The sequence below is a fragment of the Neobacillus terrae genome (assembly GCF_011393025.1).
In the GTDB taxonomy this organism is placed as follows: domain Bacteria; phylum Bacillota; class Bacilli; order Bacillales; family Cytobacillaceae; genus Neobacillus_A; species Neobacillus_A terrae.
Genome location: NZ_JAAOEO010000007.1, coordinates 115,343 through 230,685 on the forward strand (window position 1 = coordinate 115,343; position 115,343 = coordinate 230,685).

At 41.1% G+C, this 115,343-nt stretch carries 93 protein-coding genes (2 of these 93 running past the window's edge); 80 read left to right on the plus strand and 13 right to left on the minus strand.

Annotation, left to right across the window (positions count from 1 at the left end; all coding sequences use genetic code 11):
- The 23 genes from G8761_RS12340 to G8761_RS12450 all read left to right on the plus strand — a co-directional run.
- Positions 1-3,171: the 3' portion of a carbohydrate-binding domain-containing protein gene (locus G8761_RS12340; protein ID WP_166027056.1), read on the plus strand. 654 nt of this gene lie to the left of the window's left edge; only the last 3,171 of its 3,825 coding nucleotides appear in the window; the start codon falls outside the window, past its left edge; its stop codon occupies positions 3,169-3,171.
- A 574-nt stretch (positions 3,172-3,745) separates the two neighbouring features.
- Positions 3,746-5,536, plus strand: coding sequence for a glycosyl hydrolase family 28 protein (locus G8761_RS12345; protein ID WP_166027058.1), 1,791 nt, complete (start codon positions 3,746-3,748; stop codon positions 5,534-5,536).
- Positions 5,537-6,113: 577 nt separating this feature from the next.
- The gene (gene uxaC / locus G8761_RS12350) at positions 6,114-7,550 is read left to right on the plus strand and encodes a glucuronate isomerase (protein ID WP_166027060.1); all 1,437 of its coding nucleotides are present in this window, start codon (positions 6,114-6,116) and stop codon (positions 7,548-7,550) included.
- 73 nt (positions 7,551-7,623) lie between these two features.
- Entirely contained in the window at positions 7,624-8,628 is a 1,005-nt protein-coding gene (locus G8761_RS12355) for a LacI family DNA-binding transcriptional regulator (protein WP_338000953.1), read from the plus strand.
- Between the two features lie 79 nt (positions 8,629-8,707).
- A complete protein-coding gene (locus tag G8761_RS12360) occupies positions 8,708-10,186 on the plus strand; it encodes a tagaturonate reductase (RefSeq protein WP_166027064.1) in 1,479 nt (492 codons plus the stop codon).
- Positions 10,186-11,679 (plus strand): UxaA family hydrolase, encoded by a 1,494-nt coding sequence (locus G8761_RS12365; protein WP_166027067.1) that lies wholly within the window; start codon positions 10,186-10,188, stop codon positions 11,677-11,679. The genes G8761_RS12360 and G8761_RS12365 overlap by 1 nt, the downstream gene beginning before the upstream one ends.
- 47 nt (positions 11,680-11,726) lie before the next feature.
- A complete protein-coding gene (locus G8761_RS12370; protein ID WP_166027069.1) occupies positions 11,727-12,380 on the plus strand; it encodes a bifunctional 4-hydroxy-2-oxoglutarate aldolase/2-dehydro-3-deoxy-phosphogluconate aldolase in 654 nt (217 codons plus the stop codon).
- The gene (locus G8761_RS12375; protein ID WP_166027071.1) at positions 12,377-13,390 is read left to right on the plus strand and encodes a sugar kinase; all 1,014 of its coding nucleotides are present in this window, start codon (positions 12,377-12,379) and stop codon (positions 13,388-13,390) included. The genes G8761_RS12370 and G8761_RS12375 overlap by 4 nt, the downstream gene beginning before the upstream one ends.
- A gap of 28 nt (positions 13,391-13,418) precedes the next feature.
- A complete protein-coding gene (gene kduI, locus G8761_RS12380) occupies positions 13,419-14,249 on the plus strand; it encodes a 5-dehydro-4-deoxy-D-glucuronate isomerase (protein WP_166027073.1) in 831 nt (276 codons plus the stop codon).
- Positions 14,250-14,301: 52 nt separating this feature from the next.
- A complete protein-coding gene (kduD, locus tag G8761_RS12385) occupies positions 14,302-15,084 on the plus strand; it encodes a 2-dehydro-3-deoxy-D-gluconate 5-dehydrogenase KduD (RefSeq protein ID WP_166027076.1) in 783 nt (260 codons plus the stop codon).
- Between the two features lie 256 nt (positions 15,085-15,340).
- Positions 15,341-15,661: a hypothetical protein gene (locus tag G8761_RS12390; RefSeq protein ID WP_166027078.1), complete on the plus strand. Its 321-nt coding sequence runs from the start codon at positions 15,341-15,343 to the stop codon at positions 15,659-15,661.
- 43 nt (positions 15,662-15,704) lie between these two features.
- Positions 15,705-16,031, plus strand: coding sequence for a cupin domain-containing protein (locus G8761_RS12395; protein WP_166027080.1), 327 nt, complete (start codon positions 15,705-15,707; stop codon positions 16,029-16,031).
- 43 nt (positions 16,032-16,074) lie between these two features.
- Entirely contained in the window at positions 16,075-17,154 is a 1,080-nt protein-coding gene (gene uxuA / locus G8761_RS12400) for a mannonate dehydratase (RefSeq protein WP_166027082.1), read from the plus strand.
- Positions 17,148-17,996 carry an SDR family oxidoreductase gene (locus G8761_RS12405; protein WP_166027084.1) on the plus strand — a complete coding sequence of 283 codons (849 nt, stop codon included), beginning with the start codon at positions 17,148-17,150 and terminating at the stop codon, positions 17,994-17,996. Before uxuA ends, G8761_RS12405 begins: the two co-directional genes overlap by 7 nt.
- A 549-nt stretch (positions 17,997-18,545) precedes the next feature.
- A complete protein-coding gene (locus G8761_RS12410) occupies positions 18,546-19,043 on the plus strand; it encodes a TRAP transporter small permease (RefSeq protein ID WP_166027085.1) in 498 nt (165 codons plus the stop codon).
- Positions 19,044-19,045: 2 nt separating this feature from the next.
- Complete coding sequence (locus G8761_RS12415) at positions 19,046-20,341, plus strand: TRAP transporter large permease (RefSeq protein ID WP_166027087.1); 1,296 nt, start codon at positions 19,046-19,048, stop codon at positions 20,339-20,341.
- A 58-nt stretch (positions 20,342-20,399) separates the two neighbouring features.
- Positions 20,400-21,437 carry a TRAP transporter substrate-binding protein gene (locus tag G8761_RS12420; RefSeq protein ID WP_166027089.1) on the plus strand — a complete coding sequence of 346 codons (1,038 nt, stop codon included), beginning with the start codon at positions 20,400-20,402 and terminating at the stop codon, positions 21,435-21,437.
- Between the two features lie 107 nt (positions 21,438-21,544).
- Entirely contained in the window at positions 21,545-23,380 is a 1,836-nt protein-coding gene (locus G8761_RS12425) for a sensor histidine kinase (RefSeq protein WP_166027091.1), read from the plus strand.
- A 61-nt stretch (positions 23,381-23,441) separates the two neighbouring features.
- The gene (locus G8761_RS27855; protein ID WP_166027093.1) at positions 23,442-24,197 is read left to right on the plus strand and encodes a response regulator; all 756 of its coding nucleotides are present in this window, start codon (positions 23,442-23,444) and stop codon (positions 24,195-24,197) included.
- 375 nt (positions 24,198-24,572) lie between these two features.
- A complete protein-coding gene (locus tag G8761_RS12435; RefSeq protein ID WP_207789197.1) occupies positions 24,573-25,247 on the plus strand; it encodes a GntR family transcriptional regulator in 675 nt (224 codons plus the stop codon).
- A 3-nt stretch (positions 25,248-25,250) separates the two neighbouring features.
- Positions 25,251-26,093 (plus strand): fumarate hydratase, encoded by an 843-nt coding sequence (locus tag G8761_RS12440; RefSeq protein ID WP_166027095.1) that lies wholly within the window; start codon positions 25,251-25,253, stop codon positions 26,091-26,093.
- 12 nt (positions 26,094-26,105) lie between these two features.
- On the plus strand, positions 26,106-26,684 hold the full coding sequence (locus tag G8761_RS12445) for a FumA C-terminus/TtdB family hydratase beta subunit (protein ID WP_166027097.1): 579 nt from the start codon (positions 26,106-26,108) through the stop codon (positions 26,682-26,684).
- Entirely contained in the window at positions 26,684-27,751 is a 1,068-nt protein-coding gene (locus tag G8761_RS12450; protein WP_166027099.1) for a tartrate dehydrogenase, read from the plus strand. The genes G8761_RS12445 and G8761_RS12450 overlap by 1 nt, the downstream gene beginning before the upstream one ends.
- Before the next feature lie 396 nt (positions 27,752-28,147).
- On the opposite strand, the gene G8761_RS12455 is transcribed toward G8761_RS12450, so the two are convergent.
- The 3 genes from G8761_RS12455 to G8761_RS12465 are packed head-to-tail and all read right to left on the minus strand — an operon-like array spanning position 28,148 to position 30,682.
- Positions 28,148-29,200, minus strand: a complete 1,053-nt coding sequence (locus G8761_RS12455; RefSeq protein ID WP_166027101.1) for a DctP family TRAP transporter solute-binding subunit — start codon at positions 29,198-29,200, stop codon at positions 28,148-28,150.
- The gene (locus G8761_RS12460; RefSeq protein ID WP_166027103.1) at positions 29,145-30,101 is read right to left on the minus strand and encodes an NAD(P)-dependent oxidoreductase; all 957 of its coding nucleotides are present in this window, start codon (positions 30,099-30,101) and stop codon (positions 29,145-29,147) included. The genes G8761_RS12455 and G8761_RS12460 overlap by 56 nt, the downstream gene beginning before the upstream one ends.
- Positions 30,098-30,682, minus strand: coding sequence for an amino acid synthesis family protein (locus G8761_RS12465; protein WP_166027105.1), 585 nt, complete (start codon positions 30,680-30,682; stop codon positions 30,098-30,100). The genes G8761_RS12460 and G8761_RS12465 overlap by 4 nt, the downstream gene beginning before the upstream one ends.
- A 232-nt stretch (positions 30,683-30,914) precedes the next feature.
- Between G8761_RS12465 and G8761_RS12470 the strand changes: the two genes are divergently transcribed.
- From G8761_RS12470 to G8761_RS12545, 16 genes are all read left to right on the plus strand, one after another.
- Positions 30,915-31,472 (plus strand): TRAP transporter small permease, encoded by a 558-nt coding sequence (locus G8761_RS12470; protein WP_166027107.1) that lies wholly within the window; start codon positions 30,915-30,917, stop codon positions 31,470-31,472.
- The gene (locus G8761_RS12475) at positions 31,469-32,737 is read left to right on the plus strand and encodes a TRAP transporter large permease (RefSeq protein WP_166027109.1); all 1,269 of its coding nucleotides are present in this window, start codon (positions 31,469-31,471) and stop codon (positions 32,735-32,737) included. Before G8761_RS12470 ends, G8761_RS12475 begins: the two co-directional genes overlap by 4 nt.
- Positions 32,738-32,852: 115 nt before the next feature.
- Entirely contained in the window at positions 32,853-33,716 is an 864-nt protein-coding gene (locus G8761_RS12480) for an HpcH/HpaI aldolase/citrate lyase family protein (protein WP_166027111.1), read from the plus strand.
- A 16-nt stretch (positions 33,717-33,732) separates the two neighbouring features.
- The gene (locus G8761_RS12485) at positions 33,733-35,085 is read left to right on the plus strand and encodes an MmgE/PrpD family protein (protein ID WP_166027113.1); all 1,353 of its coding nucleotides are present in this window, start codon (positions 33,733-33,735) and stop codon (positions 35,083-35,085) included.
- Between the two features lie 24 nt (positions 35,086-35,109).
- On the plus strand, positions 35,110-36,600 hold the full coding sequence (locus G8761_RS12490) for an SLC13 family permease (RefSeq protein ID WP_243450001.1): 1,491 nt from the start codon (positions 35,110-35,112) through the stop codon (positions 36,598-36,600).
- 97 nt (positions 36,601-36,697) lie between these two features.
- Complete coding sequence (locus G8761_RS12495; protein ID WP_166027115.1) at positions 36,698-37,363, plus strand: GntR family transcriptional regulator; 666 nt, start codon at positions 36,698-36,700, stop codon at positions 37,361-37,363.
- A 58-nt stretch (positions 37,364-37,421) separates the two neighbouring features.
- A complete protein-coding gene (locus G8761_RS12500) occupies positions 37,422-38,621 on the plus strand; it encodes an ATP-grasp domain-containing protein (protein ID WP_166027117.1) in 1,200 nt (399 codons plus the stop codon).
- Complete coding sequence (locus tag G8761_RS12505; protein WP_166027119.1) at positions 38,621-39,538, plus strand: succinate--CoA ligase subunit alpha; 918 nt, start codon at positions 38,621-38,623, stop codon at positions 39,536-39,538. Before G8761_RS12500 ends, G8761_RS12505 begins: the two co-directional genes overlap by 1 nt.
- Positions 39,535-40,881, plus strand: coding sequence for an MmgE/PrpD family protein (locus G8761_RS12510; RefSeq protein ID WP_166027121.1), 1,347 nt, complete (start codon positions 39,535-39,537; stop codon positions 40,879-40,881). The genes G8761_RS12505 and G8761_RS12510 overlap by 4 nt, the downstream gene beginning before the upstream one ends.
- A gap of 495 nt (positions 40,882-41,376) precedes the next feature.
- Entirely contained in the window at positions 41,377-42,891 is a 1,515-nt protein-coding gene (locus tag G8761_RS12515) for an FAD-dependent oxidoreductase (RefSeq protein WP_166027123.1), read from the plus strand.
- 27 nt (positions 42,892-42,918) lie between these two features.
- Positions 42,919-43,764, plus strand: coding sequence for a fumarate hydratase (locus tag G8761_RS12520; protein ID WP_166027125.1), 846 nt, complete (start codon positions 42,919-42,921; stop codon positions 43,762-43,764).
- Between the two features lie 12 nt (positions 43,765-43,776).
- Positions 43,777-44,370, plus strand: a complete 594-nt coding sequence (locus G8761_RS12525) for a Fe-S-containing hydro-lyase (RefSeq protein WP_207789198.1) — start codon at positions 43,777-43,779, stop codon at positions 44,368-44,370.
- A 143-nt stretch (positions 44,371-44,513) separates the two neighbouring features.
- Positions 44,514-45,446, plus strand: coding sequence for a hydroxymethylglutaryl-CoA lyase (locus tag G8761_RS12530; RefSeq protein ID WP_166027127.1), 933 nt, complete (start codon positions 44,514-44,516; stop codon positions 45,444-45,446).
- Between the two features lie 13 nt (positions 45,447-45,459).
- Positions 45,460-46,260 (plus strand): enoyl-CoA hydratase/isomerase family protein, encoded by an 801-nt coding sequence (locus tag G8761_RS12535; RefSeq protein ID WP_166027129.1) that lies wholly within the window; start codon positions 45,460-45,462, stop codon positions 46,258-46,260.
- A gap of 21 nt (positions 46,261-46,281) precedes the next feature.
- Entirely contained in the window at positions 46,282-47,451 is a 1,170-nt protein-coding gene (locus tag G8761_RS12540) for an acyl-CoA dehydrogenase family protein (protein WP_166027131.1), read from the plus strand.
- A 54-nt stretch (positions 47,452-47,505) separates the two neighbouring features.
- A complete protein-coding gene (locus G8761_RS12545; RefSeq protein ID WP_166027133.1) occupies positions 47,506-48,717 on the plus strand; it encodes a CaiB/BaiF CoA transferase family protein in 1,212 nt (403 codons plus the stop codon).
- 50 nt (positions 48,718-48,767) lie between these two features.
- On the opposite strand, the gene G8761_RS12550 is transcribed toward G8761_RS12545, so the two are convergent.
- The 4 genes from G8761_RS12550 to G8761_RS12565 form a co-directional block, all read right to left on the minus strand.
- Entirely contained in the window at positions 48,768-48,980 is a 213-nt protein-coding gene (locus G8761_RS12550) for a hypothetical protein (RefSeq protein WP_166027136.1), read from the minus strand.
- A gap of 217 nt (positions 48,981-49,197) precedes the next feature.
- Complete coding sequence (locus tag G8761_RS12555; protein ID WP_166027138.1) at positions 49,198-49,428, minus strand: hypothetical protein; 231 nt, start codon at positions 49,426-49,428, stop codon at positions 49,198-49,200.
- Between the two features lie 80 nt (positions 49,429-49,508).
- A complete protein-coding gene (locus G8761_RS12560) occupies positions 49,509-51,500 on the minus strand; it encodes an alpha-galactosidase (protein ID WP_166027140.1) in 1,992 nt (663 codons plus the stop codon).
- Positions 51,501-51,941: 441 nt separating this feature from the next.
- The gene (locus tag G8761_RS12565) at positions 51,942-52,100 is read right to left on the minus strand and encodes a hypothetical protein (protein ID WP_166027142.1); all 159 of its coding nucleotides are present in this window, start codon (positions 52,098-52,100) and stop codon (positions 51,942-51,944) included.
- 220 nt (positions 52,101-52,320) lie between these two features.
- Between G8761_RS12565 and G8761_RS12570 the strand changes: the two genes are divergently transcribed.
- From G8761_RS12570 to G8761_RS12695, 26 genes are all read left to right on the plus strand, one after another.
- Positions 52,321-52,881, plus strand: coding sequence for a DEAD/DEAH box helicase family protein (locus G8761_RS12570; RefSeq protein ID WP_166027144.1), 561 nt, complete (start codon positions 52,321-52,323; stop codon positions 52,879-52,881).
- A 182-nt stretch (positions 52,882-53,063) separates the two neighbouring features.
- A complete protein-coding gene (locus G8761_RS12575; RefSeq protein ID WP_166027146.1) occupies positions 53,064-53,333 on the plus strand; it encodes a hypothetical protein in 270 nt (89 codons plus the stop codon).
- A 149-nt stretch (positions 53,334-53,482) separates the two neighbouring features.
- Entirely contained in the window at positions 53,483-54,955 is a 1,473-nt protein-coding gene (locus tag G8761_RS12580; protein ID WP_166027148.1) for an amidase family protein, read from the plus strand.
- 954 nt (positions 54,956-55,909) lie between these two features.
- Positions 55,910-57,073 (plus strand): YhfX family PLP-dependent enzyme, encoded by a 1,164-nt coding sequence (locus tag G8761_RS12585; RefSeq protein ID WP_166027150.1) that lies wholly within the window; start codon positions 55,910-55,912, stop codon positions 57,071-57,073.
- A 5-nt stretch (positions 57,074-57,078) separates the two neighbouring features.
- Positions 57,079-58,293, plus strand: coding sequence for a phosphopentomutase (locus G8761_RS12590; protein ID WP_166027152.1), 1,215 nt, complete (start codon positions 57,079-57,081; stop codon positions 58,291-58,293).
- An 81-nt stretch (positions 58,294-58,374) separates the two neighbouring features.
- Positions 58,375-59,301 (plus strand): GntR family transcriptional regulator YhfZ, encoded by a 927-nt coding sequence (gene yhfZ / locus G8761_RS12595; protein ID WP_166027154.1) that lies wholly within the window; start codon positions 58,375-58,377, stop codon positions 59,299-59,301.
- 151 nt (positions 59,302-59,452) lie between these two features.
- Positions 59,453-59,815, plus strand: coding sequence for a PRD domain-containing protein (locus tag G8761_RS12600; RefSeq protein WP_166027156.1), 363 nt, complete (start codon positions 59,453-59,455; stop codon positions 59,813-59,815).
- A gap of 2 nt (positions 59,816-59,817) precedes the next feature.
- Positions 59,818-60,186, plus strand: a complete 369-nt coding sequence (locus G8761_RS12605; protein ID WP_166027158.1) for a DUF2620 domain-containing protein — start codon at positions 59,818-59,820, stop codon at positions 60,184-60,186.
- Positions 60,187-60,196: 10 nt separating this feature from the next.
- Entirely contained in the window at positions 60,197-61,720 is a 1,524-nt protein-coding gene (locus G8761_RS12610) for a YhfT family protein (RefSeq protein WP_166027160.1), read from the plus strand.
- A 67-nt stretch (positions 61,721-61,787) separates the two neighbouring features.
- Positions 61,788-62,696 (plus strand): phosphotriesterase family protein, encoded by a 909-nt coding sequence (locus G8761_RS12615; protein ID WP_166027162.1) that lies wholly within the window; start codon positions 61,788-61,790, stop codon positions 62,694-62,696.
- A gap of 9 nt (positions 62,697-62,705) precedes the next feature.
- Entirely contained in the window at positions 62,706-63,797 is a 1,092-nt protein-coding gene (locus G8761_RS12620) for an aminotransferase class V-fold PLP-dependent enzyme (RefSeq protein WP_166027164.1), read from the plus strand.
- Complete coding sequence (locus tag G8761_RS12625) at positions 63,794-64,837, plus strand: amidase family protein (RefSeq protein WP_166027166.1); 1,044 nt, start codon at positions 63,794-63,796, stop codon at positions 64,835-64,837. Before G8761_RS12620 ends, G8761_RS12625 begins: the two co-directional genes overlap by 4 nt.
- Positions 64,838-64,857: 20 nt before the next feature.
- On the plus strand, positions 64,858-65,616 hold the full coding sequence (locus G8761_RS12630; RefSeq protein ID WP_166027168.1) for an HAD-IIB family hydrolase: 759 nt from the start codon (positions 64,858-64,860) through the stop codon (positions 65,614-65,616).
- A 99-nt stretch (positions 65,617-65,715) separates the two neighbouring features.
- Positions 65,716-66,543 carry a histidinol-phosphatase gene (locus G8761_RS12635; protein WP_166027170.1) on the plus strand — a complete coding sequence of 276 codons (828 nt, stop codon included), beginning with the start codon at positions 65,716-65,718 and terminating at the stop codon, positions 66,541-66,543.
- A gap of 396 nt (positions 66,544-66,939) precedes the next feature.
- A complete protein-coding gene (locus G8761_RS12640; protein WP_338000950.1) occupies positions 66,940-67,581 on the plus strand; it encodes an amidase family protein in 642 nt (213 codons plus the stop codon).
- 114 nt (positions 67,582-67,695) lie between these two features.
- Entirely contained in the window at positions 67,696-68,460 is a 765-nt protein-coding gene (locus tag G8761_RS12645; RefSeq protein ID WP_166027172.1) for a hydroxypyruvate isomerase family protein, read from the plus strand.
- The gene (locus G8761_RS12650) at positions 68,457-69,347 is read left to right on the plus strand and encodes an NAD(P)-dependent oxidoreductase (RefSeq protein WP_166027174.1); all 891 of its coding nucleotides are present in this window, start codon (positions 68,457-68,459) and stop codon (positions 69,345-69,347) included. Before G8761_RS12645 ends, G8761_RS12650 begins: the two co-directional genes overlap by 4 nt.
- A 202-nt stretch (positions 69,348-69,549) precedes the next feature.
- Complete coding sequence (locus G8761_RS12655) at positions 69,550-70,242, plus strand: GntR family transcriptional regulator (RefSeq protein WP_166027176.1); 693 nt, start codon at positions 69,550-69,552, stop codon at positions 70,240-70,242.
- A 69-nt stretch (positions 70,243-70,311) separates the two neighbouring features.
- Complete coding sequence (locus G8761_RS12660; RefSeq protein ID WP_166027178.1) at positions 70,312-71,625, plus strand: FAD-binding oxidoreductase; 1,314 nt, start codon at positions 70,312-70,314, stop codon at positions 71,623-71,625.
- 2 nt (positions 71,626-71,627) lie between these two features.
- Positions 71,628-72,980 (plus strand): (Fe-S)-binding protein, encoded by a 1,353-nt coding sequence (locus G8761_RS12665; RefSeq protein WP_166027180.1) that lies wholly within the window; start codon positions 71,628-71,630, stop codon positions 72,978-72,980.
- Complete coding sequence (locus tag G8761_RS12670) at positions 72,980-74,443, plus strand: FAD-linked oxidase C-terminal domain-containing protein (protein WP_166027182.1); 1,464 nt, start codon at positions 72,980-72,982, stop codon at positions 74,441-74,443. Before G8761_RS12665 ends, G8761_RS12670 begins: the two co-directional genes overlap by 1 nt.
- A gap of 281 nt (positions 74,444-74,724) precedes the next feature.
- The gene (locus tag G8761_RS12675; RefSeq protein ID WP_166027184.1) at positions 74,725-76,905 is read left to right on the plus strand and encodes a malate synthase G; all 2,181 of its coding nucleotides are present in this window, start codon (positions 74,725-74,727) and stop codon (positions 76,903-76,905) included.
- A 100-nt stretch (positions 76,906-77,005) separates the two neighbouring features.
- Positions 77,006-78,208, plus strand: coding sequence for an NADP-dependent malic enzyme (gene ystJ / locus G8761_RS12680; protein ID WP_166027187.1), 1,203 nt, complete (start codon positions 77,006-77,008; stop codon positions 78,206-78,208).
- 14 nt (positions 78,209-78,222) lie between these two features.
- The gene (locus G8761_RS12685) at positions 78,223-79,002 is read left to right on the plus strand and encodes a fumarylacetoacetate hydrolase family protein (RefSeq protein WP_166027189.1); all 780 of its coding nucleotides are present in this window, start codon (positions 78,223-78,225) and stop codon (positions 79,000-79,002) included.
- Positions 79,003-79,077: 75 nt separating this feature from the next.
- Entirely contained in the window at positions 79,078-79,854 is a 777-nt protein-coding gene (locus tag G8761_RS12690) for an IclR family transcriptional regulator (protein WP_166027191.1), read from the plus strand.
- A gap of 641 nt (positions 79,855-80,495) precedes the next feature.
- Complete coding sequence (locus tag G8761_RS12695) at positions 80,496-82,187, plus strand: L-lactate permease (RefSeq protein ID WP_166027193.1); 1,692 nt, start codon at positions 80,496-80,498, stop codon at positions 82,185-82,187.
- A 547-nt stretch (positions 82,188-82,734) separates the two neighbouring features.
- On the opposite strand, the gene G8761_RS12700 is transcribed toward G8761_RS12695, so the two are convergent.
- Positions 82,735-84,156 (minus strand): N-acetylmuramoyl-L-alanine amidase, encoded by a 1,422-nt coding sequence (locus G8761_RS12700; protein ID WP_166027195.1) that lies wholly within the window; start codon positions 84,154-84,156, stop codon positions 82,735-82,737.
- Between the two features lie 252 nt (positions 84,157-84,408).
- Between G8761_RS12700 and G8761_RS12705 the strand changes: the two genes are divergently transcribed.
- From G8761_RS12705 to G8761_RS12725, 5 genes are all read left to right on the plus strand, one after another.
- Entirely contained in the window at positions 84,409-85,608 is a 1,200-nt protein-coding gene (locus tag G8761_RS12705; RefSeq protein WP_338000954.1) for an ATP-binding protein, read from the plus strand.
- Between the two features lie 81 nt (positions 85,609-85,689).
- On the plus strand, positions 85,690-85,980 hold the full coding sequence (locus G8761_RS12710) for a hypothetical protein (RefSeq protein ID WP_166027199.1): 291 nt from the start codon (positions 85,690-85,692) through the stop codon (positions 85,978-85,980).
- Between the two features lie 1,103 nt (positions 85,981-87,083).
- Entirely contained in the window at positions 87,084-88,310 is a 1,227-nt protein-coding gene (locus G8761_RS12715; RefSeq protein WP_166027201.1) for a M20/M25/M40 family metallo-hydrolase, read from the plus strand.
- Positions 88,311-88,521: 211 nt separating this feature from the next.
- Complete coding sequence (locus G8761_RS12720) at positions 88,522-89,931, plus strand: M20/M25/M40 family metallo-hydrolase (RefSeq protein WP_166027203.1); 1,410 nt, start codon at positions 88,522-88,524, stop codon at positions 89,929-89,931.
- 18 nt (positions 89,932-89,949) lie between these two features.
- A complete protein-coding gene (locus G8761_RS12725; protein WP_166027205.1) occupies positions 89,950-91,746 on the plus strand; it encodes a S9 family peptidase in 1,797 nt (598 codons plus the stop codon).
- Positions 91,747-91,953: 207 nt separating this feature from the next.
- Here the strand turns inward: G8761_RS12725 and G8761_RS12730 are convergent, their stop codons facing one another.
- From G8761_RS12730 to G8761_RS12745, 4 genes are all read right to left on the minus strand, one after another.
- Positions 91,954-92,172, minus strand: coding sequence for a helix-turn-helix domain-containing protein (locus tag G8761_RS12730; protein WP_166027207.1), 219 nt, complete (start codon positions 92,170-92,172; stop codon positions 91,954-91,956).
- A 10-nt stretch (positions 92,173-92,182) separates the two neighbouring features.
- Positions 92,183-92,665, minus strand: a complete 483-nt coding sequence (locus G8761_RS12735) for a DUF2975 domain-containing protein (RefSeq protein ID WP_166027209.1) — start codon at positions 92,663-92,665, stop codon at positions 92,183-92,185.
- 514 nt (positions 92,666-93,179) lie between these two features.
- Entirely contained in the window at positions 93,180-94,592 is a 1,413-nt protein-coding gene (locus tag G8761_RS12740) for an alpha/beta hydrolase family protein (RefSeq protein ID WP_166027211.1), read from the minus strand.
- 69 nt (positions 94,593-94,661) lie between these two features.
- A complete protein-coding gene (locus G8761_RS12745; RefSeq protein WP_166027213.1) occupies positions 94,662-97,067 on the minus strand; it encodes a M14 family metallopeptidase in 2,406 nt (801 codons plus the stop codon).
- Between the two features lie 550 nt (positions 97,068-97,617).
- Between G8761_RS12745 and G8761_RS12750 the strand changes: the two genes are divergently transcribed.
- From G8761_RS12750 to G8761_RS12775, 6 genes are all read left to right on the plus strand, one after another.
- Positions 97,618-98,607 carry an acyltransferase family protein gene (locus G8761_RS12750; RefSeq protein WP_166027215.1) on the plus strand — a complete coding sequence of 330 codons (990 nt, stop codon included), beginning with the start codon at positions 97,618-97,620 and terminating at the stop codon, positions 98,605-98,607.
- 339 nt (positions 98,608-98,946) lie between these two features.
- A complete protein-coding gene (locus G8761_RS12755; protein ID WP_243450002.1) occupies positions 98,947-100,890 on the plus strand; it encodes a sigma-54-dependent Fis family transcriptional regulator in 1,944 nt (647 codons plus the stop codon).
- Between the two features lie 231 nt (positions 100,891-101,121).
- Complete coding sequence (locus G8761_RS12760) at positions 101,122-102,111, plus strand: thiamine pyrophosphate-dependent dehydrogenase E1 component subunit alpha (protein WP_166027217.1); 990 nt, start codon at positions 101,122-101,124, stop codon at positions 102,109-102,111.
- 25 nt (positions 102,112-102,136) lie between these two features.
- Positions 102,137-103,153, plus strand: a complete 1,017-nt coding sequence (locus G8761_RS12765; protein WP_166027219.1) for an alpha-ketoacid dehydrogenase subunit beta — start codon at positions 102,137-102,139, stop codon at positions 103,151-103,153.
- Positions 103,154-103,226: 73 nt separating this feature from the next.
- Positions 103,227-104,606 (plus strand): 2-oxo acid dehydrogenase subunit E2, encoded by a 1,380-nt coding sequence (locus G8761_RS12770; RefSeq protein ID WP_166027221.1) that lies wholly within the window; start codon positions 103,227-103,229, stop codon positions 104,604-104,606.
- Positions 104,607-105,582: 976 nt separating this feature from the next.
- Positions 105,583-106,134 carry a class I SAM-dependent methyltransferase gene (locus G8761_RS12775; RefSeq protein ID WP_166027223.1) on the plus strand — a complete coding sequence of 184 codons (552 nt, stop codon included), beginning with the start codon at positions 105,583-105,585 and terminating at the stop codon, positions 106,132-106,134.
- A gap of 25 nt (positions 106,135-106,159) precedes the next feature.
- Here the strand turns inward: G8761_RS12775 and G8761_RS12780 are convergent, their stop codons facing one another.
- Positions 106,160-106,855, minus strand: a complete 696-nt coding sequence (locus G8761_RS12780) for a response regulator transcription factor (protein ID WP_166027225.1) — start codon at positions 106,853-106,855, stop codon at positions 106,160-106,162.
- A gap of 328 nt (positions 106,856-107,183) precedes the next feature.
- Here G8761_RS12780 and G8761_RS12785 point away from each other — a divergent pair, with 328 nt between their 5' ends.
- The 4 genes from G8761_RS12785 to G8761_RS12800 form a co-directional block, all read left to right on the plus strand.
- Complete coding sequence (locus tag G8761_RS12785) at positions 107,184-108,812, plus strand: flavin-containing monooxygenase (protein WP_166027227.1); 1,629 nt, start codon at positions 107,184-107,186, stop codon at positions 108,810-108,812.
- A 70-nt stretch (positions 108,813-108,882) separates the two neighbouring features.
- Positions 108,883-109,827 carry an alpha/beta hydrolase gene (locus G8761_RS12790; protein ID WP_166027229.1) on the plus strand — a complete coding sequence of 315 codons (945 nt, stop codon included), beginning with the start codon at positions 108,883-108,885 and terminating at the stop codon, positions 109,825-109,827.
- Between the two features lie 340 nt (positions 109,828-110,167).
- Positions 110,168-112,921 carry a bifunctional YncE family protein/alkaline phosphatase family protein gene (locus tag G8761_RS12795; RefSeq protein WP_166027231.1) on the plus strand — a complete coding sequence of 918 codons (2,754 nt, stop codon included), beginning with the start codon at positions 110,168-110,170 and terminating at the stop codon, positions 112,919-112,921.
- Positions 112,922-113,266: 345 nt separating this feature from the next.
- Positions 113,267-115,343 carry the 5' portion of an efflux RND transporter permease subunit gene (locus G8761_RS12800; protein ID WP_166027233.1) on the plus strand. The gene runs 1,022 nt beyond the window's last position, so 2,077 of the gene's 3,099 nt are visible here — the first part of the coding sequence; its start codon is at positions 113,267-113,269; the stop codon falls past the right edge of the window.

Sequence of the window (115,343 nt, forward strand, 5' to 3'; positions counted from 1 at the left end):
GGAATGAGAAGTCCAAATACAGCGGTAGTCATTCAGGTTCCAAAGGGCGTAAATGCAACAATGGATAACACAACCGTAAATATCATCGGCAGAGGGGAAGTTAAGCTATCAGGGCTAGCAACACAGTCTGTCGGCCGAGTGGGTGCAGGCTACCGATTCCAAAAGGTCGGTACGGTTACAATCGATAACCAAGAGGATGGCAGCCAAACCATAACATTTAAAGGGCTTGATTTAAGACCCGATGATGGTGCCGATCTTCAAATCACCTTTAATGGTGTTTCCTTAAACCAGGGAAATTATCAATTTGTTGCTTCCTACATTACATCTGAGCCGGAAGTACTAACAAGTCCAACCTGTTCAACTACTTTAAATGTAGTAAAAACAATTAGCGATTTTTCCAGATTACTAGACAAGAGTCTTACTTATAAGGAAACAAGTGACACTTATACAAAAGCAAAATTCACATGGAGCGCGGTAAAAAATGCTCATTCAATCAAGTTGATGGAATCGACAGATAAGGGAGCTACATGGACCAGGAGTAATTCTGCAATTAGCCCGGATAGCGGTGAAGTAGAAGTCTCAAACCTTACTCCTAATAAAGAGTATTGGTTTAAGCTTGCTGTAGATGGCGGCGATAATCATGGTGATTCGAACATTGCTAAAATTTATACAGGAAAATTCGATGCCAAGCTAATAGGTGCAAAAGGCGATGGAGTAACAGATGATACGGATGCCATTAATAATGCCGTTACCTATTTGAATTCAATAGGCGGCGGGACGCTGTTGTTCCAAGACGGCACGTTCAACGTAAGAACCGTTCATTTAAAGAGCAATGTATACTTGTATGTCAATCAAGATGCGACCATTTCTGCTCTAAGAGGTCAAGATGCTCCTGAGACCACTTATTTCTCTGATAGAGGGTATCGCTCAGGTACATCTGCAACGGACCACGGCCCATACGATGATCCTGAGAATTATATGACGAAGCAGGATGTTGGCCATCAATATTGGCAGAACAGTATGTTTTATGGGGAGAGAATCGATAATGTTAAGATTATCGGAAATGGAAGAATTACTGGAAATGGAAATCTAGTAAGTGGCGACGGCGTCATGAATAATACACCGGATCACCGTGCCGACAAGATGGTATCCATCAAGTTAAGCACAAATTTTGAGTTTGGTGGTTTGGATAACGGGAAAGACCTGGCATATCAGGAGACAAATTCCCCGACCACTGACAGGCCCTATTATATGAATAGTGACGGATCAAAGCAAACTGATCTGAGTAATATGCTCCAAGTAGACAATCCAGGACACTTTGCCTTACTTTCATCAGGTACCGATCATATAAACACTCATGACTTTTACCAGTCTGCGAAAAAAGGTGATCAGGCGCGGGATATTTTTGACTATATGGAATCGAGCGATGTTCACTCGAAAAATATTTATGTAACAGGAACATCTGATGATATTGAAAAACCGGGGAGTGATAGCGCTCTAGGGTTTACAAGACCAGCGTCAGGTTTTTATATCCGTAATGTGATTGGCGATACTAACTGTAATTTATTCCAAATCGGCAGTGAAACTGCAGATGATATTACAAACGCCTATGTAGATAATATTTATGTTCTCGGAGGAAATAAAGCAGGCTTCTCAATTTCCACGAATGATGGAGGTACAGTTGAAAACATATACTTGAATTCAGGAAAGACAGGACCAGTCTACCAACAGTCTGAAATGAGACGCACAAGGGCACCTTTCTTTATTTCGATTTCCAACCGCGGCCGCATTATCGGGGGTCAAGCTACACGAATGAAATGGGTGGAAAATGGTATTCAGCGTGATGAGCTATTAAGTTCAAATGTAAATATCGGTCATGTAAGAAATATTTACATTAAAGATGTTAATATTGAACAGGTTTATGGCGGAAGTGCTTGGCAGGATCCTTCTAAGAGATGGGCATCTTATACAACTCAATCTAAAGCAACCCCAATCATTGCTGGCTATCAAGAAGGTCAGGACGGCCCGGTTTTGCCGGATGGACGCAGCATCGGCTACATCGAGAATGTGAACTTTGAAAATGTCAGTCTATTAGTAAAAGGCGGAAATAGTTTTGCGGATTCAAAAGTCAGCCCACCCGAGTTAGGCGTTGGGAAATACAATATTGGTGACTTTGGGGTACAGCCATCCTATGGCTTCTGGGTAAGACATGTGGATGGAATTAAGTTTAAAAATGTTACTGCCAATTTTGAAACAAATGACGACAGGTATGCTGTTGTACTAGATGATGTTAAAAATGCTACTCTTGACACTATGACAATGGTCAAAGGGAACAACAACCCAAGTGTCGTTCAGCTTAAGAATTCCAGCAATGTTACGATCAAGAATTCTTCCTTCTATAACAATACATGGGGCAACCAGCTTACGTTCCTCGATAATTTGAACAATGTGACGGTGACAGGCAGTGAGGCTTATCCAGCAATAGTCCAGGATCCGCACAATACATTGATTCAATTGAAACAGTCCGGTCACCCGAATTTATCCGATTTTGATAAAAACTCTGGTTCTATTTCTGCTGCTTTGGGAACAACGGTGGCCGATATTGTGAGTCAATTAGAGTCAACGGATGGTACGACACAAACTTATGCTGTCACGGACTCGGCAGGTGCAGAAAGGACTTCAGGAATGTTGCAGACAGGGGATAAACTTGTTGTTACTGCTCAAGATGGGACCTCAACGAAAACATATAGCATTGTTGTTCCTTCTGTCATTCAAATTGAAGGGGAATCACAGGTAAATTCCATTACAAGAAGCATCCCAAGTATTACGGTATCAACCTCCTCGACCAATGGAATTTCTTATCTGCAAACAAATTCGGTACCGGCAGGAGAGTGGATCGAACTAAACGTTTATGTTCCTTCAGCGGGCAACTATAATATTTCTTATCAATATAAGACACAAACATATGGAAGGGCTTCCGTTCAGGCGTATGTGAATGGTGAGGCAAAAGGTTCTCCAGTGAACCAAAATGGTACAACCGCAAATGTGTTTGTTCCTATCGATCTCGGTCAGGTAACATTTCCCGCACCAGGGACCTACCCTATTAGATTTGTTGCAACTAATGCAGGTTCTATTGTCCTAGACTATGTCAAATTCACCAAAGTCGACTAATAAGATTAATAAATTTAAAATAAGATAATAATTATTTTGTGGAGCTGCTGCTTAAGCTACTAGCAGCTCCATTCCCTCCTAATCTTCCTATAACACGGCAGAAAAGATAACAAAATCCAATTTAATATGATTGTTAACTTACAATCGGTAAATGTAATAAGTTCTAGTAATTGGTTCTTTTCTCCGTTCAAAAAAATGTTTGTTTGAAGTGATATTCCGAAATGTTTAACTGAAAAAATGGGCTAAAACACTGTGAGGTTGGAACCAGGTGAGGATATGAATTTCTGATTCTAACCATTATAAATCCGCAAGTATTTTATAGATAATAGTCTTAAAGTCTCGTTTTTCGAAATAATCGAAAATTTATATTGAAGCTAAAGAAATATAGAGTAAAATAAAAGTTAGAAAAAATGTTAACGTTTACATTAATTTGATGAGATAAAAAAATTTTATTGATTAATAATCGAATGCAAAAATGTTAACGTTAACAATCCGATAAAGGAAGGGTGCTGTGGAATAATATAAATTCTAATATTGTACTAAATTAAGTAACCTAAAATTAGGAGGACATTTTATGAAATTAAAGAAAAAAGTTTATTCGATTGCAGCACTAAGTCTTGCTCTAGGTTGCTCTACATTCTTGCCATATGCATCTACATCCACAGCAGCAGCTTCTTCACAACAAGTTTCGGTCGATAAAAAGGCCCCGACAGCTCCTATTCATCTTAATGCCTATGCGACAACATATAAATCTATCAGCCTTATTTGGGATAAGTCTGCTGATAACACTGGCGTAGCCGCCTATGACATCTTTGCGGATGGTAAGTTAGTTGGAAGCTCAACACCAAATGAATATGGTGTTGCCATGACAAACTTCACCGTAAATGACTTAAAACCCAATAGAATGTACAGTTTTAAAGTTGTGGCAAGAGATGCTGCAGGAAACCATTCTAACGAAAGCGCACATGTTAATGTAAGAACGGATGTAATAGGTAAAGTATTTGATGTTAGGGATTTTGGAGCAAAAGGTGACGGTGTAACAAAAGATACCGCGGCCATTCAAGCAGCCATTAATGCGGCAGCTGAAAGTCCAAACAGTCTTGTTGTACTTCCTGCTGGTACATATTATTCCGCTCCTCTAAGTTTAAAAAGCAATATGACATTCGAGATTGAAAAGGATGCAACCCTCCTTGGAAGCCGCGACAAAGCTGACTATCCAATTATCAAAGACCGTTGGGAAGGTACTACATTCAGCTCTTATCAAAGCTTGATTCAATCCCAAGGTGCTAAAAATCTTAAAGTCATTGGTGAAGGAACGGTCGATGGAAATGCTGGTCCTATCAAAGCAGAGAAATCGAACGGAATCGATGAATTTGGTTATCCTTATAAAAAGGTGAACTTAGCTGGAACATACGACTATAACAATGGAAAGTATGATCCTGACACAAGCGGAAGTACAACTGTATACTTTAACATGGGACTATGGTGGGATAATCCAAAAGCAACCGATCCGGCCACTCAAATTGCCCGGCCAAGATTGGTTCAATTCATGAATTCTGAAAATGTTCTCCTTCAGGGCCTAAAGATTACGAATTCACCATCCTGGACAATCCAGCCTTTATACAGTAATGATGTGGTCATTGATAGTGTAAACGTTAAAAACCCTGCTAGCCCAGTTGATGCACCAAATACTGATGGAGTTGACCCAGACTCTGTTGACGGGTTAAAGATTTTTGGTTCTACATTTGATGTTGGTGATGACGCTATCGCGATTAAATCTGGTAAAGATGCTGAAGGTCGCCAAATTGGAAAACCAAGTCAAAACATCGAAATCAGAAACAACATTATGAGACATGGACACGGCGGCGTAACAATCGGCAGTGAAATGTCCGGTGACGTTAGAAACGTTGTAGCTAGAGACGACATCTTTGACGGAACCGACATAGGCATTCGTATGAAAACCCTTCGCGGACGTGGTGGTATTATTGAAAACCTTACATTTGACAATATCATGATGAAGGATATTGAAGGCGATGCTTTCAATATTAATTCCAACTATACATCTAATGGAGTTCCGCTTCCTTACACAGGGGTAATTGATGAAACAACACCTTCAATTAAAAATATAACAATTGAAAATATCACTTGTGAGGGTGCCCAAGAAGCCTCCTTCTTCCAAGGACTTCAAGAAAGACCTGTTGATGGTCTAGTATTGAAGAACGTCACAGTGCATGCTGATAAAGCTTTGTATTTCCAATACGTAAGGAATATTACGATGGAGAATGTGAACATAAATGACGGTGATATGTTCCAGCCTGGCAGCATATACGAAAATCTTCAAATTATTAATTCTTCTAGTCATTAATTTTAAAAGTTTAAAAAACACGTTTTCAGGACGGATTCGCGTCTTGGGATACGTGTTTTTTTGTTTTAAACCGACTGCGCTTTTTACATTCTACAAAAAATAATTCCTAATCTACAAAAATCAAACTCTATTCTACACAAGCGGGAGCTGGTTCTACAATAATGAAGTTTTATTCTACAATACTAGCTCTGTTCTACAAAAACCAGGCTTTTCTCTACAAAAAGAAAGCTCTAATCTACAAAAATTGAAGCTGGTTCTACAAAAATTAAGTATTAATCTACATTACTAGCTCTGTTCTGCAGAAACCAAACTCTATTCTACGAAAGGAGAGCTCTAATCTACAAAAAGTTAGTCCCTAATCTACACCAATAGGAGCAGGATCTACCACAAGAAAGCTGAGTGCGTATCTAAGCCGAGACGAATCCAGTGATCTAAGGAAAGCTAACTGAATTTGGTTGTGCAGCTTTAAAAATGTTAACGTTAACATTTTTGTTTACAGGTAATTTCTGATTTGTTAGACTAATAACAAGAACATTGTTAACGTTCACAAAAAATAATAACAGGATGGTGTGGAAACATGGCTACTTTTATGGGTAATAATTTTTTATTGAAAAATGAAACCGCTGTCAGTTTGTACCATGATTATGCAAAGGATATGCCTATCATCGATTACCATTGCCATTTGAGTCCGAAGGAAATCTATGAAAATAAGAAGTTTAAAAATATAACCGATGCCTGGCTTTATGGTGACCATTATAAGTGGAGAGCGATGAGAGCAAATGGAATCTCTGAGGAGTTTGTAACCGGCAGTGGTAGTGATTATGAGAAATTTATGGCTTGGGCCCGGACAGTTCCAATGACTATTGGCAACCCTCTGTACAACTGGACACATTTGGAGCTCCAGCGCTTTTTCGGAATTTATGACATTCTCAATGAGGAAAGTGCTCCGCAGATTTGGGAGAAGGTTAATGCTCAGCTGAATGGTGATGAATTCCGTGTCAGGGAATTAATCGTAAAGTCTAATGTTAAAGTGATTTGTACGACTGATGATCCAGTAGACAGTCTGGAATACCATCAACTGTTAAAGGAAGAAAAGGATTTCCCTGTTAGTGTGGTTCCTGGGTTCCGTCCGGACAAAGGGCTCGAAATTAACCGTGAAGGATTTCTTGACTGGGTAGGGAAGCTGGAGGAAGCTTCCGATATAAACATTAAGAGCTATGAAGAATACTTAAAGGCGCTCGAAAGCAGAGTCCGCTTTTTCCACGACAACGATGGCAGGGTGTCTGACCATGCATTGGACTCTATGGTGTACGAGGATGCAACACTGGAGGAAGTCTCTGGAATTTTTGCCGCATGCTTATCCGGTGAAAATGTATCACTCGAGGATGAAAGGAAATTCAAGACCTATACCCTTATTCACTTAGGAAAGCTTTATGGTGAACTTGGATGGGCGATGCAATTCCATATTAATGCTCACAGAAATAATAATACTAGAATGTTTAAGAAATTGGGGCCAGATACTGGATATGATTCTATGAATGATGACCAGGTTGCCCGTCCTCTTGTACGGATTCTCGATGCACTTGACCAGTCAGACAGGCTGCCAAAGACCATCCTTTATTCATTAAATCCAGGGGATAATTATATTATTGCCAGCATTATCAATAGCTTCCAGGATGGAAAAACTCCGGGCAAGATTCAATTTGGTACAGCATGGTGGTTCAACGACACCAAGGAAGGAATGCTTGATCAAATGAAGGCCCTGTCCAATGTCGGTTTATTTAGCCGCTTTATAGGTATGCTGACTGACTCCAGAAGTTTTCTTTCCTATACAAGGCATGAATATTTCCGACGGATTGTCTGCAACCTGATCGGAGAATGGGTAGAAAACGGTGAAGTTCCTGAAGATAAAGAATTACTGGGTAAAATTGTCCAGGGTATATCCTATAACAACGCCAGGGAATACTTTGGCTTTGAAATCCCTGAAACTTCTGGCCAGCTTTCAGTGAAGTAAGCCAATTTCAGGTGGAGAGCTGCAGGATTTACGATATAATAAATCCATACAATATTTGCAGTGAAAAAGGAAGATCAAAAAGATGGTTACGATAAAAGATATAGCAAAAATGGCCAATGTATCGCATACAACAGTATCAAGGGCTCTTAATAACAGCCCTTTAATTAAAGAGCCAACAAAAAGGAAAATCCTTGAGCTTGCAGAGCAGCTGAAATATACACCAAATGTAAATGCAAAAAGCCTTGTCATGCAAAAGTCGCATACAATAGGTTTGTTCTTAACGAGCATAAGTGAGGGGACCTCCTCAAGCTTTCTTGCAGATACGATAAAAGGTGTTAACAGCGTGATCGATCAGGATTATAACCTTTTTATCCGAGGAATTGATGATTATAAGGATTTTTCCAGTATTAATCGCCAACGATTCGACGGCATCATTTTAATGAGCCAAAGTGTACAGGATAATCAATTTATCTATCATGTTCTGCAAAAGGAAATCCCGCTTGTCGTTCTTAACCGGGAAGTAGAAGAAGAACAGGTTATTAATATTTTGAGCAACGATGAAGACGGTGCCCGTAAGGCAGTGGATTATCTGCTCGACTGCGGACACCGGGATATAGCGATCATTGAAGGGACGCCAAGCTTTAAGTCAACCCAGAAACGTAAAGAGGGCTATATTAAGGCATTAGTTGAACGGGATATTCCGATAAAAGGAGCCTATTCCGTTCAAGGGAATTATGATGTGGAAAGCGGCTATCTTGCCATGGAGCAGCTTCTGGAACTCGATAAACCGCCTTCTGCAGTCTTCAGTTCGAATGATGATATGGCCATTGGGGCCATGAAGGCAATATTTGCAAAAGGATTAATGGTTCCTGACGATATATCTGTTGCAGGTTTTGACGATATCGGCTTTACTCAGTACACAACTCCAAGGTTAACAACTGTCAAAAGGCCTGTTGAAGAAATCAGTATTTACGGGGCGAAAAAAATTCTTTCTCTTGTGCTCGGAAAAGAGGAGAAAGCAGAAAAGATTTTCGCAAAAACAGAACTCGTGATAAGGGATTCAGTTAAAAAAATCTAAATGTCATGAAATCCTTCGTGGGTTTCTGCAGAAAAATGTTAACGTGTGCATAACTAACTAGCGAAGGGAGAGGTGGATTATGAAATTATTAAGTAAAGAGATCTGCCCAGATTTTCGTAATTACCCTGAAAGGATCCTTCAATTCGGAGAAGGCAACTTTTTAAGGGGATTCGTAGACTGGCAGGTGCAGGTATTAAATCAGAAAACCGATTTTAACGGAAGCGTGGTCGTTGTCCAGCCGAGGGGATCAGAGAAGATTGAAAGGCTTAACCGCCAGGATGGACTTTTCACCCTTTACCTTCAGGGGATTAAAGAAGGGAAGCCAGTGAATGAACATTTGGTCATCGATTCCATCAGCAGAGGAATTAATTTACACACGGCCTATCAGGACTATATCGAATTGGCCGGCAAGGAAGAGCTTCGCTTTATTGTCAGCAACACGACGGAAGCTGGAATTGCGTTTAATCCTGAAGATAAATTGGAAGATCGTCCGCAGAAGAGTTTTCCAGGAAAGCTGACAGCATTCCTTTATTATCGGTTTCAGGCTTTTAGCGGTGATGGACAGAAGGGCTGCATAATCATTCCGTGCGAACTCATTGAAAACAACGGTGAAAAACTGAAGGAAATTGTTCTTCAATATGCAAAGGTATGGAATCTCGGACAGGGATTTACTGACTGGGTCAATAATGCAAATACTTTTTGCTCCAGCCTTGTGGACCGGATTGTTCCAGGATTTCCGGAAGATACAATTGAAGAAAAAACGGCTGAACTCGGCTATAAAGACGATTTGTTGGTTGTAGGAGAACAATATCACCTTTGGGCAATTCAAGGTCCCGAATGGCTAAAAAAAGAACTGCCTGTATCGGGAATAGGTCTGAACACTCTGGTTGTTGATGACTTGGCTCCATTTCGTACAAGAAAGGTCAGAATTTTAAATGGCGCCCATACTACAATGACTGCAGTAGGCTACCTGTATGGACTCAACACAGTTGAAGAAGCTGTAAATGATCCCGAGGTTGGTAATTTTATCAGAGGCTTCATCTCGGATGAAATTATTCCTACATTGGAAGGTTCAAAGGAAGAGCTTACAATCTATGCTGACGAAGTGCTTAGCAGATTTGCAAACCCATATATCAAGCACTATTTGATGAGTATTTCTCTAAATTCCATATCGAAGTTCCAGGCTAGAAATCTCCCAGCTCTCTTGGATTATGTGAACCAAAATAATGCCCTTCCAAAACGAATGGTTTTTGCCTTAAGTTCTTTGATTTATTTTTATCGTGGCAAACGGGGCCATGAGGATATTGCCATTCAGGACAGCCCGGAGGTATTGGAATACTTTAAGACATTATGGGAGCAGTTTGACAGCAATGCATTTGGTTTCGGTGAATTGTCCAAAAAGGTTCTTAGTGAACAGACACTATGGGGAATGAATCTCTTACAGGTTCCGAATCTTTCGGAAGCGGTTTCTGAAAACCTCCAAAGTATTCATAAAAATGGAATCCGTCAGGCCCTAAAAGAACTATTGGATAAAGCTATTTTTCAGGAGGGATTGTAATGAAGGATTTTCTCCAAATAAATGAAAAAGATAATATCGTCCTTGCGCTGAAGGATTTAAAAAAAGACACTCAATTAAATGTAAACGGAACCATTGTCCAGTTAAAAGAAGATATCTATCGAGGGCATAAAATCTCGTTAAAAGATATCCGGGAAGATGAGGATATTGTTAAATATGGATATCCAATCGGCCACGCATTAAACTTCATCGCTGCTGGTGAACTTGTCCATACTCACAACGCCAAAACCAATTTATCCGGGACTGAGGAATATCAGTATAATCCGGTGAAAACAGAGATCAGTTATGAGAATGAAAATAGAACCTTCAAGGGTTTCCGAAGGGAAAATGGAAGCGTTGGAATCCGGAATGAACTTTGGATTGTGCCAACTGTTGGATGTGTAAACGGAATAGCAGAAAAAATCATAAAACGATTTGAGAAGCATGTAGGGGACATTGCTCCGTTTGATAATGTACTAGTTTTGAAGCATAGCTACGGCTGTTCCCAGCTGGGAGATGATCATGAAAATACGAAGCAGATTCTGCTAAACGCCGTAAACCACCCGAATGCCGGAGGAGTGCTCGTTCTGGGACTTGGCTGTGAAAATAACGAATTGCCAGCGTTTCAAAAGGCACTCGGAAAAGTGGATGAACAAAGAGTTAAATTCCTCGTGTCACAGGCGGTTTCGGATGAAATAGAGGAAGGCTTCAATCTGATCATGGAAATCTATGAAAATGCGAAAAATGACAAGAGGGAAGACGTCCCGCTCTCAGAGCTTAAGATCGGATTAAAGTGCGGCGGCTCCGACGGATTCTCAGGAATTACAGCCAATCCTCTTTTAGGCAGGTTTTCTGATTACCTAATTGCCCAGGGAGGGACTACCGTATTGACAGAGGTTCCTGAAATGTTCGGTGCTGAAACGATATTAATGGAACGAGCTGCAAACGAAGAGGTTTTTCATAAAGTTGTCCATTTAATCAATGATTTCAAGGGTTATTTCCTTCAGCATGATCAGCCGGTCTATGAAAATCCTTCACCGGGCAACAAGGCAGGGGGTATCACAACCTTGGAGGACAAGTCACTTGGATGTACGCAAAAGGCGGGAACCTCTACTGTTGTTGATGTTTTAAAATATGGCGAGGTATTAAAGTCTAATGGCCTTAACCTTCTAAGCGCTCCCGGGAATGACCTGATTGCTTCAACCGCACTGGCTGCGGCAGGCTGCCAGATGGTTCTTTTTACAACAGGAAGGGGAACGCCATTTGGAACCTTTGTTCCGACCATGAAAATTTCAACTAACACTCAAATTTTTGAAACAAAGCCGCATTGGATTGACTTCAATGCAGGAGTTCTCCTGGAGGATGGGGTTTCTGAAACTCAGGTAACACAGGACTTCATTGATTATGTCATTAAGGTAGCGAGCGGCAAACTTGTTAACAACGAAAAAAATGATTTCAGGGAAATTTCGATTTTCAAAAGCGGAGTAACTCTATAACTATTGTTTCTACTAAATTATTGAAATGCCAGCCAAAGGAGGCAGACATGAAAAAATTAGAGGTATTAACCAGACTATCAGATTGTGGAGTAGTTGCTGTTGTCAGAGCTGATTCAAAGGAAGAAGCAATTAAGATCTCGGATGCCTGTGTAAAAGGCGGCATTATCGGGATTGAGGTAACCTTCACGATTGCGGGGGCAGAAGGTGTGATCCGGGAGCTTGCGTCCCATTATTCCGACCAGACTGAGGTCGTGATTGGGGCAGGTACTGTCCTTGATGCTGCGACTGCTAGAATCGCGATCCTTGCTGGGGCTCAGTTTATTGTCAGCCCTTGCTTCGATAAAGAAACAGCAAAGCTTTGTAATTTATATCAGGTTCCATATATGCCTGGCTGTATGACCATCACTGAAATGAAAACCGCACTTGAATACGGTGCAGATATCGTAAAGTTGTTCCCTGGGAACGCGTTCGGTCCAGAGTTTATCAAAGCGGTAAAAGCGCCGCTTCCTCAGGTAAATATTATGCCTACCGGCGGAGTAAGCCTCGAGAATGCCGATCAGTGGATTAAAAATGGCTGTGTAGCTGTTGGAGTTGGCGGAAATCTGGTCGCTCCTGCCAAAACAGGTGAATTTGAAAAAATAACCGAAATAGCAAGGCAATATGTTGAAAAAGTTCAGGAAGCAAGAGAGGGATTGAAATGAAAAAGGTAGTCACTCTAGGGGAAATCATGCTTCGCTTTTCGACAGCTACGGGAGAAAGACTTGCCCAGGCAAATGAATTAACGGTGAATTATGGAGGGGCAGAGGCAAATGTCGCTGTTTCCCTCTCTCATTTCGGTTTCGAATCTTATTTTGTTAGTAAGGTGCCTGAGAACCATTTAGGAACAGGAGTCGAAAGGCATTTAAGGTCGAATGGGGTACATACAGACTTTCTGCTAAAGGGCGGGGAGCGCCTTGGCACCTATTATCTTGAAACGGGCATAGGGGAAAGAAGCCCTCAGGTCATATATGACAGGAAGTACTCAAGCTTTTCGCAAATGGACACAGATGAAATCAGCCTGGAGGAAGTTTTAAAAGATGCTTCCTTGCTTCATGTATCAGGAATCACTTTGGCCCTTTCTGCAGAGATGAGGGAGCTGGTCCTTTCCGCACTAAAAAAAGCGAAGGAGTATGGTGTCAAAAACAGCTTTGATTTTAACTACCGTGGTAAGCTGTGGAGCCAGCAGGAGGCTGGCGAGGCAATCCTGCCGCTGCTTCCATACATCGATATTTGCTCCTTTGGAAGATTGGATGCCATACATCTGCTCGGAATGGCTTCACCAAATCAGCCGCTCTCACAGACAGAAGAACTGAAATACTATTATAAAAAGTTCTCGGAAGAATATCCGAATATCCAGTACATCAGCTCTACATTCAGAAGTGTGAAATCAGCTTCAAGTAACGACCTGCAGGGCAATTTATTTGCCAATGGTGAACTATACCAATCAAAGGTCCACCACATTGAACCAATTGTCGACCGTGTCGGTGGCGGGGACGCATTCGCTGCAGGTGTGTTGACCGGGATTCTAGAAGGATGGGAGCCTGAGCAAACCATTGCTTTTGCAACCGCAGCTTCTGCTTTAAAACATACAGTTCATGGCGATTGCAATGTTTTTTCAAAAGATGAGGTGTTTGGCTTCGCCAATACCGAATCAGGGAAAATAGTTCGTTAAAATTTTTCAGAACAAAGGAGAAATGTAAATGGAAACCCGTTACGCAATCCACCCTGAGGATATGAAAAGATATACAACGGATGATTTAAGAAGAGAATTTCTTGTTGAAACCATTTTTGAGGCCGGCAAGATACATTTAACCTACACACATAATGACCGGATGATTTTTGGCGGCGTTACCCCTGCGGAAGAAGAACTGACAATAAAGCTCGACAAGGAATTGGGAGTTGAATACTTCCTTGAGCGCCGGGAGCTTGGAATTATCAATATCGGCGGTGAAGGAATGGTTATCCTGGACGGAACTGAATATGACCTGCAGGGCAGAGATGGGTTATACGTAGGAAAAGGTACAAGAGATGTAAAATTCCGTTCGAAGGATAGTAATAATCCTGCCAAATTCTATATCAACTCCACCCCAGCACACCATTCCTATCCAACAGTAAAAATCGATATCAACAAGATTACTCCTTTGGAAACTGGGGAGCCAGGGACATTGAATGAGCGTAAAATTTATCAGTATGTCCATCCGAATGTGTGCGAGAGTGCGCAGCTCCAAATGGGACTTACCATGCTTTCCCCGGGAAGTGTATGGAATACGATGCCATGCCATACTCATGAACGCCGCATGGAAGTTTACCTCTATTTCGAAATGGAACCGGATACCCGTGTATTCCACTTTATGGGAAGGCCTGACGAAACAAGGCATTTAGTCATGAAAAACGAGCAGGCAGCCATCTCCCCAAGCTGGTCCATTCATACTGGTACGGCTACAAGCAATTACACCTTTATTTGGGGCATGTGCGGTGAAAATATCACTTATACCGACATGGACCATGTAAAAATGGAAGAATTGAGATAAACGTTCAGGATACTAAAACCTGTTTGGAAATATGCTGAATGGAGGAAATAGAATGAGTAAGGTACAAACATCATTTTCGCTCGATTTCTTTAATTTGAGAGGAAAAGTGGCCATTGTTACGGGAGGCAACCGGGGATTGGGCCAGGCTTATGCTGTAGCTCTTGCAAAAGCCGGTGCTGATCTGTTTGTTGTTTCACGAAGCGAGGATTGGCAGGAGACGAAGGATTTGATTGAAGTGACAGGACAGCGTGCTGTGTTTTTTCAGGCAGACTTAAGCGACAGACAAAAAGTGAAACAAGTTGCAGTTGAATGCAAAAAGGAATATGGAAGAATTGATATTCTCGTAAATAACGCGGGGACGATCCGACGCGCACCTATTACTGAATACAAGGAGCAGGACTGGGATGATGTCATGGAAGTGAACATCAATTCTGTCTATCTTTTAAGCCAGGAAGCAGCAAAAGTAATGGTGGAACAAAAATCCGGAAAAATCATTAACATTGCCTCCATGCTCTCCTTTCAGGGCGGGAAATTCGTTCCTCCTTATACGGCGAGCAAGCATGCTGTTGCGGGACTTACAAAGGCTTTTGCAAATGAGCTTGCTGAATATAATATCCAAATAAATGCTATTGCACCAGGATATATTGCAACAGATAATACCGCACCTATACGTTCAGATGAAAAGCGCAATGCAGAAATTCTTTCCCGTATTCCGGCTGCCCGATGGGGTGAAACTGCTGACCTAATGGGAGCAGTAGTGTTTTTGGCAAGTGATGCCTCCAACTACATGAACGGGCATGTTCTGGCCGTTGACGGCGGCTGGCTCGCCAGATAATGGGCTAAACTCGGATGCATGAAAAGGAAAAATCAAGGTCTGTCCAGTAAGCTTCTAGAAGCTTTACTGGAAGTCTTTTTATATTTATGCCAGTTCGTCCTGTTATCAATTGAGATTTAAGCGGAAGCCAAAGTATAAGGAGCCTCCATGCTTTCCCTGCCGCATTTTGTGGTTTTACTTTCCTTGATTGTTTGAGAGGAAAAGCAGATGGAAAGAATAATAATCCCGGACTTCAAGGAAAAAGGAGGATTATTTTATGGCTCTCTTATTTTACTCAGCAACACTCATTTTTGCTGCTTTAATTGTATTTGGCCCCCATTTCTTTATGAAAAAAACCTTAATATTAAAAAATAAAAATCAGTACTATGATGCTTTGGAACAGCTTGAAAAGGACTCTAATAATGAGGAATTAAAATTAGAAGCATGGGAATTGGGCCGTGAATTTTACGGATCTGCAAGGATTACCGGCAAAGCTACTAATTTTGATGAAGCAATAATAAAATGTCAAATCACTGCATCATGTGAAACCAATGAAATAGAAATACAGTTTTATCCAAGTAATTCAGAAAGAGTATAGAGTAAAAAAATTTATGATGAAGAGAAAGGAGTGTCAACATAATATGTTTGTTCAAGGAAATCAGGTACAGCCAGTTGAAGCCGGAGAGGGAGCAGTACGAAAGCTTTTAGGCAGGGGTGGCAGTCTTATGATGGCTGAGGTTGCCTTTGAAAAAAACGCAGTAGGAGCCATTCATTCACATCCCCACGAACAAATAAGCTATATTGTTCAGGGCAGTTTCGAATTTAACTTAGATGGAGATATTCAAATCGTTAGAAAGGGAGATAGCATCTATATCCCTTCAAATATAAAGCACGGAGTAAAAGCACTTGATGATGATTCCATAATCCTTGATGTCTTTACGCCGCAAAGAGAGGATTTTGTTTACTAGATTAATATGTTCATATAAAGAAAAGAGCAGGGAGGGCAAAGATATGAGGATGGTATTCAGATGGTATGGAGACGGGAATGACCGCATCCCCCTCCATCATATCAGGCAAATTCCGGGAGTAGAAGGTGTGGTATGGTCTCTTCACGATATTGCAGCGGGTGAAGAATGGCCAATGGAAAGAATTTTGGAAGTGAAAGAACAAGCAGATCAACACGGGCTGAATATCGAAGTTGTAGAAAGTGTTAATGTTCATGAGGATATTAAGTTAGGGCTTCCTACTAGAGATATTTTTATTGAAAATTATAAAAGGACGATTGAAAAGCTCGCAAAAGTGGGTGTTAAGGTTATTTGTTATAATTTTATGCCTGTATTTGATTGGACAAGAACGGAACTATTTAAAGAAATGGAAGATGGATCTACAGCACTGTTTTTTGAAAAAGCGAAAATAGAGGAAATGGATCCTATGGAACTAGTAGAAAAAATTGCTGGTAATTCTGACTTTTCAATGCCTGGATGGGAACCAGAGCGCCTAAAGTATCTTTCACAGCTGTTTGAAGCATATAAGAACGTTTCTACTGAGAAGTTATGGGAAAATCTGCAGTATTTTTTAGAAAAAATCATTCCTGTTGCTGAAGAAAATGATATAAAAATGGCCATTCATCCGGACGATCCGCCATGGCCTATATTTGGGCTCCCAAGAATTATAACCAATAAGGAAAATATCCAAAGACTATTAAATCTTGTTGATAGTCCGTATAACGGTGTAACGCTGTGCAGCGGTTCTTTAGGAGCTAATCCCGATAACAATATTGTAGAAATGATAGAAGAATTTGCTGACCGTATTCCTTTTGCCCATATTCGTAATGTGAAAATATATGAAAATGGAGATTTTATTGAAACCTCCCATCGCACCGGTGATGGCAGCGTAGATATTTACGGCATCGTAAAGGCTTATCATAGCAAGGGATTTACGGGGTATGCGAGACCGGATCACGGCAGACATATCTTTGATGAAGAATGCCGGCCGGGTTATGGGCTGTATGACAGGGCGCTGGGGATTATGTACCTTTGGGGGATTTGGGATTCCTTACAGAGAATGAAAGAGGAGGAATTGCAATGCTAAGCATACATAAAAACCTGCAAGGAAAAGTAGCTGTCGTTACTGGTGGCAGCGGTGTTCTTTGCAGTGCCATGGCAAAAGAATTAGGAAGACAAGGCGTTAAAGTGGCAATCCTCAATAGGAATGCTGAAAAAGGTGAAGCGGTTGCTGCTGAGATTAGAGAAGCCGGCGGAGAGGCTATGGCTCTTTCATGTAATGTATTAAATGTTGAAGAGGTCAGGAAAACAGAGCAAATCATTTCTGAAAAGTGGGGAGCCTGTGACATTCTTATCAACGGTGCCGGTGGAAACCATCCTGAGGGAATAACCACAAATGAAACGTTAAAGTTGGAGGATTTGGAAAATCAGGAAATCAAAACATTTTTTGATTTAACCCCAGAAGGATTTGGTTTTGTGTTTAACTTAAATATACTAGGGACACTGATTCCAACTCAGGTTTTCTCTAAAAAAATGGTTAATCAAAAGGGTGCCGTTGTTATTAATATGTCCTCGATGAGTGCACCAAGCCCAATGACCAAGGTTCCAGCATATAGTGCGGCAAAAGCTGGAATAGAAAACTTAACCCAGTGGCTCGCGGTCCATATGGCTGAGGTAGGAATAAGGGTAAATGCAATTGCCCCCGGCTTTTTCTTAACCGAGCAAAACCGCAATCTGCTCACGAATGAAGATGGTTCTTTAACGGACCGGTCAAATAAAATTCTGGCGCATACCCCTATGAGGAGATTTGGAGAACCGGAAGATCTCCTTGGGACGCTTCTCTGGCTCGCTGATGAGAGCGCCTCCGGATTTGTTACCGGCATTACTGTTCCAGTTGATGGTGGATTTATGGCTTACTCAGGAGTTTAAATTTTGATATAAGGAGAGAAGAACGGAATTTTATTTCGTTCTTTTTTTGTAGGCTATATTTAATATTAATGTTGATTTTTAAAATAATGTTGATTGGAGTGAAAGGCGGCGCCTCCGGCGGGAAAAGCGTGTCCGAGTGAGACCCCGCAGGAGCTAGCGACGAGGAGAAAGAAGAACGTATGCGCCTCATTCAGCCCCGACAAGCGCTGGAGGGCCTGGCGATGAAGTGGTTCTTTTACTTCGAAGTCAGGACCGAAGCGACCTCGAGAGGCTAGGCGCTGAAGTTGGACAGGCTCACGAACCGCCCGCGGAAAGCGTCCGCCTGTAACGGAAATCAGCCCTATAGTAAATTCTAAAAAAATAAAACAAAAAAGGTGAAAATTGTCGATTTTTTGAATTTTTATAAAACTACCTAAAAATAATACAAAAAAAACTAAAACTAGCACGGTTTTATAGAAAAATGAAAACCTTTACAATAAGTATATGAAAGCACTTTCACAACAGGAAACACCAGATTCTAATATTAATAGAAAAGAGGGGAGGACAATTATGAAAGGGCTTAAACGTATCTGTTTAATGTTTGATAGTCTTTTTGAGAAAGTAGCATTAGGTTCACTTATAGCCATGATTATTATAGTCACACTCCAAGTTTTCACACGTAAACTATTTAATTTTGTTTTATTTTGGTCAGAGGAAGTTACTCTTTTATTACTATGCTGGTTTTCATTTATGGGGATAGCGATTGGTGTGCGGGAAAAATTGCACTTATCAATTGAATCCTTTACAGCAAAACTTCCACCACTAGTTATTAAGACAATTGATAAAATCGTGTTGTTATCCACCATAGCATTTGGGTATTACTTACTAAAATACGGCTGGGATTTTACGGTTTTAATGGGAGACTCTACATTGCCCGCAACCAAGTTATCCAACGGCTGGGTATATGCTGTTATGCCAATTACAGGTTTCATGATGATAATTTACTCTTTTCTGCAGTTAATTGGTATTGATACGAGGCGACACAACGTACAAGGAGGCGGTCACTAAAGATGGATACATCAACCATTGCTACGATTATTCTAGTGGGAAGCTTTGCTCTCATGCTTATCTTCCGGTTCCCAGTAGCACTGTCATTAGCGGGCTCCACGGTTCTTACACTTTTATATTTACATGCCCCTCTTGAAGTCGTTGGGCAACGGATGATTCAAGGAATTAATTCTTTTGCACTGCTCACAATTCCATTCTTTATTTTAGCTGGTCAATTAATGAATGAGGGCGGTTTGGCCGTCCGCTTAATCAACCTGGCTATGCTGGCAGTGGGAAGAGTACGAGGCGGTTTGGCCATGGTTAACACTCTAGCCTGTCTGATGTTCGGAAATATCTCCGGATCTGCTGCCGCAGATGTTTCGTCAATCGGGTCAGTTATGATTCCAATGATGAAGAAGAAAGGATACAGCACAGAATTTGCAACTGGATTAACGACAGCTGCAGCGATTCAAGGTGTTGTCGTTCCACCAAGCCACAATTTAATTTTATATTCCCTTGCTTCTGGAGGGGTATCTATTGCCACCTTATTTATGGCTGGTGTAGTTCCTGGAATATTAATTTGTATTGCTCTTATGATTGCAAGTCGTATTTTAGCTATTCGCCAGGGATTTACTGAAACGCAAGTGATTGACCGTAAGGATGTCCCAAATGTGATCAAACAGGGATTAATATCGCTTATGCCTATAGTTATAATCCTGGGAGGAATTTTTTCAGGCTGGTTTACTGCCTCTGAATCAGGTGCTATTGCGGTATTATATGCAATGATTGTCACTTTTTTCTACTTCAAGGAGATTCCGTTCAGTAGGATGGGAGTTATTCTAATCCGGACTTTCCGGACGGTTTCCATGGTATTATTTCTGATTGCTGCTTCTAATGCTTTAAGTTATGTACTTGCATACTTGAGAATACCATCACTTGTTACCGATTCTTTATTAAGCATTTCTCATAACCCAATAATTGTACTCTTAATTATCAACGTTCTACTTCTTATCCTTGGCTGCGGAATGGATATGGCACCACTTATCCTAATCATGACACCAATCCTGCTTCCTGTTGTTCAAGCGCTTGGTATGGATCCCGTACATTTCGGTATCATTCTAATGCTGAACTTAGGAATTGGTCTTTTAACTCCTCCAGTTGGAACGGTACTATTTATAGGGTGTGCCATAGGGGATATCCCAATATTAAAAGGTGCGAAAGCAATGGCACCGTTTGGTTTAGTACTAGTTTGTGCATTGATGGTTTTAACTTATGTGCCTAAAATCACTCTGTGGCTGCCTCATTTATTGGGCCACTAATGATGGTAAGTGAAAATTAAAATATCAAAATAATTTAAAGTGGGGAAGGGGATTATTTATGAAAAAATCATCAAAACGTTTAACCGTTGTATTAGGTACAGTCCTTGGATCAAGCTTAATTCTTGCCGCTTGTGGTGGTAACGGGGATACTGCAAAAACATCTGGCAGTTCAAAATCGAATTCTGAAGGAAAATCGCTGTCATTCCGACTAGCTGACGCTCACCCAGACAATTATCCAACTGTGTTGGGAGACAAGAAATTTGCTGAGCTTGTTAACAAAAAATCCAATGGCCGCATTAAAATCGATGTATTTGCAAATGGACAGCTTGGAGATGAGAAATCCGTTATTGAACAAGTTCAATTGGGTGCCGTTGAATTTACACGTGTAAGTACCGGTCCAATGGCTGAATTCAGTAAGCCTTTAGGCGTTTTCAGTCTTCCGTATATCTTTGACGATTCAGAACACGAATGGAGATTTTTAAATAGTGATAAAGGACAAGAATTGTTAAAAGGTTTAGAGTCATCTAAAATGGTAGGACTTGCCTATTATGATTCTGGTGCCCGCAGCTTTTATTCTACTAAACCTATTAAGAAAGTAGAGGACCTAAAAGGTCAAAAAATTCGCGTACAGCAGAATCAAATTAATATTGATTTAATGAATGCACTTGGTGCGAATGCGACTCCAATGGCTTATGGGGAAGTATTCAGCTCACTTCAAACTGGTGTTATTGATGCTGCTGAAAACAATACGCCAAGTTACGTATCCGCCAACCACTATCAGGTAGCCAAAAATCTAATCGAGGATGGCCACCAACGTGTGCCAGAGGTTGTTGTCGCAAGTAAAGCGATCTGGGATAAACTTAGCGCTAAAGACAAGAAAATAATTCAGGAAGCTGCGAAAGAATCTGTTGACACTGAGCGTAAAGAATGGGATAAAATGGAGAAGGATTCAGAAGCCAAAATTAAAGATTCTGGTGTAACCATTGTGAAGGTGAAGGATGTTGAACCTTGGCAGAAAAAAGTTAAACCAGTTATCGATAAGTATCGTGCAGATTATGGCGATGTTCTGGATGCAATCGATAAGGCTAGGAAATAATCAAAAAACTTAAATAATGGAAGAGACTATGCTGAGTTGAGTGAAACACGCATAGTCTTTTCCATTTTCGGATTTTCTTCCTATAGCCACAGAGGATAAGGTGAGCCATGCAATCGTATAAAAGAAATGCAGTCGAACGGCTAATTCGTATGCTGCTTATGAAAGATCAGTCGCTGGTGCGCAAACTGCTCGTTTTTTCTGCGCTTCTTGTTGTCATACCTATAAGTTTTATTGGTCTTTTTTCCTATGAGAAATCTTCACAGGTACTTGAGAATGAAGCACGTTCGTACAGTTGGCAAATTATAAGACAGGTAAATACACATATTGAGTATTACGTTGGAGACTTTGAGATTGAGATATTGAAAATTTTGAACAACCAAACGATTGAACAATTCCTGCAAATGAGTACTCAGGAGGAATTAGAGTCGAGTGGAATGTCGGGGAATATTAAGCATGTATTGCAAAATGCTGCATATTCCAGATCAGATATAACCAATATTACAGTTTATTTAAACCAGGTTGGTTTGGTAGACTCCCAGGATGTTCGATTCAATCGTGGCCATCCGATTGAGCCATTTGAACCGCAGTTTTTTCAGGAAATCCTTCCAGATACCGCGGAACCGGTTATTTTTACTCGGACACTCGCTGATGACGAGAAAAAAGAGTACGTCATATCCGTTGCAAGAAGATTATTTAGTCCTAAAACCTTAAAACCTATTGGCTTTATTGTATTAGATGTTAATTTTAAAAGATTTAAAGAAATCGCAAGCCAGGTAAATATTGGCCATTCAGGTTTTATGTATATTGTCGATTCACAAGGGAACTACGTCTACAATCCTAGCTTTTCTAAAATAGGTAAAAAAGCGACTCTGCAGCACATTCAAGACATCCTCCATAGGGAAAGCGGCTCCTTTATCACAGAAGGAGACGACAAAAAATTATTAACCTATAGTCATTCTGGATTCTTGGGCTGGACTGTCATTACATCTATTCCATATAAAGAACTCATTCAAAGTTCCATTTCTATTAGAAACACTATTTTTATTACGGTTCTGTTAACCTTGTTCTTTGCTGCCATCTTCGGAACAGGTCTGGCTAGCAGTATTATCACTCCACTAAGATCACTTCAAAAAATGATGAAGCGGGTGGAAGAAGGAGACTTTAATGGTGAAGTAAAGGTTTTGTCAAAAGACGAAATTGGAATACTCTCGAATGGATTCAATAAAATGGTGAACCGCTTAAATGAACTTGTTAACGAAATTTATCTATCCAAACTTCGGGAAACAGAAATGCTGTTTCGGCAAAAGGAAATTGAATTGAAAGCGCTTCAGGCACAAATCAATCCTCATTTTTTATTTAACTCACTGGAGACCATACGTGGAATGGCGCTAGAACGGGATATGGATGACATTTCTGAAATTTCGGCTTCATTGGCTAAATTGCTGCGATATAATATAAATAATAAATCACAGACAGTTACACTGGCCGAGGAAATTCTGAATACGAAGGAATACTTGCGGATTCAGAAATACCGTTTTGGAGAAAAATTTGAATATGAATTTTCCATCCCGGACTGGGCCAGAAAGCAAAATATTGTCAAATTTTCGATTCAGCCAATTGTTGAAAATTCGTTTAAATACGGAATCGAAACTTCTGGTGGCATTTCAAGAATTACCATAAAGGCAGTACAGGAGTCAGATCAGGTTTATGTCATTAGCATTCAGGACAATGGAATTGGAATTTCTCAGGAAAAGCTTGAAGAAATCAACAAGAATTTGCTGCGTAAGGATGTTATTGAAGGAGGCCCTGGAATCGGAATTGTGAATGTACATAGAAGAATAGGGCATCTTTTTGGAGAAGAGTACGGAATTACCCTCCAAAGCAGTGAAGGAAAAGGGGCGATCGTAAGTATTCGCTTACCGCTAAATAATGATCTTAAATAAGGGACTCTTAATATTCTCTTAAACTCTTTTAGTTGTTTTTAGACTTCCTGGAGGTGAAAGCGTGTACAAAATACTCCTTGTTGATGACGAAAAATGGGTGCGTGCCGCACTAAAGCATACAATCGTTAAGACAGGACTTTCCTTTGAAATTGCAGGCGAATGTACCAATGGATTGGAAGCTTTAGATTTTTTAAAGAACCATTCTGTAGATCTTATTATGACGGATGTAAGAATGCCAGTTATGGATGGTATAACGTTTGTTACAGCTATTGCGAATGAGGAATTTCAGGCTGACTGTATTATGATCAGTGGCTACGATGATTTCGAGTATGTTCAGCATGCCCTGCGATCAGGCGTATTTGATTACCTGCTTAAGCCTGTGGAGCTGGAGGATATGAAAGAATGCTTGGAAAAATGGGAAAAACATCACAGTAAAAAGAAGCAGAGTGATGTTCAAGAAGGGACATATGCCTTGGAATTGGATCCTTCTGAAATGTCCCCTGTAGAAAGAGTCATTCAATACGTTAAGAGCAGAGCTCCTGGAGAAGTTACGTTAACCGAAGCAGCCGCATGCGTGCATTTAAATCCAAGCTATTTAAGCAAGTTGTTTAAAGACAAAACAGAGCAAAACTTTATGGACTTTGTTCTTGATATCCGTATGAAAGAAGCAAAAAATCTATTAGAACGCACCTCCCTAAGGATAACAGAAATAACCGACCGGCTGGGTTATTCGGATATTACCTATTTTAGTAACGCATTTAAGCGTAAAACCGGGCTAACGCCATCTGAATATCGTAAGAGTGTACGGCGGATATAGAATCATAGAATCAAAGATCATATAATTTACTTTTACTTTTTCTATTTCTTAAGCAGGGATAATTAAATAAGATTACAAGATTAAAAACTCGCATACTATTGCGGGTTTTTGCTGTTTTATAATCCTTACCTATGTGAAAATTACTGCCGTTTGGAACAAACAACTTTTAACCAGAAAGATCCAGGTATGTTTTAAAAGTTTATTAGCGTTTTACCGAATCAAATATTTGAAATAAAATCATAAAATGGCAAATAATAAATTGAAATATCAGACTATTGTTATTATAATTTAATTGTATCCTGTCGACACTCGACATCAGGGGAATAGTAAACACAAAGACTACTCAAATTAAAGGAAAGTGAGGTGAATAAAGAATTGATTGATTTTAGTCCAATTCAGAAACCGATTCCTTACTACCAGCAAATTCAACAGTCCATAAAGGAAAGTATATTTAACGGCCTATACAAGCCTGGTGACCGATTATACGAAGTCCAAATTGCCAAACAATACAATATTAGCCGCAGTCCAGTCAGGGAAGCAATTCGTGCCCTGGTGATTGAGGGGCTGCTCGTGATGGATGAGAAGTCCCAAATATCTGTCTACAAACCTACCTTAAAGGATGTACGGGATATTTATGAATGCAGGATTTCACTTGAGTCTACGGCGGTTGCATTAGCAACGGTTCGTGTGAAATCTAAGCAGCTGCAGGAGCTTGATGAAACGTTGAAAGCCACGGCGGTCGCGATAAAGGATAAAGACGCTGATTCTATTATTGCTAATAACGCCAGGTTTCACGAATTAATTCTCCAATATTGCGGCAACGAGAGATTGATAAAGATAGTTGGGGACCTAAAGGGCTTAATTAACTATTATCGAGTGCTTAATATTCAAGGTACAGACCGGGCAAATACCATATTAAAGGGCCACACTCAGATTTTTGAAGCGATGAAGAAAAGGGATCCAGAAAAAGCAGCAGATAGATTAAAAGAGCATACGGAAGAGGATCTTAAAAATTTGATTCAAGTCATTGAACAATTAGGGGAGAGATGATTTTTGAGAATCATTCACGTTGATCAAATAATTGAAACCGTTGCCAAACTTTGCTGGGAAGCCTGCTATTACCTGCCTGAGGATGTAGTTGCAGGTTTTAGGCGTGCTGAAAAAACAGAGGCTTCTCCAATTGGAAAAAACATTCTTCAGCAGCTCGTTGAAAATGCAGAAGAGGCCAAAGTGAATCATATGCCTTATTGCCATGATACAGGAATGGCCGTTGTTTTCGTTGAACTTGGACAGGATGTTCATGTCACTGGGGGAAGCTTTATGGATTCAATACAAGAAGGCGTCCGCACTGGCTATCGGGAGGGATACCTCAGAAAATCCGTTGTCGGAGACCCGCTGATTCGCGTTAACACTGGGGATAACACACCAGCGGTCGTACATACAGAAATCGTACCTGGTGATGAGATTAAAATTACTGTCCTTCCTAAAGGGGGAGGCAGCGAGAATATGAGTGCTATGAAATTCCTGCTTCCGGGAGAAGGAATGCAAGGGGTTAAGAATTTTGTTTTGCAGACGATCAAAGAGGCAGGGGGAAAGGCTTGTCCTCCAGTCGTTGTAGGTGTCGGAATTGGCGGCAGCTTTGATAAGGTAACCTCACTTGCTAAGCATGCGGTGTTAAGGGAAATTGGTGTCCATAATCATGAGCAGCATATTGCACAGCTTGAAAAAGAGCTTCTTGAAGAAATCAATAATACAGGTATTGGACCGCAGGGGTTGGGCGGAACCAATACAGCCTTGTGGGTGCCGATTGAGACATTTGCCTGCCATATCACTGCACTTCCTGTTGCCGTAAACATTCAATGCCACGCTGCCCGTAAAAAAACGGCGGTCGTGTAAGGAGGAGACAAGATGGCTGAATATCAACTGAAAACTCCGCTGTCAGATGAAGATATCCAAAAGCTCCAAATTGGTGACCAGGTTCTTTTAACAGGAACGATTTATATGGCAAGGGATGCGGCACATAAAAGAATGGTAGAGCTTCTCGAAGCAGGTCAGCCTTTGCCGGTGGATTTAAAAGGGGAAGTCATTTTTTATGCCGGTCCATGTCCTCCCAAGCCTGGACAAGTGATAGGGCCGGTCGCTCCAACTACAGCCTTCCGCATGGATCCGTTTGCTCCTGCCATGTATGAGTATGGAGTAAAAGGCACGATCGGGAAAGGACCAAGAAGAGATATGGTGAAGCAGGCGTGTAAGGAATTTGGCGCTATTTCCTTTGCGGCAATCGGCGGGCTTTCGACCATTCTTAGCAGAAGAGTGAAATCCCAGGAAGTTGTTGCTTACGATGACCTTGGACCAGAGGCAATTCGAAAGCTTGAAGTAGAAGATTTTCCGTTGCTGGTTGCATATGACGCACATGGACAGGATTTGTATGAACAGGAAATCGCCAAATACGAAAATTACAATTTGAATAAGGGAGTGGGTATATAATGAAGAAACTCGAAATTGCGGTTATCCCAGGAGATGGAATTGGTAAAGAAGTAGTTCCAGTAGCTACAAAGGTGCTTGATACTGTGGCTGAAATTCATGGTGGTTTAAAGTTTGAGTACACAGAGTTTCCTTGGAGCTGTGATTATTATCTTGAACATGGAAAAATGATGCCGGACAACGGGCTGGATACTTTGAAAAACTTCAATGCTATTTTTCTAGGAGCAATCGGTAATCCTGCAATTCTTCCTGATCATGTTTCTTTATGGGGACTTTTGATAAAAATTAGAAGAGACTTTGAACAGTCGATCAATATTCGTCCTGCTAAATTTTTCAAAGGTTTGAAATCTCCGCTTGTTAATCCAAATGACTTTGATTTGATTGTTGTAAGGGAAAACAGTGAGGGGGAATATAGTGAAGTAGGCGGAAGGATTCATCGTGGTGAAGATGAGGTTGCGATTCAAAATGCGATTTTTACACGCAAGGGAACAGAGCGGGCGATGCGTTACGCGTTCGATCTGGCTAAACAAAGAAGAGGTCATGTCACTTCTGCGACAAAGTCCAATGGAATTGTCCACTCTATGCCTTTCTGGGATGAGGTATTTAATGAAGTAAAGGCAGACTATACGGATATTCAGACAGCTTCTTATCATATTGATGCACTGGCAGCCTTTTTCGTAACAAGACCACAAATTTTTGATGTTATTGTGGCGAGCAATTTATTCGGTGATATTTTAACAGATATCGGCGGAGCCATCATGGGAAGCATAGGGATTGCACCTGCAGCCAATATTAACCTTAATGGAAAGTATCCATCCATGTTTGAACCTGTTCACGGCTCAGCACCGGATATTTACGGTAAAGGAATCGCCAACCCAATCGGACAGATTTGGACTGCTAAAATGATGCTTGATCACTTTGGGGAGCATGAATTAGGGCAAAAGCTGCTTGACGCGGTAGAAGACGTAACCAACGATGGAATTAAGACAGGTGATATAGGCGGATCTTCTTCTACTATCGAAGTAGGGGAAGCAATCTGCAGCCGTTTGAAGCAGGTATGTGTGTCTTAAAATACAATTTGAAGAGCCCAATCCGGTAAGCGGATTGGGCTCTTTTACGTTTCCTGGTTAGTTGATGCAAAAATTAAGTTTTATTCTACAAAAATTCAGTCCTAATCTACACAAATAGGAACGGGTTCTACAAAAATTAGTCTGCTATTAACATTGAGAGTTTTGTTCAACAAAAACCAACTTCTATTCTACAAAAAGTAAGCCCTAATCAACACAAACCGGAACTGGTTCTAAAAAATAAATCCGCGATCTACATTACCAACTGTTCTATGCACGCACCGCTGCTTTCACAACCTTTTTTCTACACGAATTCTGGTTTTATATACACGACTACGTACATCTCTACACCTCACATAAAAACCCCCTGTTCCTCGGAACAGGGGGCTTACAAATTAATTATTTATTTTTGCTTTCTGCATCTTTGATGATGTCTTTGCCGATTTTTGTAGACCATTCTTTGTAAACTGGCTCTAATGTCTTTTTGAATTCAGCAATTTGGTCATCGGAAAGTTGATTGATTTTTGTGTTTCCGCGTTCTTTTAGCTTTTTCAACGAATCTTCGTTTAATTGCTTCGCAGAATCACGGGCAACCTTTGTTCCTTCGTCTACACCTTTTTGTACGATTTCTTTTGTTTTATCATTCAGGCCGTTCCAGAACTTCGTGTTTGTTAATAATGCATAGTCAACACGTGTATGACCCATTACAGTGGTATATTTTTGAACTTCATCGAATTTCTTTGATTCGATATTACTATAAGTGTTTTCTTCGCCATCTACAGTACCTTGCTGTAAAGCAGTGTATAGCTCACCGAAAGGAATGGAAACAGATCCTGCATCTAACTTCTTGTAAATAGCTTCAAGCAGCTGTCCGCCTTGTGTACGAATCTTTAAGCCCTTTAAATCTTCAGGTTTCTTGATAGGTTTTTTGTTGTTAGTCATTTGTTTAGGCCCATTTGGCCACATTTTCAAACCAAGAACGCCGTCTTTTTCGAGTCGCTTAAAGATTTCCTGGCCTTTTTCACCATCCCAGAATGCTGTTGCTGCCGCATCGTCTTTAAATAGGAAAGGCATAGCTGGAATATTGAAGCCTGGGTCGTTACCTACAAGCTTGGACATATCAGGAATAATGAATTGAACATTATTGGCAACTAGGTTTTGGTATTCGTCTGGGTCACCGAATAATTGGCTGTTTGGATACACCTGGACTTTAATTTTTCCGCCAGATTCCTTCTCAATGTATTTTTTCATTGCCAGTGCACCCTGGTGCTTAGGTGTGTTTTCCGCTACAACGTGAGAAATCTTAATGGTCATTTCCTGAATGCCATCACCGGATTTTTTCGAATCTGCTTTTGCCGAAGTATTCGAATCTTTTGAACCGCCGCATGCTGCAAGGCTAAATACTAACAGAAGTGTCATTGCAATTACTAATAGCTTTTGAATCTTTTTCATTTGATATCCCCCTTTGAAATAGATAGCTAGTTACATATTGATAAATTTCTGTGTGATCTGCATTTTGTGCAAGAGAACGGCTGGCTTCATCAAATTTTTCAAAAATGAACTGAGGCAGTTTAGTAGCTGCTTCTGAATCTGAAAATAGGCGTGTAGCCATTTCAAGATCTTTTCTTAAAAGCTCCAGGTTAAAACCTGAATCATAGCTTTCCGTTAAGATAAAGGACGGAAACTTATATTCTGTTGATCCGCTTCTTCCTGTACTTTGATTAAATACATTAATGGCGGTGGCAGGGTCCACTTCAAAGCTTTGCAGTAATTGAACTGCTTCACAGCTGGCCAGAAGATGCGTGGCGGAAAGATAATTATTGATTGCTTTTATTAGGTGCCCGCTTCCAATTGGTCCAACATGGAAGATGTTACTTCCCATCGCCTCTAGCAAACGCTTACATTTACTAAATAAATCAGCACTGCCTCCAGCCATAATCGTAAGCGTACCAGAAATGGCTTTTTTCACTCCGCCGCTTACAGGTGCATCCATAAATTGTATATTGGATCCACCAAGTTTCAATAAGTTTTTTCTGGTTTCAGCAGGATAGGAGCTGCTCATATCAATGATGATTAAAGGATTCTCATTGGATTGATGTTCTGGGGTGTAATGTTCAATAACTTCATCAATTACCTGATTAACGATTTTGGAAGAGGGAAGCATTAATATGATGCTATCCACTTTATTAAGCCATTCAAGCATATTTCCTGTTTTGCCGCCAATGCTAACGAACTCGCTGACAGCGGTTTCATTTACATCTGTACCAAAAACCCCAAAGCCGCTATTTAACAGGTTTTTCGCCATGGGCATTCCCATTTTTCCAAGTCCAATGAAACCTACAGTTTGAATCATGAAGGAAAAACTCCTTCAAGCTCTTTATGTAAAGAGCCGATTCGCGGGTGGGCTCGTCCGCTCGTTGTCAAAACAGCTGCAATGACGATTTCATCATTACGGGGTGCGTCAGGTATTCTTGTTTCAAACGTCATATGATGGCTTCGGATTTTTGGATCCATTTTATGTTTGATGGCTAAATCAAGACTGCTGCCGGCAGCACCTCTTTTTTCAGCTGATGGAAGGAGTGTCTCCGCATCTCCGCAAAGAGAGCGAAACGGATTTCCAAAGGTTAGAGTATGAATGATAGCAGAGCCATGCTCGACTTCTCCATCCAGGCCAACAAGTGCTCCTTTACCATAACCCTCTACTTCTTGTCCAGTCACACCTAATGCTTCCAGCGCTTTTTTAGGTAAAAGTTCACCAAGCTGTTCGGAACATGCCTTAATTAATGGAAGAAGATCCTCAACATATTTGCCGGCATAAGGGTTTTTAATAACAGCTAGTGCAGCTGACACCCGGACTGGCTTATCTGCCTTTTTAAAACCTTCGATGTAAGTTTCTTCCGTAATGGTAACGATTTTTCTGATTTCTAATTCCATTTTTTACCTCCTGTATATTGGATTTTGGATACAAAATATAGCTTCGATAGACTAAACTTTAGGTGATATTACCACTATAACAAAAAATATTAATATTGTGAATACACAAAAAATATAAAAAAGATAAAATTTTCTGTTTACTTTTCCATCAAACATCTTGTATATTTAAAATTAATTCCAAGTGTATATTGGATACAATCTACAAATAAAAATAAAAAAGGAGTTGAATTTTATGAAAAAACTCTTTAAATGGCTTGATCTCATCGAAGAAGGAACATCAGGAGTGCTATTTATCGGAGGAGTAATCGTCAGTTTGTATGGGGTTTTTACGAGGTATGTTTTAAATGCACCAGAATCCTGGATCACAGAAATATTCGAGTTTATGTTAACCTGGTCTATTTTTATTGGATTTGGACTCGCACTAAAAGACAATCGTCATATTCAGGTAGAAATATTATTTGATATGCTTCCAAAAGGAGCAAAAAGAGTCGTAGCTACTATTGCTAATCTTATCGGTGGAATCTATGCATTTTATTTGGCGTATTCATCCATTGAATTGATAACGCTTTCGAAACAGCAAGGAATTAAAACGATCGACGTAGGAATTCCAATCTGGATTGCCTATCTTGTACTGCCTGTTGGAATGGGTTTACTTGGCTTTTACTTTTTTGTAAAGGCTTACAGAGCGATGAAAGGTGATCAAAGGGAGCTCGTCGGTGAGATTGAACAATTATATGAATCCATGCAGGGTGCCGATAAAAAATCAAACCAAGAAGGGGTAGGCGCATGAATCCAGTCTTAGTATTATTTCTAGTTTTTGCCGTTCTTTGTTTAATCCGGGTTCCTATTGCGGTTAGCTTAGGATTATCAAGTGTTATTGCTCTCTCAATGGCAGACTTTACTCTATATACCGTTATCCAAAAAATGTTTAACTCGCTGAATTCAGCTACCTTAATGGCGATTCCCGGCTTCGTTTTTGCTGGTATTATCATGTCAAAAGGCGGAATTTCATTCTACTTAATCGAAGCCTTAAAGTCGTGGGTAGGACATATCCGCGGAGGCTTGGCTGTTATTACCGTTCTGGCTTGTATGATTTTTGCGGCTATTTCCGGTTCAAGTCCAGCTACAGCAGCTGCAATCGGAAGTATCATGATTCCCGGAATGGTGAATGCAGGATACAGCAAAAGATACGCAATGGGTCTTGTTGCTGCATCAGGTACACTCGGAATCCTAATCCCGCCGTCTATCCCATTAATCATTTACGGAACAGTTGCAGAAGAATCAGTAGGGAAGCTATTCTCAGCTGGAATTATCCCTGGATTATTACTTGGAGGAATTCTGTTAATCTCAGCAATAATCCATGCTAGGGTAAATAATTATGGTAAATTGCCAAAAGAGCCGATGAACGTTAGATGGAAAAAGACCGCAAAAGCGATTTGGGGATTTTTGCTTCCAGTTTTTATTCTGGGAGGAATTTATACTGGTATCGCTACACCAACAGAAGCCGCGTTTGTTTCCTGCTTCTACGGAATTATCGTATCTGTCTTTATCTATAAGGAAATGTCCTTCCCTAAATTTAGAGAGGTTCTCAAAGAGTCTATTAATATCACTTCTATGATCTTCCTGGTTATCGCGTCAGCGATGATTTTCGGAATGTTCCTGACAACCGAACAGGTTCCACAGAGTTTTGCTACATGGATTGAAGCAAGTACATCAAATAAATGGATTTTTATGATTGGTGTTAACATTATGTTCTTTATCATGGGAATGTTCCTGGATTCTGTTGCGATCATATTGATTACACTTCCTATCCTGCTTCCGGTTCTTGTGATGTTTAATATCAATATTATCCATTTCGCGATTATTATGACCATCAATATGGAACTCGCCATGATCTCTCCTCCGGTAGGGCTGAACCTATTCGTTGTTAGTGGTATCACCAGGGAAAAAGTAGGGGAAGTGGTTAAAGGTGTTGTACCTTTCTTTGGGCTTATGATTCTCGCACTCGTTCTGGTTATTCTCTTCCCGCAGTTATCTTTGATGTTAACTAAATAACCAGTCGGTATGTTAAACGCAATCTGATACATACAGGGCCTGGCGCATCTATAAGAGAGGAGCAGGTCCTGTAATAATGTGTATCCAATATCCAAAAGGAAGGAGTACTAATATTATGATTCGTTCTTATCTCTTCGTACCTGCTACATCTGCCAAAATGTTTGATAAAGCCTTAGCAAGCATTGCTGATTGTGTCATTTTTGATTTAGAAGATGCCGTGGCCATTTCCGAAAAAAGAGCAGCAAGAGAACGTGCCAGGACATATCTTCAAAACACCGAGCTTCAAAAGGATGTTTTTATCAGAATAAATGATGTTACGACTAACTGGTGGCGTGAGGATTTAGAAGCTGCGATACAAGGCGGTGCCAGCGGTGTGGTTGTCCCGAAGGCAGAGAGTGCGGTCAGCATGAAAATCCTTTGTGAAGCCGCCGTTTCCTTTTTAGAAAGAAATAATAGAGTCCTGGATTCGTTTGCTGTTCTTCCATTAATTGAAACTGCCAGGGGAGTACAGTTCGCATATGAAATTGCGGCAGCACATTATTTTATTAAAAGGCTTGTATTCGGATCGATCGACTACTCTCTGGATATAGATTGCGAGCTTACTAGTGATGGAACTGAACTGGTTTATGCAAGGTCCAATATAGTAAATGCCTCCCGGGCTGCGGGAATAGGAAGTCCAGTTGATGCTGTTTACCCTGACCTAGCAAATGAAGCCGGATTATTGGACGAGGCGCAAAGGGCGAGAAAGCTTGGGTTTAAGGCGAAATTAGCGATACATCCAAAACAGCTGGAGCCTATACATACTGTTTTTACACTCAGCAAACAAGAAGTCGAGGCTGCATTGGAAATCGTGAATGCTTTTGAAAATGCCGAACAGCAGGGAATTGCCTCTATTTCCGTAGGGAATAAACTGGTTGATTATCCTGTTTATAAAAAAGCAAAAGGGTTAGTAGAGTTTGCTAGTTTGCAAGAAATATAGTATGGGAGGAAATAAGATGGTAACGAAAACCTTAGCTCAGCATATTGCAAAGACTTCATATGAACAATTTAGTGAAACTGCGATTCATGAAGCCAAACGAAGCCTATTAAACTGGCTTGGTGTTGCAATTGGCGCGGCAAACCATGAATCGATGGAGATGGTACTAAATGTCGCTAAAACGACAGCCAGCCAGCCGCAGGCCACCGTTTTAGGAAGAAATGAAAAAGTAGATATGCTTTTTGCTGCATTGTTAAATGGTATGTCTTCACATATCTATGATTTCGACGATACCTTGCTTGAGACCGTTCTTCATCCTTCTGCACCGGTATTCCCAGCCATTTTAGCTTATGCGGAAAAAGAAAAGAAAACCGGAAAGGAAGTACTCGAGGCTTTCATTATCGGCTGTGAGGTAGAGGCAAGGCTTGCACTAAGTGTGTATCCTTCCCATTATTGGAGAGGATGGCATATTACCGGCAGCGTCGGAGGAATTGGAGCAGCTGCTGCGATCAGTAAATTGATGGGCTTGGATGTGGAAAAAACGATTTATGCCCTTGGGATTGCTGCAACCGATCCTACCGGTTTACGCGAAATGTTCGGAACCATGACGAAACCATATCATCCAGGAAAAGCTGCAATGAATGGCCTTCTTGCTGCTCTTGTTGGCGGGCAGGGATTCACCAGCTCAGTAAAACCGCTTGAGGCAGAGAGGGGATTCCTTAAAGTAACCTCAGAAGAAAATAAATCGGAGCTTATCACCGAGAACTGGGGTGAAAAATGGGAGGTTGAGAAAAACAGCTATAAGCCTTTCGCCAGCGGTATTGTTACACATCCAGCAATTGATGCGATTATTACGATTCAAAAGGAACACAAGCTTCAGGTTGGAGATGTGGAATCCATTACGGTTACAGCCCATCCGCTAGTAAAAGAGCTTACTGGCAAGATTGAAATTACCACTGGACTGGAAGGTAAATTTAGCGTTTTTCACTGTGTTGCCGCCGGATTCTTTAATCTGAAAGCAGGAGTTTATGAATTCACAGATGAATACGTAAACCGTCCGGATGTGAAAGAACTTCGTCACAAAATTAATCTCGTAATAGATGAAAATATTAAAGAAGATCAGGTCAATGTAACAGTGAAGCTCGCAGATGGCAGGGAAATCACTCAATGTATTGAGCATGCAATTGGCAGTACCGACACTCCAATGACAAATGAACAATTAAAGGATAAATTTTATGATGTTACTGGGGATGTTATCAGTACACACGCGAAAAGTGCGCTGATTGATCTGGTTAACCGCTTTGACGAGCTGGAGGATCTTACAGGATTTTTCAGCCTTTGCAAACCGGCTCAGACCGCAAACAAATATTAAAGTGGCAGCCGGGGGAACCCCGGTATGACCATTTCGTATGAAAAGGAGAAGGTTATGGCTTCCTCAAATACGAGGGTAAATGTTATCCCTAAATCAAAGCCTTTACCTAAACCAGAAATCAGCAGATTGTTAACGTTATTTCTGGGAATTGTTTTGTCGGCAGGAATTTATTTGGTGCTTCCTGCAGAATACACCGAATCAGCAAGAATCATGCTCGCTCTTTTGGCGCTGAGTGTATTCTATTGGACGTTTGAACCCATCCCAATTGGGTTAACGGCCGTGATGATGCTCGTTCTAATGCTTGTATTCGGAGTAGCTGACACAGACATTGTGTATAGCGGTTTTGCCTCACCGGCGGTATTTCTGATCATAGCAGGGATGATGCTGGCTAAAGGCGTGAATGATACAACTCTTACGAAAAGAATGGCGTATCTTTTTTTATCAAAATGGGGAGGTACAGCGAAAGGGCTGCTTGCCTGCATTATGGTCCTCCCGCAGATCCAGTCCCTTTTTATACCGGCTGCCGCTGTCCGGACAACTTTGATGCTCCCAGTGGCAACGATGTCACTTGATATTATTGGCGAAAAAGCTAAAGGGAATCTGGGAAAAATGATTCTCCTCGGTGTAGCTTTCGGCGGTACGATCAGTGGTACAGCCATCATGACAGCTGCAATCGGGAACATCCTGACTGTTGAACTTTTAAAAGAGTTTTTAGGGATTAAAATTTCCTATATGCAGTGGTTCATGTACTCCTTTCCGATTTGGCTTATCCTGATCCCGGTGGCATGGTATTTGTTATTGAAATGCTTCCCATTATCAGAGGAAGAGAGCAGCTTTCCCCATGTAAAAGAAGAACTGGAAAAGAAGCTCGCTGATTTAGGTAAATTAAATAAAGATGAAAAAAAGTGTTTAATCATTTTAATGATAATCGTAGCATTGTGGTTTACGGAGCCTATACACGGTTTGAATTCGAGTATACCAGCGCTAATCGGGGCCATTTTAATGGCTATGCCGGGAATTGGCTTTACCAAGTGGGATAATCTGGTGAAGATTAACTTTGATACCGTCCTTCTGATCGGTGCCACACTCTCGCTTGGTTATGCTTTTAATAAATCGGGTGCTGCCAAGTTTGTAGGGGAAAGCCTAAGTTCCGATTGGATTCTTAATTTACTTCGTTCGCCGATTATTGCTGTTATTGTGATTTTAGTCATTACGCATATCCTTCATCTTGCAGTCGCTAACGTGTCTACGGCGGTCGTTACGCTGGTTCCTATTTTCATAGGGTTAGCATCCAAAGCGGGTGCAGATCCTGTTTTGATTTGCATGACTGCCTCATTAGCCTGTTTGCATGGATATATTCTTGTAGTAGAGTCAACTCCTAACATCATTGTGTATAGTTCAGGCCGAATACAGCAAAAGGAGTTTTTAATGCCGGGAATTTGGCTCACAATACTGATGAGCTTCGTTGTTATATTGGTAGCCCTTTCATGGTGGAATTGGCTTGGTTTGCTATAAAAAGGAAATATTCGCGCAATACAAATATTTGTATCGACAATTCACCATAGATTCTGTATTCTAAATGGTACAATAGGCTTAGAAAGGTAGTTATATTATGATTGAAAAAAATGGACTCCTTATTGAAAATAGAGATACTCTGCACTTAAAAGTCTGCAACAGGATTCGCGAGGCAATTTTACGAGGTGATTTTAAACCAGGTGAAAGGCTCAAGCAATCGGAACTGGCCGATGCAATGGGTGTAAGTCGGATGCCTATACGAGAAGCCTTTAGAAAACTGGAATCCGAAGGGCTAATCATACTCGAGCCGCATAAAGGAGCGGTTGTTAAACCGATTAATGTCAGTGATATCGAAGAAATCTATACACTCAGAGCTAATTTGGAAAAAATGGCAGTATATCAGAGTGTGGAACATTTGTCGGAAGATGATCACCGCCAGCTCACCACGTTGGTAGAACACATGGAAGCCGCGCAGGATGTCGATGAGTTTATCGAATATAATATTGAATTTCATCGTTTATTAATGAAAAACTGCAAGTGGGAGCGCCTAAATTCTTTTATCAGCACCTTATGGAATGGACTGCCTCAGCAGACACCCCATATTTTGACCGGACAAAAAGAAACATCTAATGTTGAACACAGAAGCATTTTGAATGCAGTAGTCAACAAGGATAAGGAAACAGCCGCATATCTTGTTTCCAAGCATATTTCACGAACAGGAGATAAGCTAGTAAAAAGCTTAAAAGAAGAGGCACAGAAATAATGCCCTCTTTTTTTAAAAAAAATTTTTGTATCCAATATCCAAAAAAGGTGGTGCCTAAATGGGAAGAATGCTCGAGGATTCAAGTAAGACACTGTTAAATCAAAATGGGGTACCTATCCCGAACCATGTGGTCATTTCCTCACCAGAGGAAATAACGGAGCAGCACTTACTTACTCCATGTGTTTTAAAGGCTCTCGTTCCAGTAGGGAAACGGGGAAAAGCAGGAGCAATTAAGTTTGCAGATACTGTGGAAAAAGCCAAGTCTTATGCCGGCGAACTTTTGAATATGACCGTACGAAACTACCCTGTTGAAAAGATTCTTTTAGAGGAAAAGATCGACATAGATGAAGAGTGGTATGTTTCGATTACGATTGACCGCCAAAAGCAATTGCCGGTCATCATTGCAACAACTGAAGGTGGGATAGAAGTGGAGGATCTCGTCAAAGACTCCCCGGAAAAAGTTGTGATCCGGCATGTCGATCCTTTTCTGCCATTGCAGCCTTATCAGGCAAAAGAGATCTGGAGCAGCCTCGGAGTTACTGGAAAACCACTGGTCAAGGCAACTTCAGTATTATGCAGGCTGTATGATATTTTCACAAAATATGATTGTTATATTTTAGAGATTAACCCGCTTGTCCTGACTAAAAATGAAGAGATTATGGTAGCAGCATCGGTAATGGGAATTGATGATTCTGCTCTTTACCGCCAGCCGGAGCTTGCAGGTAAAGTACAATCCGGAAGTGAACGGTCCTGGAGGCCACTGACGAAGCTGGAAAAAGAAATGGTAAAGGTCAATGATGCAGACTATCGAGGCACTGCACGGTATACGGAAATGGATGGCGGAAATCTCGGCTTTATGTGCGGAGGTGGTGGCGGAAGTCTCCTAAGCTTTGATGCACTCGTCAATTTAGGCGCAAAGCCGGCAAATTATACTGAAACCGGCGGAAATCCCCCTGAAGAAAAAGTATATGGGCTGACGAAAGGAATTTTATCGAAAGCCGGAGTGAAGGGCCTTTTTGTCTCACAAAATATTACCAATAATACGCAAATTGATGTAATGGCGAAAGGGATTGTCAGGGCGATAGAGGAGCTAAAGCTTGATCTGGATTCTTTTCCGATTGTGGTGAGGCAGGCTGGAGTCAATGACGAGGAAGGAAAGCGGATTTTCACAGACGCTGGAATTACCTATTATGGAGAAGAACGAACCATTGAAGAAGCGGCAGCCGATATGGCCAAAAGAATGGAGGTCGTAAGCTGATGGCAATTCTTATTAATGAAAATACCCGAATTGTCGTACAGGGGATTACTGGCCGGGAAGCTTCAATGGTGGTGAGCCATACCCTGGCATACGGAACCAAAATTTATGCCGGAATTACCCCTGGCAAGGGCGGCCAGTTTGTTCAGGGAATCCCTGTTTACGATACAGTTGCTGAGGCTGTTAAGAAGCATGATGTAAACGCGAGCCTAGTAATTGTCCCACCTGCATTCGCGCTGGATGCTGTGCTTGAATCGATTCATCAGGGAATCAAATTAATTGTTGTCACCACAGAAAATATTCCTCAGCTTGATGCCGTCAAAATTCTGTATGCAGCCCGGAAGGAAGGGGTAACGATTATCGGGCCCAATACGGTTGGCATGATCAATCCAAAGCATCGGATCAAAATGGGTTCCATTGGAGGCGACCGGCCTGAACGCTGTTTTGTCCCTGGCAATGTAGGTGTCATTTCCAGAAGCGGTGGCATGACTGGAGAAACGGCGTGGATGGTGAAGAGGGCAGGATTTGGAGTCACCACCAGTATCGGTATTGGCGGAGATAGTTTAATAGGAACTACAATCAAGGATTTATTGGCACTTTTTGAAAAGGATGAGGAAACAGAAGTTGTGGTTACTTTTTCTGAACCGGGTACATCCTTCGAAGAAGAGGCAGCTCAATTTTTAAAAGAAGGCGGATTTACCAAGCCTTTAATTTCGTTTGTTTCCGGGAAATTCACGGAAAACCTTCCTGAAGGAACCGTGTTTGGACATGCAGGAGCGATGATCTCAGGAGATATCGGCCGCCCTTCATTAAAGATGAAAGCGCTTAGAGAAGCGGGAGCCAATGTAGTAGATCTATATGATGACATGCTAGGTGTATTAAAAACTATTTTAGGAGAAAAGGTAGGGGATATACGATGACACTTACAAAAGCATTAGCTGAATATATTGACCAGACTCGATTTGAAGACTTGCCTGAGGCTGTTGTTGAATTCACTAAAATTTGTATCCTTGACTGGTACGGATCTGCTGTAGCTGGAAAAGATGAGCCACCTATCCAGGCAATTAAGGAATTGATAGAAGAGTGGGGCGGACATGAACAGGCAAGCCTTGTGACAGGCGGTAAATCCTCGATTGGCAACGCCATGTTAGTAAATGCTGCTTCAAGCCATATCGTCGAGCTGGATGATATTCATAAAGCTTCTATTATACATGCGGGAACCGTCGTCATTCCGGCAGCCGTTGCAGTAGCTGAAGCATACAACTTAAGCGGCAAAGATTTGATAACTGCTGTGGTTGTGGGGTATGAAGTCTGCTACCGGATTGGAGAAGCGGTATCGCCGTCGCATTATTATTTTTGGCATAATACAGCCACCTGCGGAACATTCGGGTCTGCGGCCGCTGTCGCGAAACTATTAAACTTAAATATTGAACAAACCATTTATGCGCTCGGAAATGCGGGCAGCCAGGCTGCGGGTCTTTGGGAGTTTATTGAGGACGGTGCCAACACGAAACAGCTTCATACAGCGAAAGCTGCCTACAATGGTACCCTTGCTGCTGTCCTTGCAAAAAAGAACTTCACTGGAGCAACCAGGATTTTAGAAGGCAGAAGAGGGTTCTTCGAGTCCATGTCAGAAGCAGCCGACCCTTCGAAAATTACGGAAAACCTTGGCAGGGAATTTAAGATTACCGAAAACAGCTTTAAAATACACGCCTCATGCCGCCACACACACCCTGCAATCGATTGTGTCCTCGACATCATGAACGAACACCACATTTCGTACCAAAGTATAAAAAAGATTACGGTTAATACCTATCAAACTGTACTCAATATTACGGATAATCCAAATCCAGGCACGGTATATGCCTCCAAATTCAGCAGCCAGTTCTGTGCAAGTTTAGCGGCCGTAAAAGGATCAGCCTCTCTCAGGGATTTTACAAATGAAAGCTTGAAGAATCCTGAAATCGTTGAGCTAATGGGAAAAGTTGAAGTTAAAGTGGATCCTTATTATGAAGAAGCTTATCCGGAAAAATGGGGTGCCAAAGTAGAAGTTAAGCTGGAGGACGGCCGCGTTTTTAGCAAGGCAACGGACTATCCAAAGGGCGATCCTGAAAAAACGGCCAGCAAAGAAGAATTGATTGAGAAGTTTATCGCCATGACTTCGGATAAACTGGAGAATCCTCGGGAAGAAGTTGAAGCTATTTTTAAGTTAGAGGAAATTAAAACGAGAGAATTGTTTTCTCGTAAAGTAATAGGGGGTTAATATTGAGAATTTTCTACTGGGTGATAAGGGAAGTAGCTTAGCGGTTATCGGGGCCGGGTAATCACGGAAAGATTTCGTGCATTAGCGAAAGAAATCGTGCAATACCAGAAAGAAATCGGCATTACCTGAAAGAAAACGTGCATTACCCGAAAGAAAACGTGCATTACCCGAAAGAAAACGTGCATTACCTGAAAGAAAACGTGCATTACTTGAAAGAAAACGTGCATTCCTTTCCTTAAACGGGGTACTCTCGGCCAAAAACAGGCTGGGGAGCCAGGAAAATGTCCGATCGGAGGGGTCTCTCGGCCAAAAACGGGCTAGGCAGTTAGGATAATGTTCGATAGGAGGGGTCTCTCGGCCAAAAACGTGCGGGGCAGCCAGTGAAATGTCCGAGAGCTGGGTTCCTAAGGACATATCCCAGCTGGGTGACGGGAAATGTCCTCCCAAGAGACAAAATTCTCGCTCTTTAATAATACAAACGAGGTGATGACAAAAGTGAATTATTTTTATGACGTGATCGTGATTGGCGGCGGGCAGGCTGCACTTGCTGCCGCCATTTCGGCAAAGGAAGAAGGAGCCCGGGTTGCTCTGATCACGAAAGGTAAAGCGGGGTTTGGAGGATCATCCGTAATTTCAGATGGTGTCCATTCTTCGATCTTTTCGCCGGGCGACTCTCCGGAGGCTTTTTTCAATGATATTATCTGCGGCAGCAGTTTTTTGGCTAACCGGACGTTAGCCCTGGTGCTGGCTGAGGAATGCACCGTCAGGGTCGGAGAACTTGAAACAAAATATGGGGTTGAGCTGGAACGGGAAGAGGTAATCAGCACACCGGGACATTCCTATCCGCGAAGGATATATGCAGCGAATGGACTTGGAAAAAACACGACAAAGGTTTTAAGGGAATATGCGCTTGAATTAGAGATAGAGTTTTTCGAACAATCCTCTTTGGTTGACTTAATGGTTGAGGATCAAAGGGTTAAGGGTGTTCTTGTTCAAAAGGGACAAGAATTGTTAGCGTTCTCTGCTCCCTCTGTCATTTTGGCAACAGGAGGGTTTGGAGGGCTTTATGCATCAACCGATAATCCAAAAGATGTCTCCGGTGAAGGAATTGGAATGGCGTGGCGGCATGGGGTACAGCTGGTCGACATGGAGTTTGTTCAATTTTATCCGTACCGATTGCAGCATCCTGCTAACCTGGATGTGATGACAAGGATATTTGGCAAGGGAGCGATGCTTTTAAATGCAGAGTCTGAGCGGTTTATGAAGGATTTTCCCCGAAAAGAACTGGAAACAAGGGATGTCCTGAGCTACGAAATGTTTAAGCAGGATAAAGTTTTCCTCGATTTTTCCAATGTTGACCAAAGCATCATTGAACAACATAGTCCTTACCTCTATCGGTTTGTTAAAAAGGGTTATCAGGGAGAATGGAGAATGTATCCTGTTCAGCATTATTGCATGGGCGGAATCAAGATTGATGAATGGGGCAGAACGACTTTACAGGGTTTATATGCCTGTGGTGAAGCAGCCGGAGGACTTCACGGCGCCAATAGGCTTGGTGGTGGGTCCTTAACCGAATCACTTGTTTTTGGACATCGAACCGGAAAAATGGCTGTCTTAGAAAACACACCAGTCCAAAAAACTGAAAGCCACTTAAATATGGAAAACACATTGCAGCCGGGAAAAGAGATAGAAGTCTCCCAGAGAGTAAAAGAAATCATGTGGGAGAATGTAGGAATTGAACGAACAACAAGTTCGCTTAACCAGGCGGAAAAAGAATTGGATGCACTTGCGCAAGAATTAAGCGAGGGAACCGGTGTGCTTGCACTGCAGCTGCAGGATAAAGTCAGGGCTGCATGGGCTGCCGCTTTTGCTGGTGCTGTCCGAAAAGAAAGCCGAGGAGCGCATATTATTCAGGATGTAAAAGAGGAAAAGAAGGAATGGGAAGGGAATATTGTAATTCGAAAGAAAGAAATTCAATTCACACAGGAATTCGTCAGTGAAATGTCTTAATTTTTTAAAATAAAGGGGAAGAGGGCTTTGCGAACCATTACTTATGAACAGTTAGTCAGCCAGGTGGCGAAAATGTGTCGAGAGGCCAATTTCGAGCTGGGCCAGGATGTTGTCGAAGCCTTTCAATCCGCATTGAAAAAAGAAACTTCTGAGACAGGCAAAGACATATTGGAGCAACTGATCCTAAATGCCGATATAGCCAGGTCAGAACGTGTACCCATGTGCCAGGATACCGGGGTATCCGTCTTTATAGTGGAAGTGGGCCAGGATTGCCATATTGCTGGAGGAAGTATTTATGATGCGATTAATGAAGGCGTAAAAAAAGGGTATGAAGAGGGGTACTTAAGGCATTCAATTGTTGATCATCCCATCACAAGAGAAAAGAGTAAAGGCTATAACACGCCTTCCATCATTCATATTGAGCTGGTACCGGGCGATGAACTGGTCATCCATATGTCTGCAAAAGGCGGCGGAAGTGAAAATATGAGCGCTTTAAAAATGCTGAAGCCAGCGGACGGATTGGAAGGGATTAAGGACTATATTTTAAGTATTGTGGCACAGGCTGGTCCAAATGCCTGTCCGCCATTGGTTGTCGGGGTGGGGATTGGCGGGAATTTTGAGCGCTGTGCCTATCTGGCTAAAAAGTCTTTATTTCGCCCGATCGGACATCGAAGTGATCGCCCGGAAATCTCAGAACTCGAAACAGAGTTAATGGAAAAAATTAATCAGCTGGGGATTGGCCCTCAAGGGATGGGCGGGAATACGACAGCTCTTGATGTCAAAATCGAAATCGAGCCATGCCATATCGCAGCCTTGCCTGTGGCCGTAAATTTAAACTGCCATGCCAGCAGACATAAAGAGGTACGAATATAGGAGGGAGCAACATTGCCAGCTCTTCATATAACGAATCCAATATCAGAGCAGGATTTACTGAAACTTAGGGCCGGTGATAGGGTTTTGCTAAACGGCACGATTTATACCGCCAGGGATGCAGCCCATAAAAGAATGGCTGAATCACTGCAAAAAGGGGAAGCTTTGCCCTTTGATATCGCTGGACAAACCATTTACTATGTTGGTCCCACACCCGCCAAGCCCGGGCAGGTAATAGGTTCAGCAGGGCCAACCACGAGCGGCCGAATGGATAAGTATACTCCTGCCCTCTTAGACCTGGGTTTAAAGGGGATGATTGGGAAGGGGTACCGCAGCGAGGAAGTCATTGAATCGATGAAAAAAAATCAAGCTGTTTATTTTGCTGCCATCGGAGGATCAGGTGCACTTATAGCAAAATCCATTAAATCTATGGAAGTAATGGCTTACGGGGATCTCGGTCCGGAAGCTATATATAAACTGACGATTAAGGATTTCCCGGCCGTTGTTATTATAGATAGTGAGGGAAATGATTGGTACAAAATCGGTAAACAGCAATTCCAAGAGCAGACAAGGAATGTAGAGAAATTTTCCAGCAGGATCTCAGAATAGAGGTCTTGCTGGTTGTATTAAATACTGAATATATATTAATTTATGAATTTTCTAAAAAAATATTTGTAATTGTATTTTGGATACAGTATCCTATTTATAGGCGGTATCATTTTTCAGCACATTGATGGAGGAATCAAATTAGGATGAAATTAGCTGATCATGTCACGATATACGAAGTAGGCTTGCGGGATGGACTACAGTTAGAGTCAAAAATATTATCAGTTGACGAGAAATTAGAGCTGTTTTATTTATTGCAAATGGCGAATGTTTCAGAGCTTGAGTTTGGATCCTTTGTACACCCAAAGCTGGTTCCGCAAATGGCAAATACAGCCGAGTTTTATCATCATGTAAAAGAATTTCCGGAAATAGAGCTGGTCGCGCTTATACCCAATTTAAAGGGACTGGAGCTGGCAAAGCAAAACGGAGTCAGGTCTGTAAATTATGTTTTTTCGGCGAGTAATACACATAACCAACAAAATGTTCGGCAAACCACTGAACAATCATTGGAAAACTTCAGCAATTTATCTCAGTTTGCATCAGATAACGATATAGCTCTTAATGTTACAGTTGCTACCTCTTTTGGCTGTCCTTTTGAAGGATCTGTCCTACCACAGCGAATCATGAACATCATCGAAAAACTTCTATTACATAACATCAAAAGAATCACTCTTGCGGACACAACAGGCATGGCAAATCCGAAACAAGTTTATCAATTAACAAAACAGGTTGTAAATGAGTTCAGGGATTTTGAATTTGGCTGCCATTTTCATAATACCCGGGGAATGGGCCTTGCAAATATAGTCGCCGGATTAGAGGCAGGGATTACGATTTTTGATGCTTCGCTTGGAGGCATCGGAGGCTGTCCATTTGCGCCAGGAGCAACAGGCAATGTTTGCACAGAAGATGTAGTCCACATGTTAGAGGAAATGGGAGTCCGTACCTCTATAAATCTTGATCAATTAATTCATGCATCCAACAGGCTGGAGGAGCTGCTGGGACACGAATTGCCTGGCCAGGTGGCTAAAGCAGGGAAAAGCTCCCGCTTGTATCCAGTACCAAATAAAGTAACAAGTTAAGGAGATGAAAATAATGTTGGTGAAAACCTACGAAACTATTAAATTAACAAGGGCTGAGGGGAATCAGGGGATTGCAGTTTTAACCTTAAACCGCCCGGAATCGATGAACGCACTGAATACCAAAATGGCTGTAGAGCTTATCGAGGCTCTGGACGAGTTGAAATACGAGGATAATGTCCATGTTTTAATCCTAACAGGTGCCGGATCAAGAAGCTTTTGTGTCGGAGCAGATTTAAAAGAGCGTAATGGTATGTCCCAGAAAGATTGGAAAAGGCAGCATGATTATTTTGAGAAAGTAACTGAAAGCATCCGTGAATTCCCATACCCCGTTATTGGAGCTATCAATGGCTATGCACTTGGAGGAGGACTTGAAATAGCGCTAAGCTGTGACATAAGAACAGCGACAGAGCAGGCAGGATTAGGGCTGCCAGAGGCGAAGCTAGGTTTAATTCCTGGCATCGGAGGCACTCAGCTGCTTCCACGAATTCTTCCGGTTGGAATAGCAAAAGAAGTTCTTTTTACAGGAAAACGCCTTACAGCAGATGAGGGAAAACAATGGGGACTAATCAATCATGTTTATGATGGGGCAAGCCTATTAGAAGAAACGTTGAAACTGGCTGAAAGTATCGCTAGTAATGCGCCTCTATCTTTAAAAGCGTTAAAGAAAGCAGTTAATAAAGGAACGGAAACAGATTTAGCAACAGGACTTGTTTTAGAATTGGAAGCCTATTATAAATGTGCAAATTCAGAAGATCGTCTGGAAGGTATTTATGCCTTTAATGAAAAACGCAGTCCAGAATGGAAGGGCAAATAATATATTTAGGAGGTTTTTATAATGGTAACTACAAAAACGACTGAAAACACTGAACATGAAATGATCCGAAAAAGCGTTAGAGCTTTATGTGAGCGCTTTCCCGAGGAGTATTGGAGAGAACTGGATGAAAAAGCGGCTTATCCAACGGCCTTCGTCCAGGCTTTGACCGAAGAGGGATGGCTTTCCGTTCTAATTCCGGAAGAGTATGGCGGAGCAGGTCTTGGCATGAAGGAAGCAAGTATCATTTTAGAGGAAATTAATCGTTCCGGCGGCAACGCGGGAGCCTGCCACGCCCAAATGTATACAATGGGGGCCCTGCTGAGATATGGAAATGAAGACCAGAAGCAGAGATACCTTCCGAAAATCGCTAGCGGCGAACTTCGCCTCCAGGCTTTTGGAATTACCGAACCTACTGCCGGAAGTGATACCACCAGCATTCAAACCTATGCAGAAAGGGTCGGGGATAAATATGTGGTTCATGGCCAGAAAATTTGGACCTCAAGGGCCGAGCATTCCGATTTAATGATGCTTTTAGCAAGAACCACTCCAAAGGATCAGGTTGCCAAGAAAACCGACGGACTAAGCCTTTTCATTTTAGATATGAAGGAACAAGCTTCAAAAATTGATATTCGTCCAATTGATACCATGATTAACCACGCAACTACAGAAGTATTTTTTGAAGGGGCAGAAATTCCCGCTGAGAATTTAATTGGCGAGGAAGGAAAGGGTTTCCGTTATGTGTTAGGCGGTATGAATGCAGAGCGGATTTTGATCGCATCTGAATCAATTGGGGATGGCATGTACTTCGTTGATAAATCCGTTCAGTATGCAAATGAGCGAGTGGTTTTTGGAAGATCAATCGGCCAAAATCAGGGTGTTCAATTCCCGATTTCCCGCGCCTATATGGATATTCAAGCAGCTAAATTGATGAGAGATAAAGCTGCAGAGATGTTTGATGCAGGGATGGACTGCGGGGCTGAAGCAAACATGTCAAAATATCTTGCTTCTGAAGCAACATGGCGTGCAGCCAATGCCGCGATGGACACCTACGGCGGATACGGTTTTGCCAAAGAGTACAATATCGAAAGAAAGTTTAGAGAAGCCCGTTTGTTTATCGTAGCACCAATCACGAATAACCTGGTGGTAAGTTATGTAGGACAGCACGTACTTGGTTTACCACGTTCATTCTAATATGAATAGGACCTTTTTCAAAGAGGTCCTTTCTTTTAAAAAAGGAGGAGCAGCATGACTGGGCCATTAAGCGGAATTAGAGTAGTGGATGTAACAACCAATATTTCCGGACCAAGTTTAACCATGATACTAGGCGATCTTGGTGCTGAGATTATAAAAATTGAAAGACCGGACATTGGTGATGATTCAAGGGGGATGGGTCCCTTCTGGGAAGGCGACGGCGTTTATTTCCTTCATATTAATAGGAATAAACAATCAATCGTTGTTGATTTGAAAAAAGAGAGCGGACGTAACATTGTTTATGACCTTGTCAAAACGGCGGATGTGTTTGTTGAAAACTTTCGGTTTAAAAAAGCTGAGCAAATGGGACTGGGTTATGAAAAATTGAAAAGAATTAATCCTTCCCTTGTTTATTGTTCCTTGTCGGCATATGGACAGGAGGGACCTCTTCGTGACAGGCCTGGCTATGATGCGATTGCGCAGGCAGATTCTGGTATTATCGGGATTAATGGAGCAGAGGGAGCTGAGATTGCTCGAGTTCCAGTATCCGTCCTTGATCAGGGAAGTGCTATGTGGGGAGCAATCGGCGTCATATCCGCTCTTTTCCACAAGCAAAAAACAGGGGAAGGCCAGCTTGTGACAACTTCCCTGTACGAAACGGGTGTTTTCTGGGTGGGTTATCATATGTTATCCTGGCTTGCTACTGGAGAAGAGCCGAAGAAGAACGGCGCCGGCCATACAGCGTTCGCGCCATATGGGTCCTTTCAGGCAAGCGATGCACCTGTCATCATTGGGATTTCAAATAATTCGTTATTTAAGCGATTATGCAAGGTGCTTGGAAAGGAAGAGTGGACAGAGGATCCACGTTATCAAAATAACCCTGAACGTGTGGAGAATCGGGAAACCTTACGAGTCGCGATTGAAAACATTCTTCAAGCCAAAACAGCAGATGAATGGGTAGAGCTATTAGCAGTAGCGGGAGTCCCAAGCTCAAAGGTGAAGAAGATCTCAGAAGTGGTACAGGATGAGCAGGCAGAAGCTATCAGGATGTGGACTGGTATAAATCATTCTAATATTGAAAACTTCAAGCTGCCGAGGCTCCCTTTTGAGCTGAGCACATCGCCAGTTTCCATTCATCATGCTCCGCCGAAACTGGGAGAGAATTCGAAAGAGATATTAGAAAAGCTTGGCTACACTGAAGATGAAGTGGAACAGTTTTTAAAGGATGGAACCATACAAATGGTGAAAGAGGCTAAGCCGATTTAATAGGTCTTAGCCTTTTTCTTTATATAAACATCGTGCCTGCGATAAAAATGCTAAAGAGGGTGCTGAAAATAGTGGTCATGGCAGCAAAGAATACTAAAATAGCCCCGTGAATTTGGCTTCTTTCTAAAAAAGTCATCAATCCCAGCGAGGAACAGCCATCCAAAAGCTGCGTAAATCAATCCTTTTTTCGAGCTTGAATATGGTTCCTCCATTCTAAAAATAGCTTCTCGACAGTTTTCGCAAACATTTTGTAATAGATTCAATTTAACCTCCTTCCTTTTTGGGTGTTTGTGTGATGCCGAAGATAAAATTGATGGTTATATTACCATATTTATTTCTGTGTTCACCAAATAGAAACAACTTTTTAAAAGAAATGAGTTTTTACTATTAACATGTTGTTAAATCACCATTCATAAAGATAAAAACCGGATCTCTTAGTGTGTTCCGGTTTTTTGGATTTCTAATTAAATTATATTGATATTACTCACCGATATTGTTTTCAAACCATTCCTGAAGATCCTTTAATGACTCGAAACTAAAAATTTCTTCGCCTTTCCATCCATTATCCGAACCAACGTTACCTCTCAAAGTAATCTGCCCCTCATCACCTGAAATTAAAATGGCATATGGGTGGTTAATATTTATGTACCTTGCATCCAAATCTTTATCTATCCAATTTTTACTCCGCAAAAAATCTTCATAATGTTCCATTTGCATCCCTCCACTGCTTATTGTTCCAAATTATGCAAATAAAAAACAGGTACCGTCATTGTGAAAGGTACCTGTGTGAGTTAGGCCTGTATTGTGGGTTTATTATTGCGTCTGGAAATAATAAAGAGTGCCCCTGTAATTAAGATCAGGAGAATTCCTGCCGCTGGTATTGCCCTCACCATTATGGATGATTGTTTGTCTGAGTGACCTTCAATTGACTTTGCACTTTCTCCTACTGCGTTATGAGCAGTAACCATATAAGAATAATGGCCCCCATGTTGAAGAGTAGCTTTATGATCCACATAGTTAGGATCAGTGATGTTTGCTGCAATTTGCTTGTAGCCGCTGCTGATCCCTAAGCTGTTCACTTTTTTGCGATAGAGGGTATAAGAATTTGCACCGAATGACGGATTCCAGGTAAGTGTAATAGAATCTTTATTATTCCTATTTGCTAATACCCAGTCAGGGGCAGCTGGAGCTGTAGTCATTTCGGTATGGAAGGAATAAATTCCTATTAGCTTTTCTTTTCCATTTTTAAAGGAGGAAACCTTCCAATAGTATTGTTCATCATTTGCAAGATTTTTTAGCTTTGTCGACGTTGAAGATATAATTTGATCATAGATTACTTTTGAAAAATAAGGATCTTTCGCTGCCAGCACATGATAGTCTTCAGCACCTGTTTGAGCTTTCCACGTTAGAGAAACATGGGAAGGATTCACCTCTGTTTCACCGCTTTTAGGGGATACAATCAGGGATGAGGCTGGAACGACATGGATCATTCGTGATGCATGAGTGGCAAGTGTTGCGGTAAATCCTAATTCCATACTTCCTATATCTTTATGGCTCCACATATCACGAACGTCAGCTGAACCCTTAAAACCAAGTTCATCCCATGGAACAGATACTTTTTTAGTGGATGGACTAGTATTAAATAGACCGACATTGTAAGAACCATCCGGCAGGCTTTGATAAAAGACATGAGAGCTGGATGTGTTGTATAAGCTTTTTCCGGCTACTCCACTTTGATTGGCTTTAATTATTTCGTCATTCGTAAGCAGGCTGATACCGAAATCATCTAATTTGGTCATGTCGCTGCCAATAGCAAAATGAGATGCAGCAATGGCCCAAAGAGATACATGGGATCGTTTTTCGTCATCCGTCAGACCATCCTTGCTTCCGTTTGCAACATTGAGGGAGTCGAAATCGTTCCAGCCGCCCGGTCCAGCATGAGGCTGCCACTTAGCCGCGTGTTTAAACCGTCGGTAAACATGTTCCCAGTCTGTATTCGTTGGCTTTCCGTAGCTTTCTACATCATGATCTGTCCGCCAGCCATTGGATAAATCCTGCCAGTTAGAAACATTTTTGATATCCAAGTTGTTGGATAGCTCAACATGAATCGGTCTTCCTGTTTTCTTAAGTGCTTTTGCCCATGCCTCAATATCTTTAATATCCTGGTTGCGTACACCATCAATTTTCAAGTAATCCACTCCATAAGAAGCAAATAGCTTTGCCCAGGAATCAATATACTCCTGTGCCCCTGGCTTGGAAAAATCGATCGAATACATATTCTTAAAATTAAAATTTACCTTTTGTCCCTTGCTGAAATCTACGATATCCTTTGCGTGATAAGGTGTTCCCTCGATCGGCGTATTTTGGTCCACCGCAGCTTTTGGAATACCGAGGGTTACATAGGAGCCAAAATACAAGCCTTTATTATGAATATAGTCTCCAAGTGCTTTCATTCCGTGCGGGAATTTCTTAGGATCTACCACCCATCTGCCATACTTGTCGACGGTAGTGGTCCAATTGAGCATATAATAATCATCAAGATTCACATATTGATACCCGTGGGATTTAAATTTCTCAGCCAAAACATCTGCAGCTTCTTTAATGTTTTTTTCATTTGGGTTTTTACGAATGGAACTCCAGCTGCTCCAGCCCATAAAAGGGCGTTGTCCCAGTTCATTGTATGTCGAAGCTTGTACTTCTTTTGAAGTTAATATAGAAACGGAAAAAATTCCGGTTAGCGCAATTGAGCAGGATAAAATGGTTGAAATTATTTTTTTAATCATAAAAACCTCCTTATTAGGGGTGATGATTCGTAGGAATCGGAGGAAACGAAACAGATTCCGCTTACTTTTGCGATGGTTTTTAAGCTACTTATTTATATATCTATGATAATATAGAATGTTTTATATTTTTAAGGGACAATATATTCCATCTTATTTCCATGCTTTAAAAAGATGATTGTTTTCCATGGCTAAATAGAAAAAAGTGAAAAAATGCCGTTCTCTTTTGGAGTAGATGTATAGTAAAAAACAGATATAAGAACAAGTAAAAAAGCAGTGGATTTCACTAACGAAATCACACTGCTTTTAGCATTTTTATGTGTAAGGCTTTAGCTAGACATTTCACGGTCAATCAGTGTTTTTCAACCAACCATCCTTATAGGTTACTGGCATCTTTATCCAATCGAAAAGAGACGTAAATAAAAAGCTGCGCAGAGTAGTTTACTAATCGCGCATTGCTCCTGCCTCTCGGGAGGTCATTGACCCTTGTCCTTCGCTTATATCTTTTTGAATTTCTTGTTTTACTTTTTGTGCATTGGTTCCAACAACACCAGGTTTCATCATAGAATCTAAATTTTCTTTAGCATGTTGATCCTGTTGCATAACAGTCCTCCTCAATATATTGTTTAACCATCTTATTATTTTAAAAAATCACTCGGTATATCCCGAGGATTCGTGCTAATTTTAATTAAAGTAAAAGGGCATTAGTCCACGAAGGATTAAGCCTCTTTTTTGTTGGACTAAAGGAGCAGCATTGGCTTAAGAAGGGATTTATCATTTAATTATAGAAATAAGTAGAAAAAATTTATTTTAAGGAGAACTTATGAAATTAGTTCATGTATTTGGACCTCAAGCGGTTGGTAAAATGACAGTTGGGCAGGAATTAGCGAAAATAACGGATTTGAAACTTTTTCATAACCATATGACGATTGACTTGGTTAGTCATTTTTTTGATTACAGTACAAAAGAAGGAAAAAGATTAGTCCAATTATTTCGTCAGGAGATTTTTGAAGAGGTATCAAAGAGTAATTTGTATGGAATGATCTTCACTTATGTCTGGATGTTTGATATGGAATCGGATTGGAATTATGTTAAGCAGCTCTCCCAGCTTTTTGAGTCCGGAGGAGGCACTGTTTACTATGTAGAACTTGAGGCTGAATTAGAAGAGAGGCTGGAGAGAAATAAAAGTTCAAATAGACTTGAACACAAGCCTAAAAAAAGAGATATTGAATGGTCTGAAAATGATATAAAACGTACGATGGAGAAACATAGATTGAATTCTTTAGAAGGTGAAATTACATTTTCAAATTATATAAAGATTAACAATACAAGCTTGAGTGCAGTTGAAGTAGCTAAAATGATTAAAGATAGATTTCATTTATGATTTTTGAGTTGCCTGCAGATTATTCTTACCTGAGATGCAGCCAATACCAGTCATAATATTTTTATGTAAGGGCCGGTTGGTAATAAACCGGTCTTAAGTCATTCGCTTTTAATAAGTAACAAATTAAAATCAATGATTTTGGTTATATTAAAGTGAAAAATAAAAAGGTGGAAAGCTTGTTTATGGATAATTTGCAAACATTTCATTTTAAAATGGAGAATGACGAAGGTGAGTTAGTTGTAAAAGGAGAAATTAACGGAGAAGCTGAAATCCCGTTTCATGATGATCTAAAATTTAAAGCGATTATAGCTTTATTAAATTCTATTGATAAAAAAAACTTCAAAGATGCAGGGAATATTCATATATTTGACGATTACATAAGTGAAATAGAAGGAACCATCAATGAGTTAAAAGCACATGAACATTTTCAGGGAAAAAACAATCAGAGTTAGAAAAGGTGTCATCCCCACACGGGGGAGGCATCATTTTTATTTAGCTAATTTCACATCTTTTCTGATATCTTTCTAGTCCCGAAGGAGTTATAATTATCTAATAGTTTAAGAATAACTAAATATTTAAATAAGTTAGTGGAGGATAATAAATGAACTTACCTGCAGGGATTGGGACTTTACAGCTTGAAGAAGCCACGATTGCTCAAATTCATGAAGCTTTTAAAACAGGGAAGCTTACTTCAGTTCAACTAGTGCAAATGTATTTAGATAGAATTGAAGCATATGATAAGAACGGTCCGAAGATTAATTCCATTTTAGCAATTAATCCTGATGCTTTAAAAATAGCAGCGGAAATGGATGTAGCTCGTGGAAAGGAAGTACAAGGCCCTTTATTCGGAATTCCAGTACTTTTAAAAGATAATATTGAAACAAAAGATAATATGCCAACAACAGCTGGTACGATTGCTTTAAAAGATAACTATGCAAATGAGGATTCATGGGTTGCTAAAAAACTCCGCGAAGCGGGCGCTATTATTTTAGGAAAAGCGAACATGAGTGAATGGGCGTATTTTATGGCAGATGGCGCTCCAAGCGGATATAGCGGGCTTGGCGGACAGGTTTTATGCCCATATGGACCGGAGACGTTCGAAGCGGGAACGGTTGGCGGATCAAGTTCTGGATCAGGTGCAAGTATTGCCTCAAACTTTGCATCAGTCGCAATAGGCACTGAAACATCTGGATCTATTCTTAGCCCTGCTAGTGCTAACTCCATTGTTGGAATCAAGCCGACAGTCGGATTAATCAGCCGCTCTGGCATTATTCCGCTTTCAGAGAGCCAGGATACTGCGGGTCCAATGGCGAGAACTGTTTCAGATGCAGCCATTACACTGGGAGTTTTGACGGGTGTCGATCCTACAGATTCAATCACAGCAGAAAGTGAAGGAAAAGCACTTACAGATTATACAAAGTACCTTAATTTGGACGGCTTAAAGGGAGCCCGTATTGGGGTTGATTATAACTTTTTCTATGGAACAGATGAAGAAAAAGCGGAGCTAAAACAAATCATTCAGGAACAAATCGAAGTAATGAAATCACTGGGTGCAAGTGTTGAAGAGGTAACCATACCAAAACATGAATTATCAGCAGACGTTTTATTTTATGAATTTAAGCATAATGTAAATGACTACCTGAAAAAGACCCCGGAAACTGTAAAGGTTAAAACGCTTGAAGATGTGATTAAATTTAATGAAGAAGATCCGGATGTGAGAATGAAATTCGGACAGGCATTATTAGTAGAGTCACAGAATAAGAGTGAAAGTCTTGATGATCCAAACTACCATGAGCAGCGTGCGAACGATATTAAATATTCCAGGGAGCTTGGTATTGATCAGGTAATGGCGGAAAATAATCTCGATGCCCTTTTATTCGTAAATAACTTTGGTGCAGCATTACCGGCTAAAGCAGGTTATCCATCCATCACGGTTCCTGCAGGCTATACCAATTCGGGAATGCCGGTAGGAGTTACCTTCTCCGCAAAGGCATATAGCGAGCCAAAACTAATCGAACTTGCTTATTCCTATGAGCATCATACAAAAAAGCGCGCAGCACCAACCTTAAGGTAATTTTTTGTAAAATGAATCCCAAGGGGACAATCGAGACATTCGTCTCTATTTGTCTCCTTTTTCTTAAAGGAAAGGCTTTGTTAAACTCCCTCAGTTTAATTCGACTTTCTCCCGAATACTCGCTTTCCGCGGGCGGGCGGTGACCCTCCTCCTCGTACACATGTCTGTGGGTCCAGTAACCACCTTGAATTTGTGAATAAGGAGGGTATAATCCTATAGGAAATCTCAATAAAATTAAAAAGGGGTTCGGAATAAATCATTCCGAACCCCTTTTTTCGACAAACTGAAATGACCATAATAGGGCATTATTTGAAAAACAAATAATATTCGAATGCATTCTTACATATCTCATTTCATTCTTATACCTTATTTTAAGATTCTTCAAGGAAATTGACTAAAGTCTATTCTGCAATGTAAAAAAGGATAAAGTTGCATTTAGGATAGTTAAATGGTAAAAAATAGAATTTCAGGCCATGGACTAAATTGATTTTTGTAATTCGGAGGTAGCTTCCGGTATCATCTCAACTTGCTGTAAATATCAACTAATCAAAATTTAAAACATCATTTTCTATTACAACTGGTATGTAGTAGGGACGTTAATTTTATCCTGTGATTTTTCACATCTAAGATTCTACAAGCAAATTACTAAGTCCAATAGATTACTGTTTGAGCCAAGTAACTAAAATAGATATGAAATTAAATCAATTTTAAATCAGCTTGGACCAACTCTGAATTATACATCTAGGTTAATAAATCTAGGTTAATAAATACATATGGGCATTTCTGTTTTATTAATACACTTCAAAATGAATAGCTAATAATATATTATGATATTTTTTAAAAATATATTTGAAAGCGTAATCATAAAATGGTAATATAATTGATGAATATACAAAATATTGTACTTTGTATTTTGGAGATAAAAAACTTGCAGTCTATTAAGGAGGTGAAGAAATGTTTCTAGATCTCACTTTGAGAAGAAATGCTAAGCTGATTGATTACTCCATCTATCTTCATCAAGCGGGATTGATTGAGCCTGACACGTATGTCATAGATTTGGATACTATAATTGAAAATGGCCGCTTGATGCTAGCAGAGGCAAATAGGCAAAATATAGATTTATTAGTCATGTCCAAACAATACGGGAGAAATCCATTTGTGACTGCCGAATTGATGAAAGAAGGCTTCAAAGGGACGGTTGCTGTCGATTTCAGAGAAGCCAAGGTTTTATACGAAAATGGCATTCCTCTTACACATATTGGCCATCTTGTCCAGATACCTTCACATTTGGTACCAGCATTTGTTGAAATGAACCCGGAGTTTATCACTGTTTACAGTACTCAAAAAGCGAAGGAAATTAATGAAGCATGCAGGAAGCTTGGGAAGAAGCAGAAGATTTTCCTCCGGCTCGTAAATGAAGGCGATATTTTGTACCCGGCTCAATATGGAGGATTTTATTTAAAAGATTTGCAGTCTGTTGTACCTGAGATTCTTAAACTATCGAATTTAATTATTGATGGGGTTACAACATTTCCATGTTTTCTTTATGAAAAATCTAAAGGGGAAATCGTGGCAACTCCTAATGCTGAAACACTCCGAAAGGGGAAAGAAATTCTCAAGGAGCGCTTCGGTATCGACATCACGCATATGAACATGCCTTCTTCTACCTGTACTCATCTCATTGAGATGATAAAAGAAAATGGAGGCACCCAGGGCGAACCGGGACACGGGTTAATGGGGACGACCCCGATGCATGCAGTCAAGGATTTGGCCGAACGGCCGGCAATGGTATATGTCAGCGAAATTTCACATACGATTGACGGACAGAGTTACTGCTATGGCGGGGGTCATTATCGCCGTTCCCATATGGAAAATGCGCTGGTTGGAAAAAAACTTGATTCTGCTGTAAAGGTTAGCGTGGAAATGCCAGATACGGAAAGTATCGACTATTATATCGGCCTCAACAAAGAGCTGCCGGTTGGCGATACCGTCGTCATGTCATTCCGTTCACAGGTATTTGTGACACGGAGCAATGTTGGAGTTGTCAAAGGTCTTGCAGGCGGGACACCAGAGCTTGTAGGTATTTTTGACAGCCAGGGAAAAGAGACAGGAAGGTGATTTAAATGGGTAGATTTGTTGTTGTCGTCCTTGACAGCTTTGGTGTCGGTGCGATGGATGATGTACCTGAGGTGCGCCCAAGGGATATCGGCGCCAATACCTGCAGACATATTATAGAAGCCAAGCCTGATTTGGAACTGCCCACTTTGGAAAAATTGGGTCTAATAAATGCGCTTGGCAAAGAAATAGGCAAATTCAAGTTTTCCGAAACTGCCGTTTACGGAATATCTGACCTTATGCACGAAGGTGGGGATACTTTTTTGGGGCACCAGGAAATCATGGGTACCATTCCAAAAAGACCGCTCATTCAGCCTTTCAATGATGTCATTGACGAGGTGTATGCAGCGCTGGTTGAAAAAGGCTATGACGTACAGTTTATTGGGAACAATGCCAAACTGCTGCTTGTTAACGACTGTGTGACTGTCGGGGATAATCTCGAAACTGATCCGGGCAGGGTATACAATGTTACAGGCTGCCTCGATTTAATCGATTTCAACAGCATTAAGGCTATCGGCAGAGTTGTAAGAAGTGTTGTCAAAATTTCCCGAGTAATTGCTTTCGGAGGTGAGGACGTTACAAAAGAAGACCTAATTGCTGCTATAAGGGAAAATGAAGGAAAATACATAGGCGTCGACGCGCCTAAGTCTGGCGTTTATAAAAAGGGGTACCAGGTCATCCACCTTGGCTATGGCATTGACCCCCAGGTACAGGTACCTACCATCCTTGGTAAAATGGGCATACCGGTTGCATTGATCGGAAAGGTTGCCGACATTGTTGAGAACGATTATGGCACAAGCATTGCCGGTGTTGAATCGGCATGGCTTTTTGAACAAACAATCGAACAGATTCAGAAAATGGAAAACGGCTATGTTTGCCTTAACATCCAGGAAACAGATCTTGCTGGCCACGCCGAAGATGTAGAACGCTATGCGGACCGCCTGAAAGTGTCGGATGCCTATCTTGCAAAATTGATTGAAAAGCTGTCTGAAGAAGATATTTTAGTCATCATGGCGGACCATGGCAATGATCCGACAATCGGCCATAGCAACCATACCCGTGAGCGGGTACCCCTGCTGATTTACAAAAAGGGGGAGTCTACTAAATATATAGGCCATCGGAAGACGATGTCCGATGTCGGGGCAACAGCGGTGGATTATTTTGCTGCTCCAAAAACGGAAAACGGGTCATCCTTTCTTCAATTGTTAAATTTAGAAAAATAACATTGTAAACCCTTTCTTTCATCGGTTATAATAATCGTAAAATACAAAATACAGATTATTGTACAAATAGGGGTTGTTTATGTGAACGATATTATTGAACAGCTGTTCACGAAAAATGGTGCGTCTATCATCCGTATTGCCAAAACGCTCTTATCCTTTTCTCCGGGTGAACGCATACCAAATGTATCCCATTTAGCGGAGGAATTTGGCACTGGCAGGGGAACCATCCAGCAGGCTTTAAAGAGATTGGAAGAATTAGAGCTGGTGAAGTTGGAATCGCGAGGTCACCAGGGGACATATTTAACCGAAATAGACATGCTGAGGACCTGGGAAATGGTGTCCATGTATGGAATGACAGCGCTTATGCCGCTCCCTTACTCTAAAAGGTATGAAGGACTAGCGACAGGACTTCGGCAGGTTCTTGAAAAAGCAGGGCTTCGGTTGAGCCTCGCCTATATGAGGGGAGCCAACAATCGGATCGATAACTTGCTCACAGACCGATATGATTTTGTCATCATCTCGCGGTATGCAGCTGAGCAAGCCATCAAGGAAGGGGAGCCGATTTCCATCGTGATGAATTTTGGGACGGAAACCTATGTATCCGGCCATAGCCTCGTCTTTCGGGACAAGGAAAAAGATCAGATTGAGGATGGTTTCAAAATTGGCCTCGACTTTGAATCGATTGACCAAAAGACGCTGACGGAAAAAATATGTGAGGGAAAAAATGTACAGTTCATTCCTATCCCATACTCGCAATTGTTGAACCGGCTGCAGGCCGGAGAAATTGATGCCTGTGTCTTTAACCGGGATGAGGTGGAAGACCGGTATACTACCTTCAAACTGGTTCCAATCTCCTTTGTCGAAAGGAACAGCAACACAGAAGCTGTCATCGTAACAAAGGTGGATGATGAGAAGGTCTTCCGTAACCTGTTTTCACTGGTAGACTCAGAGCAGATTCTCCAGATTCAGAAAGAAGTTATCGATGGAACCAGGTATCCAAGCTATTAGAGCTATTCTAAGTGCTGAATCCTGAAAATATTATATACTAGCTTTCTTTGTTTTTAGTTGAATGGTGCGGATATGAGTGCCTGAAGCGAAGAGCAATAACCTTAATCCAACTTTTAAAGGAGGTGAAACCTGGTATTAGGCTAGGTGAGAAATGAGCAACCAGGTAACTATGGATCAGAATTTAGCGGAACGTTTAGATTTGCTGCATGATACGAATCAAATCAGCGATGTGATTTTTTCCAAGGTTCCTTTGCTGCTTAAAAGAGTAGAGGATGAATTCGGAATCAAATTAGACGAAGAAAATGGCGGTGCCTTTATTACCCACCTTTGCATCGCGCTTCAACGGATCGAAAATGGTGAAAGCATTCAGGGAACACCTGAAGGGCTTCAGTTTTTGGCTGAAAAATATCCCGATCTGTTCTCGTTTGCTAAAAACCTTCTGGAAACAGACGAAGAAGCTGAAATTCTATATATCACACTTTATTTATGCACATTAACTGGAAAAGGGGAATGAACATGCTAAGAATTGTCGTTGCAGGACTCAAAAAAGACCAAACCGAACGCGCCGTTAAACAAGCAGGAGGTGACAAAGTAACTGTCACTGCTACATCAGATTTCGATGCCGCGAAAAAAGTGAAGGCCGGCCAGGCCGATTATTATCTTGGCGCCTGCAATAGCGGCGGAGGAGCTGCTCTTTCCATCGCCATCGGGATCCTTGGGTATTCCAACTGTTCTACCGTTGCGAAAAACGGTGGAAAACCTGATGCCCAAACAATCGATAAATTGGTACAGGATGGGAAAATCGCTTTTGGTATGTCTGTGGAGAATATTGAAACCGCTACACCGATGATTATACAGAGTCTATTGAAGAAACATACTCTATAGGGGTGTTATAATGGAAAAATTAAACTTTTTGCAGGATTTATCCGCACTTCAGATTATTGTAGTCATGCTGCTTACCGCATGTACCGCATTGGCTGCACACCTGGGAAGATCGGTATTCCACGATGGAATCCGGCCAATCATGCCTGAGTTCTTGGAAGGCAGAATGAAAAGGTCTGAACTTGCATCTATTGCATTCGGTCTAAGTATTGGTTTCATTGTATCGGTTGGATTATCTTTTGCATTGTCTTTCCAATTACTTAATCCATGGCTGCTTTTCCTCCCTACCGATATCCTTGGGGTTATCGTAGGTTCATGGTGGCTGGCAGCAGGCCTGGGGGCTGTATGGGGCGTGGTCGTTATCTTCGGCCTGAGTGCTGTTAATACAGCATTCACCTCACTTCCGGTCGATTTGCTTGGTGCCCTAGGTGAATTATCCACACCTGTACTTATTGGATTCACTGCATTCCCAATTATCGCAATTCTTTCTCAATTTGGTAAAGTCCGTGCGTTGATTGCTGCTATTACTGCTCTTATCGTACGTCAATTATTACCGCTTATCGCAGGGACTTTTTCCGATAAGGCAACAAATGCTCTTGAAAAAGCAAGAGAGCTGGCAAATGTCACTTTCCCTAAAAAGGCTGATTTTGCAGCCAAAATTACTTCATTGTCTGATGCTGCAAAAGGAAATTCGCAAATTCAAGATTATATAACGACAGCAACAACGAATAACTCACTTGCCAATACAATTGGCGGATTTACCATGCAGGTTGCTGTATTGATGCTGGTCGGCATGATTTTTCTTATCTCCTTCTCTGTAGCGCAGGACCGTAGGCTAAAGAAGGAGCAAGGGGCTGCATATGAAAATGATACGGAAGAAGAAAATATTTTTGACGTCCGGACCAAACGTATTTCCAAAGCATTGCCGCTTCTGATGGTAATCGGGGCACTGATGGCAATGGCATGTAATCTTGGTATCTTCACAGGATCTGACGTTGCTGGTCCAATTTTGCAAAAAGCTTGGGCATCAACAGGCCAGGAACGGACTGATTTACTTCATAGCGCAGCTATCGCAGATACTATTCGCGGCTTGAGCTTCATTCCTTTAATCGCGACTACTGCCCTAGCAACAGGTGTATACGGAGTCGTAGGTTTGACATTTGTATTCCCAATCGGCTATTTGTCACCAAATCCTGTTGTCGCAGCAATCCTTGGCGCCATCTGGTTCGGCCTTGAAGTTCTTGCCCTGCGCGGAATCGGCCGTTTTCTTCAGCGTTACCCATCTTTAAGGGAATCGAGTGAGCATATCCGTTCATCGATGAACACCATGATGGAGCTTGCACTCTTCATTGGAGGCGCTTTCGCTGCGATGAAAATGGCACCGGAAGCCTTTGGCTTGTCACTGACTGTGTATGTCCTGCTTTATGCAGCAAACGAAGGAATGGGACGCCCAATCATGAAACTTGCAGCCGGCCCAGTAGCAATAATCCTGACAGGTGTTCTATTGAACTTATTAAAGCTGATTCACTTAATTTAATTGTTTAACAGTTTAGGAAGGTAGGAGGCCAAGTGCTTCCTACCTTTACAAATAGGAGGCAGCAAACATGAAAATTCACAGTGTAGCAGGAGAAGTAGCAGTCGAACAGGTCCAGAAAACAATGATTCATGAGCATCTGGTTTTCGACCTTTCCGGTGTCCGCAATGATACCGATTCAATTTTGGAAAACAACGATGCTCTTAACCTCGAGATTGAGAAACTAAAAGTAAATGGGTGCAACACATTGATAGAAGTATCAAACATGGGAATGGGACGCGATGCCCAGTCCTTATACGACATTTCCCAAGCGTTCAATCTTGTCATTGTCGCCTCGACGGGCTGGTATAAGGAATCTTTTTATCCGGACTATGTCTTTACGACTAGCAAAGAAGACCTTGCAGCCAAAATGATCAGTGACCTGACCGTGGGGATGGATGGGACGAGCATAAAGGCAGGCCTCATTTCCGAGATTGGCAGCAGCTTGAATGAAATAACGCCGACGGAATACAAAGTGTTCGAGGCAGCGATTCAAGCCCAGAAAGAAACTGGAGCACCCCTTAGCACACATACGGAAATCGGCACTATGGGCAAGGAACAACTGGCGATTTTTAAAAACCATAATGTCAATTTAAAGAAGATTTCCTTTGGACACCAGGATTTAAACCTGAATTTTGAAGAGCAATGTCTGATACTAGACAGCGGGGCCTATATGCAGTTTGATACAGTCGGCAAGAACCGCTACCGGAAAGATGAAGACCGCGCCGACAATCTGGTCGCGCTTCTAAATAAGGGATATGAAGATCAATTAATGCTTTCCTGTGACATTACCCGCCGCTCCCATTTGCTTTCCAACAATGGGTACGGGTACTCACATTTGTTTACGGTATTTGTTCCGATGCTGAAAGAACGCGGCGTTTCTGATGAAGTAATTGAAAAAATGCTTGTATTGAATCCAAGGAAATTTCTAGCATACTAGGAGGTTATCATGTTTAAACTGTCCACATTACCCAATATGTCGATGGAACAGGCAATCGAGGCGCAATTCAGCTTAACTGAAGCTATGGCCCATTTTTTCGGAGGAGAAGAGTCTTTGTCAGCCGGCGATTATGGAGTCAAGAACAATAAAGCCCCTCAACGCACGCAAAAAGTTGAACAGGTACTGGCCCGTTTCTTCGGTACAGAAGATTGCGCGCTTGTTAGGGGTTCGGGCACAGGCGGGATCCGCCTTGCGCTGACCAGTTATTTGGAGTCCGGGGATAAAGTGATGGTGCATGATGCCCCGATTTATACGACAACAAAGGAAACGTTTAGGATGCTTGGTCTGAAGCCGGTGTTTGTTGATTATCATAACTTGGATGCGGTCCGGCAAAATTTGTCGGAAGTGAAGGTTGTCTACATCCAGCACTCCTTCCAGCAAATTAAGGACAGTTACCGGATAAAAGACGTGATCGACACCGTCAAAAGTGAAAAAGCGGATATGCCTATCCTCGTTGATGATAACTATACCGTTTTTAAAACACCAAAAATCGGTGTCCACTTTGGTGCAGATATCTCAACTTTCTCAGGTTTTAAAGTACTTGGACCTGAAGGAATTGGGGTTGTCGTTGGCAAGAAGGAAGGAATAGAGGTGATTAAGCAGCGCAACTATTCAGGCGGGGGCCAGGTTCAGGGCCCTGAAGCAATGGAACTGTTGCGCGCGCTTGTCCATGCCCCTGTCCTGATTGCCATACAGGGTGAAGAAGTGAAGAAAATTGCTGACCGCCTGAACGGGGGCGAACTGGATGGTGTTGAATGGGCGCAATTGTCCAATTCACAGTCACGCAACGTCATCGTTAAACTGAAGGATCCAATCGCCTATGACGTGTTAGAGCATGCCGATGAACTTGGCGGTGCAATCCATCCAGTCGGTGCAGAATCGAAATACGAGATCCTTCCAATGATTTATCGGGTATCGGGGGCATTCCTCGAAAGCGCCCCTGACTCGGCACCGTATCTTCTCCGTATCAATCCTATGAGGAGCGGCGCCGACCTGACGATTGACATCATCAAGAAAGCCATTGAAAAGGCAAAGCAATGAATAGCCTACAGGAATTAGCCCGGATTGCTAAGGCATATGCCAAAGCAATCCGGAAAAAGGATAGTGTCGTTTTTGTTAATGATGAATGTGTGGATCAAGCACTGGAGTGGCTCGAGCGGGATTTTAGAGATTTAGTGATGCTTGGGATTAAGGATACCGATCAGATTCCCCATTCGCTCCTGGCAAAATTGCGGAAGGTTCCGCGAATTGTCTGGATGAGTGTTGATAAGATGGCTGCACATGGCAGGGCGATAGATGTTGAGCTCGCCAATCCGGTTACCGGAAAGACGATGACAGGTTCATCAAGCGGAAGTGTCGTTAATATTTTGCATGGCATAACGGATGCAGCGGTGGCGACAGACGGTGGGGGCTCTATTTTAGCTCCAGCCCTGAGTGCCGGCCTTGTCGGTATTAATGGAAAAGGAATGGGAATGCATGGCCAGGATGTAAAAGTGTCGACAGATGGATTTGAATTCAGCCCGGGGATAGGCGTGCTCGGCCGGGACTTTGAAACAGCTTTGTTTGTTTTTGAATCGATGTTGGGTACTTCGGCTGGCAGCTTGACGATGCCTATTAGGGCAGCCCTTTCTAAAAATGCTTTGGAACGTATTCCCGGACCAATTAAAAATCAATTCACCGAAATAGTTACTTTTGAACTGAAGGAATACAGCAGCCGGAACAAAGGAATCGAATTCCTGGATAGTCTTTTCAAAAATTATGTAAATCTTGTTATTTCTTATGAAGGTCCCGTCGACCAACGTGGATTGGGTGATTCCATTATTGGAGGAAATGAACAGGATGCGAGCGGGAAGTATCTTTTGAAGTGTGGAAATATTGTCAACGCAACTTCAATTGCGATTCCTTCAGCCGAAACTGGCTGCGGATTTATCATTCAAACCCCGAAAGGGATCGAAAACGGGATAATGGCGCTCACTACTTCCTTGGAATTGTCAAAATCGGTAGGCCCAACTGATATTTATAAGGAATATTTCCGGAAAATGGCCTATGAACAGCATAAAGGATTTTTGCAGAATATATAAAAGCAACTGGGGTGATGTAAATGTATAAAATGGTGTTTTTGGATATTGACGGAACAATCTTGTCACCAGAAGGAGTACTGAACCCATATTTAATCGACACTGTCAGGGACCTGATGAATGCAGACATTAAGGTGGGGCTTGCAACAGGGCGCTCCCTTGAAGGAGCCAAACTGTATGGGGATTTATTAGGGTGTGTTACATACGTTGTTTACAATGGCGGCCTCGTAATCGATGGGGGTCAGGCGATTTTTGAAAACCGGATTCCTTCGGAGATAGCCCATTATGCCTGTAAGACGACGGAAAAACTTGGCGGTACTTATCTTCATTATCTGGGCAGCGAATCGTACTCCAACCAGCCCCGGCTTGATACAGAATACCTTTTACCATTTGCCGCAAAAACCGGTATAGAGGATACGAACAGAGATGCACACCGTCTTGCATTATTTCTGGAAGAGAAAGTGAGGCAGCTCCTAATGAAGGAGCTTTCTGATGTGAGCTGTTATGATGAAGGCGACCGGCTCGAAGTGTTTCACAAAGGTTCCAAGTGGACGGGAATTGTTCCCGTCATAAAGAAATACGGGATCACTCCTGAGGAAGTTATAACAATCGGCAACAGCTTCAACGACCTCGGGATGATTGAAAATGCCGGCATGGGGATTGCTGTTGGCAGTGCACCGGATGAAGTGAAGTCCAGGGCTAAACTGGCGTTGGCTGGTACCGGAGAAGAGGAAATCGTACAGGTGTTGAGGAAGTTGACAATTAAGGCCTGCCCCCGTTAAGGGGCCTTATTCTATGAAAGGATATCCCTTCTGGGCACGTTTTCTATATCACTATGTTAGACTGTATATAGTTAATAAGACTAGAGAGGAGAAGTATTTATGAACGGTTCAAATCCTTCTGTACTATTCGATCTACATACACATCACGACCGCTGCGGCCATGCCCGCGGCAAGATACAGCACTATATTGATGCTGCCATCGAAAAGGGCATGACAGCCATCGGTATTTCCGATCACTCTCCTTACTTCGCTGAGGTAGAGGACAGGCCTTTTCCCCATATAACAATGGGAAAGAGTGAATTTTCAAGTTATGTGGAAGAAGTCCTTCAGTTAAAAAAGCAATACGCTGGGAAAATAGACGTATTATTGGGAGTTGAATCTGACTTCTTTCCCCAACACTTGAAAGAATACAAAAGCTTCTATGACAAGTATCCGTTTGATTATATTATCGGTTCTGTTCATTTTGTTGAGGATGTCAGTATTTTTAAGAAAGGTCGATGGGATGGACTTTCAACAACCGAAAAAATGCGGGTTAAAGAAGCCTATTATTCATTAATTGAACAATCGGCCAGAAGCGGCCTGTTCCAGATTCTGGGTCATATCGACGCTATGAAGGGATACTACCCGTCTTTTTCATCCATAGAGACTGATGCTATTGAAAAAACGCTAAAAATCATCGGTGAGCAGGATGTCGCCATTGAAATTAACACCTCAGGCAAAACAAAGGATTCAGGTGGCTGGTATCCTGCTGATGAAATATTAGAAGTGGCCAAGCATTACGGAGTCAAAGTAACATTCGGATCTGATGCTCATGACCCGCACAGGGTAGGAGATGATTTCGAGTTTGTCCAAAAACGACTCAAGGAGATTGGATTTACCGAATGGGTTTATTTTAAAGAAAAGAAGAGGATATCAGTACCCCTTTAACGAAAGGTTTAAGGACCCGCTAGGTTTTATTGGCTTAGCGGGTCTTTTTTATCTCTCAATGTTTCCTTTCGTCTACCCCCTGATTTCTCTCCGTTACATCTATTGAAAAATAATGTATAGGTAATATTACTATTGAAGGAAAAATTCAATACTCGAATCGCAAGGAAAATAGCTTTCAGAAAGAGGACCTTTTATAATGTAATAAAAACCTGTTGGAATTGATGGGTTGAGAAGGTGCTATTTGTTGGTTACTCCAAGAGATCAGATTTTAGCGAAAATTAACAATGGAGTCTAACATCTTTTTTCAAAATCCTACATACCCAATCACAGCTGAAAGTGAAGGAAAAGCCCTGACTGACTATACAAGCAATTTAAAAGCTTGACGGCTTAGAAGTTGTGCGTATTGGGGTTGATTACAGCTTTTTCTATGGATCAGATGAAGAAAAGGCTGAACTGAAACAAATCATTCTAGAACAAATTGAAGTAATGAAATCACTGGGTGCAAGTGTTGAAGAGGTAACCATCCCAAATCATGAACTAACAGCTGACGTTTTATTTTATAAATTTAAGCATTATGTAAATGACTACCTGAAAAAGACTCCGGAAACAGTAAAGGTTAAAACGCTTGAAGATGTGATTAAATTTAATGAAGAAGATCCGGATGTGAGAATGAAATTTGGACAGGCATTTTTAGTAGAGTCACAGAATAAGAGTGAAAGCCTGGATGATTCAAAATACCATGAGCAGCGTGCGAACGATATTAAATGTTCCAGGGAGCTTAGTATTGATCAGGTAATGGCGGAAAATAATCTCGATGCCCTTTTATTCGTAAATAACTTTGGTGCAGCACTACCTGCTAAAGCAGGTTATCCTTCCATCACGGTTCCTGCAGGCTATACTAATTCCGGAATGCCGGTAGGAGTTACCTTCTCCGCGAAGGCATATAGCGAACCAAAACTAATCGAACTTGCTTATTCCTATGAGCAGCATACAAAAAAGCGCGTAGCACCAAAATTTAGGAAAATTTTTGGAAAATGAATCCCAAGGGGACAAACGAGACATTCGTCTTTATTTGTCTCCTTTTTTTTAAAAGGAATACGAAAATTTTAGTCGAACTCTTTTTTTATAAGTTTTCGAGGGGTGGAGGTTAAATTGAAGAAATTTGCGGTGAATCTTTCAACTGTTTTTATAGAAGTCCCTTTTTTAGAACGTTTTAAGAAAGCAAGGGAATGTGGTTTTTCCTTTGTTGAATGTCAGTTTCCCTATTCGTATTCAATAGAGAATATTCAGCAGGAGCTTGAACAGAATCAATTATTGATGGTGCTGTTGAATTTACCTCCTGGGAATTGGGAAAAGGGAGACCGCGGGATTGCAGCAGACCCTAATAGAGTAGAAGAATTTAGAAAGTCAGTAATGGAAGGTATCAAGTATGCCACCGCACTGAATGTTTCAAAGATTCACTGCATGGCTGGTATCGTGGATAGTGATGCAGCAAGAAAGGTTTATATAGATAATCTTCGCTATGCCGGTTCGGAAATGGCCAAGCATGGACTGACGGTCTTAATTGAGCCTATTAACCAATTTGATATGCCGGGTTATTTTCTAAGTGATCTATATCAGGCTGCAGAGATTCTAAAGGCGGTTAACCTCCCTAATGTAAAGCTTCAATTTGATTTCTATCATGTGGAAAGAATCCACGGAAATTCTCTTTCACTTTATAAACAATTCGCTGAGCAAGTTGATCATGTTCAAATTGCTGACGTTCCAGGCCGCCACGAGCCGGGTACTGGGGAAATGGATTATCAAAAAATCATTCATTATTTGAATAATACGTACAATGGTCAAATTGGACTTGAATATACTCCAAGCGGAAAAAGCGAAGAAAGTTTTGAATGGATTTGGGAGGAATTAAAATGAATATCGGATTCATTGGTATAGGTGTCATGGGGTCTAGAATGGTAAAAAGACTTCTGGATCATGGATATCAAGTACATATATATAACCGTAGCAAGGAGAAAGCAAGGGCACTTGAAGAACACGGAGCAAAATTGTCCGAAACGATTTCAACGCTTGCTTCGGTCAGTGATATCATTTGCACATGCTTATCTATGCCGGAGGATGTTTTGAATGTTTATCTGGGGGACTCGGGAATTATTGCAAATGCTCTTCCTGGTGCCATTTGTATCGACCTTACATCCGTAGGAGCGGATACAAGCAAAACAATCTTCGGGCAAGGCGAAGAAAAAGGAATCTCTTACCTCGATTCTCCGGTTAGCGGTGGGCCTGAAGGAGCAGAAATGGGGACCTTGACCATTATGGTTGGAGGCGAGAAGCTGGCTTTTGAAAAGGTTTTGCCTGTTCTGAGTGTTCTTGGAAAAACCATTGAATATCTTGGTCCGTCCGGATCTGGAAGCATTGCCAAGCTTATTAATCAATATCTTGTTGCGGTACATTCACTTGCTGCTTCAGAAGCAATGGTAACGGGTGCAGCATATGGCCTTGATTCCGAACAGCTATATAATATTTTAAAAGTGAGCTATGGGAACAGCCGGATTTTAGAGAGGCATATGGAGCAATATGTTTTTGAACGCCAATTTCAGCCTGGCGGGGCTGTAAAATATGTCCACAAAGATGTGCGATTGGCAAATCAGCTTTTACAAGAGGCAGGTATCAAACAATTTACAGGCCAAATGGCAGAAGAGGCATTTCGAAATGCTTCTGAGCAAGGTCTATCTGATTTAGATATGGCGGCAGTCATCCAGCCTCTTGAAGAACAATGCGGTGTGGTTGTGAAGAAAAAATAATATTTAAGGGATGAAATCAAATGGGTTTCATCCTTTTTTTCTCATACTTAAGTAATATTTTCTTTGAAAATAGATGATTCAATTTTCATAAATAAGATTTTATTCTGAATATTATTTGAATTTTATTTTTAATCATGCTTTAATAAATGTAAGCGATTTAACTTATCAGATATGTGATGTCTGAAAGGAAGGGGGTAGATGTGTGCAGGTAAAGAAAATCATAACGAAGAAGGTGTCGGATTCAGTTGTTGAGCAGATTGAAGAAATGATTAAATCCGGTACATTTCAGGCGGGAGAAAAGCTTCCCTCTGTCAGAGAACTTTGCGAGTTGTTCGGTGTTGGCCGTTCTGCTGTCCGGGATGCCATTACAACCTTAAAAGGTAAAGGTGTGGTGGATGTAAAGCAGGGAGAAGGAACCTATATTCTTGGATTTGATTCAACTAAGCTGTTCAGTAATCATCTATTGCTGCCCCGACCTCAGGATATCAGTGAGCTTTTTCAAGTCAGAAAGATTTTGGAGGCTGAAATTGCAGAAATGGCCGCTATACATCGGACTGTGGCTGATCTGCAATACATGGAGAAAATTTTTTCTAATCAATCCATTAAGAGCTGGGAATCAGACTATCACTTACATACAGCAATTACTAAAGCAGCCGGTAATGAGATTATTATCCAGCTAATGCAATTTATTTCGACAACCATGAAGAACGCCATGATCGATTTTCATCATTATATTGAGAAACATCCAGCTATTGCTCAATTGATAGAAATGCAGCATATCGGAATCTATGAATCTATAAAGTTAGGGATACCTGAGAAAGCGAAACAAAGGATGATTGAGCACTTAAATTTTGTAGAAAAAGAGCTTTTAAAAAGTCAAACGGCTGTTAATTGAAAAAACGTATTTTTTTGCAAAATAAAAGAAACGTTGTTGCGTATTACGCAACAACAGGAGGTGCTGGTATTGATAACTGCAGAACTTTTATCAGAGGTAAAAGCCCTTATTCAAGAGGACCGGATAGTTGAAGGAGAGAATGATCATCTGCTGGGGAATAACGGGCTAGTGAAGGTTTACCCTCAAACAGAGGAAGAGATTTCAGCGATTCTTAAATACGCCAACGAAAATGGTAAAAAGGTTTTTGTTGAGGGGAACGGAACGAAAAGAGGATTTGGAGGTTTGAGCGAGTCCGCGGATATTTTGCTTTCCCTGGCTGACTATAAGGGCATTGTGGAACATGTGGTGGGCGACATGACGTTAACCGTAAAAGCTGGAACCAATTTTAAGAAATTGCAGGATTATCTGGCGGAGCATAAACAAAAGATTTCCCTTGATCCTTTCCATCCGGAGGCTGCTACGATCGGCGGAATTGTTTCATCCAATGACAGCGGGCCAAAGCGGCTCGGCTATGGTTCATCCCGAGACGTGGTAATCGGCTTAAGAATTGTTTATCCTGATGGCAAAGTGATCCGGTCCGGCGGGAGAGTCGTCAAAAATGTGGCAGGCTACGATATGAACAAATTATTTATAGGCTCCATGGGGACACTGGGTGTTTTTTCTGAAGTAACGGTAAAGCTTCGACCGCTCCCAAAATATGAGAGTCTCATTTTATTATTTTTCCCCCAAGGAAATATGGAGGAAATCAAGGCGTTTGCACAAAAGCTCCTTGATTCAACGATGGAGCCAGTTACTCTTGAACTGTTAAGTCCTGCATTGTCAGAGGGTCTGACTGGTCAGAGCTGTTATACCTTAGCAATTGGACTTGAGGATGTTGAAACGTCTGTACAATATCAGGAGAATTTTATCAAAAGCATTCAGCCGGAGAATACGAATATGAAAATCCTCACACTAACTGACGCTCAAGCCTTTTGGAACCAATTTTACTCTCTTCATTCCTTGGAAAGCGAAAGCCTTATAACTTCTGCTTCTTTAAAAATCGGTGTGGTAAACATGGATGTAACTCAAGTAATGAAAGAAAGTCAGTTGTTAGGTGATTCTCATCATTTAGAAGTCCAGGCTCATGGCGGATTAGGTCACGGCTTATGCCAGGTCAACCTTAAAGGCTCAAAGGAGGATGTCGTTTCAGCCATCCAGCAAATGAGAGAAACGGTTGCAGGTCTTGGCGGGTATGTTGTTATCAAACATTTGCCATTTGCATTGAGGCAGGAAGTAGACACCTGGGGTCCGAAGCCGGCACATTTCTTCCTATTAGAAGGAATCAAATCAAAGGTTGATCCAAACAAAGTTCTTAACCCTAAACGATTTGTGGGAGGGATTTAATAATGAGTGTAACAGAAATCGACTTGAAGAGAGATCCGGCTTGTACCACTGGTTTAAGTAATTATCTTGCAAAGGATCACCCGGATGAAAACAAATGGGCAGATTGTGTCCATTGCGGTATGTGTCTGGAATCCTGCCCAACATACGAGATTACAGGTCAGGAGCAGCATTCTCCACGCGGCCGTGTTCATCTGATTAAATCGGTGGCAGAAGGAAAACTCAATGTGAACGAGTTTTTTATGGATCCTATTTTTGCCTGCCTTGACTGCCGTGCCTGTACAACGGCCTGTCCGGCGGATGTGGAAGTCGGCGGCCTTATCGAAGAAGCCCGCGGCCAGGTTCGCCAGGCTATGCCGTTAACTGGATTGAAAGGAACAGTAAGCAAAATGTTTCTGCAGGGGCTGTTCCCTCATCATAACCGTCTGAATTCATTAGGAGGACTGCTGCGTTTCTATCAAAAGAGCGGCATGCAGAAGGTAGTCCGGAAAACTAAGCTCATTAATATCATGCCTCAGCATTTAGTCGACATGGAAGCGATTATGCCCGAGGTAAAAGAACCGGTTCGTAAAAAATACAAAAATACGGACGTCATCAAAGCGAAGGGCCAGACAAAAAATGAGGTTGCGATGTTAACCGGCTGTGTTATGGATGTGATGTTCAGTGATATTAATGAAGCAACCATTAATGTATTAACCCGAAATGGTAATGACGTAACGATTCCAAAAAACCAGACCTGCTGCGGAGCGCTTCATGTACATGCAGGGGACCGCGATACAGGAAGAAAGCTGGCAAAACAAAATATTGAAGCCTTTAAAGATTCTGAAAAGGTTATTGTAAACGCAGCCGGCTGCGGCTGTGCGCTCAAAGAATATCCTGAACTGTTCCGTGATGATGCTGAGTGGTATAAAAAGGCGGAAGAGTTTTCTGCTAAAATAGAGGACATTTCAAAATACCTTTATGATACCGGCTATGAAAAGCCAAAAGCTGAATTAAATACCAGGATCACTTATCATGACGCATGCCACCTGGCACACGGACAGGGAATACGACATGAGCCACGTGATCTCTTACTCAATATTCCTGGAGTGGAAATGGTTCATATGCCAAACTCCGACCGCTGCTGTGGAAGCGCAGGAATTTATAATATCACGAATCCGGAGATGGCGTCCGCTGTACTGGAAAGCAAGATGCAAAACGTCCCTGAAGATGTCGAAATGATCTCTATGGGCAACCCAGGCTGTATGCTCCAGATGGCAATGGGCGTACAAAAGCATGGAAGAAACCAAAAAATCGTGCATACCGTTCAGCTGCTGGATTGGGCTTATCAAAAAGAGGATGGCAAGGAGGTGCTGTAATGGCGGTCAAGGGAATCAAATCAAAGGATCGGCATATTCTTAATCTTGCAAATATCGTAGGGGATGCCCGTTCCATTATTTATCATAAGGAAGATCTAATTGCATATGATTGTGACGGCTTCACCTTGCATAAGCATTTACCAAAAGCGGTCGTTTTCCCGAATAATACAGATGACGTTGCTGCATTAGTTAAATATTGCTCAGACAATCAGCTTCCATTCCTGGCTCGCGGTGCTGGTACAGGGCTAAGCGGAGGGGCAATTCCGTTGAACGGAGAAGTTATCATCAGCATGGTGCGAATGAAGAAGCTGTTAAGTGTTGATTTTGAGAATAGGCGTGCAGTAGTGCAGCCGGGTTTTGTCAATCTTAAGCTGACGAACTCCATTGCGGATAAAGGTTATTATTATGCTCCCGATCCATCGAGCCAGTACTGCTGTACAATCGGTGGAAATGTTGCAGAAAATGCTGGTGGCGCCCACTGTCTTAAATATGGTGTAACAACCAACCATATTCTTGGGCTAGAAGTCGTTCTTCCAAACGGTGAAATTGTGGAAATAGGAGCTAACGGTATTCCTGATGCACCAGGATACGATTTACTTGGCCTGTTGACAGGTTCTGAAGGGACGCTTGGGATTGTAACGAAGATTACGGTACGTATTCTGAAGAACCCGGAAGCGAAGAAAACGGTGCTCGCTTATTTTGACAAAGTAGAAGATGGAAGCCAGGCGGTTTCGGATATCATTTCAGCAGGGATTGTTCCTGCTGCACTTGAAATGATGGATAAGATTGCCATTGAGGGAGTAGAAGCGGCCGCATTCCCAGTAGGACATCCAAAGGATATTGAAGCCTTCCTGCTAATCGAAGTAGATGGTATTGAAGCAGGACTGGATGAACAAATCAACAATATCATGGAAGTCTGCAAAAAAAGAAATGTCCGTGAGGTTAGAGCTGCTGAAACGGAGGAAGAAAGAGCGAGATGGTGGGCGAACCGGAAAACCGGCTTCGGCGCAATGGGTGCCATTTCTCCGGATTATTTAGTACAAGATGGGGTTATTCCTCGGAGCAGGCTGCCAGAGGTCCTTAACAACATTAATAATATTAGCCAGGAATATGGACTTCGGATCGCCAATATTTTTCATGCCGGAGATGGGAATCTTCATCCATTAGTTCTGTTTGATGCCAGAATACCTGGACAAAGGGAAGCAGCCTTGGAAGCGGGAAGCGCCTGTCTGCAGGCCTGTGCAGATGTCGGCGGAACCATCACTGGAGAGCATGGAGTGGGTGTTGAGAAAAGGGAAGAAATGCGATTCGTATTTACCGATGAGGAAATTATCGCACAAACGGATATCCGTGAAGTCTTCAATCCTTTTAATCTCTTAAACGCTGGAAAACTGTTTCCAACTCCTGGCCGCTGTGTGGAGATTAAGAGAGAACTAAAAGAAAAAGAGACTGCGATTTCATAAATTTTTCTCGCCGAAGTAATTCGCGGAATAAATGTTGAATTTGGCGGAATAGTGTACGAATCAAGCGGAAAAATTTAAATTTCAGCGGAGAAACCAAGCAATTTCGCGGGAAAATAGGGGATGAGTTCCATAAGCATCAGGTATTCATCTCCTCCCAATTTCTTAAAAAAAATAAACTATCAAAATAATTGAAATACTTTGGATAAACGTGCTATTATTTTTTTAACGAAATAAGAAACACCGTTGCGTAATAACAAACAATCGCAAGGAGGAAATATATTATGGAAAACTATGTGAAAAAAGGGAACCTTCAGGTGGCCCAGGAACTCTATGATTTTATTAATTCAGAAGCACTGCCTGGAAGCCAAGTGGAACCCGAAGAGTTTTGGTCCGGTTTTGAAGCGTTAATTGAGGATTTAACCCCAACAAACAAGAGATTGTTAGCGACACGTGATGATTTCCAAAATAAATTAAACAACTGGTATCAGGAGAATAATGGAAACTTTGACTTTGATACATATAAGTCATTTTTAACTGAGATTGGCTACCTTGAACCGGATGTAGAAGATTTTGAGATTGGTACTGAAAATGTCGACGATGAAATCGCCATCCAGGCAGGCCCGCAATTAGTTGTACCAGTTAATAATGCCCGTTACGCGATTAATGCTGCAAATGCCCGTTGGGGAAGCCTGTATGATGCACTATACGGCACAGATGCAATCAGTGAAGAAGATGGTGCACATCGTGAAGGGAAGTATAATCCGGTCCGCGGTGCAAAGGTAATTGAGTTTGCGAGAAATTTCCTTGATCAGGCAGCGCCATTAAAAGACGCATCTCATAAGGACGCAGTTCGCTACACTATTGAGGATGGCAAACTAAATGTAGCTCTCAATAATGGCACAAGCACAGGATTAAAAGACGAAGAAAAGTTCGTCGGTTATCAGGGAGGTCAGGAAGCTCCATCAGCCATCCTGCTAAAAAATAACGGCCTTCATTTTGAGATCCAAATTGACCGTAATCATTCTATTGGCAGCACGGATGAAGCTGGGGTTAAGGATGTTCTGCTGGAAGCGGCTGTTACAACCATTATGGACTGCGAGGACTCTGTAGCAGCGGTAGATGCTGAAGACAAAGTGCTTGTTTATCGAAATTGGTTAGGCCTTATGAAAGGTGACTTGTCATCCAATTTCATAAAGGGCGACAGACAGATGACACGGAAGCTTAACCCTGATCGCAGTTACGTATCACCAGAGGGAGGAGAAGTTACTTTAAATGGCCGTTCCCTTCTGTTTGTCCGTAATGTAGGTCATTTGATGACGAATAGCGCTATTTTGGATCAAAACGGTGATGAAATTCAGGAAGGAATTTTGGATGCAGTTGTGACAAGCCTTGTTGCAAAACATACGCTTCTTGGAAATGGCCCATTCCAGAACACTTCTAAAGGTTCTGTCTATATCGTTAAACCAAAAATGCATGGTTCTGAAGAGGTAGCTTTTGCAAACGAGCTTTTTGACCGAGTGGAAGATTTGCTTGGACTTGAACGCAATACACTTAAAATTGGTGTAATGGACGAGGAACGCAGAACAACTTTGAACCTGAAGGCATCCATTAAGCAAGTTAAAGACCGCATTGTTTTCATTAATACCGGGTTCCTGGACCGAACAGGAGACGAAATTCATACATCCATGGAAGCAGGTCCAATGATTCGCAAAAACGATATGAAATCGTCCAGTTGGCTTCAGGGCTATGAAAAATCAAACGTTGTTGCCGGACTTTCAGCTGGCTTTCAGAATCGTGCCCAAATTGGTAAAGGAATGTGGGCAATGCCTGATTTGATGGCAGAAATGCTGAAGCAAAAAGTCGGTCATGTAAAAACAGGAGCAACAACAGCGTGGGTACCGTCTCCAACAGCTGCTACTCTTCATGCTTTACACTACCATCAAGTAGATGTAAGAGAAGTGCAAAATGAAATGCTGAATCAAAAAGCAGATTACAGAGATGATATTCTGCAGTTCCCAGTTGCCGAAAACACTAACTGGACTCCAGAGGAAATCCAGGAGGAGCTCGACAACAATTCCCAGACTCTTTTAGGTTATGTTGTCCGCTGGGTTGATCAGGGAGTTGGCTGCTCTAAAGTTTTAGATATCAATAATATTGGACTAATGGAAGACCGCGCTACATTGCGTATTTCCAGCCAGCACTTGGCAAACTGGCTGCACCATGGAATTGCCACGAAAGAGCAGGTTCTTGATACCTTACATCGCATGGCTAAGGTCGTTGATGAGCAAAATGCCGGAGATATTTTTTATAAAAACATGGCTCCGAACTTCGATGATTCGGTAGCATTCCAGGCTGCTTGTGACTTGATTTTTGAAGGATACAATCAGCCAAATGGATACACTGAGCCAATTCTTCACCGCAGACGCATTGAAGCAAAAGCTAAATTTGCTGTAAAACAATAATGTTAACAGGGGGCATTTTATTCGAAAAAATGCCCCTGTTTTCTAAAAACGGCTGGAATGGTCATTAACATTAAAGAAAATGAATGGAGGCGTTGAGGCTATGCCAAACCTGCGGGAGAAGTCGTTGGAACTTCATAAGCAGTCTCAAGGGAAAATTAATATTAATGTCAAAGTTCCGATGGAAAATGCGGAAGACTTAAGCTTGGCCTATTCACCGGGGGTAGCAGAGCCTTGTAAAGAAATTTACTTAAGCCCGGAAAAAGTCTATGACTATACCATTAAAGGAAATCTTGTAGCAGTCGTGTCAGATGGATCCGCTGTTTTAGGACTTGGAAATATCGGCCCGGGCGCGGCAATGCCTGTTATGGAAGGAAAAGCAGCATTGTTTAAAGCATTTGCTGATATTGATGCTTTCCCAATTTGCTTGAATACAAATGATGCCGATCAAATTATCCAGGCTGTAAAATTACTGGAGCCGACATTTGGCGGAATTAATCTGGAGGACATCTCAGCCCCAAACTGCTTTATTATTGAAGAAACACTAAGAAAAGAAATGGATATTCCGGTTTTTCATGATGATCAGCACGGCACAGCCATCGTAACTGCTGCAGGGCTTATAAACGCTTTAAAGGTTGTTGGAAAACGACTAGAAAACATTAAGGTAGTAGTTAATGGTGCTGGTGCTGCTGGAATTGCCATTACCAAACTCCTTTTGAATATGGGTGTTAACAATATCATTATGTGTGATACAAAGGGTGCCATCTATAAGGGGCGCCAGGCGGGAATGAACTCCATGAAAGACGCCATTGCTGAGGTAACGAACAGAGAGAATATACAAGGTTCCTTAGAGGGTGTCATGAAAGGAACAGATGTGTTCATCGGTGTGTCCGTTGCCGGAGCAGTAACCCAAGAGATGGTACAGTCCATGAACCAGGATTCCATTATTTTCGCCATGGCAAACCCAGTTCCGGAAATCATGCCGGAGGAAGCAATTGCTTCCGGTGCAGCGGTGGTAGGGACAGGCCGTTCGGATTTGCCGAACCAAGTTAATAATGTACTCGCATTCCCAGGTATTTTTAAAGGTGCATTGATGGTTCGAGCTACTAAAATAAATGAAGAAATGAAACTGGCTGCAGTACACGCTATTGCCGATCTTATTGATCCTAATGAACTTTCAAATGAATATGTCATTCCATACGCGCTTGATGTAAGAGTGGCGAAAGCAGTAACAGCAGCGGTCGCAGAAGCTGCAATTAAAACGGGAGTTGCCCGAAAGGATATTCCACTTAAAAATATGGTCTAAAAAGGAGCATGACAATGAAATTCACAAGATTTACGCAAGGTTCTTCCATTTATAGTGGTGTCATTAAAGATGACTCAATCAGGGAAATTGAAGGAGATATTTTTGGAGATTGGCAGTTCACAGGCAAAACATTTTCTTCTGAAGAGGTAAATTTTCTTGCTCCTTTAGAGCCAAATCAAATTATTGGAATTGGTGCAAACTATGTTACGAAAGTTGAGGACCGGCCTTCCGAGCTTCCAGAAATTCCTGTTTTCTTCTTTAAACCAACATCATCCGTTATTGGCCCTGAAGAAGAAATTGTCATTCCTGAAGGGATTGAACAGGTAAAATTCGAATCTGAATTAGCGATTATCATTGGAAAAGAAGCTAAAAATGTACCTGAGTCAGAAGTTCTTGATTATGTGTTTGGATATACAGTTGGAAATGACGTAACCGCACCTCAATTTTTCCACCAAGACGGCCATTGGACAGTTGGTAAATCCTTTGATACCTTCACACCATTAGGACCTGTTATTGAAACCGAGCTGGATCCTTTTTCCGTAAGCGTTGAGGCAAGACTGAATGGTGTTGAAAAACAAAATAGTGCAACAGATTTAATGATCATTCCAATCCGAAGAATGGTTTCCTATTTAACTAAGGTGATGACGCTGAAGCCGGGTGATGTCATACTGACGGGGAGTCCGGTAGGAGCGGAATTCGTAGGTGCCGGTGATTTGATTGAATGTGAAATAAAGGAGATTGGAACTTTACGTAATTCTTTTGTAAATCAAAAAGAGCATTCAAAAACCTATTAAGACGTTACAATGCCCGGTAAAAGAATTATGCTATAATTTAAACTATTATTGTCAGCAATTATGAGGTGAACAATTTTGGAAAGAGAAAATATGGTTAAGTCTGTAAGCCGGGCATTGGATATTATTACACTTGTTAGCATGAAAAAGGGCGGCTTGGGTGTTACTGAGATTGCCAAACAAATAGATATTAATAAAAGCTCTGTTTACCGAATCCTTTCAACACTTGTCCAGTATGGGTATGTTGAGCAGGATGAGGATACCGGCCGATATAAGCTGGGTTATAAATTTCTTGAGATAAGTTCGAAGCTTCTGGACTCCATTGATTTAAGGGCAGAGGCAAAGCCTTTTCTGAAACAGCTGGAAAATGAGACGAATGAAGTAATCCATCTGGTTGTTTATGATCAGGGGGAAGTCGTTTATATTGAAAAATTAGAAGGCAATGAAACGCTGAGGATGCATTCCAAGGTAGGCAAAAGGGCGCCTATGCACTGTACCTCCGTTGGAAAAGCGATTCTCGCGCATCTTCCTTCCAGCAATGTACTCGATATCCTTGATCGCAAAGGCATGGCTTTGCACACAGATAAAACCATCACGAATAAAGAGGACTTTATGAGGGAATTGGCAGACGTGAAGAGGAATGGCTATGCACTGGATCTTGAAGAAAATGAATATGGTATTACGTGCATTGCCGTTCCTATTTTTGACCATCTAGGAAAAGTGATTGCTGCAGCAAGTATCTCCGGACCAACAATGCGTATGACGGAAGACCGTTTGAAACATCTTCAAGCCAGAATGCTGTACATTGGTAAACAAATTTCGGTACGGCTCGGTTTTGAAAGCAGAATCAGTTAAAAGAATAAAAGGCGCAAGCTGGTTAGATGATGAAAGGCTAAAATCGCCACATCCTCGAAAAGCTGCGCTTTTCTTCGTGCGATGATTATGCTTCCGAAGCTTTCCTTGTCCTGATTTCTGGAGTGAGACGGCTTATGACCCCGAGCTGTTCGAATCATCACCTATCGGTCATGATCCTCACAAGATATTCAACGAAGCATATCCTCGAGGAAAACTGGCTGGGAGCTGAAGCTGGATTACGTTAACTTCGTTCAGAGTTTTATACTACAAATAGATACCTATAGTTTTCTAAAAAACAAAAACATTTGGCTGGTAGAGAAGGTATATTGGCCAAATGTTTTTTTAAAGTTGTACGGGTTTAATATTCTAAAAATTATTGAAATTCTGACAAAGTTATGTATAATTAAAAAAGATAAGTCCTTGTTATATAACAAATAACAGTATTGTTGTATAACAATGTTTTGTAATTCGCAACAAATTAAAAACAGTGTTTCTTATTACGAAACAGAGAGGAGTGTGTGTTTCTCATTTATTATTAAGCAGTAAACTCGCATATTAATCAGTCACCATAGTGCTTACGTTGTCTGTTCCATCACTTTTTTTCATGGTAACATTACATTTCGTATTATGGAGGATTAACTATGACATTCACACAAAATTTTTCAGCGGTAGGGGATAGTCTGGCCCTTTCCGCATTGGTAGCGGTTATACCCATTCTCTATTTTTTCTGGGCTTTGGCTATTAAAAGGATGCAAGGATATATTGCGGGGTTAACCACCTTGCTGCTTGCACTAATACTGGCAGTGGTGGCGTTTAAGATGCCTGCAGGGATGGCGGTTATGTCTGCAGTACAAGGGGGAGTATATGGAGTTCTGCCAATAGGCTGGATCATCATTGCATCCGTTTTCCTTTATAAATTAACAGTAAAGACTGGGCAATTTGATATTATCCGTAATTCCGTTGTTTCACTTACGGTGGACAGACGTCTTCAGGCTCTTTTGGTAGCGTTTTCTTTCGGTGCCTTCCTCGAAGGAGCAGCAGGATTTGGTGCACCAGTTGCGATTTCAGCTGCACTTCTTGTAGGTCTTGGCTTTAATCCGCTATACGCAGCAGGTTTATGTCTAATTGCCAACACTGCACCGGTTGCCTTTGGTGCCATTGGTACTCCAATTATTGCAGTTGAAGGACCTACAGGCGTATCCGCAATCGAAATTTCTAAAATGGTTGGCCGTCAATTGCCATTTTTATCATTATTCCTTCCATTTTTCTTAGTTGTTATTATGGCTGGCTTCAAAAAAGCAATGGAAGTCCTGCCTGCAATTTTAGTGACAGGTATCTCTTTCGCGGTAACTCAGTACCTCAGCTCTAACTTCCTTGGACCAGAACTTCCTGATATTTTATCCGCGCTTGTTTCATTATTTGCTTTGGCAATCTTTTTGAAATTCTGGAAACCGAAAAACATCTTCCATTTTTCAGCAGAGGCTGAAATTGCTGCTACGATTGCAACGGCACCAGGTAACCCGCCAGTAAAGAACGTCGGCACTGAAGTTTTTAAAGCATGGTCACCTTTCCTTATTCTAACTGGATTTATCACCATTTGGGGAATTCCGGCAATCAAGCTTGCACTGGCAGGTCATTATATTGGAACAAATGGACTTTTAAAAGCAGTCAATTCCATAGGTGCTTTGTTTACTTATATGCCTGAAGTACCTCTATTAAATAATAAAGTCATTAGCTCGGCGGGTACTCCAATTGCAGCCGTGTTCAAACTTGAATTACTTGGCGCAGCTGGTACTTCCGTTCTTTTTGCAGCCATCGTTACAAAGTTTATTTTTAAAATTTCCTGGAAGGAATGGGTAGCAACCTTTGGGGAAACGCTTAATGAATTGAAATTTCCAATCATTACAATCGCTTCCGTAGTTGGTTTTGCTTATGTAATCAACGCATCCGGAATGAGTACAACTCTTGGTATGTCATTGGCAAAAACAGGCTCGATGTTCGCTTTCTTCTCTCCATTCCTTGGATGGCTCGGAGTGTTTATCACAGGCTCCGATACTTCTTCAAACCTGTTATTCGGAAACATGCAGAAGATTACGGCCGATTCCCTTGGCATGAACCATGTATTAGCGATTGCTGCAAACTCATCAGGAGGGGTTACCGGAAAAATGATCTCTCCGCAATCCATTGCAGTTGCGTGTGCAGCGGTAGGATTAGCAGGTAAGGAAGCAGACCTGTTCCGATTCACATTTAAGTATAGTCTCATCCTGGTTGTATTAATCGGTATTTTGACATTCGTGCAGAATACAAGTTTATTAAGTTGGATGATTCCTTAATTGCACAAAGTGGCCTTCCCTTTAGGGGGAAGGCTTTTCATTTTAGGTATTGAAATCATAAGGGTTCTTCTTTTGCCCAATTTATTGAAACAGAAAAAGACTCGTTCTACGTTCTTGCTTCCCAGTTCTACAAAAATTAAGAGCATTTCTACAAATATATTACCTATCTACAATTATGGGGATCTATTCTACAAAATTAAAAAGAGGTTCTACATTCTTGCTTCCCAGTTCTACAAAAATTAAGAGCATTTCTGCAAATATATTACCTATCTACAATTATGGGGATCTATTCTACAAAATTAAATAGAGGTTCTACATTTTTGCTTACCAGTTCTACAAAACTGAAGAGCATTTCTACAAATGTATACTCTTTCTACAATTTTGGGGATCTATTCTACAAAATTAAAAAGAGGTTCTACATTTTTGCTTCTCTGTTCTACAAAATAAAAGACGCATTCTACAAATACATTTCCTTTCTGTAAATTTCGGTGTTCTATTAAGAAAATACGTAAAAAGCCGGATTCAAATTGAATCCGGCTGCTCTTATTTATTTGATTTCGTGTATTGCGAAGGTAATCATTTTTTCATAAAGACTTAAAATTGATTGCCCGTAGCTTGTACCAGGAACGGCCCATTTTCCGTTTAAGTCGGCCCAGGCTGGAGCAGAGCCTCTTGGAACTAGATTAAAGCGTGGGTCAACGAGCGGGTATTTATCAGGCAACGATTGGGTTGAAGCATAGGCAAACAGGTGCTGAAACTGAGCAAGGACTCCATCTTTCGGTGTTTTAAAGCTGGCGCCTGAATTGCCTCCTCCTGTTGCTCCAATTCCGGCGAAGTTGTTTTGTTCAGGATTTACATCTCCAGTAAAGCGGAAATAGTTTGTCTCTAACAACGCTTGGGCAAAAGCGAGGTCACCCCTGATACCATAATATTCTCCAAAAGCAGAATAGTAGCTTCCTAGTTCAGGTGCATCCGGATTAACTGACTTGGCAAAAAGGTTCATTTGCTCCGGGGACAAATAGGTTGGCCCTAGGATTGAATCTCCAGTTGGTTCTGAACGCACGGTGCTTTGGCTGGCACTTTGAGTAGGTGAAGGGTTTGGTGCTGATCTATGTGCTGTAGCAGGGCTCGAGTCAGAACTTTGTGTCACGATAAAAGCGTCTTTAATGCCCGCAGTTTTGACATCCCGTTCGCGGGCTTCAGCGTTTGCCCGGCTTGAAAAAGCGCCTGCCTGAACCCGATACCAGGTTTCATCTGAAATAACAACTGTCACAACAAATGCTTCAATTCCCTTGGAGTGAAGGAATGCGACACGGTTATTTGCATCTTCCCTTACTTTAAATGACCCGGCTATTACTTTGTAAATAATACTGGAATTCTTAATTAAAGTTGTCAAAGGAGATGTTGTACTATTTGATTTTGGTTTAAGATTAAAAACTTTAGCAATCCCATTTGCATGTCCTTGCGCAACACTTTGCCTCCAGGAAGCTTGTTTCATTAGGCTCGCATCGTGTGGGTTGCTAATGAAGCCATTTTCGGAAAGCATTGCCGGCATGTTAGATTCGCGCAGCACATGGAAATTGGCCTTTTTCTTCCCTCGAACATTTAACTGATTCAGTTTAATGACTTCCGCATGAATAATCTCCCGGTACTTTGCGGCTGTTTTTGTATCTGAAACGTTGGAGTGGATATAGTCCTCATATCCCTGAGCAGAGCTGCTTTCTGCTGAATTGATGTGAATGGCCAAATAATAATCTGCGCACCAGGAATTCGCTTCATTTGTCCGCTGGGCTAAGCTTTTCGTAATATCACTTGTACGGCTCATCCTAACATCAATATTTTCATAATGATTAAGAAGGAGTGTCTGTATACTTTGGGCAATATCCAGCGTAATATCTTTTTCGTTTAAACCATTACCTTGAGCGCCTGGATCAGTCCCTCCATGTCCTGGATCTAAATAGAGTTTCATATAATCGCCTCACTTTTTAATGGTTGTATCATATTTTACGAGAAAAATAGGAAACTTGTTCTGGTGCAATCCTAGGATTCTCGCGGATTTAAGATAGACTCTTCTTGAAAAAGCCAATTTGAAAACGCTATTGTAAAGGATACTCGATATAGGTTAGTATACTTATGGTCCCATTATATATTTAAACCTCTCGAGAGGAGTCCGGCGTTGATTGAGTCATTTCTATTAAACTTCCTATTTCTGCTTTTTCCGGTGCTGATTTTTTTAATATTCTTTGAAAATAGGTTTTATACATATAACAAATCCGTCATTATTTTTCTTTCTTCCATATCAATGATTCTTTGTATGGTTTTTCCAATTAAATTAGAATTTGGTCCAATCTTTGATTTACGATACATTCCTTTTTTACTTATAGCACTCTTTTGGGGCTATAGATACACCTTCCCACTTTATATTGTGTTAAATATGTGTCGTTTTTTGATTGGAGGACCATATTTCCTTCATTCATTCGTATTTTCGACGGTAATTTATATTTTTGTATCTTTATTAAATAAAGTGTTTATGAAACAGAGTCCCAAGAAGCGGATTTTCATTGCGGCTATCATTTCTTTATTTACAATGGTCCTTTATCTTTCAAGTGTTACTTTGATCATACCGGCTTTGGATAAAGGATTTTGGCTTTTAGCATTTTATGCATTAACTACCTATGCAGCAGTTATGGTTATTAATATGGTATTAATAGAGAAAATTATTGATAATGCAAAAACCAGAGAGTATCGTTTACATTCGGAAAGATTAAATGTAATGAGCGATTTATCCGCGAGTGTTTCTCATGAGATTCGAAACCCGCTTACTGTTACAAAAGGATTTCTTCAGCTTTTAAAGGATTCACAAAACATTACAGGTGATGAAAAAAGATACGTTGAGATTTCCTTATCAGAATTAAAACGGGCTGAGCAAATTGTCACCGATTTTCTTGCTTTTTCAAAGCCACAATCGGAAAACATGGTAGTATCCAATTTAAAAGAAGAAATAGATTATGTAACGAATGTTATGATTCCCTATGCCAACATGCATCAGGTAGATGTAGAAATGAGTTTTAATAACACTTTAAAAATTATGTACGATAAAAATCAGGCACAGCAGTGTTTAATCAATTTATTTAAAAACGCTATTGAGGCGATGAGAGAAAATGGCGGTATTCTTTCCATTGATGTTTCAGAGCAGGGGAATCAAATTGTCGTTAAAATAAAGGATACAGGCATCGGAATGACCAAAGAAGAGGTCTTACGATTAGGTAGACCTTACTATTCTACGAAAAAAGAAGGAACCGGCCTCGGAATGCTGATGGTATATAGTACTGTTGATAAGGTTAATGGCAAAATTGAAGTAGAGAGTGAGAAGGGGATAGGTACTACTTTTCTTATTACAATTCCCAGTTTGCAGTTTTAAAAAAGTTTCGGACAGCGGGGAATGCTGTCCGTTTTTTTACTATCTTTTGTTGTATAATAGTGAACAAAGGTGGTGAGAAGAATGGATGAGAAACGTTTTGAAAGAATGGAAAATATGCTGACAGATTTAATTAAGATTACTGGTAATTTGAATAAAGAGGTACAGAATCTCAAAAAGGAAATGGGCGATGTAAAAGCAGATTTATATGGTGTGAAAGCAGAAATGAAGAAAGGCTTCGATGATATTAAGAGGGAGCAAATAAAGACCAATCAAATTCTTGCAGAAATGAGAGCAGACCAGGACTTTATTTGGGAAAAGGCAGCGAAAAACGAAAGAGAAATAGCCAAGATTAAAAACCACTTACAAATGTAGGACTTCATTTGTGTTTTTCTCCATGTACTTTCTTCAGTTTCAATACCTCTTATTAATAGCTGCTTCGTGTATACCTTTTCAAAAAACAAAACGGACAGTTGCATAGACGGCTGTACGATTTCCAATTATCTTTTCTTTTTCCTGCAGACTGTTCATATCTCAGGTAAACGTCTATCCGTATTCATTAACATATCTTCTGTAACATTTATGGCTTCTAACCAGTTATATTGGACCTTGGTCTAAATCTCCCCTTAAATATGCTCATTATTTCACATACTATTCTATATTCATTTTAGGTTTAAGGGAGCTGGCCGGAAAGGCTGAATGAGGAAGTTTCACATAAGTGTCATGTTTGCTTCTTTTGTTCATCATCAAAAACGAAAACCTCATGGTGGTATATTTTTCAAACCTGAATCTTTAGTTTGAAATTTTTTGATTTCACCCTTACCTTTTTATCGTTTTTTTTGTATATAGAAGATGAAAGGGTTGAACCATTCGAGATGGCGGCACGACCCTTCCAATATAATAAAAGGGAGCGGTTTAAATGGCAGAACTACTATTGAATGAAGAGGCTTTATTGGTATTACCTTCACTGGCAAAAAGTTTGGAATAAATGAGGCCATTATTTTACAGCAGATTCATTCATTATTGGAAAAAGGTCTGATGTGATTGAAGGGAAAAAGTGGATTTACAATACATATAAGGATTGGAAGGTTCATTTTCCATTCTTGTCGGAAAGTACCATCAAACGGACGATGCAATCATTGGAAAAGGAGGGGGTAGTGATTTCAAATAATTTCAACCCTTACAAGATGGACAAAACCAAATGGTATACGATTGATTATGAGGTTATTGATAATCTTGTAAAATAGTACATCACGGCGTCTCCAATTTAAAATGGGGACGCTTTTTGTTTTGAGAACTTTAAAAGTATTAATCTTCTCTATAATTATTTTCTAATAGGTTTTGTTAAAGAACTGTGTTGATTTTTATCTATGTTGATTGAAGCGAGTGTCTTGGAGCGAAAATCAACAACTAAGTTTAACAAAGCCTTATAATAAAAAATAAGAATTATCGTGTAATTTCTAAGGAGGGGAAAAGTTATGACACAAACAAAAGTAGTTTTTGAGGTATTGATTAACAATCCAAATGTAAAAGCAGGGCTTGATTTTTTGGAAGAGGATAATGATTATACCACCCAGGAGCAAATCGCTTTAACAGAAATACCGGCCCCAACGTTTCAGGAGCAGGAGCGCGGCCTGGAGTATCAAAAAAGATTAATAGAATACGGACTTAAAAATGTAGAGATCGACAGTCAGGGGAATGTGTTTGGAGTGAGACCGGGAACAGGGAATGGACCCAAGCTGGTGGTTGCAGGGCATCTTGATACTGTTTTTCCCATGAAGACGGATGTAAAAGCGAAACTGAGGGATGACAGGATTTACGCACCTGGAATTGCTGATGATGGCAGAGGGCTTTCTTCCGTACTTACTCTGTTAAGGGCAATAGAAAAGGCGAATATAAAAACAACAGGAGATATTATTTTTGGAGCAACCGTTGGTGAAGAGGGATTAGGGGATTTAAATGGCGTGAAGGCACTCTTTGAAAACAGAAAGGATATTGATGGGTTTATTTCTATCGAGCCCGGGAGTCCTGAACGCATTACCTATCTTGCAACAGGAAGCCGCAGGTATCATGTTACATATACCGGAACGGGCGGGCATAGTTTTGGAGACTTTGGAAAGCCAAGCGCTATCCATGCATTGGGAAGGGCCATTGCTAAAATAAGTGACATCCAAACGCCGAAAGAGCCGAAAACAACCTTTAATGTTGGAACGATCAATGGGGGAACCTCTGTTAATACCATTTCGGCAAAAGCGGAAATGCTGATTGATATGCGTTCCGTATCGCCAGATGCTTTAAAAGCTTTAGAAGATAAAGTGATTGATATTTTAAAAATGGCTGCTGACGATGAAAATAAACGATGGGAAACAAATGATATTCAAGTAGATATTAAACTTGTAGGTGACAGGCCTGCTGGCTCTCAGCCCGGGGACAGTGTAATCGTGCAGGCAGCCCTTGCATCTGCGGAAGCACTTGGCTTTGAGCCCATTTTGGATGAACCAAGCAGCACTGATTCAAATGTTCCAATCAGCCTCGGAGTTCCTGCCGTTACGCTTGGCGGTGGAGGGAAGTTTGGCGGATGCCATACGCTCGAAGAATACTACGATCCAACCAATGCCTTTTATGGGGTTCAAAAAATCTTTTTAACCATGCTTGGGTTGGTTGGGGTAGAAAATGTAAGTGAGCCACTTTTAATTAAAAAGTAAATTTCCGGGAGACAGGTTTCTGTCTCTTTTTTGTTTAAAGAATATTGTTGATTTTAGACTATGTTGATTGGAGCGGAAAGCGAGTCCCATTAGCGAAAATTAACAAACAAGTTTAATAAAACATATTTTTTATAGAATATTTCGAAAAAAAGAAGGAGTTATTCTTCGATTAACGAAATAATAATATATTATTTAAAAAGGGGGCAGTCCTATGGTTAAGCCGCAATTAGAAGAATTAAAACAGCAATCGAAAGAGCTAGTATCTGATTCAGTAGAAACTTTAAGGGAATATTTAAGACTTCCAACGATCTCTGCTCAAAATTCCGCCATTCCAGAAACAGTTGAGTATGTTGTTAAAATGATTCAGGATGCTGGTGGAGAGGCACAAGTGCTAGATGATTTGGGAGGCAATCCGGTCGTTTATGCCTTTTTTGCAGCTGGAGAACAAGGAAATTCAAGTAAGACTTTACTATTTTATAACCACTATGATGTCCAGCCGCCTGAGCCACTGGACGAATGGAATTCAGAGCCGTTCAACCCGGTTGTCGAAAATGGAATTCTTTTTGCAAGAGGGGTTTCAGACAACAAGGGTGACCTGGTTGCCCGTTTGACCGCGATTAAGGTCCTGCAAAAGGCTGCAGGGGGACTGCCTTGCAATATTAAGTTCATGATTGAAGGGGAAGAAGAAATCGGAAGTCCCAATCTGGAGCCTTACTTGGTGAAATATAAAGATTTATTCGCAGCCGATGCCTGTATCTGGGAATTCGGCGGCAAGGATGAAGAAGAAAGAATTAGTATGGTAGCCGGAATAAAAGGGATGGCTTACCTGGAGCTAAGCTGTACTGGTGCAGATATCGACATGCATTCCTCAGTCGGAGCCTATGTGGATAACGCAGCATGGAGGCTTGTTCAGGCTCTTGCCACTATGAAAAATCAGCAAAATGAGATTTTAGTTGAAGGTTTTTATGATGGAATCATCCCGCCAACAGAGGAAGAGTTAGAAGCTGTTCATGCTATTCCTTTCGATGAAGAGGGAGTAAGCAGGCTTTATGGTTTGAAGCGTCCTCTTATTACAGCTGCAAAAGGACAAGACCCGCGGGAAGCGATGGTTTTTGAACCAACCATGACCATCTGCGGAATAGTCAGCGGTTATACAGGCGAAGGCTCTAAAACCGTTCTTCCTAAAAACGCCAGAGCCAAAGTGGATTGCCGATTAGTTCCGGGGCAGGATCCGGACTATATTTTAGAATGTGTTGAAAAACACTTGGAAAAGCATGGTTTCCATGATGTTAAGGTAACTTCTTTAAATGGGCAGAAGGCTTACCGATCTGATTTTAATCATCCATTCATTAAACATGTAATCGCCACTGCTAATGAGGTATATGAGGCAGGAAGCGTCCTGGCACCGAATTCTGCCGGAACAGGGCCAATGTATATTTTCGGGGAACAGCTTCAGCTTCCGGTTGTCAGCACGGGTGTAGGCTGGGTCCAGTCAAAAGCGCATGCGCCGAATGAATCGATTCGCCTTCAGGATTTTGAACAGGGCATTGTTCATATGGCATACATGCTGTTGGGATTGCCTTCAGCCCTAGAGCAAAAAGTGGAAAATATAGAGGCTTAACAGAAAAGGGGGGAGAACATGAGCATCGGCATTCAGCCATTTTTGCATGTACGTACTGCAAGTAATCCAGTTTACCATCCGGATGGGAGCAAAATTAGTTTTGTTACTAATTATACAGGCCTGCCGCAGGTTTGGGAACTGAACTTAAACGGAGGCTGGCCATCACAAAGTTCATTTACTGAAGAAAGAATTATGTTTGTCAGTTATATATCAGGCACTTCTAAAAGAATTATAGGGATGGACGTTGGTGTTAATGAAAAACAGCAGCTATTCCTATTACAGGACGATGGAAGCCTGCTGCACCTCACGGATTCGTTAGACCATATCCACCAGTATGGCGGCAGTTCTCCTGATGGGAAGTGGATTTCCTGGGCGAGCAATAGACGGAAGGCTGCTCATTTTGATATTTATGTTCAAAACCTTGAAACACTTGAAATCAAGGAGGTTTTTCAGGGGGATGGAATGTATCAAGCATTGAAGTGGTCCCCAGAAGGGCGCTCGCTACTGATTGAAAAAGTAAATTCGAATCTTGATAATGATCTAGGTTTACTGGAAATCTCTTCGGGAGAGGTTTCCTGGCTGACCACTCATGAAGAGGAAGCAAAATTTGAAGATCCGGTGTTTAGCCAAGATGGCAGCCATCTTTATTTTTTAACCAATAAGGATCGGGAGTTAACAGGACTTGCCTTTCTTAATATAAAAACAAAGGAAATAAAATGGCTTGACCGGAGAGAATGGGATCTTGAAGGCCTGGTAATGAGCGGAGATAAAAAGCAGTTAGCTTATACAGTGAATGCAGGCGGGATTTCAAAGGGAGTTCTTTATCATATAGAAGATAACTCCTTTAGTTCATGGCAGACACCAATCGGGGTTATACAGGAATTTACATTTTCGCCTGACTGCAAAAAACTGGCCTATGTATTTAATAGTGCTATTCAGCCTTCAGATATTTGGGAACTGGATATGGAGTCCAAACAAATCCAGCGGCTTACCTATGTGTCAAATCTGCCGGTTGTTGAAGAGCAGCTTGTTGAACCAGAGCTGGTTTCTTTTAAATCGTTTGATGGCCTGGAGATTCCTGCCTTTTATTACAAACCAAAAGATGCTTCAGGGAAACTTCCTGTAGTCGTTTTTGTCCATGGGGGTCCAGAATCGCAAATCCGCGCTGTTTACAATCCATTTCTGCAATACTTCCTCAGCCGCGGTTATGCCGTTTGTACTCCGAATGTGAGGGGAAGTACAGGCTATGGAAAAAGCTATACTCACCTGGATGATGCCAGAAAAAGAATGGACTCTGTTAAAGATTTGACTTCTCTAGTAGATTGGTTAAAAGAAGAGGGAAATGCCAATCCTGACAAAATTGCCATTATGGGTCGCAGTTATGGAGGATTCATGGTTCTGGCAGCTATCACACACTATCCAAAGCTATGGGCATCGGCTATTGATATTGTCGGAATATCAAGCTTCAAAACCTTCCTGGAAAACACCAGTGTTTGGCGCCGCAAGCTGAGGGAAGCGGAATATGGCAGCATCGAAATCGACGGGGATTTCTTTGATGAAATTGATCCTATTCACCGGACGAAGGATATCGAATGTCCTGTCATGATGCTTCATGGTGCGAATGACCCGCGTGTGCCGATTGAAGAAACTGAACAGATGGTAAAGGAATTAAAGGACCGCAATCATCCTGTCCATTACATCCGTTTTGAGGACGAAGGACATTTCTTTGTTAAACTCAAAAACAATATTACAGCCTATACAGAAGTTGCTGATTTTCTTGATGAGCATATTGGGAAGGCAGTAGCAATAAAGTAATGGTGTGAAAAAGGAGGACGTCATTTCTGACTAACGGGTTCCCTTATGAGGTGCAAAAATTGCAAATCGAAGCATATTTTTTGTCACTAATATCAATGGAATTCTCTGATTAAATAACATCAATAAACGCAAAGAAGGGATAGCTTTATGGCTATCCCTTAAATTCTCTATCGACTACCTTTAATTAAATAAATTTGTTGTCTATTTTTATTGAGTGTCTTCGTCGCTTTTGTACTCCAAAATATCACCTGGCTGACAATCCAAAGCCTTGCATATCGCTTCTAATGTTGAAAAACGAACCGCTTTTGCTTTTCCATTTTTCAGAATGGAAAGATTCGCTATAGTAATTCCAACCCTCTCCGAAAGCTCCGTTACGCTCATTTTTCGTTTTGCTAACATCACATCAATATTAATAATAATTGCCATATCCTCTACCTCAGACCGTCAAATCATTTTCTGATTTTATGTTAATCGCTTCTTTTAGAAGATGTTGAAGGACAGCAGCAAAAACGGCGATAACCATAGAGGCGAAAATAATAACCAATCCGATTGGTATGAAACTTGGAGGGTCAACTCTCTTCCCCATGAGATAGTAGAGCGGCATACCTAGCAGATACAAGGTACTGATTGTGATGGCACAGTATTTTATATGCTTTAAAGCTTTTACCGATAATTCCGAGAACGCTTGGTTCTTATCAATATAGCTTAAAAGTTTAAAAGCCTGATACAGAGCAAAGTAAAAAGGAATTGCTGCTGCGTACATATCGATTAAAACGAGAGATTTCATATAAGACATTTTTGGATACAATTCTCCAGCAAAATCCCCAATCTTAGGCACTAAAAATATGCACAAAGCGAAAATTGGGATTCCAATAAGAATAACAGCTATCTTCAAAAAGAGTGTTGTTCCTCGTTTCATAAAGTGCACCTCAATTATTTAATGTCAGTTTTGACTTTACTACAGTATTTACTGTTTCGCAATAAATTTATATTGTTTTTCATTATATTATTATTGTTATTAAAACATCCTTTTAATTTTGATAAAAATAAAAAGCATTTCTCATTACAAAGAAATGCACATACTTTAAAATGTAAAATTTACAACTTGTTCAACAGGACTCCCTTAATAAAGTAAATCAACAACGAAAGATAACAGAACTTACTTAAAATAAATATCCTTCGTAATTCACAGTAAAAATCACATGAAAATTCACTGTTAAATTCGCACTGTACAATAATTACTTCCATATTCGAGAATTGATATGTGAATTCCTGATCGAATTTAATAAAAACATCAAAGAGTGTAGTAATATCAAGGAAATAAAAAACGTGAATTCATGTGTGAATTCACGGTAAAAATGTATTGTGAAATTGACTTTTGCACCACAAAAGATAACCCGTTAATTTCGGACAATCCTCCTTTTTATTTGGTCTTAACGTTTGTACAAAGGGTCATACGGGCGGAGCTGGGAGGTAAAGCGTGTTCCAAAGTATGGATCAGCTACTGCCTTTGGATCAAGGACATTGTCTCCTTCCGGCTTTTTCCCTTTTTCAGACCAATCAACTAAGTCATTAAAAGCATTGATTTGTTCCTGATTGGTAAATTCACAATGTCCAATTCCGCGAATGGCACGAGTGACAAGCAAATTGGATTTGCCTTTCTCAGCAGTTCTTTTTGCATAAATCTCTTCCATGGAGAACGGAACATAGAGATCACCAAGTGTATGGAGTGACATAGTTGGTACCTTCAGATCACCTGTCACTGCAGGAATCGCAGCCAGTCCATTTTTATGTCGGCCATTTGGATCATTTGTAATTCGAAGAACATTATTGTTTAAAGCAACTTCCTCTGGAGATAATGCTGGATTATCATCGAGCTGATAAACCGAATCGGTGTTGTTAATTACATTGCCGGTCGCCTGGTTATATGCAGGGTTCGTAGGCATTCTTTGAAGAAGGAAATCGTCAAAGGCATGTTTATAGGAAAAATCAAATAACGGGCGTTTCCCACCTGAAAGATTCTCAGTCACTTTTTCCAGCTTCTGTCCTGCTTCTGTTAGAGACTTAAAGACATAAGAACCAGTGACCGGGTCTTTCGTTAAACCATTTCCAAGTTTCAGTTCCATTTCAGGTACTTTCGCTTGGAAATAATTATCATCAGCTACAAACTGTTGTTGATCCTTATTAGTGCCAGTTAAGGATTGACTTACTAGCCCGTAATCTGTAAAAAAGTCAAAGAGCTCCGAATCACCCATTACGCCGCACATTGGCATTGCAGCATCCACATCACCGTATTGCTCCGCGTATACGCCGGTAATATGTCCTCCCATTGAATGGCCCATTATATAAGTACGAGTAGGGTTGCCGACCAGATTTCTAAATAATCCATTCAATGCATGTGTATCTTTTACGCCTGACTCTACATCATAGCTGTTTGTACTATAGCTGGAAGCTGCCCACGCATAACCTTCCTGAAGAAGCTCGGTACGAACTGGTGGAGCGCTTACCGTTAAAGCTGGTCCTTCTCCGCGATAACCATGTGCATATAGTACAAGCTTTCCATTCCAGTTCTTAGGGACTTCAATCCAATATCCAGCCCCGTTATGAATGCCATGTAAAATGGTTGCGCTTTCAAAACCAGGTACTGGCTTAATTGAATTTAACTGAATTTTATCAACATAATAGTTTTGTTTGTCCTGACCGTTCCCAATGAAAAATGCAGGGGGCTTAATATTAAGAGTTGTTGGAACTGTTGGTGAAGTCTCATCAGCTAATGCAGCGGAAGTGACAACGCCAAGGGATAAAGAGGTTGCTAAAATGGAAGGAAATAGTTTTTTCTTTTTCATTTATGATCCTCCTTGATAATAGTTGTTTAAAAGGGCGGACCCGTAAAAGGCCTGCCCTTTTTACAAAACTTATTTGATCGTTATCACAGCGGTATTATAATTATTTCCATTGCTAATAGGATTGTAGTTTTTCTCAATGTTGCCAGCGGCGTCCACAGCGAACCATTTAATGGTAGTTGTTTTATCAACCTTTAAAGATTCTGCAGATTCACGGGTTCCGCTTAAATTGATTTTTGCTGATTTAAAAGTAGGACGGCTGCCATCCAGAGTGTAGTAGATGGTAGCTGGTTCGCTAGTATCAAAAGCTAAATTTACAGGGCTTGAAAACTTTCCATTTTCAGGAACTGCTTTTGATGACGGCGGCTGATGGTCTTTTGAATTGTTGTAGGCTACCTGAATTAAACCAATTAAACCATTTGAAAACTCCATTGCTTCTTCATGGCCTTCAGAGAATGGCGGCTGGAACCCAACTGGCTGCCATTTTTTTATATCCTTATTCCATAAATCAGCTCCAACTTCGAAGTCCCAGGCGTAAATTCCTTTTTCATACCATAAGTAGTCTGCGGAGTTGCCTGCAGCGGAATAAAGAACATCCGGAACCGGGCCGGTACGGCTAGGCAGGATAACGGTGCCACGGTAGTCCTGAATTTTGTTTAACATAATATCAGAGACGGCCCAGTAATAAGCTTCTTCACCTGCAGATGGGCGCGGTAAAGTTTTACGGTTAGCATCATATGATCCTGGTGACCACATGAAATATCCGCCATAGCTATGAATATTCATAGCAAATTTGATGTTTGAGAATTTATCTGCAAGCCAGACGATGTTTTTCGCTTCCGGCTCTGAGGTTTCTGCTGGTCCTGCATAGGTAGTGCTTGTACAGTTTGTTGTTGACGCACCGATAAATCCATCAAAAGCAGAACCTACCGAATGGTTCCGGTTAATATCTACACCCCATTGATTTCGATACCCTGGATCAGATTTATCCGGACTGCAGTGATTTGTCATATTTTTACGTTGCATATTGTAATCATAAAAGCTGTAAGTGGCGCCGTCAGGATTGGTAGACGGAACTAGGAAAATATCAAGATTATCAACCAGCTTCTTCGTTTCACCGTCATGATCATAATTCCTAAGAAGGCGCTCCGCCGTTTCAATCGTTACCAAAGGTGTTACCCACTCACGAGCATGTTCCTGAGCGTAACCGAGTACACCTGGCTTGGAACCATCACGATGTTTCCCAATTCGAATAGCTTTTACCGTGAACGGATCACGGGAGATGTTTGCTGGGGCTTTTAAACCATCGTTCAAAGCAGCCGCTCCAGGTGAAACAATTCCTGAACCAGTATAGCCGCGATAGGTAGCAGCAGATAGAAGCTGGCTTGCTTCTTTGTTTAAAACATCCACTACTTGCCTTGATGTGCTTGTAACATTACCTGATGAATCAGTAGCTAAATCTACTAAAATCTTTTTCCCCTCTATTGTTACTTTTAAAGAAGAGTTGTTAACATTAGGATTTCTGAACTCTACGGAAAGGTCATTACCGCCTTGGTAGCCCCAGGCCTTAGAAGAGACTACAACTGAAGAGTTTGTAGTACCTCCTAACATAGCCTGCGCGAGCCGTCGGTATCCGTTTGTTTTATTCGGCATATCAATAATTTCTACTAAATTGGGAAACTCCTTAGCAAGCTTCTCTGCTCTTTGGTAAAGTTCTGTTGGATCCATATAATGATCCACAAAGTCTTTAATATAATGCGTCTGCGGATTTCCAGGCTTGTCCGCTCCAAGCCACTCTGAAACAGGGCTTGAGGCAGCTCCGCCAAGATTGCTTTCCACCTTTACCGAGGAGGGAATGGAGGTAATAGGAATTTCTAAATAGTGATATAAGTATTCACCGGCATCTACCAGACGGTCTAAAGTGGCTGATTTTTCAACCCCATTTTCAGTCCAGGTTGCTGTCAGTGCTGTACTTGCAGCTGCTCCTGCGCTTGACTTTGCCTCAATATAAAGAAAAGTATCTGACTGGTTAGTATAATAATTGGCGCGAAGGATTTTAATTGAATCCTCTGATGCAGCCAGGCTTGACTCTTGCTGCAAAGCCGTTTGTCTTTCAGACGTTCTGGCATTCCAATCCTTTTCAGTAAATAGAGTATCTTTAACCCTGACACCATAAAGCTTTAGCGTTTCAATCTCCGATGGTGTAACAACAGCGTCCACATCCCAAATTCCATCATGTTCTTCAGCCCGGTGGGAAAGGTCAATCCCCAGTTCCAGTAGCTTGTCTTTTGCCTGCTGGTTTGGTACTTCCAGCTGAACAAGTGAAGCTGATTCTTCTTTAGGCAGTGGCAGATCGGGCTGCCCAACTGCGCTTGTTGGGGTACTGAATCCTGGGTAGAGGACTGTGAAACCTAGCCCAGTCATAGCAGTCATGATCATTACATTTCTCTTCCACTTCTGCTTTTTCCAATTAATCAAAGCGTGCACCTCCGGAAATCTCTCTATTTTTTAAGGAAACAGGATTATTGTAAAATAAATTGTCAAAATATTTTGTCATATAAATGAAAATTCATTACTTATTCGTCCTACAAATATTTCAAAATTCGAAGGAAATTTTATTATTTTATGAGGTTAAAAGAGTAGGGAGAATTTCCTAAGATAAAAGTTTTAGGAGAGTTGAAAAATATGGGCTAGAAATTTTCAATTTAAATTCATGCTTTATATTGAAATATCACCATAAAAAACTTGGAGAAAAAATACTGAAAAAATAGTTGTTAAATGCTGTCGGTTGAGAACGAATTAAAGGGGTTTTTGGAGAAAGAATATAGGAATATTTATTGAGTAAGAGTAATAGCAGGTAAACCTATCCTATATTTGCAAAGAGTGGATATATAATCACATTTATCGATAAATGGAAGAAACAAATTTGATTGTTTATAGATTTTTATAAAACGGTAATGATTTAGTAATAATTTTTTTGTAAGATATTACTTGGGTCTAATAATTAATAAGTTGGGGGTGTTTTGTTATGGCTTCCAGCTTAAAAAGAAGTCTTTACTTTGACAATGCCAAATTTCTTTTGATTTTTCTAGTTGTTTTTGGACATGTAATCAGTCCTTTAAAAGAAAATAATGATGTACTATTTAACTTATATTCATTTATTTTTCTCTTTCATATGCCCGCCTTTATTTTTATATCCGGATATTTTTCTAAGGGGTTTAGGAAAAAAGGCTATCTTGCTAAGATAGCTAAAAAAATTCTTTTGCCTTATTTAATTTTCCAAGCACTTTATTCCCTGTTCTATTATGTCGATGGGGAGATATCCAGTTTGAAAATCGATTTTCTGAAGCCGCATTGGACCTTGTGGTATCTTTTAAGCATGTGCTGCTGGAATCTTTTCTTATATGTGTTTGCAAAATTAAAATGGAAGGGATTTATCTTAGCAGTCGCTATCGGAATAGGTATTGGGTATTTCAATCATGCAGGAAGTTATTTATCCTTATCGAGGACCTTGGTATTTTTCCCATACTTTCTTTTGGGATATTTAATAGAACAAAAGCATCTAAAAGCAGTTCTAAAAAAACGCCTGTCTCCAGTGGTTGGTGTAGGCATTCTTGTATCTTCTTTATTAATTTTTGCCGCTTTTTTCCCTAAGGGTGCCATTCCGTGGCTGTTGGGAGATACCTCCTATGCAGGTATGGGAGTAAAGGATTTATCAGGCGGAATTATACGTTCACTACAGTATTTATTAACAGGGATTGTTTCCTACGGCTTTCTATCAATTGTTCCGTCGAAGGGCAATTTATTTACAGTCATTGGGGAGAGAACTCTATATATTTACCTCTTGCACGGTTTTATTATTAAATCTGCACAGCAATTCATCTCCGATGAGGCTCTAAACCACTTTTCCAATCATTATATGATGTTAATCCTGTTCTCTTTAGGTATTTGCCTATTCCTGGGAAGTTATATGATCAAAAAGTATACAAGGCCAATAATTGAATTGGATTATCATTAAAAGAGTTAGCCTACATAGCAGCTAACTCTTTTTCTATTACTATATACATAATTAGGGAAATAGGGAGTCCTGGAGTTTTAAGAATTGTTAGAAAATATGGTAAAATAAATTAATACTTACATAAAATCACTTTTGTTTTTAAACCATAGGCTCTGTAAAACTTGACTGTTGATTTTCGCTCACGGTGACCAATTTTTCCGCTGGATATTGAATTTGCATCATGGAACCGCCCACGCACGAAGGAAATGCGAATGCATTTTCGAGGAGTCTAGCGCCTTCCGCTTAATCAACATAACAGAAGATCAATTTGCTTTAACAAAAAGATCAGGAGTGGATAGCTTGGTAAATATAAGCGAAATAATAGAAACTGATTCTTTTTTTGTCGGCATACCATTGGAGGATTCTTCTTTTTCAAATATTATTCGTGAATCAAGGCAACGATCCAGGGAAAATAAGATAGACCCTAACCAAAGAAATGGAAGGGTTTTTAAGGAAGTGTGGAAACAAAGTATTTTAGAGAATGCTGAATTAATTAATACGACTCTGCCTTTAATGAATGATATCTATCAGTTGGTTGAGGGTACAGGTTTTATGGTTGTTCTTTGTGACAGGAGTGGATTACTGCTTAAAACTTTAGGAGATGAAGATACGTTAGAAAAAGCACGAGCTATCTCCTTTGTGGAAGGGGCAGACTGGAGCGAAGAGGGTGTGGGCACAAATGCGATTGGCACCTGTATTAAAGCAGAAGTACCGCTTCAGGTTTTTCATCATGAACATTATATGAAGATTTGCCAGGAATGGACATGCTCTGCTTCACCTATTTTCGGTCTGGATGGAAAACTAATGGGTGTACTGAATATGGCAGGTCCATATGAAAAAGTTCATCGGCATACTTTAGGAATGGTGGTATCCACTGCAAAAGCAGTAGAAAACCTTATGAAATTGCAAGAAAAGATTAGAAGAAACGAATTGATGCAAAGCTATTTAGAAGCTACGATGAATTCTCTTACAACAGGAATTATGTTGGTGAACCAGCAAGGAGAAATCATTCAGGCAAATAAAACCTTACAGGACATGATTCAGTTAAAAGAGGAGGATTTAATCGATAAAAAGATTGATCAGGTTTTTGAAAACAAGCTATTTCAGAATGAAATATACTGCTTGGATATTATTAAGGATAAAGATATCCGGTTAAAAATAAAAAACGGAGGTTTTCCCAAGCAGGTTCTATTAAATAGTCAGCCTGTTTATAAAGGTGAGGAGCAGATTGCATCTCTCCTTATTATTCAGGAGATCCAAAAGGTTCGACAGCTAGTGAATCAGTTTACAGGTAACCAGGCTAATATCACATTCAGGGAAATAATAGGTCAAAGCCCATTATTAATAAGGAGCATAAATGAAGCGAGGGCAGCATCCAATTCCCCTTCAAATGTATTGCTTTTAGGTGAGAGCGGGACTGGGAAAGACTTGTTTGCTCAGGCAATCCACAATGAAAACGAACGGCGTGATATGCCGTTTATCGCCATTAACTGTGGAGCAATTCCAAGAGATTTGCTTGGAAGTGAGTTGTTCGGATACGCAGAAGGGGCCTTCACGGGTGCAAGAAAAGGGGGAAATTCAGGTAAATTTGAACTCGCTGATGGAGGAACGATTTTTCTTGATGAGATCGGAGAAATGTCGCTGGATATGCAAGTTCTATTATTAAGAGTTCTCCAAAACAGAGAGATTACTAGAATTGGTAACCATAAAGTTATCCCTGTAAATGTAAGGATTATTGCTGCAACGAATAAAAATTTAAAAGAAGAGGTGAGGAAAGGGAATTTCCGAGAGGATCTTTATTTCCGCTTAAATGTTCTTCCTATTCATATCCCGAGCTTACGAGAACGGGAAGGAGATATCGCTCTTTTAGCCTCTCATTTTGTAAAACTCTATAAAAAGAGAATCCCTACACGGATCGAATCGATTTCATCTTCTTTTATGAGGGCTATAGAGCAGTATAATTGGCCTGGGAATGTCAGGGAGCTTCAAAATGTCATTGAAAGGTCCTTAAACCGTTCAAGTACAGGAGTTCTTTCCGTTGAGTCTCTTCCTGAAGAAGTTGGCGGCCACCATGAGCATACTCCTTCCGTACAGAGATTCCCTATAAAAAAGGATGAAAGGCAAAAGCACATGCTGCTTGAGGTTTTAATGAATTGTGATTATAACTATAGTCAAGCGGCTAAAGCATTAAATATATCAAGAAGTACCCTCTACAGACGAATGGAACGGTATAACTTGAAATGACAGTGTCCCATTTTGTGTCAGTGTATCAGATAAAACGATACATTTTGATACAAAATGGGACATTTTTATTAGGTCTATTATTTCATTTAGGAAGGCAAAACTAATCTGAAAAATAAAAATTCTATTGATTTAAAGGGATTTTTTACACGGGAATGAAAACGCTTACGATTTTGGCATGAAACTTGCAACTATAAAAATGAGAGCAGTAAAAGTATAAAAGGAGGATACACAATGTCAATTCCTAAGGAAAAGTTGCTTTGGATGTATGAAACCATGGTAAAAAGCCGCTATTACGAAGAGCAGCTTGTTGAAGCGTACGCTGAAGGAAAAAAGCCAGTTTTTAATATTGGAGCAGGCCCCGTTCCTGGGGAAATGCACCTGTCAAATGGACAGGAACCAGCTGCGGTTGGGATATGCGCCCATTTAACAAAGGATGATACAGTTGCTTCCCCACACCGTCCCCATCATCATGCCATCGCAAAAGGTGTTAATTTGAATCGTATGACTGCTGAGATTTTTGGGAAAGAAACGGGGCTTGGAAAAGGAAAAGGCGGGCATATGCATCTGTTTGACCCTGAGGTGAAATTCTCATGTGGCGGTATTGTCGCAGCTGGTATTCCACAGGCAGCAGGAGCAGCCCTTGCAGCAAAGCAAAAGGGTACGGATTCGGTTGCGGTTGCTTTTATTGGAGAAGGAGCTGCCAATGCAGGAGCCTTTCACGAAACATTAAATATGGCGGCTTTATGGAAACTTCCTTTAATTGTTGTTGTAGAAAATAACTCTTGGGGTATTTCCGTTCCTAAGACTGCTTCGACAGCGATTTCCTCTAATGACAAGAGGGCGGCTGCTTACGAGAATACCACAGGCTACCTGGTAGAGGATAATGATCCAATTGAAATGTACCGAGTTTCACAGGAAGCAGTAGAAAGAGCACGCCGTGGTGAGGGACCATCGATTATTGAAATTGAGACCTTCCGATTTTTAGGGCACTTCCAGGGAGATCCAGAATTATATCGTGAAAAAGATGAGGTTCCATCCCTGCTTTTAAGAGATCCAATCGAAAGGATAAAAAATAAAATTCTTTCTGAAGGCGCTGCATCTGAAAATGAAGTGGAACAACTTGAAAATAAAGCGAAAAATGAAGTGGATGCTGCTTTCCAATTTGCGAGAGAAAGTGAATATCCAAAGCCAGAAGCCGCTCTTGAAGATGTATTTTGTTAATTTACTAAGATAGGAGATGAACGGAATGCAAACAACTAAACGTATGCTCACAGGAAACAAAGCAATGGCAGAAGCGATTGCCCAGGAAATGGAACGAGATCCGAATGTATTTGTTTTAGGTGAAGACGTTGGAAAATATGGTGGTATTTTTGGAGCTACCCAAGGACTGCTAGAGAAGTTTGGGGACAAAAGAGTCCTGGATACTCCTATATCTGAGACGGCCTTTATTGGTGCTGCGATCGGAGCAGCGGCAGAGGGGATGAGGCCAATTGTAGAATTGATGTTTGTTGATTTCTTTGGTGTTTGTATGGACCAAATCTACAACCATATGGCAAAAATTCCTTACATGTCAGGCGGCAATGTCAAGCTGCCGATGGTATTAATGACTGGCGTAGGCGGAGGATACAGTGACGCTGCCCAGCATTCGCAAACTCTATACGCAACCTTTGCCCATCTTCCAGGGATGAAAGTAGTTGCACCATCGACTCCATATGACCTTAAAGGGATGATGGCCTCAGCTATTCGTGATGATAATCCGGTGGTATTTATGTTCCACAAGACGCTTCAGGGATTAGGCTGGATGGATCAGGTGGACGAGTCTGTAGGAGAAGTGCCAGAAGAAGCCTATACGGTTCCGCTCGGTAAGGCAAATGTGGTGCGTGAGGGAACAGATGTAACTATTGTCGGAATCCAAATGATGACCCACCAAGCCGTTGCTGCTGCTAAAATTCTTGAAAACCAGGGCATTAGTGCAGAAGTGATAGATATTCGTTCCCTGGTCCCGCTTGATAAAGAAACGATTCTTAATTCGGTTCGAAAAACCCATCGTCTAGTGGTGGTTGACGAAGATTATAAATCCTATGGATTTACGTCAGAAATTGCAGCGATCGCGGCCGAAGAGGCACTTTATGAGCTTGAGGCTCCTGTAAAGAGACTCGCTATTCCAGACGTTCCAATCCCATACAGCCGTGACCTTGAGAAATATGTATTGCCAAACGCACAGAAAATTGCCGATGCAGTCGTTAAATTAATGAAAGAATAAAAGATTTTAATTTGCAGGCGGCTGTTCCGAATCAGAATAGTCGCTTTTTATGATTGATTTAGGAGGAATTGGTATGCAAGACACAAAAACACTTCACGACATTACATTGCCTCGCCTTTCTGAAGCAGATGAGGAAAGCTTAATTACTTTTTGGCATAAATCAGAAGGGGACACTGTGAAAAAAGGGGATGTCCTGGTAGAGGTTCAGACTGAAAAAGCTGTTTCAGAAATTGAGTCAGATACAGATGGTGTCATTGTTAAAATCCATAAAAAAAGAGGAGAGGTTATCGGTGTTGGTCAGCCCCTAGCAAGCATTGCGGAGGAAGAGGCAGTATCGGAGCTTGTTCAAAATCAATCAATTTCCGTTTTACCTGTTGAGCAGGAAAAGCAACAAGATAAATCATTCGTTAAGGCCTCTCCAAGGGTACGCAAATTGGCAAAGGATTTAGGGGTGGATTTGGCCTCTGTTACCGGTACAGGGAAAAATGGAGAACCTACCGTAGAAGATGTCCAGAAAGCGGCACGGGATTTAGCAGATACGTCTCTAGAAAATGAAGTAGCTGAAAAGCCAGCTGTCGGAATGACAAGGATCGTCGCCCCTCCTTCTGTAAGAAAGCTGGCCAGGGAAAAAGGAGTGGACCTTGAAGAGCTACAGGGAAAAATCAATAGGAAAATTAATAAAGAAGATATTTTAAATTTTGCAGAAAAAACAGAGGCTACGGCGGTATCTCCATCTGTGGAAACCACCAATGATGTAGAAATAGTCAAGCTTGGGGGAATCCGCAAAGCGATCGCCAAGGCAATGACTTACTCAAAGCAAACCATTCCGCATGTAACGCATTTTGCAGAAGCTGATGTTACAGCTTTGGCTGCTCATCGGGAAAGGCTGAAGGAAGCCGCAAAATCAAAGCAAATCAAATTAACCTTCCTCCCATATGTGGTAAAAGCACTCATTAGTGCCTTAAAAGAATATAAAGAATTAAATGCCTCTGTTGATGAAAAAGAAGAGAATATACTTTATAAAAAATACTATAATATCGGTATTGCGGTTCAGACAGACAATGGGCTGGTTGTACCTGTTGTAAAAAATCCGGACAGCAAAAATATCTCGACTCTGGCAAAAGAAATAGATCAGCTTACTACTACAGCACGGGAAAATAAGTTAACGATGGACCAAATGAAAGAGGGCACATGTACAATTTCCAATATCGGATCGGCCGGTGGAGAATGGTTTACTCCTGTCATCAATCATCCGGAAACTTCTATTCTTGGTATAGGGAAAATTGTAGAAAAGCCGATCGTGAAAAATGGGGTAATCGCCATTGGTAAAATGATGTCGCTATCCCTAAGCTATGATCACCGTGTCATCGATGGGGTGATCGCGCAAAACGCATTAAATCATATCAAAAGTTTATTGGAAGACCCGGAACTCCTCTTATTGGAATTAGAATAGAAAAAGATAAGGAGCTCCTGCTTAACGGCAGAGCTCTTTTTTTGATTTTGTAGAATACGCTGATATTTTTGTAGATTAGTCCTTGAATATTGTAGAAGACAGACTCGTTTTTGTAGAAGTGGTTCTTAAAATTGTAGAAAGGATGGTGAATTGTAGAATAGGCTGATATTTTTGTAGATTAGTCTTTAATTTTGTAGAAGACCGATTCGTTTTTGTAGAAGGATATCTCAAAATTGTAGAATAGGCTGATAGTTTTTGTAGAATAGTCCTCTAATTTTGTAGAAGACAGACTCGTTTTTGTAGAAGGACATCTTAAAATTGTAGAAAGGATAGTGAATAGTAGAATCAGCTGATATTTTTGTAGATTAGTTCTTTAATTTTGTTGAAGGCGGACTTATTTTTGTGGATGGACATCTTAAAATTGTAGAAAGGATGGTGAATTGTAGAATAGGCTGATATTTTTGTAGATTAGTCCTTTAATTTTGTTGAAGACCGATTCGTTTTTGTAGAAGGATATCTTAAAATTGTAGAAAGGATGGTGAAGTATAGAATAGGCTGATAATTTTTGTAGATTAGTCCTTGAATTTTGTAGAAGACAGACCCGTTTTTGTAGAAGGATATCTCAAAATTGTAGAAAGGATGGTGAATTGTAGAATAGGCTGATATTTTTGTAGATTAGTCTTTAATTTTGTAGAAGACAGACTAGTTTTTGTAGAAGGACATCTTAAAATTGTAGAAAAGATGGTGAATTGTAGAATAGGCTGATATTTTTGTAGAATAGTCCTTTAATTTTGTAGAAGGCAGACTCGTTTTTGTAGAAGGATATCTCAAAAATGTAGAAAGGATGGTGAATTATAGAATAGGCTGATATTTTTGTAGAATCGCCCGATCATTTTGTAGAAGTAGAATCCGGTTTTGTAAAAGGGTATCTTAAATTGTAGAATGAAGAAAAGAAATAAGAAAGGGGGTTGTAACGATGGATCAATTAGATAAATGGAACAAGAAACACAAAGATAGACTAGATGATCTTAAGGAACTTCAACCGAATGTAAGACTAAAAAACCTTTCCCAATATTTGAGGGGAGGAAAGGCTCTGGATATTGCCTGTGGCCTTGGCGGAAATAGTGTATTCCTGGCCCAGTCGGGTTACGAGGTGCTGGCAGTGGATTTCTCAGAGGTTGCAACAAAATTTATTTACGATTGGGCTTCAAAGAAAAAGCTGCCTGTTACTACTTTGACCGAAGACCTTACAAACTTCGGAAGTCTGCCATTAGAAAAACACTCCTATGATTTCGTAAATATGACCTATTATCTAGACAGGTCTATCTTTCCGGCGATTAAGAGACTTTTAAAGCCAAATGGATACTTTTTTATGGAAACCTATTATTTGACTCCAAATGTTCAGAAGGTGTCCGATCAGTACAAGCTTCACTCTAATGAATTGCTTACCGAATTCCTTGGCTGGAAAATTCTTTATTTTGAAGAAAATGAACAGGAAGGCAGGCAGACTATTTTTTGTCAAAAGTAAAACCAGCTCTTATCCGGAGCTGGTTTTAAGAAATAACCCCTTTCCGAAATAATTCTGCAACAGCCTGTACTCGGTTTTGTGCACCAAGTTTTTTGATAGCTGATTTGACGTACTGATTGATCGTTACTTCGCTAATAGATAACGCATCCGCTACTTCTTTTGTACTTTCTCCCCAGGATATCCTTTTCATCACTTCGAGCTCTCTTCGGCTTAATAATTGTGTTTCCACTGCTCCGCTAGTTTGCTCTAAAACTTTTCCCACCTGACGTCCATAGTTAGTAAAGGAAGAAAGTAATGGATCTGTCATAACAGTCCCTTTTTTAAATTCATAGCTGCAGATGTACCCAATGGGGACGGAGCCAAAGCAAATCGGCACAGCTAAGAAGGTATTCACATTTGAGGGAAGTATATATTTGCTGGTTATTTGCTTCAAAAATTCAATACCAGAACAGTATTTAGCTTTTCTTTCATAGAGAGCCGAATAAATTACCGGCAGGGATCGTATATCATCCCTAATATCCCGGATATGGGATAGTCCGTCTTGGTTTATAGAGATAATCCCTTCTCCAAGGTAGCCTAAATGGGAGTACCTGAATAGGAAGGAGTTTTTAACAGGAAAGAGTTTCATATAAATATCCAATATTTTATAAAGCTTGTCTTCGTGGCTTCCTGCATCTTCAAGTTCTCGAATATTATCCAAAACGGGATAGTTCCGGGGCATATTAACACCTTCTTTATAGGGATGTAATACATAGAAAATTGGGAATATTAAAAATCGAAAAAACCTATTAAACTTAAGATAGACATACTCAGAGATTTGCTGAAATTAAAATATTAAGAGAGGAAAGGAGTTGGAATGGTAGTATCTTTCTAGTTTGATGATGCTTATGGAGAATATGTAACTACTATTGTAACCGCTTACACAACGGGGGGCAAGTTTGTAGTTCATATGAATTTTACCTAAAAAGGCAATTAAGTAACAAATGCTGAAATGCCCAAAACCATGAGATTTTTTAAAAATCTTACTAAAAAAATGGGGAGGTAGAAAAATGGCATCAACTCAACTGAATCTGGATGCAGTGATCGTAGGGGCAGGTTTTTCTGGTTTATATATGCTTCACCGGCTGCGTGAGGCAGGTTTTTCAACATGTGTTTTCGAGGCAGGGGATAATGTCGGAGGAACCTGGTATTGGAATCGCTACCCGGGAGCACGATGTGACGTTGAAAGTATCTATTATAACTACACTTTCTCTGAAGAACTTCTGAATGAATGGACATGGTCCGCTAAATATGCAGAGCAGCCAGAAATTCTTCGATACATTAATTTTGTCGCAGATAAATTTGATCTTCGCCGGGACATTCAGTTTAAGACACGGGTAAATACTGCGCATTACGATGAAGAAAAAAATAGATGGGATATTCAATTAGATAACGGCCAATCGGTAACGGCGAAGTTTTTTATAACAGCGGTGGGCTGTCTTTCAGCTTCCAATGTCCCGAAAATGAAGGGTTTGGAAACCTTTAAGGGCGAGTGGTACCATACCGGACACTGGCCACATGAAAAAGTAGAATTTAAAGGAAAAAGAGTAGGGGTGATTGGTACAGGATCAAGCGGAATTCAGTCTATTCCTGTTATCGCTCAGGAAGCAGAACATCTCACTGTTTTCCAGAGGACCCCTCAATATAGTTCACCTGCAAGGAACACTGCTCACGACCCTGAATATTTAAAAGAAATAAGAGCGAATTACAACGAAATTAAAACTCAAATGCAGCAATCAGCTGTTGGAATACCAGTCGTACAAGGGGAACGGTCTGCATTGGAAGATCCACCGGAGGAACGCCAAAGGTTATTTGAAGCCGCCTGGGAAAAAGGCGGGCTTATGACTCTATCTTCCACTTATAACGACTTAAGCATTAACCCGGAGGCTAATGAAACTGCTCAAGAATTTATCCGCTCTAAAATACGTGAAGTGGTAAAAAATCCTGAGGTGGCAGAAAAACTCCTGCCAAGCTTCTATTATGGGACTAAGCGGACAATCATTGATACTAATTACTTTGAGACCTATAACCGTGACAATGTCACCCTCATTGATGTAAGAAAGGCGCCAATTCAGGAAATTACTGCATCAGGAATTAAGACGGCCGAGGAGGAATACGACCTCGATATGATTGTATTTGCCACCGGCTTTGATGCCATGACCGGGCCATTATTTAAAATGGACATTCGCGGAAAAGACGGAGTGTCTTTAAAAGAGAAATGGGCTGGGGGATCGCAAACAAGGACATATCTTGGAATCGGAACAGCGGGATTTCCAAACATGTTCATGTTAACAGGACCAGAAAGCCCATCTGTATTGAGTAACATGATGGTTTCAATCGAACAGCATGTGGAGTGGGTTTCTGATTGCCTCAACTATCTTCGCGAAAACGGATTAGGGGTTATAGAGGCAAATGAGGACGCCGAAAATAATTGGAACCAGCATTGCCGGGAAGTGGCGGATATGACTCTATTTACAAAGACGGATTCTTGGTATATGGGGGCCAATATTGAAGGGAAGGCACGCGGATTCCAGATTTATCTTGGAGGAGTAGGAACCTACCGGCAGATTTGTGATGACGTTGCGGACAAAGGCTATGAAGGCTTTGCCTTAATTCCTTCCAAGGAACCTGTATTATAGTTCTAAATCTGAAAAAACAAGCATAGCATGAATTCTATCATTTTAATCTAATTTAAGGGGGAAATATAATATGGCATTGGATCCACAAGCGAAATTTCTGTTAGAACAAATGGAGGCTGCAGGCGCTCCTCCAATGGATTCTCTTTCACCTGAAGAAGCAAGGGCTACGACTGATTTTAGCGCTTTGGCAGGTGAACCTGAAGAGGTAGGAAAGGTAGAAAACCAAACCATTGCTGGTCCAGGAGGAGAGATCCCTGTACGTATTTACACCCCAAAAGGGGAAGGTCCTTTTCCTGCGTTAGTTTACTACCATGGCGGCGGCTGGGTTATTGGTAATCTTGAAACAGTGGATGTGCCTTGCCGGCTTTTAGCCAATAGAGCAAACTGTGTGGTCGTTTCAGTCGATTACAGGCTGGCACCAGAGCATAAATTCCCTGCAGCAGCAGATGATTCTTATGCTGCAGCCAAATGGGTCGTGGATAATGCAGCTTCTATTCAAGTAGATGCGGAGCGAGTGGCTATCGGAGGTGACAGTGCAGGGGGAAACCTCGCAGCGGTAGTAGCATTAATGGCAAGGGACAAGGGTGAAATTTCACTAGCCTATCAAATGCTTGTTTATCCTGTTACTAATCATTCATACGCAACAGAATCTTACACTGAAAATGCTGATGGCTATCTATTAACGAAGGACAGCATGGTCTGGTTCTGGAATCATTATTTGCAGAGTGAAGAGGACGGTAAAAATCCATATGCGTCTCCATTGCTAGCAGAAGACTTAAGCGGACTGCCGCCAGCATTAGTTTTAACAGGGGAGTTCGACCCGCTTCGGGATGAAGGAGAGGCTTATGCAGAACGTCTTAGAGAAGCAGGCGTTCAGGTAGAAGCAAAAAGGTATGACGGCATGATCCACGGCTATTTCTGGATGCCAGGAGCACTCGAGCAGGGCAGACAATCCATTGAACATGCGGCAAAAGCTTTAAAGCAGGTCTTTGAGGATAAAGTGGTTACCAGATAAGTCGAATTCACAATCCCTTCTTGTTTTTGCAGAAAATGTGGGAGTAAAAGTATAAAAGATTAGAGCGACGGCCTTCCTAAAAAGAAGGCCGTTGCTTTTGTTTTTATGTCACAGGCCTATTTCATGTTTGAAGCGCGTCTAACATCGAATTGCTAAAATACGACCATCAAAAAAGAGGAATTGGAATTATTTTATAAATTTTTAGTATATAGGGACTCAGTGGGAGAAATGGAATAGTTAGATAGTCTGAAATTTCTTTATTTGTATTTTACAACTACTCAATAGAAGCTTAATAAATTAGTAGTATTCTAAAGTCACATTCAGAAAGGGAGTGAAAATATTGTTAAAAAAACTTAAGAAAAAGAAAAGGCTGCTTACTGGACTGACTTTATGTTCCGTCCTATTGGGTTCGGCTGGAGCATACGCTGCACAGGAGACCGGTTTTGGAAATAATTTAGTTGGCAAACAAGCAAATGGTTCAGTGCAAACACCTGTTAACCAATTGATCACGCCCGCTGGAAAGCAAATTGAGTTTGGTGGAAACCCGATCTCTGTTGCTATTAATCCAAATGGAAAAACGGCGGTAACTATTGTTGGCCGTAACAATTACGGAGGCAAGGGCATTAATGTTGTCGATCTTGCAACAGGAAAGCTGATGCAGAAAGATCTGGATTTAGGTTTATCTTCTATGTGGGGTTTAGCTTATTCCAAAGATGGAAGCCAGCTTTATGCAACTGGTTCTAAAAGCGGTCAAGGCAAAGTTGTTGTAATGTCTGTAGGTGCCGATGGAACTCCTGCCATTCAAAAGTCTTATACTCTTCCTAATGCAGCAGTGGGCGGAAATATCAACCCTCTTGACCTGACTGTGGGACCACAGGGCCAGCTTTTGGTAGCTCTAAACAGAGACAATAGCCTTGGGGTTATTGATCCGCAAACAGGTTCTATCACTTCCAAAATCGCAGTAGAAAATGCCCCTACAAGTGTTTTAGTAAATGGAAACACTGCCTATGTAACAAACCAGGGCGGACGGGCAGCTAAAACGGGTGACACAACTGTAGACTCTTCTGGAACGAAAGTTGTTGTAGATCCTAAAACAGGTGCAACTTCAACAGGATCGGTTTCCGTTATTGACCTTACAACCAACACAGTGAAGAAAACCATTGAAGTTGGTGTGCAGCCAGAACGGATGACACAGTCCGGACAATACATATTCGTAACCAACACCAATAGCGACACCGTTTCCGTTATTGACACAAAAACAAATGCTGTCGTACAAACAATAGACATTAAACCATATCCCAATGCACCAAAAGGATCGGCACCAAATGCAGTGAAGGTAGTAGATAACAAGCTGATGGTCAGCCTTGGCCGTGATAACGCGATTGCTGTTTATGATTGGCAGGGACCTGATAAAACTCCTGAACTGCAAGGACTCTTGCCGACAGCCTGGTTCCCGGTTGATATTGCGATAGATAATGAAAATAAAAGTTTAGTAGTCGCTAATGCGGATGGAATTGGTTCTCGCGGACCTGCCCGTGACTTAACGATTCAGGGAATTAAGGCTACAGGCCACTCCTCTTATGCGCAAATTGGATCTCTTTCATTGATCCCATTCCCAACTGCCGAAGATCTTGCTAAGGGAACGAAACAGGTTTTTGCTGACAATAACTGGTTTGGCTTAAAGAATTTAAACGCTAAGCCCCGCCCGAATAAGAAACCCGTTGCTATGCCTGAACGTGTTGGTGAACCATCAACCATTAAACATGTATTCTATATTATCAAAGAGAACCGGACCTATGACCAAGTATTAGGTGATTTAGGTAAAGGAAATGGTGAACCAGCATTAACACAGTTCCCTAAGGCTGTGACACCGAACCTTCATAAGCTTGCCACTACCTTCCCACTTCTGGATAATGTGTATACTTCCGGCATCCAATCAGCGAGCGGACACCAGTGGGTAATGCAGGGAACGAACACAGATTATGAGGATAAGGAAACAGATACAGCTAATGTTAAAAGCTATCCTGGCGGTGCCGGTGATGCAATGGCGTATGCTCCTACAGGGCATTTATGGGATCAGGCTGCTAAATACGGCGTATCTGTTGAGAACTTTGGTGAAGACACTACTGGATTTACGGGTTCAGCGCCATTCGGTACATGGACAGACTGGTACAATGACTACAAAATCCTTTCAGGACAAAAGCAGGGAGATCTTCATGTACCAATTGGCAATTACTCTGCAACATATGATATTCCTTCTCTCGGGCCAATAACGTATAAACCGTTCCCGACGTTTGATACGAATATCCCGGATCAATATCGCTTTGAAATCTTCAAGCAGCAGTTTGAAAAACACGTCAAAAATCATGATCTCCCAGCACTAAACACGATGTGGGTGATGGATGACCATACTTCAGGAAATACAACTGGTTCCCCTACGCCACAGGCAATGGTTGCAGACAATGATTTGGCAGTAGGTAAAATTGTTGACCTGATTTCACACAGTCCATATTGGAAAGACTCTGTCATTTTTATTACAGAGGATGATGCACAGAATGGATTAGACCACGTGGACGGCCATCGCGAGCCTGCACATGTTATTAGTCCTTGGGTGAAGAAGGGTATTACCGACAGCCATTACTGGACTGTCATCAACATGGTCCGGAGTATTGAGCAAATTCTTGGTCTCCCTGCCATGAACCAAAATGATGCAGCAGCAGAGCCAATGAGTGAACTATTTACAAACAAACCTGACTTTACTCCTTATAACTTTGAAGCTAACCAGATACCGCTTGACACCCTGAATGGCCAGCCGAATTCCAATACGGCTGCACTTGCTAATACAGAGCAAGTAACACCAGAAGCAAAGGAACTATCCAAAAAGTGGACAGAATGGTCTAACAAGAATAAGGACAAGTTTACTGGTAAACATGCTTCACCGGATGAAGTCAACGCCAACATGCTAAACCATGCGGTTTGGTATGCAACTGAAGGTTTCGATAAACCATATCCAGGTGATAAAAAGGCCCATACTCCAGAAGAGGTTGAAAAGCAGCCTGAAAGCTTTGCGCCAAATCCTGCTGACAATGATTAATAGCTCCCTAAGAAGTGCCGGGCAGCTGGGAAACATGTGATTTAAACAATAGCTACCCAAAAAGGGTAGCTATTGTTATAAGGGAAAAAGTGTAAGCCCGGCTGCGTTTTTAAGTGATATAAAAAAGCTGATAACTAATTCCGATTCAATATAAGCAAGCAGGGACAAATCACGTTTGATTTCCTTAGGATTTGTGCACGACACGGGCTTTCAGGGACAAAACTCGTTTGAGTTCCTTAAGATTTGTCCGCTACGCGGGCCTTCGTTACAAGCATTTTAAATACATACTTTAATCATTTATGCAGAGGGGGGAACATTTCGGGATTCAAGACCCGGATAACAGATATGAAGCGATTGATAGGTGAAACCATGAAACGTGCCGTTCTTATCGTAACCCTAATTATTCTCATCACCGTATGGGGCGGCATATCTGCTTTACATATTCAGCGGGATTATCTGCCGGAAATCAATAATCCAACCCTATCATTAACGGTCAGGGCAGAGGATTACCAGGCAGAACAAATCAAATCAATGATTACGGAGCCGATTCAACAATCGGTTCGGGTGGTGGACGGCCTTCAGGATGTAGAGACGAATTCGTTTAACGGCGGGTCATTGATTAGTCTTAACTTTCCAATGAATTATGATATGAAGCAAGCGGAGGAACAAGTATCGAAAGCATTGGAAGGCATTGTCCTGCCCCCAGGTGTGGAAAAACCACTCATAACAAGACTTAGCACACACTCTCAGCCTATTATCAGAATGAGTATAATGAATTCTTCTGATCATATATCTGAAAATACTCTGAGAACAGCTGTTCAGGAAGACTTCGTCAATCGGCTGAAATCTGTTCCCGGGGTAAAAGATGTACGCGTATCAGGTGGTGGAACTGCCGGGTATTCAGTCAGCATTCGGACCAACGAGTTAAAAAAAGCAGGTCTAACTATAAAGGACATAAAACGGTCACTTGAACAGGATTATACAACTGGGCTTGAAGGAAAGGTATCAAATTCACAGATAACGGTTCCCATACAGGTTTCTGGCTGGGGATTGACTCAGCAGGATTTAATGAATATTTCTATTTCGGCACCAAATGGAAAAAAGGTTCCGCTGTCTGAGGTCGCAGACATTTCAAATTCAATCGTGAACCTGCAGACCATTTCAAGAACAAATGGGAAACCGAGTGTGATCCTGGATGTATTGAAAACACCTTCCTCTAATATTACGGATGTATCCGATCGAATCAAGAACAGTTTGCAAGAAGCTCCTGCTTTAAAAAATAAAGATGTCCATCTTTCTATTCTTTTTGATCAGGGACTACAGGTCAATTCCTCTATAAAGGGACTTATTAAAGAAGGATTGCTGGGTTGCTTATTTTCAATGATATGTGTTTTTCTCTTTTTCCGGAAAGTGCTTTCTACATTATTTATAGCTATATCTCTGCCAATCTGCTTACTGGTGACTGCCGGTTTATTAAAAATCATGGGGATTAGTCTCAATCTTCTTACCGTTTCAGGGCTGATTGTAGCTATGGGAAGAGTAGTAGATGACTCCATTGTTATTCTCGATAATATGAATCGGAAAGTGCATGGCGCAAAAGAAATAAATCACATTCATTTGATAACCAATGCGGTCTCTGAAATGATCCCTGCTATTGCTTCATCTACTGCAGCAACCATCGCGGTGTACGTTCCCATTGCCTTGATTGGCGGCATGGTGAGTTCAGCATTTTCAGGCTTTGCCTGGTCTGTTGTGATTGCCCTGGTTATTTCACTCTTTGTTGCCATCTTGGTCGTTCCCGCCCTGTACAACCTTTTTTGGAACGGAAAACCTGAAGCTGCTGGTGATAACTTAGAGCCTTTTGCCCATAAAATTTTTACATGGATATATGTTCGTAAAAAACTAGTGGTTATGGCCACTCTTGGTTTATTTGTGCTTGCATCAGCAGGCGCTGCATTTCTGCCGGTGAACTTTCTGCCAGCGGCCAATAATGCTGGCCAATTAGGAGTTCAAGTTGAAATGCCTCAAAATACTTCCTTAGCTGAGGTTGATTCCGAAGTTAAAAGAGTAGAAACTTTATTGGAAAGCAACACGAATGTAGACTCTTTTTCTTCAGGATTGGGTTCATCCTTTACCCCTCAATCGGATGATGTTTTTGATGCGGGAGGAGGATGGATTCAGAAGCCGAACATTGCCAATTTGTCCATCATGGTTAAAAAAGGTGTAGAGGTAAACAGGTTGATGGAGAATTTGCAAAATCAATTAAATTCGTTAACTGGCAAAGCTGTATATACTGTATCGAATCTTAGCATCGCTGGTGATGATTCTCAATTAAAAATAAATCTTACGGGTGCAGATAGCCAAACGCTGGAAGGTTTGGCCCAAACGATTCGGAACCAGCTGAAATTAGTTCCTGGTCTGT

What these genes read in the sequence shown, in the direction of transcription:
- G8761_RS12345 (WP_166027058.1), top strand. Translation starts at nt 3,746, where the DNA reads ATGAAATTAAAGAAAAAAGTTTATTCGATTGCAGCACTAAGTCTTGCT.
- uxaC (WP_166027060.1), top strand. Translation starts at nt 6,114, where the DNA reads ATGGCTACTTTTATGGGTAATAATTTTTTATTGAAAAATGAAACCGCT.
- G8761_RS12360 (WP_166027064.1), top strand. Translation starts at nt 8,708, where the DNA reads ATGAAATTATTAAGTAAAGAGATCTGCCCAGATTTTCGTAATTACCCT.
- G8761_RS12365 (WP_166027067.1), top strand. Translation starts at nt 10,186, where the DNA reads ATGAAGGATTTTCTCCAAATAAATGAAAAAGATAATATCGTCCTTGCG.
- G8761_RS12370 (WP_166027069.1), top strand. Translation starts at nt 11,727, where the DNA reads ATGAAAAAATTAGAGGTATTAACCAGACTATCAGATTGTGGAGTAGTT.
- G8761_RS12375 (WP_166027071.1), top strand. Translation starts at nt 12,377, where the DNA reads ATGAAAAAGGTAGTCACTCTAGGGGAAATCATGCTTCGCTTTTCGACA.
- kduI (WP_166027073.1), top strand. Translation starts at nt 13,419, where the DNA reads ATGGAAACCCGTTACGCAATCCACCCTGAGGATATGAAAAGATATACA.
- kduD (WP_166027076.1), top strand. Translation starts at nt 14,302, where the DNA reads ATGAGTAAGGTACAAACATCATTTTCGCTCGATTTCTTTAATTTGAGA.
- G8761_RS12390 (WP_166027078.1), top strand. Translation starts at nt 15,341, where the DNA reads ATGGCTCTCTTATTTTACTCAGCAACACTCATTTTTGCTGCTTTAATT.
- G8761_RS12395 (WP_166027080.1), top strand. Translation starts at nt 15,705, where the DNA reads ATGTTTGTTCAAGGAAATCAGGTACAGCCAGTTGAAGCCGGAGAGGGA.
- uxuA (WP_166027082.1), top strand. Translation starts at nt 16,075, where the DNA reads ATGAGGATGGTATTCAGATGGTATGGAGACGGGAATGACCGCATCCCC.
- G8761_RS12405 (WP_166027084.1), top strand. Translation starts at nt 17,148, where the DNA reads ATGCTAAGCATACATAAAAACCTGCAAGGAAAAGTAGCTGTCGTTACT.
- G8761_RS12410 (WP_166027085.1), top strand. Translation starts at nt 18,546, where the DNA reads ATGAAAGGGCTTAAACGTATCTGTTTAATGTTTGATAGTCTTTTTGAG.
- G8761_RS12415 (WP_166027087.1), top strand. Translation starts at nt 19,046, where the DNA reads ATGGATACATCAACCATTGCTACGATTATTCTAGTGGGAAGCTTTGCT.
- G8761_RS12420 (WP_166027089.1), top strand. Translation starts at nt 20,400, where the DNA reads ATGAAAAAATCATCAAAACGTTTAACCGTTGTATTAGGTACAGTCCTT.
- G8761_RS12425 (WP_166027091.1), top strand. Translation starts at nt 21,545, where the DNA reads ATGCAATCGTATAAAAGAAATGCAGTCGAACGGCTAATTCGTATGCTG.
- G8761_RS12445 (WP_166027097.1), top strand. Translation starts at nt 26,106, where the DNA reads ATGGCTGAATATCAACTGAAAACTCCGCTGTCAGATGAAGATATCCAA.
- G8761_RS12450 (WP_166027099.1), top strand. Translation starts at nt 26,684, where the DNA reads ATGAAGAAACTCGAAATTGCGGTTATCCCAGGAGATGGAATTGGTAAA.
- G8761_RS12455 (WP_166027101.1), bottom strand. Translation starts at nt 29,200, where the DNA reads ATGAAAAAGATTCAAAAGCTATTAGTAATTGCAATGACACTTCTGTTA.
- G8761_RS12460 (WP_166027103.1), bottom strand. Translation starts at nt 30,101, where the DNA reads ATGATTCAAACTGTAGGTTTCATTGGACTTGGAAAAATGGGAATGCCC.
- G8761_RS12465 (WP_166027105.1), bottom strand. Translation starts at nt 30,682, where the DNA reads ATGGAATTAGAAATCAGAAAAATCGTTACCATTACGGAAGAAACTTAC.
- G8761_RS12470 (WP_166027107.1), top strand. Translation starts at nt 30,915, where the DNA reads ATGAAAAAACTCTTTAAATGGCTTGATCTCATCGAAGAAGGAACATCA.
- G8761_RS12475 (WP_166027109.1), top strand. Translation starts at nt 31,469, where the DNA reads ATGAATCCAGTCTTAGTATTATTTCTAGTTTTTGCCGTTCTTTGTTTA.
- G8761_RS12480 (WP_166027111.1), top strand. Translation starts at nt 32,853, where the DNA reads ATGATTCGTTCTTATCTCTTCGTACCTGCTACATCTGCCAAAATGTTT.
- G8761_RS12485 (WP_166027113.1), top strand. Translation starts at nt 33,733, where the DNA reads ATGGTAACGAAAACCTTAGCTCAGCATATTGCAAAGACTTCATATGAA.
- G8761_RS12490 (WP_243450001.1), top strand. Translation starts at nt 35,110, where the DNA reads ATGACCATTTCGTATGAAAAGGAGAAGGTTATGGCTTCCTCAAATACG.
- G8761_RS12495 (WP_166027115.1), top strand. Translation starts at nt 36,698, where the DNA reads ATGATTGAAAAAAATGGACTCCTTATTGAAAATAGAGATACTCTGCAC.
- G8761_RS12500 (WP_166027117.1), top strand. Translation starts at nt 37,422, where the DNA reads ATGGGAAGAATGCTCGAGGATTCAAGTAAGACACTGTTAAATCAAAAT.
- G8761_RS12505 (WP_166027119.1), top strand. Translation starts at nt 38,621, where the DNA reads ATGGCAATTCTTATTAATGAAAATACCCGAATTGTCGTACAGGGGATT.
- G8761_RS12510 (WP_166027121.1), top strand. Translation starts at nt 39,535, where the DNA reads ATGACACTTACAAAAGCATTAGCTGAATATATTGACCAGACTCGATTT.
- G8761_RS12530 (WP_166027127.1), top strand. Translation starts at nt 44,514, where the DNA reads ATGAAATTAGCTGATCATGTCACGATATACGAAGTAGGCTTGCGGGAT.
- G8761_RS12535 (WP_166027129.1), top strand. Translation starts at nt 45,460, where the DNA reads ATGTTGGTGAAAACCTACGAAACTATTAAATTAACAAGGGCTGAGGGG.
- G8761_RS12540 (WP_166027131.1), top strand. Translation starts at nt 46,282, where the DNA reads ATGGTAACTACAAAAACGACTGAAAACACTGAACATGAAATGATCCGA.
- G8761_RS12545 (WP_166027133.1), top strand. Translation starts at nt 47,506, where the DNA reads ATGACTGGGCCATTAAGCGGAATTAGAGTAGTGGATGTAACAACCAAT.
- G8761_RS12555 (WP_166027138.1), bottom strand. Translation starts at nt 49,428, where the DNA reads ATGGAACATTATGAAGATTTTTTGCGGAGTAAAAATTGGATAGATAAA.
- G8761_RS12560 (WP_166027140.1), bottom strand. Translation starts at nt 51,500, where the DNA reads ATGATTAAAAAAATAATTTCAACCATTTTATCCTGCTCAATTGCGCTA.
- G8761_RS12565 (WP_166027142.1), bottom strand. Translation starts at nt 52,100, where the DNA reads ATGCAACAGGATCAACATGCTAAAGAAAATTTAGATTCTATGATGAAA.
- G8761_RS12570 (WP_166027144.1), top strand. Translation starts at nt 52,321, where the DNA reads ATGAAATTAGTTCATGTATTTGGACCTCAAGCGGTTGGTAAAATGACA.
- G8761_RS12575 (WP_166027146.1), top strand. Translation starts at nt 53,064, where the DNA reads ATGGATAATTTGCAAACATTTCATTTTAAAATGGAGAATGACGAAGGT.
- G8761_RS12580 (WP_166027148.1), top strand. Translation starts at nt 53,483, where the DNA reads ATGAACTTACCTGCAGGGATTGGGACTTTACAGCTTGAAGAAGCCACG.
- G8761_RS12585 (WP_166027150.1), top strand. Translation starts at nt 55,910, where the DNA reads ATGTTTCTAGATCTCACTTTGAGAAGAAATGCTAAGCTGATTGATTAC.
- G8761_RS12590 (WP_166027152.1), top strand. Translation starts at nt 57,079, where the DNA reads ATGGGTAGATTTGTTGTTGTCGTCCTTGACAGCTTTGGTGTCGGTGCG.
- G8761_RS12600 (WP_166027156.1), top strand. Translation starts at nt 59,453, where the DNA reads ATGAGCAACCAGGTAACTATGGATCAGAATTTAGCGGAACGTTTAGAT.
- G8761_RS12605 (WP_166027158.1), top strand. Translation starts at nt 59,818, where the DNA reads ATGCTAAGAATTGTCGTTGCAGGACTCAAAAAAGACCAAACCGAACGC.
- G8761_RS12610 (WP_166027160.1), top strand. Translation starts at nt 60,197, where the DNA reads ATGGAAAAATTAAACTTTTTGCAGGATTTATCCGCACTTCAGATTATT.
- G8761_RS12615 (WP_166027162.1), top strand. Translation starts at nt 61,788, where the DNA reads ATGAAAATTCACAGTGTAGCAGGAGAAGTAGCAGTCGAACAGGTCCAG.
- G8761_RS12620 (WP_166027164.1), top strand. Translation starts at nt 62,706, where the DNA reads ATGTTTAAACTGTCCACATTACCCAATATGTCGATGGAACAGGCAATC.
- G8761_RS12625 (WP_166027166.1), top strand. Translation starts at nt 63,794, where the DNA reads ATGAATAGCCTACAGGAATTAGCCCGGATTGCTAAGGCATATGCCAAA.
- G8761_RS12630 (WP_166027168.1), top strand. Translation starts at nt 64,858, where the DNA reads ATGTATAAAATGGTGTTTTTGGATATTGACGGAACAATCTTGTCACCA.
- G8761_RS12635 (WP_166027170.1), top strand. Translation starts at nt 65,716, where the DNA reads ATGAACGGTTCAAATCCTTCTGTACTATTCGATCTACATACACATCAC.
- G8761_RS12650 (WP_166027174.1), top strand. Translation starts at nt 68,457, where the DNA reads ATGAATATCGGATTCATTGGTATAGGTGTCATGGGGTCTAGAATGGTA.
- G8761_RS12665 (WP_166027180.1), top strand. Translation starts at nt 71,628, where the DNA reads ATGAGTGTAACAGAAATCGACTTGAAGAGAGATCCGGCTTGTACCACT.
- G8761_RS12670 (WP_166027182.1), top strand. Translation starts at nt 72,980, where the DNA reads ATGGCGGTCAAGGGAATCAAATCAAAGGATCGGCATATTCTTAATCTT.
- G8761_RS12675 (WP_166027184.1), top strand. Translation starts at nt 74,725, where the DNA reads ATGGAAAACTATGTGAAAAAAGGGAACCTTCAGGTGGCCCAGGAACTC.
- ystJ (WP_166027187.1), top strand. Translation starts at nt 77,006, where the DNA reads ATGCCAAACCTGCGGGAGAAGTCGTTGGAACTTCATAAGCAGTCTCAA.
- G8761_RS12685 (WP_166027189.1), top strand. Translation starts at nt 78,223, where the DNA reads ATGAAATTCACAAGATTTACGCAAGGTTCTTCCATTTATAGTGGTGTC.
- G8761_RS12695 (WP_166027193.1), top strand. Translation starts at nt 80,496, where the DNA reads ATGACATTCACACAAAATTTTTCAGCGGTAGGGGATAGTCTGGCCCTT.
- G8761_RS12700 (WP_166027195.1), bottom strand. Translation starts at nt 84,156, where the DNA reads ATGAAACTCTATTTAGATCCAGGACATGGAGGGACTGATCCAGGCGCT.
- G8761_RS12710 (WP_166027199.1), top strand. Translation starts at nt 85,690, where the DNA reads ATGGATGAGAAACGTTTTGAAAGAATGGAAAATATGCTGACAGATTTA.
- G8761_RS12715 (WP_166027201.1), top strand. Translation starts at nt 87,084, where the DNA reads ATGACACAAACAAAAGTAGTTTTTGAGGTATTGATTAACAATCCAAAT.
- G8761_RS12720 (WP_166027203.1), top strand. Translation starts at nt 88,522, where the DNA reads ATGGTTAAGCCGCAATTAGAAGAATTAAAACAGCAATCGAAAGAGCTA.
- G8761_RS12725 (WP_166027205.1), top strand. Translation starts at nt 89,950, where the DNA reads ATGAGCATCGGCATTCAGCCATTTTTGCATGTACGTACTGCAAGTAAT.
- G8761_RS12730 (WP_166027207.1), bottom strand. Translation starts at nt 92,172, where the DNA reads ATGGCAATTATTATTAATATTGATGTGATGTTAGCAAAACGAAAAATG.
- G8761_RS12735 (WP_166027209.1), bottom strand. Translation starts at nt 92,665, where the DNA reads ATGAAACGAGGAACAACACTCTTTTTGAAGATAGCTGTTATTCTTATT.
- G8761_RS12740 (WP_166027211.1), bottom strand. Translation starts at nt 94,592, where the DNA reads ATGAAAAAGAAAAAACTATTTCCTTCCATTTTAGCAACCTCTTTATCC.
- G8761_RS12750 (WP_166027215.1), top strand. Translation starts at nt 97,618, where the DNA reads ATGGCTTCCAGCTTAAAAAGAAGTCTTTACTTTGACAATGCCAAATTT.
- G8761_RS12760 (WP_166027217.1), top strand. Translation starts at nt 101,122, where the DNA reads ATGTCAATTCCTAAGGAAAAGTTGCTTTGGATGTATGAAACCATGGTA.
- G8761_RS12765 (WP_166027219.1), top strand. Translation starts at nt 102,137, where the DNA reads ATGCAAACAACTAAACGTATGCTCACAGGAAACAAAGCAATGGCAGAA.
- G8761_RS12770 (WP_166027221.1), top strand. Translation starts at nt 103,227, where the DNA reads ATGCAAGACACAAAAACACTTCACGACATTACATTGCCTCGCCTTTCT.
- G8761_RS12775 (WP_166027223.1), top strand. Translation starts at nt 105,583, where the DNA reads ATGGATCAATTAGATAAATGGAACAAGAAACACAAAGATAGACTAGAT.
- G8761_RS12780 (WP_166027225.1), bottom strand. Translation starts at nt 106,855, where the DNA reads ATGCCCCGGAACTATCCCGTTTTGGATAATATTCGAGAACTTGAAGAT.
- G8761_RS12785 (WP_166027227.1), top strand. Translation starts at nt 107,184, where the DNA reads ATGGCATCAACTCAACTGAATCTGGATGCAGTGATCGTAGGGGCAGGT.
- G8761_RS12790 (WP_166027229.1), top strand. Translation starts at nt 108,883, where the DNA reads ATGGCATTGGATCCACAAGCGAAATTTCTGTTAGAACAAATGGAGGCT.